This is a genomic window from Flavobacterium branchiarum, from assembly GCF_030409845.1.
GTDB classification, from domain to species: Bacteria; Bacteroidota; Bacteroidia; order Flavobacteriales; family Flavobacteriaceae; genus Flavobacterium; species Flavobacterium branchiarum.
In genome coordinates this window covers 807398-922740 of the sequence record NZ_JAUFQQ010000005.1, presented here as the reverse complement: position 1 = coordinate 922740, position 115343 = coordinate 807398, and the positions used below count along the sequence as shown (strand labels likewise).

Here is a 115343-nt window from a genome sequence, read left to right as displayed (position 1 = left end):
GTTCGCACCTTTTCCAATTTTTGCTATCATTTTTCTTCGCTTTTGTATAGGTATTTTGTTTCAAACTCCTGCGTTAATTGGATAACTTGTTGACATAATGTCGCCATTTCTGCGGTTTGCTTTTCCAATTTAAAGAGATAAGCAGCGGCTTTCTTCTCTGAAAAATTGCGATAAAGTATCTTCACTATCTGGTTATAATTTATACCAACTGCTCTAAACTGGCTGTATAATTTGGTCAGTTGTGCATGGTAATCCATAGCAGCTACATCAATTTTAACCGTCTTAATCTCCCGTTGTAGTAAAAGAGAAATAATAAATTTTGCTTTGTTGCTTATACCTGACGCTTCAAAAAGCGACAGGAGTTTCGCATTCTCTTCGTCATTCAGACGAAAAACATGGCGGTGCGTGCTTGGGTTTAGCTTTGGCTTACGTCCGCCTTTGTTCTGTTTGTTGTTACTGTTCTCATTCATCACAAATCCATTTTAAAATTTTATAAAACCCCGACTTTGGAGGGTGTTTTTCGGCTCCCGGCAGGGCAAGTTGTTTTGGGGCACGAAATACGTTTCGAGTGCCTCAAAACATAACTTGCTCTATTCTGGTGAATAGAAAATCCGCCCTGCGGGACGGATTCTATTTAGTGGAAAAAGCAGCTTCATGCTGCTTCTTATTTTACCTTTCTTGATGGAATAGCATTCTATCAAACCGTCAGAAAAACCCCCTTTGCAAAGTAAAGGTTGATTTTATAAACTATTGATATATAGAATACTGCCAAAGTATTCCGTTAAAAGCCAAAGTGTACAACGCTTTAAAAACCACCTCTATTAATCGCTTTCTTTGTTTCAAGGTTCTACAGAAAGCTTTGAAAAAAACAGTAAAGAAAAAAGTAAAAAAAGAGATATGTATCTGTGCAAATCCTGTAAAAAATAAAAGCATAAAGTTTTAAAAATATAAAAACGCTAAAACGTAAAAGCGGTAAATAAGAAAAGCAGAAAAGAAAGTTTAACTGAAGTAAAGCATATTTCTACCTGCAAAACTTCACGGATTGAAATTTTACAATCAGGTTTCATGTGAATGAAAAAGGGAAAAACGACAAGCAATTACGCAAAAGGTAAAAAAGAAATATTAGAACAAAGAAAGGTACAAATGAAGGTTTTTGTTTGCCTGTACCGATTTAAAGAAAAGCATCAATAAATTTTTAAATAATGGAAACGACAAAGAAAACTTTAAAAATCAGCTTCTACACACAAAAGGGAGGTGTAGGCAAATCAACGATCACTACGCTGTTGGCTAGTGTGCTGCACTACCGTTTAGGTTACAACGTACTAGTAATGGATTGCGACTTTCCGCAACACAGTTTAACCAATATGCGTGCGAGGGATTTAAAAACGGTCATGGAAAATGACTATCACAAGAAAGCTGCTATGAAGCAGTTTCAGACTATCAATAAGAAGGCCTACACCATCGTCAAGAGCAAAGCGGAAAACGCATTGGAAAACGCATTTGAGCAGACAGAAAAATCGAAGGTAGAGCCGGATATTATCTTTTTCGACCTTCCTGGAACTGCAAATACAAAGGGAGTATTATCGACTTTAAAAACGATGGATTTTGTGTTTTCACCGATTACGGCAGATCGACTGGTGGTAGAAAGTACATTGGGCTTTACCAAGGCCTTTCTTCACTTACCAGAAACAGAAACCGGAAACAAAGATCTGGCAATATGGTTGTTTTGGAATCAAGTAGATGGTAGGGAAAAAACAGGTTTGTACGACGCATATCAAAATGTCATAGAGGAGTTGGGATTGCCAATTATGGAAACTCGCATTATGGACAGCAAGCGTTTCCGAAAAGAAACAGACGATACAGGAAATTATGTATTCCGTTCCAGTCTGCTCCCTGCCGAACCGCAATTGCTGAAAACCACCCGCATGGATGCTTTTGTGCAGGAATTTTTAAAAATTATTCACCTGTAAAACCGATGATGTATGGCAACAGATAACAAACGAAAAGACTTTGAGAAACCGGATGTTGATGAGGAATACCTGATGAACATCATGAGCGGTGACCAGCCTGTCCCTGACAAACCAATTCCCAAATCACAAGAGGAAATAAAAGAAAGCAAACCACGTGAGCGATCTCGTTCGACTTCTACCAAAAAAGTAGATTATGAAGAAACCTTTTTAGTCAATCGCTTTCCGTCAGGGCGTAACGGTAAAGTAGTCTATATCCGTCCTGAATATCATGAAAGATTAATCCGCATTGTTCAACTCACACGGGAAGATAAAACTACTCTTTATTCATATATAGATAGTATTCTTGAACATCATTTCAAGGAATTTGGTGATGATATTACCGACTATTTCAATGAAAGATATAAACCTATTATATAATAGTTTCATTATGAAAAATACAAAACAAAAAAAGAAAGCAACATTAAGAATAGATCAGTACAAAACTGAATTTCTTCAGTCGAAAGGCGTTAAGGCAAGAGATAGCAAAACAGCCTATATCAGTACAGAGTTTCACGAAAAGTTATCGCTTATCGTCTTTATGATGGGTGGAGGTAAACTGACTATTACTGATTACCTACACAATGTGCTGAAATACCATTTTGAGGATTTCGGAGAGGAACTCACAGCCATTTATAACGCAATCGACAAACCTAAATTATAGCTATGGAAACAGCAATTCTTATATCCCTATTAATTGTCATTGTCCTGCTGTTGCAGGACAAGGTGGTTATCAAAAGAAATCCAAAACAGGAGAAGCAAATTCCTAGTCAAAAGCGAGAATTTTTAGATATTATGGGAAAACCCAAGCCGATTGAACGCCTTTCTCCGCCAAAGAATACCACTAAAGGACAACTTGAAGATAAAGAGGAAAAACCTGATAATTTTGAAGAAGAAAGATCCCTAAAAGGGTTTGCTAAAGAAATTCCGCAGGAAGAGCTAGATGAAGTTTTTAATACCGAACCTGATTTGGAGGAAGAGGAAGAAGAATGGAACGGGTATGGAACTTATGAGGAAGAAAACGGTTTTGCCACAGGGGTTACCTTTGAAGAACTAAGTACCGTGGGGATGTTGCTCCAAAAAGAGAAATTGGAAACAGCTCAGAAGGAAACAGCGGTGGGAATAGTTCAGAAAATACAGGGAACCGATCTTTTTAGTCTACTGGAAAACTCAATGGAGGGTGCTGCACAGAAAATTGCAGCGTTGTTGGACAGTGGTGTTCCCGGTAAAGAAATGGACTCTGGTTCTTCCAATTTGCGGAAAAATAATATTAATGATTTTGACATTGGGGAGTTTGTATAGACTCTCCTTTGTGTTTTAAAACGTTAAGGTATGGAAAAAGAACTGAAAGAATTTGATATCCACGGAACAGTGTTTCTTGTGGATGTGAATAAATTAGAACTGAGAGAAAAAGAAGATGAAACGAATATTATTCGGTTTGATGAAATGGAATATTTAGGAAATGGATATCGTTTTGATTACGACGTTGAAAAGAATAGACTTTCATCGGGATGGGGAAATCACGAAGTAACCGTCACTATTCCCGAATTCTCCGTATTAGATCCTATTGGGATGGGGAATAAATATAAGCTATCATTAGATGTCATAAAGAAAAGGAACGACTATGATATCATGGTTGACCCCGTTGCTTATGACCTGCGTGTGAACAAAGGAATGCTGCCCACCATTGATATTGAAGGACACACTTTCTATGTAGATATAAGAATGGATAAACTTAGACCAAAAGATGACTTCCTCTCTAATGGAATTGCTTTTTCACACATAGAAGACTATTTTAATGATAGCTCTGGAACATATCTTATTCCCTACAATCCTAAGACAAGAGAAATGGGCGAAATTGACTATGAAAATATTACAGAAATTCCAAAAAATCTTGTTGTAATAGAATTTCCAAACGAGTTAAAACTGGATCCTATCGGATGGAATAGGCAACACGGATTTGATCTGAAAGATGGGTTAATGGAAGTAGGATTGCAAATGAGTTTTACAGCAAAAAAAGGAAAATGGGAAGACATTTATGTGCCTCAAAAAATCAAAGAGAATTTAGATAAAATTAAAAAAGAAAATAAGAACTCGAATACTCCTTATAATTCAGAAAGGAAAAAGGGTAGAAAAATGTGAGAATATTGTAAAAAGAACGAAACGTCAGCCATCAAAAGGCTGGCGTTTTTTTATACTCAATTTTCATACGAAAAGCCTTTGAAAGCCAAGTTATTCCACTGAACGACACTTTTTAAGAGTGCTTTGTTTTACGTCGCACATTTGTTCCGAAAGCCTGCAAGGTGCAGGAAATCGTAACAAATTAATTCGTTTTAAAGATGAAAAAACAAAGAAAAAAAGTGCTGCTGACAGGTGCGGCTTTGCTGTCAGCATTTGGGGTATTTGCACAGGGAAACGGTTCTGCGGGAATCAACGAAGCCACGCAAATGGTAACCTCTTATTTCGATCCCGCCACACAACTTATTTACGCCATTGGTGCCGTGGTCGGGTTAATCGGAGGTGTTAAAGTGTACAATAAATTCAGTAGTGGTGATCCTGATACAAGCAAGACTGCGGCATCATGGTTTGGAGCTTGTATCTTTTTGATCGTTGCTGCAACTATTCTTCGTTCATTCTTCCTTTAATCCTTTGCCTTATGAGTAAATACAATATTAATAAAGGCATTGGACGTACAGTCGAGTTCAAAGGATTGAAAGCACAGTATCTGTTCATTTTTGCAGGTGGCTTACTGGGTATGCTTGTTCTGGTGATGATACTGTATATGGCAGGCGTAAGTTCTTATGTGTGTCTATTTATTGGAGTTGGAGGAGGCTCTCTTATTGTCTGGCAGACATTCTCTCTGAACCAGAAGTATGGTGAATACGGATTAATGAAAGTGGGTGCCAATAAGAGGCATCCACGTTATATCATCTGCCGGAAACCCGTACATCGCTATTTAAAATTCACCTCTAAATCTGTCGGCTTATGAGAAATGTAGCAAAAGCCACTACGTTGGAAAGCAAGTTCCCATTATTGGCTGTGGAAAACAACTGCATCATCTCTAAAGATGCAGACATTACGGCTTGCTTTCGGGTACATTTGCCCGAACTGTTTACGGTTGCTTCCGTAGAATACGAAGCTATACATTCCGCATGGCACAAGGCGATCAAAACTTTACCGGATTTTACAGTCGTTCACAAACAAGATTGGTATATCAAAGAAAATTACGCTCCTGATATTGCAAAAGAAGATCAAAGCTTTTTAGCAAAATCGTATCAACAGCATTTTAACGAGCGTCCTTTTCTGAATCATTATTGTTACTTGTTTCTTACCAAGACCACTAAAGAACGTATGCGTATGCAAAGCAACTTTAGTTCACTTTGCAAGGGTGTGCTTATCCCTAAAGAAATAAGGGATAAGGAAATCATTCATCGCTTTATGGAAGCTGTGGCACAGTTTGAAAGGATAGTGAATGATAGCGATTTTGTAAAACTGGAACGTCTGAGCGAAGAGGATATCGTCGGAACGAGTGGCAAGCAAGGATTGCTGGAACAGTACCTCACCTTGTCAAGAGATGAGGGAAGGCCTTTACAGGACATTGCTTTGGGGTCTGAAGAAGTTCGTATAGGGAACAAAAGATTATGTTTACATACCTTATCTGATACGGATGATCTACCGGGAACAGTATCTGCTGATACGCGTTACGAAAAATTATCTACAGACCGAAGTGACTGTTTGTTGTCGTTCGCTTCTCCCGTTGGACTACTGTTAAGTTGTAATCACATCTATAATCAATACCTTTTCTTAGATAACAGCGAAGCAAACCTCCAAAAGTTCGAAAAGTCTGCAAGGAATATGCATTCACTGGCAAGGTATAGCCGTGCCAACCAGATTAACAAAGAATGGATAGAACGCTATCTCAATGAGGCTCATTCACATGGTCTGTCTTCCATTCGTGCACATTTCAATGTACTGGCATGGTCTGAGGATCCGATCGAACTAAAACAGATTAAGAATGATACCGGTAGTGCTCTGGCTTTGATGGAATGCAAACCAAGACACAATACTACTGATGTAGCAACTTTGTACTGGGCAGGAATGCCGGGCAATGCCGGGGATTTTCCTTCTGAAGAAAGTTTCTACACCTTCATAGAACCCGCGTTGTGTTTCTTCACAGAAGAAACAAATTACCAAAGTTCACCATCACCGTTCGGTATCAAGATGGCAGACAGGTTAACGGGAAAGCCAATCCATTTGGATATATCGGACTTGCCTATGAAAAAAGGTATCGTCACGAACAGAAACAAATTCATTTTGGGACCTTCAGGTTCGGGAAAATCTTTTTTTACAAACCACATGGTTCGTCAATACTATGAACAGGGGGCACATGTGCTGTTGGTTGACACAGGTAATTCCTATCAGGGATTATGTGAGCTGATCTATGGAAAAACCAAAGGTGAAGACGGTGTTTATTTCACTTATACCGAAGATAATCCTATTTCATTCAATCCATTCTTTACAGACGATGGCATATTCGATATTGAGAAGAGAGAAAGTATCAAAACCCTGATACTAACCTTATGGAAACGAGATGATGAGCCACCGACAAGAGCAGAAGAAGTAGCCTTGTCTAATGCGGTAAGCGGTTATATAGAGCGTATTAAGATCAATGATGAATATCCATCCTTTAATGGTTTTTACGAATATGTACAGAGAGACTACCGCAAAGTATTAGAAGAAAAGCAGGTTCGGGAAAAAGACTTTGACATAGCCAATTTCCTAAATGTTCTGGAACCTTACTACAAGGGAGGTGAATATGATTATCTGCTTAACTCAGACAAACAACTTGACTTGCTGACTAAACGCTTTATCGTATTTGAGATTGATGCTATAAAGGATCACAAAATTCTCTTTCCTATTGTCACGATTATCATCATGGAGGTTTTCATCAATAAGATGAGAAGGTTGAAAGGTATCCGTAAGCTCATCTTAATTGAAGAAGCTTGGAAGGCAATTGCAAAGGAAGGTATGGCTGAGTACATAAAGTATTTGTTTAAAACAGTCAGAAAGTTCTTTGGAGAGGCAATTGTAGTAACGCAGGAAGTGGACGACATCATCCAATCACCTATTGTGAAAGAATCCATTATCAATAATAGTGATTGTAAAATACTGCTCGATCAGCGAAAGTATATGAATAAATTTCATGACATCCAGGCGATGCTCGGGCTCACTGAAAAAGAAAAATCTCAGATCCTTTCTATCAATATGAACAACGACCCCAAACGCTTGTACAAAGAAGTCTGGATTGGATTGGGCGGAACGCACTCCGCCGTTTATGCTACAGAAGTAAGCATGCAGGAATATCTCGCATACACTACGGAAGAAACCGAAAAAATGGAGGTTATGCAGCTTGCTAAGGAACTCGACGGTAATGTAGAACTCGCTATAAAACGAATTGCTGAAGAGCGAAAATAGAAATCAGGTAATTATTAATCAATTAAAAATCAATAAAATGAAAAAAATCATGTTAATGGTGTTCACGGTAATTATACTGGCTGTTACACCTTCTGCCAAGGCACAATTTGTTGTCACTGACCCAGCTAACCTGGCTTCCGGCATTCTTAACAGTGCTAATGAAATCATACAAACATCTTCCACAGTTTCCAATGTGGTCAAAAATTTTAAGGAAGTAGAAAAGGTGTATAAACAAGGTAAGGAATATTACGACAAGTTGAAAGCGGTCAGTAATCTGGTAAAAGATGCGAGAAAGGTACAGCAAACTGTCTTACTTGTTGGAGACGTATCTGAAATGTATGTACAGAATTTCGGCAAGATGATGAACGATCCGAATTTCTCACAACAAGAATTGGCTGCTATCGCCAATGGTTATTCTGCACTATTGAATGAAAGCACGGAGCTACTGAAAGAATTGAAGCAGATTGTTTCCTCATCCAGTCTTTCATTAAACGATAAAGAACGTATGGATATCATCGACCGTGTTTATAAAGAAGTTAAAGAGTACCACAGCCTTGTACGGTACTATACCAGTAAAAATATTTCGGTCAGTTTTCTAAGAGCTAAAAAGAAAAATAATAGCAAAAGAGTACTTGAACTTTACGGAAATCCTGAACAAAAATACTGGTAAACTATGGAATTTAATAATCTTCATGAAGTTCTACGCTCATTGTATGATGAGATGGTACCTCTGTCCGCCGATATGGCGGCTGTAGCAAAAGGACTCGCCGGATTGGGGGCTCTGTTTTATGTAGCTCTCAAAGTATGGCAGGCACTCAGCCGTGCAGAGCCTATAGATGTATTCCCCTTACTACGTCCGTTTGCTTTGGGATTGTGCATTATGTTTTTTCCAACTATGGTTTTGGGAACTATCAATGCGGTACTCAGTCCCATAGTAAAGGGCACTCATGCTATACTGGAAAACCAGGTGCTTGACCTTAATGAGTTGCAAGCTCAGAAAGACCAATTGGAATACGAAGCTATGGTACGAAATCCCGAAACCGCCTATTTAGTTTCCAATGAGGAATTTGACAGGAAGCTTGAAGAATTGGGATGGTCACCCTCTGACATTGCTACGATGTCGGGAATGTATATGGAACGTGGTATGTATCAAATGAAAAAATGGATAAGGGATGCTTTTCGGGAATTTCTGGAAGTACTCTTTCAGGCAGCCGCTCTGGTCATAGATACCATACGGACGTTCTTTCTGATTGTCTTGTCCATTCTGGGACCAATAGCCTTTGCTATTTCTGTGTGGGATGGGTTTCAGAGTACGCTCACACAATGGCTCACACGGTATATCAGTGTGTATTTATGGTTACCTGTGGCTGATTTGTTCAGTTCTATGCTTGCCAAAATACAATCATTGATTCTTGAAAGAGATATAGAGATGCTTGCCGACCCAACCTATATCCCTGACACTTCAAATACGGTTTATATCATTTTTATGATTATCGGTATCGTAGGATACTTTACCGTTCCTACAGCCGCAGGCTGGATCATTCAGGCAGGAGGTGCCGGAAACTTTATGCGTAACGTGAACCAGACTGCTATGAAAACTGGAAATATTGCCGGTGCCGGTGCTGGTTCTACCGCAGGTAATATCGGAGGAAAATTAATGGGTAAATAATAAAATTTAAATCATTTGAAATGGAATTTAAAACATTAAGAAATATCGAAAACAGCTTTAAGCAGATAAGGCTGTATGCTATTGTCTTTGCGGTACTCTGCATTGGAGTTGTAGGATATGCCGTTTGGCAGTCCTACCGCTTTGCGGAGGAGCAACGACAAAAAGTCTATGTGTTGGATAACGGCAAATCACTCATGTTGGCACTCTCTCAGGACGCTTCTATAAACCGTCCGGTTGAAGCTCGTGAGCATATCCGTCGTTTTCACGAATTGTTCTTCACGCTCGCACCTGAAAAGAATGCTATTGAAAGCAATATGAAAAGAGCATTTAATCTTGCCGACAAATCGGCATTTGATTATTACAAGGATTTGTCCGAAAAAGGATATTACAACCGTATCATATCCGGTAACGTACAACAACGTACTGAAGTGGACAGCGTAATCTGCAACTTTGATACCTATCCGTATGCTGTTAAAACTTATGCAAAACAGTTCATTATCAGGTCAAGCAATGTGACAAGGCGTAACCTGGTTACATCCTGCTACTTGGTTAACTCCGTTCGCTCTGACAATAACCCACAAGGCTTTACAATAGAAAAATTTGCGGTGTTAGAAAACAAGGATATTGAAGTTATAGAACGCTGAAGATTAAGCACATGAAACACTTACTTGATTTAGACACGTTCGTGAAAACCCTTATTGATAAAGGATACTCTGGTTTTTTTCATACTGAAAGTTCTTATGCAGGCAAATTAAAGGATAGCATCAGTGAATTTTTGGAGGCTTGGGGCAAAGGCAAAGAAGCACCATTAGTAGCAAGCCATTTGCATCTATCTACATATCTCGAATGGAATGGTGAAAACAAGCCAAAGATTGAATGTGATATGTGGGTAAAATACGAGAATGGGAAATTTGATTTACAGGAAACGGAAATGTATGTAAGAAGAATAGATCCTTATGGACAACTATTGAAGCAATCTAAGCTAACCAACTTTACAACAAGCTCGTTTCCCATGATAAAAGAAGCCATTTCCCAGGTGACTGAAAAACCTAAAGAACATATCTCTTCCTGCAAAAGAGGGTTCAGAATGTAATAACCTCAAATAATTAAAGTATGAAAAAACTAAGGGAAAGATTGGATAATTGGTTTAACAAACTTGATGAACGTTGGCGGTCGTTGCCTGTAAAGAGACAACATAAATATACGCTGCTTTTTTTTATGGGCTATCTGCTTTTAACGGTTATCGTCATCGCAAAAGTTTGGTTCGACACCTCTAAGCCTAATCCCACTATAGAGATCAGACATATCGAAAATCCAGTTATACAGAAAAAGAAATCCGAGACGGGAGGATTGGATTCATTGTCAAACATTTTAAAAGAAAAGTTTTATGAAAGAAAATGGAAATAAAAAATTGGGAGTTCGGGTTACGGAAGGTACCCCGAATGAAAACCCTGATGTATTGCAGGACAATGCACAGAATAAGACTGAAAAGTTGAAGAAACCAATCATATTTGGTTTGATGGGAATCGTGTTTGTTGGCTGTATGTGGCTCATATTTAAACCATCAGAAGATAAAAACAAGATAGAGGATATTGGTTTAAACGATGCTGTACCACAGGCTACGGATGCAGGTTTACAGTCGGACAAACAGAAAGCTTATGAGCTGGAAATGTTGGAGCAGAAAAATCAGGAAAAGCGTAATGGGTTGACCACATTAGCTGATTATTGGAATACAGATTCAGCAAACTCCATGGAACCAGATCTTTCTGAAGAGGCACAGGGAAATACGGGTTTATTCAGTGGTAATCAACGTAGAGGAAGTAATCCTGCACTAAATAGTTATCAAAATGCTCAAAGCGTTCTCGGTTCGTTCTATAATGAACCCAACTATGAAACACAGGAACTTCGCAAACAATTAGACGAACTGAAACAGCAATTAGCAGAAAAAGACGTGGTGGCACCCGATCCGGTCGAAACCCAATTGGCACTTATGGAAAAGTCCTACCAGATGGCTGCGAAGTATCTACCGACCAATACTCCCTCTCAGCCTACAACTGTCGTTCCCGGTTCTGAACTTCCGACAACAATACCTGCATCATCATCTACTACTCAAAAAGAACATTTTGTAGCATTTACACCTGTCAAAAAAAGTGCTGTGTCAGCATTGTACAGAGAGCCAACAGATAGTGCATTTCTGGCAAATTGGAGTGAAACCCGAAATCGAGGATTTTACACCGCAGGTGTTTCAGAGCAGGTAATACAGCCAAAAAACAGTATTCGTGCTGTAGTACAGGAAACACAGGTAGTAACCGGAGAAACTGGTGTTCGTGTTCGCATATTAGAAGATGCGAAAACTCCGAACCGTACCATTCCAAAAGGAACGGTGTTAACGGCTACTGCAAAATTCCTAAATGGAAGATTGCAATTAAAGGTGACTTCAGTAGAACTGGAAGGAAACATTATCCCTGTAGATATCACCATATACGATATTGATGGTCAACAGGGACTATATGTACCTTATTCTCCTGAAATGAATGCCCTGACGGAAATAGCAGCTAACATGAGCCAGACTTCAGGTACGAGTATTATGATGACACGTTCGGCAGGTCAGCAGGTAGCAGGCGATTTGAGTCGTGGTGTGGTACAAGGAGTTTCCGGTTATTTCTCTAAGAAAGTCAGGACGCCTAAAGTAACGTTGAAGGCTGGACATCAGGTGTTTCTTGTGTCTAAAAGCTAATAAATCAAAAAATATAAAGATTAAAATATGAAAACGATAATTAAAAGTATGCTGATGTTAACCTGTTTGGTTGGACTGATCGGCAAAAGCCAGGCACAAAATGCCAATAACACATCCAAATTAGCAATGGGTAAAGTAGAACCTTATCAAATGGAAGTAACCTATACTAAAACCTCGCATTTGATATTTCCAGCGGCTATTCGTTACGTGGATTTGGGAAGCGAGTATCTGATAGCGGGTAAAGCAGAAGATGCCGAAAATGTATTGCGTATAAAGGCTACCGTACGTGATTTTGAAGAAGAAACGAATTTTTCGGTGATTACCGAAGACGGCCGTTTCTACAACTTCAATGTCTTTTATAGTTCATACCCATCGTCATTAAATTATGACTTGTTGACCATGCAGAAACAACTTAGCCGGGAAAATGAAAATGATGTATTATTTGAAGAGTTGGGTAAGAACTCTCCATCATTGGCGGGGTTGCTGTTGGAAACTATTTACAATAAGGACAAGAGGATCATCAAACATATCGGGTCAAAAAGCTACGGCATACAGTTTTTGTTGAAAGGGGTTTATATCCATAATGGTAAGTTTTATTTCCATACTGAACTACGAAATAAGAGTAATGTTCCGTTTCAGATTGATTTTGTGAATTTCAAAATTGTGGATAAGAAGATTGCAAAACGTACCGTAATACAAGAAAAACCAATGAAGCCACTACGCATATACAAGCCTCTTGACGAAATTATTGGTAATACTACGGAGCAAAACGTATTCCTATTGGATCAGTTTACAATTACGGATGATAAAGTGCTATTGATTGAGATTTTCGAGAAAAACGGAGGCAGACATCAGGTTTTGCAAATAGAAAATTCCGATCTGGTAAATGCAAGACTTATCAATACGATGCATCTCAAAATTAACTAATCAAAAAAATAAGGCAATGAAATATTATATATATACAGTGATATTGATACTTATCGGTATCACATCGGCAAACGCACAGCGGATGGTACCCAAACAAAAAGCACTTGAAGTAAGTGCTGGAATATTATCAGATGATAAAATTGGAAATGACTACTATATAAATCTGGCAATGACAGTAAACGGTAAAAACGGAAATTACTGGCTATGGGCACTGGAATATAACCATGAATATTCTAATTACAAAGAGCTTGAAATACCTGTTGAGACCTATATGGCCGAAGGAGGATACAGTCTTCGGCTGTTGGGAAACTTCCGAAAAAGTATCAACCTAAACGCAACACTCAACGGAGTTATTGGCTACGAAACATTTAACCGTGGAAAGGAAATGCTTTTTGATGGAGCCGAAATACTGAACGAAGAAAGTTTTGTCTATGGAGCCGGAGGACGTTTGTCTTTGGAAACCTATTTGTCCGATCGCTTTGTATTACTGATACAAGGTCGTACTAAAGTGCTTTGGAATACATCAAGGGACCAGTTCCGACCATCAGCGGGAATTGGATTAAGGTTTAACTTTTAAAACATAAAACTATGATAGTAATTTTCAATAAATTCAGAATAGGATTGTTTCCACTTCATATTTTGCTGGCAATCCTGATAGGATCAATAACTTTGAGCTCCTGCGATAAAGAAGAGCTGGAAATACAACAAGATTATCCATTTGACGTAAATGTAATGCCAGTTCCTTCTGAAGTAGCGAATGGTCAAACTGTGGAAATCCGTGTTACAATACAGCGTACAGGAAATTACAGAAATAACGCTTACTACATTCGGTATTTTCAGTTTGACGGACAGGGGGCACTTCGTTACTACAATGAACCGCCTTATATGCCTAATGATTTGTACCAATTACCACAAACGCAGTTTCGGTTGTATTATACTTCAGCCTCGACGGTATCCCAATCTTTCGATATATGGATATCTGACAGCTTTGGAAACGAAAAACAGATAAGTTTTCAGTTTAATAGTAGTGATTAAAGGGTTTGTTAACTATTCAATTTACAACGACTTACCTTTCGGTAGGTCGTTTTTTATTTACTGTTAATTTGTATATGGTTTCATCAATATTTGCTAAATTTATCTTCATGATATTGAAATAGATTGATTATGGAAACATTGGTTTTAGGTATAATAGCATTGGTCTTTGGGCTTGGTCTTCGTTACTGGATCAATCGTCGCAAATTTTATAGAAGAAGCTCTACAGGAGCAGAGGGATTCTCAAGTTATGAAAAGTCTGTTGTAATTTCTTTTATTGAACGTATAGGAAAACTAGCAAGCATCGTACTTATCATATTCGGCATTTTATTTCTGTTTACATACTACGGGTCAAAAAAAGATAAAGATAAATCTGAAAGATTAAAATCTAATACTTCTATACAACAGCGATAAGCCAAAATCTACCTCTCATAGCCAAACAAACCTTCCAAAAGTATAAGAGTAATTATCCTTATTAAATTCACTGTTCACAGCAAAATGAAGAACAGTTATGGAAGTAATCGCGATACAAAAATCGGCTTTTAAAAGTCTAACTCAAGAGTTAGATGATATGCTTGAACTTACTCAGACGGTAAGTCAGGCATATGCATCCATTTTCAAAGAAGAAAAGTGGCTGGATAATCAGGAAGTATGTTTGATGCTAAATATCACTAAAAGGTCATTGCAAACTTATAAGGATAAAGGTTTATTACCTTATTCCAAACTCAACAGAAAGAACTATTTCAAGCTGTCAGATGTAAAGGCTTTGCTGGAATTTAATAAAAGCATTAAAGAGGAAAGACATGGAACTACTGACTGATGATGCTATGGAACTGGCATCCCACAGAAAAAAACTGGAAGAGCTTAGGGAAAATATAGAGTTGATACTGCAAAATTTCCGGCCAGTAATGAACGGTGAAATATACCTGTCAGGACAGGACGTGTGTAAGTTACTGCATATAAGTAAACGCACTTTACAACAGTACCGGGACGATAAAATTTTGCCCTTCGTTCAGATTGGGGGCAAAATCATTTTTAAGCAATCGGATATTGCGAACGTATTGGAACAAAACTATGTGATGAATAAATAATAATCTGTAAGCTGAATAAGCATTTTGATAGTTGTATAACATTGTGAACATTATTATCTTTGCTTAGTAAAATATAAAAATCTTAAAGTGTTTTTGCTTTAAGTCTTGGTACTGAAAACTGGTAATTTTTAAGACGACAAGACAATAAGTAGGAACGCTCACGCTATAGGTGTGGGCGCTCGCTTATTCGTTGTCGGGTATACCAGTGCCTCAGTATCGATAAGTTGTAGTGGCCTGCACTTTCTTTTTTTTGCAGTACTCTACTTAATCGAATAAATAATTTGATATGGATACTGACACAAAACAAGACAAAGTTTCGATTGCATTTATCAATGACAAAAGTCCGATAATAGATAAAATATGTACTGATTTATTAAGTGCAAAATTTGAAATTTTATTCCAAACTGAAAACATTGAAAACGCAATATCTGAATTAGAAGTGATCAAAAAATTACCAGAGATCTGTATTATTGATCTTGATTTTTATGATAAGAGTATATTAAAGCAACTTCAAAAATTAAGAAACCTTTATCCAACTATTCAACTGATCGCACATAGTGATATTGATGATGAAAAAATCGCAAAAGATATAATTGATATTGGTTTTTTAAGCTATTTCTTACTTGGTACTGATATAGATGATTTAAAAAAGGCTCTTATTGATTCTGTGTAGACGGTAAAAATGTTTTCAATTCCTTTAAATTAATCGAAAATCTTGGGAACTATCATAATAAAACATCTCAATTTCAGTAGGTTGCACATTAATAGATTGGTAACCGTCCTGATCTAATCTACATGCTTTTGGATTACATAGTGCATGGAATGTAGATACAGCTATTTTGCCCCATGGATATTCATAGAATGTATTTATCTTATTTGGGTTTAGTGTGCATTTAAGAATCATGGGAATTCCTAAATTATTTATTTTAGCAGAAATAGAATCCATCTCGAAAATTGGCATATAAATTTGTTCTCCTCCAAAATTCACCAGCAATGGTTCTGCACCGCCATTGTAAAGAGCAGAAGTTGTGAAATTAAAGAATAAATAATTATCTCTTGACTCTTTTTGTCTATAATCAAAGTGCTTGTTCCAAGCTTGTAGTACAGTTTCCAGTTCATTACTTGAAAGTAAGTTGCCGTGATTATTGATAAAGCATTGTCTTATCTCCTCGCCGGTTCTACACCTAAGCCCCTGTTCAATAATATGCTCTGGAATTGCTCTCGTGTAATGAAAACCATAAATACTCGCTTTAAGGCAAACTTCATTGATTTCCTTTACCAGCTGATTGATCTCTTTACCTTCTAAGATATGCTCCAAGAACTCGTTGTCTAAAAAGGTTTTTTTATGTTTTTCAAGCTTATCTATATAAATCTTAGGAATGCCTATTAGATTATTGAGATTTATATTTTTTTTCATAAACGGAACTTATTATTAAAACGTCAACCAGTTCAATTTCCATAAAAAAGAAAATAATTCTACCTGCAAATAGTCTTTAGTTTCTCGATAGTTTTCAACATCATATTGGTAGATGAAATCATCAAGTAATTCATTTTCATATGCAAATTGTGTTGCGAGAAAACTACCAGATTGAATTTCGGCCACATTCCTAACAGCACGTGACAATTTACTCAGATTAGACAAAGCTCCTTCAGAAACAAATTGTCCCTTCTGTATTCTCATATCTTCAATTTGTGATAAAAGATCCTCCTGATCAAAGCTTTCATACTCAGGATTTGCTACACCTTTTATACCACCTCTGTCAAAGTACCATTTTTTATGACCTCTAAGTAAGGATACTTTTGGAAATGTAGAATTTGCTACAATAGTCTGCCCAGAAGTATGATTGTAAAGATCTTGCTGTTTGTGGAATACTGGAGCTGCATATATAACTAAGGCATCCGTACCAAGTTCCTTCTCTAACAATTCTAGAGCAGTCTGTTGGTGAGGTGTAATTTCAAAATACCAGTGTGCTCCTTTAATGTGCGGTTTAAGACCTTTTTTTGATCTCGATGAATAATCGGAACGCTTTGCTTGTATGAAGAGATTTAGATTGAAATCAGGTAATATTTTTTTAGGTTTTGATGTATTCCAAATATATCTAAACTTTCTTCTGTGAAGTGATAAACCACCTAGGGGAGAGCTAAATCCATGTAAGTTCCATAAATAATCGTTAATACATAGCGAGGCTCTATCAATGCCTACTATTTTTTCAAAGACCTGTCCTGGTTCCCATAATAGATTACTACCTTTTTCAAGCTGGTTGAATAATGGGCCTCTAAATTCGCCCTCTTCAAATTCTGTCATATATTGTATGTAGATTATAACTGATTTAACTCTTCTTCTTTTATTATCCTGATTTCGTTGCCGAACTTCTGTTTGAGTTCATTATCTGTTACTGAATGTGGGAAAGCCATTGCTAATAGATGTCTTGGTCGAGATAATGCCACATATATTAATCTTTTGGTTTCATCAGGAAAGCCATTGTCAATATTTGATATGTTATCAAATGTGATATTATCTTTATGTTTCCTTTCGTTGAAAAAAACAAGAATAGAATCCAAAGTTTGTCCCTTTACTTGGTGTATCGTAGTGATGGGGATATTGAACGTAGAAAAAGATTTTTTAAAATGTTGGCTTACAGTTTCAGCAAGCGTAGATTTTTCTAAATATTTCGATTTTCGACTCCGTAGATTAAAATCTACTTCATGGCTAAGGCCTAATTTACTTTTTAAAAACTGCTGAGTAGCAGCTGTCCAATCTTGAATTGTTTTACTAAAAGCTGGTAATTCATCTAAAATAGTAATCATCAATGAATTAAAGTAAGGATCTATACTTTTTTCTTTCTCAATCTCTTTCAATAAATGATAATCAGCCTCATCAGAATGCATTAGGGGTATACAAATGGTTCTGATTTCTTTTATTGCATTTTTAATATCACCACTTGTGTAAAGATTTTTAGCATATATAATTTGTTTTGGCAAGTCTATACCCCAAGGTCTCTGTTCTGTTTTTGCTCCTAACAATGCGTCTTTCAACGAATTTCCTCGAACAACAATACAGCTACTGATGTATTTTTTCATTGAACAAGAGTCATCATAATGTTTAATAATTAATTGATGATTCACGTTTGAATATTTATAAATTACAATCGAATCCGTTATATTTTCACAATCTACGCTATTGATTTTTAAATCATCTGATCGACGAACTTTTGAAAATATATCAATTATACTTTGAGGTGATCGTCGGTTATCAGTTAAGTCGTAAGAGTTCCATGTTGCGTCATTTTCGTACTTTCTTAAAAATTCAGAAGGCTTTGCATCTCGCCACTCATATAAGCTTTGGTAAGGATCTCCTATCAGTTCAATATTGTTAAGGCCTTGCTTCACTAATTCTTCAAATATGGCATGCTGCATTAGTGAATTGTCCTGAGCCTCGTCTATAATAATAAAAGGAAATCTTAAACTAAGCCATCTGCAAATTTTAGGATTATTTTTCAGTAGGTGAAGGGCTATAAATGCTGAATCTCCAGTTGAAATTAATCCTTTTCGAAATTGAGCATTCTTGATGAGTTTACAGTAGTTGTCAAAATTAACTTTTTCAACTTTATCAGATGATGGTTGATTTCCATTAATAGAAAAAGATCCATTTGGCTCAATTCTAATTTCACTGGGAGGATATAGATGATAAATACTTCGATTATTCTTTGCCTTGTATTCTGGATTATTAAGTGGTCTTAGTAAGCCTTCAAGTGTTTTGCCATTTTTAACATAAGTGGTCTTCCACATATCATCTAAGATCGTTGTGTGGTCGAGTATTTTTGGTCTATTAAAGTCTCGATTAAGTAGGTTATAAAATGGAAGAGTAATATACTTATTTATAAAACTATCAATAGTTGATACATGATTAGGGAATTGAAGTGATTTACCCGCCAGTTTCCTATAGGCTTCATTGATTTCATCTTTAGCAGAGTTAGTAAATGATAAACAAGCTACTCCCGAATGCCCTCCAACTTCTTTTAAATTCTCTAAATTTAATATCTTCTTTGCGATAGTAGTTGTTTTTCCGCTTCCAGGACAGGCATTTAAAATAACTTTTCCTCTAGCTTGTAAGTAAGCCAGTCTTTCTTCATTTTCATAATACATTACAATCCATTTTTTAAATGAGTTAACGCGTTCAATATATATACCGGAACTATAAATGAGGCTTTTGCCTCTTCCAAATTATCAATTAAATGAATTGAGAAATCCTGTGCAAATTCAGCTTTGTCAGGGAACGTTTTCCATAAGAGAATCGCAACTTTTCTTTTTTCCTGTTCAGACATCAAATCTGCTGGAAACGTTGACATGTATGTGACTATATTGCTGATTTTATCACTTACTATCATGTCAAGATACTTCACTAAAAAGTTGTCCTTAAAAGCACTTCTGTCATTGTTTACGTTATGCGATGCTATTTCATATTCCAAAGTTTTAAATGACTCAAAAATCTTTATATTTTCAGCCTTGTTTTTAACAGAGTTTAAATTCCTAATTCTTGATACAGCGTTACCTTTTTGGATACAATCATCTAAAAGATCTAGCACGGTGGTATCATTTATCAAATTCTTAAAGCTATAATCAGATTTTTTTGAGTCAGTAAACCTGTCATCGTCTGTAATGATGGAAATAGGCTTGTTTATTCGTTTCAGTACATCTGAGTGATTAAAAAGGTAAAGGAAGGGATAAAATGAAGTTCCTTTTACGTTTACAATTTCCGTCCGGTAATCTTCAAGTTTATAGTCCTCTAAAAGAGTAAATGCTGATATCAAAAGTTCCTCTGATATTCCCTCAATGAATAAAATGGATTTTGCGAATAGAAGCTGAGATTTGGTTACGTCAATGTACCTCTGAAGTTTCTTCATTCTATTCTCAAAATCTGTATCCAACAATTCTTTGCTTTTAGTAGTATCTTCAATTATTTTTTCAGATTCTCTATTTTGAAATTGTTTATCCAGTTTTGTTGCTTTACCACAATCTAATAAAATAAGATTTTTAAGGGGTACTTTTGAAGTCAACGTTGGTGAATGGGTAGTTATAAATAGCTGGCTGTTTTCAGTCGCATTTGCATTATTTAAAAAGTTATAAAGGCTTAGCTGTAATTGTGGGTGAAGGTGAGATTCGGGTTCTTCGATTAGAAGTGCAAAATGAGGTAGGCCATTATCCTTAATCTGTTCTTTTATATCACCTAGAACAACTGCTATATAGATTAGATTGTTCAATCCTAAACTATTTTGCCATAAATGAAACCCCTCATCCATCAAAGTAGCTCTATTATGTGGAAGATAAGGTTTGATTGCATTAACTATATATTCTGTTTTTGCTTCCTCAATTCTGACGCCGATTTTATTGTCAATAACTCTCTTAAAAATACTTTCGAGATTCGTGTTAACACCATCTCGCGTATTTTTAACTTCATCACGTTCTAACAGCTGAGAATTTGCATCTTTTATTATCTGTTCTATTTGCAATTCCGACTTTTCTCTCTTTACAAATCGTCTTATAACTTTGCCCAAAATATTATTTCTAGTACTCAACAGATCCTTGGTACTATCCCTTAAAGCTCCTAAATAATAATGCTGAAAAAGTTCGAAGGTTTTATAGTCTGCTTTTTGACCATCAATATTTCCGGTATTATAAGTGAAATATGGATATTTTCCGTCTTTTTCTTCATAAGAGATGGATATTTTAGCATAATCTTCCTCAATATTATTGGGATCAATTACCATATATTCATAAAACCCTCCTTTTTGAGCGGTAGATAATCCTTTAAAAATATAAGTAATGGTTATTAGGGTAGATTTATTAAGTGTTTTATGACCATCATTGTCGATTGCTTTTTGATGGAAATCATCGGATGAAACTGATAACTCCCTTATAGGTTCTCCAATATTGTATAGTAAACGTATGGCATCAATAACAGCTGATTTACCGCATCCATTTTCACCAATAATAATATTTAGTTTTGGATCAAATTCGGTTTCAATTACCTCAATTCCTTTGTAGTTTTCAATCTTTATATAAGCTAAATGCATTTTTTACGTTAATTTGGTTTAATCTAATAAAAGATCGACAAGCTATTAACGCATCAATTTAACTGAAACATAGATAGCATTTTAATGCCTTAGGCTAATTTAAAAAAAAACAATAAGGAATAATGCATTAAGTAGAAAAATTGAACAAGATTTTAAATTCCCACAGTAGATTACTGAATTTACTTCTTTCCACATCTGGACTAGCACCGATGTATTCTTGGGATATGCTCTTATTATCTCTGTAATATATTCTTAATAATTAGTTGGATGAGAAAAATGTTGAAGTGTTAATGTTTCTGTACTATTACATATCTCACAATTATTTTTAATGAATTCAATTCTTCTTTCTCTCCAATCTTTAGAATGCCACAATCGCTGTCCACCTTTGAAATCAATCCAGTATTGTGATTTTGCAATTTCTAATGTGATTTCATTATTTTCCAACTTGTCTTTTAATTGGATAATTTCGTTATATGTCAGCATGATATTTTGGATTTATTACTCGACGAATATAACTAATACTAAAGCCCGTACTGTGAGAATTGGTGGTTAAAAAAGCACTGTTATCTGTATTACTTACGCAAAATTAAATAACACTAACTCAACCAATATTTTCTTATTTGGATCATCCGGATTTTTAAACGAGAAAGTGAAATTTGTTTGTGCTCTTTGATTAACCAAACCTTCACACAGTTCATGTGCTAATATTGCGTTTCTCGATTTTTCTATTACATCGGTAAAATTCTTAGTATCACGATTGAAAATTACCAAAGCAACTTTTTCATCTCTCCAATTCACATAATTTGATAGTAACTGATTTAACCCATCAATTAGGTACTTTTCACCTTTCCATAATTTACACTCTGCAATAAAAAGATTATTCCCATTATTGTCGAACATTAAAATATCTGTTTTTCCGTTTCTATTAAAAACTTCACCTTTAGCAGAATGATTCTTTGAAATAGAGTTTAAGAAAGGAATAAAGTAATCTCTGTATCTTTCTTCATCAAAACGAACATTAAGAGATTTGAAACCTTCTAAATTTTTACCGAGAATATTCATATAATCAATAACTTGGTAAAATGCTTTTTCACTGACGCCAGTAACGGTTTGGTCAACGAATTGCGGATCAACAGGAGAACCATTAAAATAGTTTTCAAGTGTTAGAGCGACTTCATCTTGTGTTTCTTCTATTTCGTATAATTTTGATGGATATATTGTTAAGTCAATATTACCACTTTTTTGCTTCGTAACATTTGACTTATGTACTGAGGCTAATTGTTGTAAATGATTAGCAATATTTTCAGGATCAATTCCATCTTTTAGAAATACTTTTAAATATTTCTTTCCAAAAGTTTCTCTAATTTCAAATGTATAATTTTTGGGCATATCGTTAAAAATAGTATTGAAGGGAACTAGCCATAGCCTTGCAAAAGAGTGAACTTTATAAGATCGAACGTTCAATTTTGCACTTGCGTTAGCAGAACCATTTTTCGTTTTTGCTAAAATACAAAAAAGAGGAACCGAAAATGGTTTTTACGGATAAAAATCATGAATCATGATTCATGAATCTTGAATTAAAAAAAGAAAAACAAAAAGCAAGTGGTTTTTTCGAAATAGGGAGCCGAATCGTTTAAATTGCTCTTAACTTTGCTCTTTTGCCAAATTGCATGTTAGTAGCTGGAATGCTTATAATCTTCGTCTACGCTTTCTATATCCAATAATTGGAATTCCTCTCCATGAATATATTCCTCTATTTGATGAGTACAATGTTTGTCGATTTTCTCTTTCTTTTATTTGGTCTTGCTTTCTAAATTCATTTATGAATTCCTGAACTCTCAAAGTCCATTCACCATTTGTGGTTGTATTCAAAAAAGCTTTACGTGAGATTTCTGCAACTTTTGCATGTCTACCAACCTGTGGAAATAAACAGTAAAGATTATTTCGTAAATCTTCTGTATCATCTATTGAACTGTTTCCTCGAAAATCAAAGATTACAGGTACAGAACTTTTAAGCCAAGCTTCTGGAAAACAAAACTCTGGAAAACAAACCTCAAAAATCCCCGACTTTTCAGTTTGATGCACTTCACTAATTCCGTCTCTTTTCCATTCCTTTAAAAAACGAGGATAATCTCTTTTTAGTCGCGTGCCATCCACTATCCAAACCATGTTTTTATAAAACTGTTCTCGTGCAGTTCGCTCTTGAGGATTAATGTTCGAATGTTGAAACTCTATTACGAGGCTATGAGCGGTACGAACATCAGCAATATGTTTTTCTTTTGTTCCATTATCAAACAAAGATATTTCTTGCCAATCGGATGGATAATTGTTTTTCCAAGTTCGGTGCCACTCTGTTTCTGGTTCCCACCAATTGTCACAATCCGTTTTGCTTTTATGTGCCCAATGCCATATTTTTCGTGTACCACATTTTGCAATAACTGGCTTCGAACAACAACAACACAATCCGTTAAGTTTCGGTTGAGCTTCTGTCCGATTATTATCTATTAAAGCAAAGCGCATTTTTTATAGTCAGCTATCAATACATTGTTTTCACTTGCAAATTTACTCAAATAAAAATATCCTTAGGAATCGTTAAGGTAAAAACCAATAATAGCCAAGCGACTTTCTTTTGCTTCTTTTCTTTGGTCGCAGATGTGGAAAGAAAAAAAGTATTTACAAGGCAAAAGAAAATTTGATTTGCATCTTTATCAAACAAAATATAGTAATTATAATTTATTTAATACTTGCAGTCGGTGTATTAAATGCTCAAATAATTCTTTTGTAATGTCAAACTTTGACACATGTGGCAAATATTTATTTCTTATTAAGACTTCTGTAAATCCATCATTATTAGATTTAGTATCATCATTAATATTTCTAATACAGGCGTCTAAACAGTCAACAGCTTTAGCAAATTCAGCTTCTCGTGTGGCTCTTTTTTCATATTCACTGACAATTTTTTCAAATCTTAATTTATTAGGAATAAGTGTTTTGATTTTTTCTAATGCTTGTTCTTCTTTTTGATGTTTGAGTTTCATTTCCTCTGGATTATTGAATTTGGCATCTCCTGCATAAACTTCAACAATATCATGGTAAATTAAATACTCAATAACTTTTAATCTGTTTAATGGTTCTTCAACATAATCGATTAGAATATCCGCAATCAGCAAACAACTCCAAGAGTGTTCTGCTGTACTTTCTTTTCTTCCCTTTACATTGGTACCACGTTCAACATATTTTAACTTTTCTAATTCGGTTAATGCTATAATCAATTTTTCCATTCAATGTAAATTATCTATTAAATATCCTTTTATTACAAAAATATAAATTAAAGTTGCCTAACAGACACTGCTTAAACTAAACTGTAAAAATAACAAAAGGGATATTGTCGTCCATTTTTCTAACGGTTCAGATTGGTACGGTCACTGTTAAGATTATGCTTAACTCTAAAGCGAACGCAATGAGCATTCTTTATAGCCAGTTATTCATACATTGTATTTACTAGCAAATTTACTCAAATAAAAATATCACTAGGAATCGTTAAGGTAAAAACCAATAATAACCAAGCGGCGTTCTTTTGCTTCTTTTCTTTGGTCGCAGATGTGGAAAGAAAAGAAGTTCGCTAAAACAACGAAAGGGATACTGGAATATCCCTTCAAAAACAGATCGCAACCTGTTTGATAAAATGTGAAGTGAGGACGGTGCGTAGCCTTACATTTTGGCAAAGGGGTTGTACCGCTTAAATGCAAAAAGACTGCCCCGACCATCGGAGGGAGTGTCTTTTTGCGGCCCGATTTTGGCTATCGGGCGACTGGAATAGGCTGTGACCTAAAATCTTTCAGATTGAGAAAAAAACCTCTGTATTCGGTCAATCCATTACGAAATAAACCCCATAACAAAGAACTACCCATTTGAGCCAATGACGAATTGATATATAAATCCTGTTTTTCCAATGCTTCAGCTAAACTGCAACTTGGTGTATCGTCTTGCTGTTCGGACTGCTTTAACAAAGCACCAAATTCATCTGTAACCATTGGCAGATTAGCTACCGTTTCATATATATCGGAATTGGGTTGTTTTATATCTCCAATAGTTGATAACAATACTTGTCCTGTATATTGGCTGTTACCATAATCCAACCAGTATTTTGGTTTATGATGATAATATTTTCCGTTATCCAGTGCTTTTAATATTTCAGCAATACCAAATCTTGCCTTTACACTATCTACACAGGTAATAAAGATAGTAGCCTGTGCGTTTTCGGGAAGTTTGCCCAAACTGTCCTTTTCAAACTTCTGCGTTTCGGCTTTCCAATTTGTACCTGAAAAGCGGTTGGCTCGGTTGATTAGAGCAGCAGATTTATACAATCCTACTTCGCATTCTGCAAAACGCTGTCTGCCCAAATTAGCTTCCGTAATAACATCATCATCCCAAAGGCGAACGGACAATCCTGCGTGACCTAACGCAATCAAACTATGGTTCATTTCCATTAAGGCGGTCAAAACCTTTGAGCCTGTACCACCTGCACCGATAAGGTTTACCGATATAGGATTGGTTGCATTTATTAAACTATTGTCCGTAAAATGGACTTTTATTTTTTCGGTATTCATCGCAATATGTCTTTTAAGGTTAGATTACTTTTTGTCAATACTTCCATTGGAAAAGCTTCGCCTGTGGCAATTAAATTTTCCCAAAGGCTTACGCAATTTCCTTTTATCGGGTTATGACCGTGCATTAAATGACTGAAATAACTGTTAAAGAAAAAGCCTTCCCATTTGTTTGTAAATTCTTCCAATGAAGCGGTTTTCTTTATGCGTACATCTACTGTACCCATACATACATTGCCGTCCTCGTACACATTAAAAAAAGGAGCGTTGTAAAGCTTTGTTTTTATCGTAGGTCTTCTGCCATTTATTAAAGCGAAAACGGCTAAACCGCTTCGGTTCGCTACCCACAGCATAGGCGGTACATTGGCTTTGCCTTTGGGTATTCCCAGACTTTCAATAAAATACATTTCCCTTTGTGTGGCTTTGGTAAACCAAACCACTTTGTTTCCTGTCGGCTCAAAGTATAAAACCTGATTGCTCAATACTCCCTGCGGTTTCAATAGCGGTTCTTTTTCCTCTTTGGCGGTCTTCAAAGCCTTTGCCAATTGGTTCGCTTCTTTTACGGTCAAAGGGTGTGCATTAATGGGCATACCGTTTTTATCCATATCAAAATGCTCTACATAAGTATCGTTACCCTTTCCAGTAGTCTGATAAAATACCAATGCTGATTTTGGATAGTACAGCATTCCGAAATCCTGTGTTATATCGTTCATAGTTTTGTTTTTAAAAATTATTTAAAATGTAGGTCAGTTCGTTTATCATCGGTAACAAACGGTTTTCAAACTCCAATGTATTGGCGGTTATATCGCTTCCGTCAAACCGTTTGATAATAATCGGTTCTTCCATCTGTCCGTATTCCTGTAATTCGTTATTTACAGATTCTACTACATTATCCATTAGCCACCCTGTACCATCTGCACAGAAGGAAACATATTTCTCCATAGATATAATGTTTTCCATATCTTCTTCGTTGGCTTCGCCATTTGGTCGGGCATTGCGGAAGACGGTTGCATTGGGGTACTGCTCATAAATTGCATAGGCTTCCTGTGCTACTTTATAGCAATCAGCATCAATCTTATCTTTTGGTTTAAAGCGGTTTAAACGGTCTTTAAAGAGCCTTAAATTGGCTTCGTTATATATCTTCTGTTCCATACGGTCGCCAATCCATTCCGCTTGTGCAAATTCACTAAGATAGGTTTCTGTGTCTTCTCCATAATCGTCCTCTGTTACCCAATCTTTATGCATCTCATACATCCAGTACAGATAACTGCTTTCCTGTCTGTAATAGGGAATGTCGGCAATGTGGTACAGATAACTACAAACCGATATAAGCAGTTGAGCGGTATGTTTTCGCTTTGGGTCTTTCAACCAACGAAATAAGGGTACTACAGGAATATAATACAGCGTTGCACCTGTATTATATCTTTCCTCACTTGTAAAAAACACTTTCTTACTATCCTGTATCAGTTTGATTTCTTCCCAATCGCTTACTTTAAGTTTTAACTGTTCTTCTATATCTTTTAAAGCCAATGCGATATTGTACGGATATCCTAAAGCCTGCGTTGGTTTCGGAATGATACCGTAATGCTCTGCTAATTGAGAAAGGGAACGATAAAAATCCCTTTCCATTTTGATATTATCCCTGCAAGCCTGTACAGTTTCCGTTTCTTCCAGTCTTGGGAGAAACGAAGTTCTTAGAAAACCATTGGCAACATAGTTACTGGTACAGACTTTTGTTTGTCCTTTTGGATTTCGTTTGCGTCTTTCGGTCGTTGCATCCAGTTTGCGAACTCGCTCAACTGACGATGTAATTGCTTTTGCTTGGGTTCTTGGGGCATTTGGAATGTTCCCGATACGGTATGTCGTTGCATAAGTCATTGTTTTACTGTTTTGGTTTAACCTTTTGTTCCCATAGCACTTTCAAAGCGGTACTGTACGGTATCGTCTTTGATTTGTGGTGCTGATACTTTTGCGGTGGTCAGAATGGGGTATGTATTGGAATAAAAATTCATTACTGCCTGTACACTCCATTGCGGTTCGGGGTCGTTCAGTTTAATTTCCTGCCCCTTGTTATTTAATATGAAAACTCGTTGTAATTGCGTTGCTAATAACATAACATTTAATTTTTTGGTTAACACTTTTATTCTTCTTCACCTGCTTCATCAATGGGGTAATCCTCTGTAACTACAGTCGATTGTATCGGTTCGGGTGTTGTTTCTTCTGTTGCACCGAAAAGGCTCGGTGTGGCAAATTTGTCCGATAGTGAAGTTTTGCGTTTGCGTATGGCATCGGCATAGTCGGGAAAATCGGCAGGGTTCGGCACTTTCATCCACGCTTCACGGAATTTGCCCTCTTTTTCCAATTCGTCAGCCTTTGCCATAGCTTCTTTATACTTCTTGTCCCTGGCTTCTTTTTCTTTCTTCTCCTTATCGGCTTTTTCCTTTTCCATTGCCGATTGCTTTTTGACTTCCTCCATTTGTTTTAGAAACTTTTCCATATCTACCATCATGCCCGAAACGGTTTGTACTGGTGCGGTTATCTGCTCAAAAAATCCCTCGTCAAACTCCTGTGCGGTAGCATTGAATGTAAGGGGTGGAATAAGGTTTTTGGCGTTATCTCCGCACTCATCATTGTTAAGCATAACCGATACTATTAGCTTGGTTTCTGTTCCCTTTGAAATGTTCAGTTGCAATACTCCTGTAAAGTCCAACTGCTGTATCTGATTGAAAAAATTTGTATTCATCGTTCTAATTTTTTTGTTTGTCCTCTAATCGTTTTTTCTTTGCTGTCAGTTTATTGTACATATCTGTCCAATAAGCGTTCTGTCTTTTGTCGAACTCGGAGAAACTTTCGTCCTCGTGTCTGTAACCAGTGTACCGTTTGCTAATCTTTATGGCTTCATCAAGGTCAGTGACTTCGATAGAGCATCCGTTCAAATCCGTTACTTTCATGTTTAATAATATAAGGCTACCACCGTTTGCAAGGCGGTAGCCTGTGGTGTAATTAATTAAGTTGAAAAACCTCTTCACCGACTTTCTGAAAAGAGGTACACAGTTCAAATGCTTTCTGTGATTTGAGTTGAGCAGTACCGCCCATTACAATACTCTGTAACTTGGCTTCGTTGTCTTTGTAGCTTCTTACGTTCTGATAGTAGCCTGTTACTGCATTATATGCCCCGAACAATGTGCCTTTGGTGGTGTCCATTTGTTGGGTATCGCTTACCATTGCATAAGCAAAAGCATCTTCAACCACGTTTTTGAATACGGTGGAAACTTCATCTTCCGCACCTTTTTTCAGTAATTCCAATGTTTCCTTATTCGGACAAAGTGCCAGTTGGATTAGCTTTTTAACCTCTTGGTCTGATACTTTGACTTTCGTCCACTCATTGAAAATACCCTCTAACTGGTCGCTAAACTGGTTAGCCAATCCCATAACTTTATGAGCATTGTCCAAACGTTGTTTTGCTCCTGCGGTGTGCTTGATGCGTACCACATTGCTCATATTACGCAAAGAAGCGTTTAAGGTATTTTGGCAAACGATACGGATAGGTGTAAAAGCGGCTGTAATACTTCCGCTACCGTCGTGCGAAGTTGTTAGGAAGATGTATTTTTCTGTCACATCATCGCCATTGCCCACACGGATATAACTCGGCAATTTGGCTGTAATAAAAATGCGTTCCCCATTACCTAAAGCTCCTGCGGTTTCGTATAAAATACCGTCTGTACCGCCTACAATACTGTCAAAGAATGAAAAAGCATCCCTGTTTTGTACGATATGGTAGTCTTTACCCACCACACCCAATACGGCATTGTTATCGGTGCGTATGTTGGCGAAATAGTTATGTACTTCCAGTTCGCTACTGCCTATCTCTATGCCGTTAGTGGTTTCGATAATACCCGAACCTTTGGTAAAGAGTGGAGATTTTACCACTTCATAATCTAACCCTGCGTGTCTGATAGCCTGCTCGCTTGTCGGATAATCCTGTACGATTTGCCCCAAACCGTGCCACGCTTTTTCCTTTACACTAAAGAATGAGTAACGTCCTGTCTTGCTGTTGAAATTGATATTATGTGCCATGATATTGAAATTTTAAAAGTTTGAAAAATGAATATTTGATTGTTGTTAAAATGGTAGGTCGTCTTTGGTCTGCTCCGCTGTAACCTTACCTTTGTTATTATTAGTAGCCTGTACGGTTTCTGTTTTCCTGCTACCTCCGTGCAGTTTGATTTGTGAGGTATGAAAATTCAGTCCTGCTTTTGGCTCTCCGTCATTTCCTGTCCACGCTCTTGTACTTACTCTGCCTGTTAGTTCTACCAGTGTGCCTTTTGTGAGTAGTCTGGCTACGTTGGGAGTTATCCAGTACGAGCAGTCGAAATAGGTGGTTTGCTCTATGCGTTCGCCCTGCTTGTTTTTGTAGCTGTCGTTTGTTGCTACTGAAAAGTTTACTACTTGTTTGTCCTGTGACGTTGTGCGTACTTCCGCATCCCTTGTCAATCTTCCTGTGATGTTCATGATTTTCGATTTTTACGTTGTTAAATTCCTGTTTGATTTTTTTTGATTTGATTTATTCGGCAATGAGAGGAGGTGCTTGTTTTCGTTTCACTTTTTCCATTTCCAATGCTGATATTTTTCATTTCTGACATTTTTTTTATTCGTGTAAAGAGCCGGAGTATGCTTTGTTTCGTTTCACGAGCATAAAAGGTTAGTGTTTAGCAGCAGCAAGGTTTTGTCAAAAAAATACGACCCGTATGGGTGGAGATTATTTTGCAAACCCGGAGGGCATGATCTTGCTGTTGCGTTAAGAACACTGAAATACCTTTGCTCTTGAAATGGGACAAAAACAGCATACCGGTTCTTGGATAAAAAATAATGTGGAAGCCATTGGAAAAGGCATTGAGCAAATGGCTGATTAGATTAGAATACAGGCATCACCTGCACGAATTTTAAACTGTTTTCTTAAAACTCGTGGCTCCTAAGAGTCACTTAAAAGAGAGATGGAAAAACAATGTTTTGGAAGTAGACAGGCATTTTGGAATTTGTCTTTTTCAAGAATATCCAGTGAAGCTCTTTTATGGTAGGATATGGGGAGGGTAAATGTGCTTTACGGATTTGTAGAGGAAAAAAAACCGAGGTTTATCGACCTCGGCTCAGTTATAATAGGTAATGTTTACACAAACTTGAAAATGTGTTCATGAATAAGATTTGTTTGCCCTACACTATGTAAATTTTGGTACGCATAAATAATAGCAGCAAGATGGTCTTTATTACAGCAGACGACATACTTTTTTGCCTGATGAAACATTGCTAAATCTTTATTTACATAAAAAGCTATACTGTTGACCTTCTTGTTACCCGAGTCACTGCAAATGAAAGTTTCTTTATTACCTAGAGGTAAAATGAAGTTCCCAAAATCTTCTATATCGGAACGTTTGCTTTCAATAATTGGTGAATCTCCTAGGATAGATGTAATTATCTCATTTGAATCAATATAGCTGTTCTGATGTAATTTTGATAATTTATCTTCTGCTATTTCATAATTATTATAGAATGGTAAGAACGGAAAGATTAGTCGTTTTGTACGGTTGAAAATTTCAGAATTGAGTAGATGCTCGATAGCCTCCGTATTTTGAGAGCCATCATCATTTATGGCCTTTATCGAGATCGGTAATTTATCGTATGTATACTGTCTATCTTTATCATAGAACAGTTCATCATTAACGGGTAATCGCCATTTTAATGAAGAAACCATTACAAGTAAAGAAGTAAGCCCTTCTTCAGTGATATTTTTAGTCGCAATTATTTCTGTCAGATCACGGGAAAATTTTTCGTCAAGTTCAGCATACAACTTTTCAAGATTATCGTTTGCTGTTCCGCCAAAATCAAGGATATTCCTATTCATCTCAAAGAATATAGATTTGGGGCTTCTCTTTTCCTTTGCAAAGGTTTTTTTTTCTTTATCATACAGATAAAGCATATTGTCCGAATCAGCAAATTTCTTGATAAGGAACTGCGGAATATAATGATGACGTCTTGAAATACCCATATCTAACTATTCTTTTGTTTAAGGTCATCCAACTCTTTAAGATATGGGCCATATAGGTTCAATTCGTTAAGAGCAAGCCTGAATACTATACCGTTAATAGGGGGTGGAGTAAATTTTTCAAGATTGTCGCACTCAGGATCGCCGTCAGGGAAGCTATATTTTGCTTTCTGGTGTGCAGGTCTTGATGCGATTCGGTTTGTCCTTATACTTTCAAAAATTTCATAGGTAGCCAATATCAATACGGTAGCTTCACCGAAAGTGGTCAATTTATCAATATAAAAAAACTGCTTGTCTTTTAGTATAACAGGAGGTGTAAAAAGGTTTATTATTCTTGAAAGTTCAAGAAGAAACTTTTGTTTGTAACTAATAGTATCCTTACCGTTGGCAAAGAAGGGTCTAACAAAATAAAAGAAGTCATTTTCTTTTAGTTTTTGTGCCATATAAAATTTATCGTAATAATATTTCAATGCCTGTGAGATATGTATACGTCCTTGTTCGTATGTTAGATCGGCAAAGTCCTTAATGTTTTTAAGAACATCATTGTACTGAGGTACTTCTAAAAAATTAGTAAGCAAATATATTTCGGGATTCTCCTGAAATTGTTCATAGCCACCATCTTTTAATTTTTCAAGTATATCAATTAAAATCACTGGCGGGTTTGATGAGTTCAAGGCAAAGTATGCAATAAGAATTTTCTCAAATGCCGGGGCCCTTTTAATCCCGTAAAACGAAAGCAATTCATCAAAGAAACCATAAGGATAAAAGGGTCTTCGACTAAGCATACTTGGGTTAATATCCGATAAATTGTTCTCATACATATACTCGTCAATTGTAGAACTCAGAAACTCATCAATAGCACCAAATGTTAAGTAAAAGCTATTAATATTAATAAGTTCTGTTGTATATATCTTAATCAGAATCCTCGCTCCACTATACTTAACACCATTTACAACGACTTCCATTGGTTTTTCGGTTCGTTCTATCGATGCTATACCAAATTTTTTACTAGGCGTTTTATCAGTTTCTTCGACCACATTATAGTCAATATCATCCTCATTCAATATGGCTGTTATCTCGTTCCAATAATCTACCATATTCTTACAGCTTTCAAAGGTGTTACTGTTTATTGGATAAGCGTTAAGCCCTTCTTTTGACGTCAAGATGGTTGATGCTCGGAACCTATCACAAAAATTAAGGTTAAATTGACGTATTCCAGAGAATGTAGCAATGTTGGTAAGGTAGTGGTAGTATTCATGAATGAATATAGATTGCTCTTGACCGATTTGTAGGTCAGTTATAAAAGTGGTTAAGTTATCAATATCAAATCCATCTAGGCAGATATAAAATCTGTCAGGGTAGTATTTTATTTTAGTCAAGTCAATTTCTGCCATTTTATAAGGATTTTTTAACGACACTATAGGTCAAGTTTGTTTTGTAAATATAAAAAATAACAGGTGGCTTTAATTTGCATAAAGAGGTAAATAAAAAAGCAGAATTATAAAATCCTGCTTTTCAATAAATATTACACCATTAAGTGACCAGTTCTAATTCATCTTCAACTATTATGAAATCGGGCTGTGAAGGCGTATCTGGTTCCATTGAAATGAATGCTGTTTCCAGAGAAGCAAATTTCGGAGAAACCAAATCCATATCCTTGCTGATCTTCTGACTTGTAATCTTAGCATAAATCTGAGTGGTAGAAATATTCTTATGTCCCATCATCTTACTAAGGCTTTCAAGAGGTACTCCCTCTGTTAAAAACATTGTTGCAAAAGTATGTCGTGCCGTATGGAACGTCACTTTTTGTTCAGTGACAATTTCAGCTTCTTCAATCAGTTTAGCTACATGATTATTACATGTTGCATTGGATGGAACTGGAAATATGAAATCATTTCTTGTAATACCTCTGTATTTTTCAATGATCCGTTTGGGAATTTCCATCAAACGAACATTTGATGCAACATCCGATTTCTTTCTTCGGCTGATAATCCATTGATGACCGTCAAAGAAGGATTGAATGTTGCTCCACTTTAGCTTTTTAACGTCAATGTAAGACAACCCTGTAAAGCAACTAAAAATGAAAATGTCTTTAACCAGTTCATATTTCGGCTTAGAGGGTTTTAAGAATAACAATTTTTCCACAGCCTCCTTCAAAAGATAGCTACGATCAGTTTCCTGCATGCTTATTTCGTAATCCTCAAATGGATTTTGACGTATCAATCCTTTTTTAATAGCTAGGTCAGCTAAAGCTATAACAGGCATTGTATAAACCCATACCGTATTGTGTGTACATTCTTTATCAATGCGAAGGAAAAAATCGAACTCCCTGATAAAATCAGATGTAAGCTCACGAAAAGCCATATCATCCCGATGATACCTAGCTTTTATAAATTCCGTCAGATGATTGAAAACAACTTTGTACTTATAATAAGTGTTTGACGAGCGCTTACCTTTTGCCACCATTTTTTCAAAATCCTCATTTTGTTCTTTGAAAACTTTGAGTACTGCATCATCCATCACACCGACACCTAAAAAAGAGAGCTTAACTTTCTGTGAAGTAGCAAAACCTTCATCTTTAAGCATATCATCATAAATCTTATTGATACGTACACGAATTTTATCCAATTTTTGATTGGTAGTTAGTGCTGTTGTGCTTTTTCCCTGTACGCGTCCGTGTTTTAAATCCCAAGTATTGGGATCAATTTCCAGTTTGGTTCCAAAAGTTTTTGGTGTACCATCAATAGTAATACGTCCCATTACAGGTACATTACCATTTTTTTTGGGTTCATTTTTCTTCAAGTAAAACAATAGCTTGAAAGTGGATCTTTTAACTGTCTCCATAACTCAAAATTTTAATGTTTAAAATTAAATTTTAGCGAGTTACAAGGAAAGATAAAAAAGAGTGCAAAATGCTGAAATATAGCTAATTATACTATCTTGTACAATCCAAAACAGGTAATGATTTAGTAACCTATCTCTGTCTTTTTAAGCCCAAAACCTGATGTACACTACCTTCCAAATTCAGACCGTCAATTTATAAACTACTGCATAGTAACGGTTTTAACCGTTTTTCTTAATTTTACTTTTGTTCAATCTTTTTTAAAAAAAAAAAACATAAAATGAAATTAGGCTTGTTAACAAATTTCAATGTACCAATTATTAAAGTTGGTATTACTAGAGTTGTTAGTAATCTTTAAGTTTGGTTCATGTATTTATTATGTCTCTCGCAAAGACGCAAAGACGCAAAGTTGTTTTAAGCTTTGTTGTTTTGTGTTTTTGCGAGATTTTTTGTTTAACAAATTTTAATGTACCAATTATTAAAGTTGTTAGTAATCTTTGAGTCTGGTCCTTTAGATATATTTAAGAAGCTTTGCATATACAACTTTGCGACTTAGCGCCTTTGCGAGATTATTTATTTAATGCAATTTAACGTATGTTTTTTTTGTAAAAAAAAAACATAAAATGAAATTAGGCTTGTTAATAAATTTCAATGTACCAATTATTAAAGTTGGTATTACTAGAGTTGTTAGTAATCTTTAAGTTTGGTTCATGTATTTATTATGTCTCTCGCAAAGACGCAAAGTCGCAAAGTTGTTTTAAGCTTTGTTGTTTTTGGTGCTTTTTTGAGATTTATTTGTTTAACAAATTTTAATGTACCAATTATTAAAGTTGTTAGTAATCTTTGAGTCTGGTCCTTTAGATATATTTAAGAAGCTTTGCATATACAACTTTGCGACTTAGCGCCTTTGCGAGATTATTTATTTAATGCAATTTAACGTATGTTTTTTTTTATTAAAAAAAACATAAAATGAAATTAGGCTTGTTAATAAATTTCAATGTACCAATTATTAAAGTTGGTATTACTAGAGTTGTTAGTAATCTTTAAGTTTGGTTCATGTATTTATTATGTCTCTCGCAAAGACGCAAAGTTGTTTTAAGCTTTGTTGTTTTTTCGAGATTTTTTTGTTTAATAAATTTTAATATACCAATTATTAAAGTTGTTAGTAATCCTTTAGATATATTTATTATGCTTAGTATATATAAATTGTGACTTAGCGTCTTTGCGAGATTATTTGTTAGAGTTACTTTGCTAAATAGTTTATTTAGAACATATTTAAAAACCCCTTTCATTTTAGTGAAAGGGGTTTCTGTTTAAGAATAGAAAAGTTAGCAACTTAGTACTTAGCAACTCATAGAAAACTATTTTCGTTCTCCAATTTGTTGGCGCCACATGGCATAATACAAGCCTTTTTCGAGTACTAAATCGTCGTGTTTGCCTTGCTCAATAATTTTACCTTGTTCTAATACAAATATTTTATCAGCATGCATTACAGTTGATAATCGGTGAGCAATTAAAACAGTGATTCTATTTTTATCAGATATATTTCGGATTGTAGTATTGATTTCTTCTTCGGTGATAGAATCTAATGCAGAAGTTGCTTCGTCAAAAATTAATAAATTTGGGTTTCTCAATATGGCACGAGCAATAGATAAACGTTGTTTTTCTCCACCCGAAACTTTAATACCACCTTCACCAATTGTGGTGTTTAAACCATCTTCGGCACGTTGTAAAAGTTTCTCACAGCTGGCTCTTTTTAAGGCATCATACAAATCTTCATCTGTTGCTGATGGTCTTACGAATAATAAATTCTCTCTAATTGTTCCAGAGAATAATTGGGCATCCTGAGTTACAAATCCAAGTTGTTTTCTTAGATCTAATAAATCAATTTCGGTAGAATCAATATCATTGTATAGAATTTTACCTTGGGCAGGAGTGTATAATCCGACTAGTAATTTTACTAAAGTTGTTTTTCCAGAACCCGATGGTCCTACAAAAGCAACAGTTTGGCCTTGTTTAATATCAAAATTAATATCTTCTACTGCTTTGAATTTAGCCGTTTTATGTTGGAAACTCACATTCGAAAAAAGCAATGAGCGAATAGGGCCAACATGTTTTGGGTTTTTTGGACGAAATTCTTTTGGAGCACTCAATAAGGTTTTGAAATTCTCCATAGAAACTTTGGTTTCATTAAGAGCGATAATAAAGTTTCCTAATTCTTGCAATGGGCCAAAAATGAAAAAGGTAAAGAATACCATCGTTAGCAAATCACCCACAATTATTTTTTGTCCAAACAAGAAATAATAGAGAGTAAAAACTACACAGGTTCTTAAAAAGTGAACTGTAGTACCCTGTATAAAACTTAAACTTCTGATAAAACGTATTTTTTCTAGTTCAAGTTGCAGAATTTTAAATGTATTTAAATTCAAACGTTTTTCTTCTTGATAGGTTAATCCGAGGCTTTTTACAAGTTCAATATTTCTTAAACTCTCGGTTGTAGAGCCTGCCAATGCATTGGTTTGATTCACAATTTTTCGAGATACAATTTTTATTTTCTTCCCTAAATACGAACTTACTAAAGCAATGATTGGAGCAGTAATTAGGAATATTATTGAAATACGATAATCAATTCGAGCAACATAAATGATAACAAATATGAATCCGATAACAGTTTGGAAAATCAGAGAAATAGAAAGAGTAATTAATTTTTCAGAGTCAGAGCGCACTTTGGTAAGTTTGCTTAATGTTTCGCCACTACGTTGGTCCTCAAATTCAGCAAAAGGCAAATCAAGTGATTTTTTAATTCCATCAGTATACATTTGGGCACCAGTTCGCTGGATCACAACATTGGTAAAATAATCTTGGAAGTTTTTGGTAATTCTAGAAATCATGGCTGCACCAAGTGATAGACCTAACCAGAATGCTACAGATTTAATGAAACCAATTTCATTTCCTTTGTATTTAGCTAATCCAACACCACAGTCCTGCATTAATTTACCAGTAATAATAGAGTCGGATAAACTGAAACAAATGTTTATTGACGCCATAATTAAGGCTAAGAACAAAAGCATTTTATGTTTGATTATATAAGAATATAGTAATTTCATGTGTGAATTTTAATTTTAGAAGATGCAAAAGTAGTGAATTGATTGATTTAGTAATCTTGATTACTGTTATTAAAAATCTATTTTAAAAATTATTATAAAACCAAATACTTCTGTATTTGTTTTTTTGTTTTCAGTAAATGATTTAAAATTTGTTTAAAATTTTAAATCATGCAATTCAGAACCCCTGTAGCTATTTTGCAAAATTTGAGTCTTTATTATTGAAAAGGATTCTGCTTTATTAGGCAATTAATTTCGATTTCGTTTAATTTGCGAAAAAAGCTATTCATGAAAAAATTACTCTATTTATTTACTGCCTCATTATTTGTTTTAAGTTCATGTTCATCTGATATTGATGATTCTTTACCAGAACTTCCTTCAGAAGATATTTCAATTTTGCCTAAAACAATTTCATATGAATATCCATCAGATTTTCTAGGTACTAATTCCAAAAGTGTTATTACTTATGATGGAAACAAAATTCGTAGTATTGTTGATGAGAGTTCAAAAGCTACCTATACTTATGAAGGTAATATAATAACAAAATATGAACAATTTGGTTTTGAAGCACTAGGTAAAGAAGTAAAAAGAATAGAGGTTTTATATGAATACGAAGCAGGAAAGCTAAAAACTAGAATTTTTAAAGATGGTATTTCTGAGGATCGACCTAATGGATATGTTACTAAGACTATTTATACGCACAATCTAGACGGAACTATTTCTTATATAGTGTATGATATAAATTCAATTACACAAGTAGAAAAAAAAGAAGGTATAGGTAAATTGACTTACAAGGATGGAAATCTTATTAAGAGTGAGCACAATAATATTACTAATAGTCTTTTTGACGGAGTGAGCGTTTACGAATATGATACTAAAATGAATCCCCTTAAAAATGTTTTAGGTTACGGTTTATTATTAGATGAAGTCGAAGGTTTTGGAAAAAACAATATTATTAAGACAACAAGAATAACTAAAGGGGACACAAAGCCTTCTGTTTTTATAACTAGTTATATTTACAATGATAATGGATATCCAAAAAGACACACGTCATTAGATGGTGGTGGTGAGTCAATCGAATATGAAATTGAATACACCTATTAATTAGATTATTTTTTAAATTATTATAAAGCCAAATACTTCTGTATTTGGTTTTTTTGTTTGTAGAAAATGGTTGAAATTTGTTTAAAACTTCAAATTATGCAATTCAGAACTCCAGTCCCTATTTCGCAAAGTAATAATCCGATCGATTATAGTTCTAAAGTAGTGTCTTTAGGTTCTTGTTTTGCTGTAAATATGGCAGAGAAATTAGATTATTTTAAGTTCTATAATAATTGTAATCCATTAGGGATTTTATTTCATCCTTTGGCAATTGAAAAATTGATAGATTTTGCAGTTTCACAAAAGACATTTACAGAAAAGGATGTGTTTTTTCATAATGAACGTTGGCATTCGTTTGATGCGCATTCAGATTTAAGTAATGGAAACAAAGAAGATTTGATTTATAATCTCAATCAGATTACTAAAAAGGCACATCAAGAGTTAGCTGAAGCGACGCACATTATTATAACCTATGGAACTTCGTGGGTCTATCGTGCAAAAGAGAGTGATGCAGTAGTTGCTAATTGTCATAAAGTACCACAAAAACAATTTTCAAAAGAACTTTTGTCAGTTGAGATAATCGAAGAAAGCATAAAAAAAACAATAGATTTAATTGCTTCAATTAACTCAGAAGCAAAAATCATTTTTACCATATCTCCCGTTCGTCATATAAAAGATGGTTTTGTCGAAAATCAATGGAGTAAATCAAATTTGATATCTTCACTGCATTCTACTTTAAATAGAGAAGAATATAAGATGAAAACAGGATACTTTGCTTCTTATGAAATCATGATGGATGAACTTCGCGATTATCGATTTTACGCAGAAGATATGTTGCATCCCAATCAAATTGCTATCGATTATATCTGGGAACGTTTTAGTGAAAACTATATTTCTAAGGAAGGAATTGCTATAAAGCAAGAGATTTATGAAATACAAAAAGGATTATCGCATAGAAGTTTTAATCCTGATTCAGAACAACACCGTGCTTTTTTATCAAAGTTGAATAAGAGAATAAAAACTATAGAAGAAAAGTGGCCATATATAAAATTTTAAACAAGTACTTTGGTTTAATCTAAATAAGAATATACTTGCAATAAAGGTTAATTCTAGAATAAGTTTAAATAATTATGTAAAGTATTGGAGTATATTTTTTACAATTTTGTAAATTGTATATAGTTCGTTAAATTAGTGACTGCATAGCAATAATCTAAACCAGTTTTATTAGCCTTATTTCCTTTATATGAGTAAAAAACGAATTCATCTCCTAAAAAAAATACTTCGTGTGCTCCTTTGGTGTGTCATAACATTAGTGACGCTGTTGTTATTGATTATAATCTTAATTCAGGTTCCTGCTGTACAGAATTTTGCTAAAGATAAAGCGATCACCTTTTTGCAAAAAAAGATAAAAACCAAAGTCTCTTTAGATAGAATATCTATTGATTTCCCTAAAGATATTGTGTTAGAAGGCTTTTATTTTGAAGATCAAAAGAAAGACACGCTACTTAGTGGAAAACGATTAGAAGTTGACATCGATTTGTTTAAGTTAATAGACAGTGAGGTCGAAATAAACTCAATTTCTCTTGAAAATACAACTGCCAATATTTCAAGAAACAAAGAAGGAGTTTTTAATTTTGATTACATAATTGCAGCATTTGCTTCCAAAGAACCAGAGCCAGTAGACCTTAATAGTAAGCCATTTAAAATATCGGTTGTTAAAATTAATTTGAATAAAATCAATTTTAATTTTAAAGATGATTTCTCTAAAAATGATGTTCGTGTCAAACTGACTGATTTTCAAACAGAATTTAAAAAATTCGATTTGGATAAAATGGATTTTGATATTCCGAATATCGATTTAAATGGGCTGAGATTAGTTTTAAACCAGGATTTAGTAGAGCAAATAGCCGAAGCTTCAGTCAAGACAGTAGATACAATTTCTAAAAGACCAGATTTTAATTTGAAATTAAATAAAATCAATCTGTCAAAAATAGATATTGCATATGATAATACAGGTTCAAAGCTTGCTTCTGGAGTAACTTTGGGCAAATTACAGCTGTTGGTTAATAAATTAGATTTAAACAATCAAATGCTCGATTTTGATACTTTCGAGTTGAAAAATCTAAAAGGGAATTTACAATTAGGAGTAAAGGAAAAACAAATTAAAACGCCAGATTTAGATTCTACCGCAATTCCTCAAGCAGGATGGAAATTAAAACTTAAAACTGCCGATATACAAAATGTTGCATTTAAGTATGATGATATGCAATCGAAACCGAATAAAAAAGGAATTGATTATGGACATATCGATTTACAAGATTTTAATCTTAAAGCCGAAAAGCTGTATTATGCCAATGATACTATTTCGGGAAGTCTGCAATCATTGACCGTAAATGAAAAAAGTGGGCTTAAAATTCAGGCATTTAAAACAGATTTCTTTTATGGACCTAAAAATGCATATTTAAAGAATCTGTATTTAAAAACGCCACAGACTTTATTGCAAAAAGAGATAAAAGTAGGTTATCCATCAATCGTAGCGGTTACTAAGAATATAGATAATCTTAGCTTGGATGCTAATTTTAATCAGACAAAAGTAGGTTTTAAAGACATATTGCTTTTTGTTCCAGATTTGCAAAATACCAATCCGTTTAAGAGTAATTCTAATGCAGTTTTGTCTATAAATGCACGATTGAATGGGAAAGTAAAAGATTTGGCAATTCCGATGTTTGAAATGAGCGGAATCGGAACTACTAAAGTTTCAGTGTCTGGAAAGATTACAGGATTGCCAGATGCACAAAAAGCATATTATGATTTAGATATAAAAAACTTTGTGAGTTCATCAAAAGATGTGATGTCGTTTGTGCCAGCAGGAACAATCCCAAAGAATATTCAATTGCCTTCACAATTTAATTTAAAAGGAAACTTTAAAGGGGCGGTCAATAACTTCAAAACTAATTTGGCTTTGAATAGTAGTTTCGGAAATGCCAAAGTCGACGCTTTGTTTGATCAACGTATTAAAAAATCGGAGAAATATGATGCTACAATTTCATTTACAGAATTTGACTTAGGTAAATTAATAAAAAATGATTCAATAGGAAAGATCACGCTTAAAGCGAAAGTAAAAGGGAAGGGACTAGATCCTCAAACTGCTCAGGCACACTTAGACGGAATTGTGCAAAAAGCAGTATTCAATAAATATACCTATAGAAATTTAACCTTAAACGGAGACATTGCTAAAGGAGCATTTGCGGTTAAGTCAGGAATAAAAGATCCGAATTTGAACTTTGGCTTAGTTGCCAACGGAAGATTTGATGACAAATTTCCAGCGGTTAAATTAAAATTAAACTTAGATATTGCAGATCTTGAAAAACTGAATCTTCATGCGGGGCCAATGAAACTTCGCGGAAATATCGATGCAGATATAACCAATAGTAATCCTGATTTTTTAAACGGAAAAGTTTTCTTGTCAAATATTCAAGTTTTAAAAGAGGCACAACCAATTGTATTGGATTCTATTAAAATTTTGGCTTATGCCGATAATGAAAAAAATAATATCAAAATACAGTCGCAGTTCCTAAAAGCCGAAATGGACGGAAAATATAAGTTGACAACATTAACGGTTGCACTAAAGAAATCGCTATCTAAATATATGGATCTGCAAGTTCCTAAAACAAAAGGGGATTCAGATGAACAACGTCTAACATTTAATTTATCTGTAAATAGTGATCCATTGTTGTTTCAGCTTGTTCCAAAATTGAAAAGCTTAGAGCCTATTCAGATTACTGGAAAATATAATAATGTGGTAGATTCTTTGGAGATAAAAGGAACTATCCCGAAAATTGTATATGATGGAAACACACTTTCAGATGGTAAAATAAATATAGAAGCAAAGGATAAAGGGCTAGAATATCAAGTTTCTGTTGCTCCTGTAGAGAGCGGAGATTTTAAAATTCCTTTTGTTGGTTTGGCAGGAAAAATTGAGGATAATATTCTCTCGTATGCTTTACAGGTAAAAGACAAGGAACAAAAAGAGCAGTATTTTATTAAAGGAGAATTACTTCACGAAAATGGTAAGAATACGGTAAAATTCGATTCAGATAGCTTTGTGCTTAATTATGATAAATGGAATATGAATTCTGAAAATTCTATTGAGTTTGGAGGGCAAAGGCTTTATATTGATAAGTTCTATTTGGAAAATTCGGGTAATGAGTTAAAAGTTCAATCTCAGAACGATGGGAAAAATGCACCATTGCAAATAGATTTTGTCAATTTTAAAATTGAGACCATTTTAAATATGGTTACAAAAGATAAATTGTTAGCGGAAGGGTTGATTAATGGATCGGCTTTGGTTGATAACGTTATGACAAAACCAACTTTTACATCCGATTTAAAGATCGATGACTTCAGTTTTAAAGGAGAATCAGTAGGAGATATTGATATAAAAGTAAATAATAAAACAGATAATTTGCTAGCTGCTAATGTTACGCTAAGTGATCAAGGAAATGATGTAAACCTTACGGGGAATTACAAAATTGATGATAGTAGTTTTGATCTAGATTTAGATATCAACCATTTAAATATAAAAAGTATTCAAGGCTTTAGTATGGGGAATGTTACAGATGGTGCAGGTTATTTATCTGGGAGTTTTAAAGTTACGGGTAATACAGATGCGCCGAAAGTAACAGGTGAATTAGACTTTAACGACGCTGTTTTTAAAGTAACGAAGTTTAATTCTATTTATCAAATACCTAAAGAGAAAATTAGAATTGAAAACGAAGCGATTGTATTTGATAATTTCTCTGTTTATGATGAAAATAAGAATGAGCTATTTGTAAATGGAAAAATAAATTCCAAAGATTTTAGAAATTATGACTTTGGTTTAACAATAAAAGCGGATCAGTTTAGAGCGATTCATTCAACCGAAGCAGACAATGATTTGTTTTATGGAGATTTATCATTAGATGCAAATCTAAGTATAAAAGGAACATTGGATAATCCTGTAGTAGGAGGAAATATAAAAATTAATGAGGATACAAAATTTACAATTGTTATGCCTCAATCAGATCCATCCATTGCCGATAGAGAAGGAATTGTAGAGTTTGTAAATGAAGATAATTTATTACTGAAACAAACTGTTGCAATGGAAAGTAAATTGAATCAATCTCAATTAATTGGTATGGATGTAAGTGTTGCAATCTCTATTGATAAAAAGGCAGAACTTACTTTGGTTATAGATAAAGGAAATGGAGATTACCTGAGGTTGTTGGGTGAAGCAGATCTTATTGGAGGCATTGATCCTTCGGGGAAAACTACGCTTACAGGTAAATATGAGTTTAGTGAAGGAGCGTATGAGATGAGTTTTAATATGATAAGACGAAAATTTGATATTCAAAAAGGAAGTTATATTATATGGAATGGAGAGCCTACAATGGCAAACTTAAATTTAACGGCTATTTATAAAGTAAATGCTGCTCCGATAGATTTATTAGGAAATCAGTTAGGAGCTGAGTCACAAACAGTCAAAAACACGTACAAACAAAAAATTCCGTTTCAAGCTTTATTAAAAATGAATGGAGAGCTTATGAAACCAGAAATCTCATTTGATATTGTTCTTCCAGATGGTAATTACGATGTTTCATCGAATATTATAACAACTTCACAAACAAAATTGCAACAATTGAGACAAGATCCGTCTGAATTAAATAAACAGGTTTTTGCGCTTTTACTTTTAAACCGATTTGTTGGAGAAAACCCTTTTGCAAGCGAAAGTGGTGGTACAAGTGCCGAATCTATGGCGAGACAAAGTGTGAGTAAAATACTTTCGGATCAATTAAATAATCTTGCAGGTGAATTGATAAGTGGAGTCGAACTGGAATTTGATTTAGAGTCTACAGATGATTATACTTCGGGAACGAAACAAAACAGAACGGATTTAAATGTTGGTGTTTCAAAAAAATTGTTAGACGACAGATTAAAAGTAACTATAGGAAGTAGTTTTGCTTTAGAAGGACAAGAAAGAGAGAATGAGCAAGATGCAAATATTGCAGGTGATGTTTCTATAGATTACCAGCTTACAAAAGACGGACGATATATGGTTAGAGCATATCGAAAAAATCAGTATCAAGTTGCAGTAGAAGGTCAGGTTGTAGAAACTGGAATTGCATTCATTATTACAATGAATTATAATAAGTTTAGAGAATTGTTTCATCGTAGTAAAGAAGAAAAGGAAATAATTAGAAAAGAAAAATTACGTAAAGAGAAAGAGAGTCAAAAAGAGAAGGAAGAGAAAAAGAAAAAAGAATTAGATAATGAACAAGAGCAAAAAACGTAGTAATATGAAAACTAAATATCTAAAATATTTTATAATACTCTCTTTGTTTTTTGCTTTTGGATGTAGCAATACCAAGTATTTACCCAAAGGAGATTTGTTGTACACAGGAGCTTCGGTAAAAGTAGAAGATACGATTCTTAAAAAGAAAGAAAAAACAGCACTTAAAAATGAACTGCAAGGTTTGTTGCGTCCTTTGCCTAATAAACAATTTTTAGGATTACGTATTAAATTATGGATATATAATATAGCTGGAGAACCTAAGAAGAAGAAAGGAACCAGGTATTGGTTGAGAAATAAAGTTGGAGAAGCTCCAGTACTTTTCAGTAAAGTCGATTTAGATTATAACTCGTCGGTGCTAAGAAATTATGCTGAAAATAAAGGTTTTTTTAAAGTAAACGTTACTGCAGATTCAACTTCTAAAGATAAAAGAGCAACGGTAGAATACACTGTTAAACCAAATAAACAGTATAAAATAAAGAGTGTTAGCTTTCCTGATGATTCTTCGGCTGTAGCTAAAACAATTGCCAAAACAACTCGTAGATCATTGCTAAAAGTAGGCAATCCTTATGATCTTGATGTAATAAAATCAGAAAGAGAACGTATCGATTCTCGATTAAAAGAAAAGGGATTTTATTATTTTAACTCCGATTATATCTTGGCGCAAGTTGATAGTACCAAAGGAGACCACGAGGTAGTTATAAAATTAAAAATAAAAGACGAAACGCCAGCCAAAGCCAAAGTGCCTTATACTATAAATGATATCGTTGTGTATCCTAATTTTTCGATTTTAAAGGATAGTACAGCTGTAGCATATAAAAAAGAAGATATCGTAAAATATAAAGATTTTACGATTATAGATTCTACAAATACGTTTAGACCAAGGGTATTTGATAGAGCTTTGTATTTTAAGAAAGGAGATTTTTACAATCGATCAGATCACAATCTTTCTCTAAACCGTTTTGTGAATCTCGGAACATTCAATTTTGTTAAAAATGAGTTTAAAGAATCGGATAGCATAAAAAATGCTCTGGACGCTTATTATTATCTAACCTTATTGCCAAAGAAATTCATTAGAGTTGAGGTATTAGGAAAAACCAATTCGGCTAGTTATTCAGGTTCAGAGATCAACGCAAACTGGAACAACAGAAACTTGCTTAGAGGAGCTGAATTATTCACATTGTCAGTATTTGGAGGAGCCGATTTTCAGATTTCGGGACAAAATAAAGGGAATAACATATTTAGAATAGGAGGAGAAGCAAGTTTAACTTGGCCAAGATTAATTACTCCTTTTAATTTTCAAGGCTCTAGTGAGTTTGTTCCAAAAACGAAAGCAAGTTTGAGTTATGAATATCAAAACCGAATTAATCTGTATGCTTTAAATTCTTTTAGAGGATCCTTTGGGTATTCATGGAAAGAAAATATCAGAAAAGAACATCAATTGGATATCATAGAAGTTAATTATGTGAGCCCAAATCGGGTAACGCCTTATTATCAAGAGCAAGTTTCAAAAGATGAATCATTAGCTAAAGTACTTGATAAACAATTAATTTTTGGTCCAACGTATTCGTATACCTATACCAATACAATGCAAAAGCGAAAAAAGAATACATTTTATTTTAATGGAGAACTTGATTTAGCTGGTAATATAACAGGCTTGGCAACAAAAGCCAATATCAAGAAAAATGATGTCGTAAAAATATTTGATGTTCCTTTTAGTCAATATGTGAAATTTAAAACTGATTTCAGACACTATCTTAAGCTAGGGAAAGAAAGCCAATTAGCAAGCCGACTTATTCTAGGAGTAGGCTTGCCTTATGGTAATTCTTCTTCATTGCCTACAAGTAAGCAATTTGTTGTTGGTGGAACCAATAGTATTCGCGCTTTTAGAGCCCGATCAATTGGCCCTGGTAGTTATGTAAGTCAAGATACAGTTAATTCATTAATTCCAGATCAATCAGGAGATTTAAAACTTGAATTTAATACAGAGTACCGAGCTAAACTTTTTAGTATCGTACGAGGAGCACTATTTCTAGATGCTGGAAATGTTTGGCTGCTCAATAATGATCCAAATAAAGCTGGAGCAAAAATCAGTAAAAATTTCATGAAAGAAATTGCTGTTGGTGCTGGAGCAGGATTACGTTTTGACTTATCGTTTTTAATTTTAAGAACCGACATTGCATTTCCGTTAAGAATACCATATTTACCTGAAGGAAAACGATGGGTAATAGATGATATTAATTTTGGAAGTGGTTCTTGGAGAAAAGATAATTTAATACTTAATATCGCAATTGGATATCCTTTTTAGGATAATTCAATACAAATTAACGTATAGAGAGATGTGCTTTTGCCATACTTGGGCTAAAACAACATCGTGCTATTAACGTCTATACCTTTTAGCAATTGGATATTAGTTTTTAATAAATTAGATAAAAGCAATTGTTTAGACTTATCCTTATTGCCGCTTATATCTCTGATGATTCTGTAAATATATCGCTTAGCGATATATTTAATTTTTCTATGAGTTTTCATAAACAAGGGATTTATAATTTGTTATTTTAAAGTTACAAAAAATAACCTAAGGATTCATCAAGTTGTTCTAATAAATTGTATGTTTTCAAAATGTGCTGCGATCTTTTTAAATAAAGAGAATTATTTATCGATGTTAAATTTATTTAACGCTGTTAAAAAATTATAATTCAATTAACAATTGAGAATCAACTAACTTAATATTAATGGTTAATTTTGCAAAAAGATTAATCACTATGAACAATAATATACCCATTTCTTTATTAGAATTAGCATTAATTACAGAAGGTAGTGATGCAAAAGAAACATTTCAGAAAACAAAAGAGCTTGCTCAACTGGCTGATAATTTAGGTTATAACCGATTTTGGTTGGCCGAACATCATAATATGGAGCATGTTGCTAGTACAGCGACAGTAGTTTTAATAGGTTACATAGCAAGTCAAACACAAAATATTCGTGTTGGTTCTGGAGGAATAATGCTTCCCAATCATGCACCGCTTGTTGTTGCAGAACAATTTGGAACATTAGAGACACTTTATCCTAATCGAATAGATTTAGGTTTAGGTAGAGCACCTGGAACAGATTCATTAACGGCTCAGGCTATTCGGGAAGATTTTTATGCACAGTCGCAACAATTTCCAAGAAATGTACAAGCGATTCATAATTACTTTTCTCCTGATAATGCTTCCGCAAAAGTACGTGCTTTCCCTGCCGAAGGAACTAATGTGCCCGTTTGGATATTAGGTTCTAGTATGGATAGTGCTTCATTAGCAGCAGCAAAAGGATTACCGTATGCGTTTGCTGGACATTTTGCACCAAGAATGATGTTACAGGCATTTGAGTTTTATCGAGAAAACTTTATTCCATCAAAATATTTGAGTAGTCCTAAAACAATGGCGTGTGTAAATGCCATTGGAGCAGATACAAATGAAGAAGCCGAAATTTTATCTACTACATTATATCAAATGTTTTTAGGATTAATACGCAATAACAGAAAACCAGTTCAGCCACCACTTGAATCATTGGATGGATTAATGAGTGAAGAAGAAAAATTTCATGTTGATCAGATGGTAGCTTGCACTTTTGCAGGAAGTAAAGAAAAGTTAGAAAAAGACTTAAAACAATTTATAGACCGTTCAGGTATAGACGAATTGATGATTACGAGTCCAATATTTGACCATCAGAAAAAACTGAAAAGCTTAAAAATTCTAAAAGAAGTTATCGATAACATAAATAAAGCGTAGTGGTGTTTTCTAAAAAAATCACTAAATTGGCTACATAAAAGTCATTGCTAAAACATAATTATGTCGAGAAGAATTATAGCCGGAATTGTAATTATAGTTGGAATTATCCTTGCATTTAAGTATTGTGAATTCAAGAAAGATGATTCAACGAGTTTGGATTATAATACCAATTTAATACAGCAACAAATTGTAAACGTTGGAAAACTTATAGTTACCGAAGGGCATTTCTCTGAAGTAGTAACTTATAAAAACTCAAACAAGTATTTACTAGATATGCTTTCTTTTGAAAAGAAAGCCTTGATTGTAGTAAATGCAAATGTTACAGTTGCCTACGATTTGCATAAAATGAAGTATGAAATTGACGAGAAAAATAAGGTTATAAAGATTGTGTCAATTCCAAAAGAAGAAATTACAATCAATCCAGATATTCAATATTATAATGTTGAACAAAGTCAGTTAAATGCATTTACAGGAGATGATTATAATAAAATAAACAAATCAGTAAAAGAGAATTTGGCTAAGAAAATTGAAAAATCTTCGCTTAAAACAAATGCACAAAATCGATTGATTAGCGAATTATCTAAGATTTTAATCCTGACAAATTCAATGGGTTGGAAACTGCAATACGATGGAAAAGAAATTCAAAGTGAAGCAGATTTAAGTACCGATCTGAAGTTGTAGTACTAAATAATCATTTAAAAATCCACTCCGTTAAACAAATATAGTTTTAACTGAGTGGATTTTTTTTAGCTCAAAAGCCGCATTAGATATCATCACGAAGTCTAATGCGGATTTTAGGTTTAACATTTTTCTTTATCAAAAATTAAATCTAGTCCACCTGAAATTAAGTGGGCTACTTCTGGTCTTCTAGTTTTTAAATTTTCAAGATGCGCTAGAACTTCCTGTAACAATTGAGGTTGATTGCTGTTCTTTAAAAGTTCTGTGATTTCAACAGAAAGCAACCAATCATTAGGATGATTTGTTTTTATTTTTTCAAAGATAGAAGTCAATAATGTTTCATGAGAATTAGTTTCTCTTATCGATCTAACTTGTTTGTATAATTCTTCTAGCTCATCACGTTCCTTAGAATGTTTGGCTTTGATCGTTTTTGTTTTTGGAACCGAATTGATGAGGTCAAAACTATTAGCATCTGCTGGTCCAGAAAAAGCAGAAACTACCTTCTTGCCAATTGCCATATCATAATTACCCCATTCAGGTTTAAATAAGATAGTATCACCATAAGTAACAGTACAATTTTTAAAACTGATTAAAATAATCTCACCATGTAAATTTCTAGAACCAGTAATGATTTCTCCTTTTACAATAATTCCGCCTTCAAATTCTAGTTTTATAGTTTCGTTTTCAACTATTTTGTAGGCATTTAAATCCATCGGGCTCATGTCTTCAATAGCCAGATTAAAGCCTTTTAGTTTTCCAATAGGGCTACCAAAACCTTCAGGATGCGTTAATGTTCCGTGTCCAACTAATTCTTTTTCACGGTAAGATAAAGCTGTTTTTCCGGTTGTTTGTATGTAAACCGGTTTTCCTTCTGCTTCAATAACATTTGTAAATACACCCGAAACTTGTAAGCCAGTACTTAGCTCGATAGTTCCTAAAGCATTCGAATTAATTAATTTTTGAATACCAGAAATCCCACCTGTACGTAATGCCATTTTATTAGCAAATTCTTCAAGAATAAGACTTAAATAGGCAAAGTTTGGAGTGACGTATAGTTGAGGTTGTAATTTAGTAATATCAAAACTCTGATTAGCTGCTGAGATATCGTATGGGATTTTCACAACATTATCAGTCATGCACCAAGCACTTTCGCCGATTGATGATAATAAACCAGCGCCATAAATCTTAGGATCCTCGATAGTTCCAATTAAGCCATATTCAACAGTCCACCAATGTAAGTTTCTAATTTGTGCCATTTCAGACAACTCTCCCATATTATTCTGCAAATCTTCAACCGCTTTTTCGGCTTGATCGATATCTGCTTGTGGAGTTCCTTCGGCTTCTTTTAAAATAGAAAGTAGTCGAATCGCTTCATACATTTGGTAGTCTTTGTGTGAAGAGATGGCTTTACAACCAATTTCACCAAAACGTCTTAAATATTCGGCATATTCAGGATTTGCAATAATTGGGGCATGACCAGCACCTTCATGAATAATATCTGGGGCAGGTGTGTATTCAATATGTTCCAGCTGGCGTATATCAGAAGCAATTACCAAAACATTATAAGCTTGAAATTCCATAAAAGCATTTGGAGGAATAAAACCATCAACTGCTACAGCAGCCCAACCAATTTCGGTTAAAATTCTATTCATCCCATACATGCTTGGGATGTTATTGATTTCGATTCCAGTTTTTTTCAATCCGTCTAGATACGAATGGTGCGCTACTTTAGATAAATAGTCTACATTTTTGCGCATCACATACCTCCAAACTGCTTGATTAATTGGAGTATAATCACTGTAGTCTTGGGGTTTTATAAATTGCTTTAAATGATTAGGCAATCTATCTAATAATGGATTTGTTTCAATAGTTGGGTTCATTTCGAAATCGTTGTAGTTCTTCTGCGAAATTACAAATTTATAGAACTAATTTTAGTTTTTTATTTAGTTGTTTTGTTCAAATCTCTAAAATATTCAATTTTATATAAGAACATAGATGCCCTATTTACACCACGCATCTTAGCCTCTTCGGCAAGATTACCTATAAAAAGGCTATCTACTGTTTTTGTGAAAATTTGAATCTCTATTAAATTTTAAGCAAATTACTTTTTTTTCCATTATGCTCCTAAAGTAATTTTAAAAAGAGAAGAATTAAATTCATACTTCCTATTTTGAATCCCTGTAAACATCTAAGATAATACATTTCCGACAAAATAATTGATTAGTAATTTGTTTGTTAAAAAAAACTTTTTGATATTTGTTTGTAAGTAAGTAGCTACTCATTAATCGCTTAAACATATAAATAGCATGGAAGAAGGAGGAAATATAATACGAAATATATTTGGAGCATAAATTAAGGAGGCCGAGTCGATTACTATAAATGCCTCCAAAGGAGACTTGAACTTTTTACTATTCATGGAATTGATTTTAGCAGCCGGTAGCAAGAAGAAAAATAATTATTGGGTTTGATCTGTTTATTCTAAATCAATTCGACCATTCAAATAATATAAGTTCATCAGATGAAATCTTCTATAGAGTTGGGAAAATGTGAACAGAACAAAGACCAAATTTAGCAACAGGTCATTTTTATATTGAAAAATTGCAAGATGAGCGTGTTAAAGAAGATTTAAATGACGATAAAATAAATAATTTATTACGCTTGGTAAAAAAGCAATTAAAGAAGGAACAAAATGAATTTAATTATGAAAAAAGAAACCTTACATTATTTATTGCAAGGTTTCTTTTTCCTGTAAAGCTCAAGAAAATCCAGAATAATAGTACCGAAAAATCTAAATCTAATTAAATTATGAGCAGAATAAGAATTGTTGGCGGCACAATAACAAAAACCACAGGAGGAGACCATAATATTTACACTGAGGGTACTATTACATATACTTCAGGTAAGACAATTACAGAAACTAGTGATGTAGGTATTACTTATGGAGATTATGTTGCTCCACCAGAAATAAAACATCCTAAAATTGTTGAACTACAATTTATAGATGACAAAGACACAGTTTTAAAACAATCATCTATAAAGGATTTTGGAGGAATAAGAGCTACTGATTTTTTCTACGGAAAAAAGATGAAAATAAAAATCACAACAAGAGACATTAAAGACGGAACAAAAACAAACTTCAAGTTAAAAGCAGAGTCAAAAAGTTTAAATCAAGAGTTTATTGGACTTGAAAAACTTAATTGGAATTTAGAAATAAAAGACAATAGATGTGAAACCGATTTTTTTGAATTAAACCCGTTATGGTATAGCGAAGATTTAGAAAATTACAATTATGACACACATAAAACAGAAATAAAACAAGAGGATTTAAATTCTTTTCATATAAGTGGATTCTTAAGCATTGCCTTTTTTAATCTTCCTCAAAAAGAAGAAAGGATAACACCTGTTGCTTCTTATTTGCGGAATTATGAAGAGTTGGTAGGTGTGTTTCATACTGATAATTCAGGTAAAAAAGATTTAATTGAGAATTATGAAAATAAGTTCATAGCACTCAATGAAGAGATAGCAGCTATAGTAGCCAATTTTTCTGCTTTTTTGCACACACCTGAAAATCGGACCATAGACCAAATAAAAGCCAGAGTAGAACAAGATGCAAAATCCCTTTGGGATGCAGCTACAAAACAAGTTCAGGCAGGCCACTTAGACGACCGACCATTATACTGGGCACGCAACAAAATGCAAGTTCGATTAAAACGTCATTTCCTTTTTGAAAAAGACATCGATTTTGAAAAAAGCATTGTCAAAAAAGGTACAGAACTTGACAAAATCATTCAGCTTTTTGAAGAGAAAAGTAGAAATTATACAGGAATTGATTTTAGCAAAGCCGGTAGCAAGAAAAAAGTTTTGATTACTGGTTTTGATCCGTTTTTGTTTAATCAATTTAATCATCCTAATAAAGAAGATTATAATATTTTACAATCAAATCCATCAGGAGTTGTCGCATTAGCACTTGCGAATGATGATAGATTGGGAGTTTTTATTCAAACTATGATTGTCCCTGTTAGATATACTGATTTTGATGGGAGTCAAGATAATGCTAAAGGACAAGGAGAAGGAATTATTGAAAAATATATAAAACCTTTCATTAGTCAAGTTGATATGATTATAACTGTTAGCCAATATCTTGCTGATGAAAATGTCATAGATATGTTTGGAACCTCACGAAGAAGAGGAATTAATGATAATATGGACTTTATAAGAGAAAATGGCTTACAAGCCCTTTCTACTAAAGAGGAATGGGTACAAACAACTTTGCCAAAAACGTTTGCTAATGCTAGTGGAGTAAAAATTAACTGGAAATTCGATGATGTTTTACATCCAGAAAATACAATTCCCGAAAAAGAACAAGTATTAAAGGAGGGGTCGGGTGGAAATTATCTTTCTAATGAAATTTTTTATAGAGTTGGAAAAATGCGAAGTGAAATAAAACCTACTTTGGCAACCGGTCATTTTCATATTGAAAAACTGCAAAATGAGAGAGTTAAAGAAGATTTAAATGACGATAAAATAAATAATTTATTAAGCTTGGTAAAAGAGGCAATTAAAGAAGGAACAAAATGAATATAACTATGAGAAAGATTGCCCTTGCATTATTTATTGCCTTTTTTTTTTCCTGCAAAGCTCAAAAAAGAATAATTGAAACAAAAAGCAAAGATGTTATATTATTTAATATAGAAAAATCTTTTTTTTCAATATTAAATAATAAATATAATCAGAAAGTTTATGGTGGAAATGATTTTTTGATTTTTACCCAAAATTGGTCTGCTCTTGGTTATAATTATTTTAATAAAGAATATTCTTTTACTCAAGCGCAAGACACTATGAACATAAAATGTAATTGTGGACAAGAAAGAAATTATTTTTTTAAGAATTTAGAATTCAAAAAAGGAAATTATGAGTTAAGAATTGATTTTCCCCAACGATACAATGATTCTGAAAAAAAATATGAACCTCAAATAAAATATATTTTAGGGAAACAAATACGAGTTCCAAAGGAAGTTCAACAAATTTTATTTCAAAATTTTTATATTAGGTGGAACGATGTTGATAATCCTATAAAATCTAAAGATTTATATTTTAAAGATTTATATTTTATAGAAATCGACTTAAAAGATTCGACAAGCGTAAAATTAAAAAAGATAGAATAAGAAAAACTTAAAATCTGTTGAGGGTTTTTGCGGTGATTATCTTTCTAACGAAATCTTTTATAGAGTGGGAAAAATGCGAAGTGAAATAAAACCTACTTTGGCAACAGGTCATTTTCATATTGAAAAATTGCAAGATGAGAGTGTTAAAGAAGATTTAAATGACGATAAAATAAATAATTTATTAAGCTTGGTAAAAAAGGCAATTAAAGAAGGAACAAAATGAATTTAACTATGAAAAAAATTACCCTTACATTATTTATTACATTGATTCTTTTTTCCTGTAAAGCTCAGAAAAGAATAATTGAAACAAAAAGCAAAGATGTTATATTATTTAATATTGAAAATTCTTTTTTTTCAATATTAAATAATAAATATAATCAGAATGTTTATAGCGGAAATGATTTTTTGATTTTTACCCAAAATTGGACTGCGCTTGGTTATAATTATTTTAATAAAGAATATTTACTTATTCGAGCGGAAGACACTATGAATATAAAATGTAATTGTGGACAAGAAAGAAATTTTTTTTTTAAGAATTTAGAATTCCAAAAAGGAAATTTTGAATTAATAATAGATTATTCAGACAGATATAATAATTCTACAAAAAAATACGAAAATCGAGAAAAATACATTTTAGGGAAACAAATAAGAGTTCTAAAGGAAGTTCAACAAATTTTATTTCAAAATACTTATTCTAGATGGTACGATATTGATAATCCTATAAAATCTAAAGATTTATATTTTAAAGATTTAAAATTTGTTGAAATAGACTTAAAAGATTCGACAAGCGTAAAACTAAAAAAGATAGAATAAGAAAAACTTAAAATCGGTAGAGGGCTTTGGAGGAGATTATTTATCAAATGAAATCTTCTATAGAGTTGGAAAAATGCGTAGTGAAATAAAACCTACTTTGGCAACTGGTCATTTTCATATTGAAAAATTGCAAGATGAGAGAGTTAAAGAAGATTTAAATGACGATAAAATAAATAATTTATTAATCTTAGTGAAAAAGGCAATTAAAGAAGGAACAAAATGAATATAACTATGAAAAAAATGACACTTACATTATTTATTGCATTGATTCTTTTTTCCTGTAAAGCTCAAGAAAATCCAGAATAATAGTACCGAAAAATCTAAATCTAATTAAATTATGAGCAAAATAACAATTGTTGGCGGTAAAATAATCGAGACCACTGGTGGAGATTATAACATTTATGCTAAAGAAAACATTGTATTTACTTCAGCTAAAACAATTACAGAAACTAGCGAGGTAGGTATTATTTATGGAGATTATGTTGCTCCACCAGAAAAAAAACATCCTGAAATTGTTGAACTACAATTTATAGATGACAAAGACACCGTTTTAAAGCAATCATCTATAAAGGATTTTGGAGAAATAAGAGCTACTGATTTTTTCTACGGAAAAAAGATGAAAATAAAAATCACAACAAGAGACGTTAAAGACGGAACAAAAATAAACCTCAAGTTAAAAGCAGAGTCAAAAAGTTTAAATCAAGAGTTTATTGGACTTGAAAAACTTAATTGGAATTTAGAAATAAAAGACAATAGTTGTGAAACCGATTTTTTTGAATTAAACCCGTTATGGTATAGCGAAGATTTAGAAAATTACAATTATGACACACATAAAACAGAAATAAAACAAGAGAATTTAAATTCTTTTTACATAAGGGGATTCTTAGGCGCTGCCTTTTTTAATCTTCCTCAAGAAGAAGAAAGACTAAGGCCTGTTGCTTCTTATTTACGGAATTATGAAGAGTTGGTAGGAATGTTTCATACTGATAATTCGGGTAAAAAAGATTTAATTGAGAATTATGAAAATAAATTCATAGCACTCAATGAAGAGATAGCGGCTATTGCAGCCAATTTTTCTGCTTTTTTGCACATACCTGAAAATCGGACGATAGCCCAAATAAAAGCCAGAGTAGAACAAGATGCAAAATCCCTTTGGGATGCTGCTACAAAACAAGTTCAGGCAGGCCACCTAGACGACCGACCATTATACTGGGCACGGAACAAAATGCAAGTTCGATTAAAACGTTATTTCCTTTTTGAAAAAGACATCGATTTTGAAAAAAGCATTGTCAAAAAAGGTACAGAACTTGACAAAATCATTCAGCTTTTTGAAGAGAAAAGTAGAAATTATACAGGAATTGATTTTAGCAAAGCTGGTGGCAAGAAAAAAGTTTTGATTACTGGTTTTGATCCGTTTGTTCTAAATGAATTTGATCATCCTAATACACCTGGTAAAAGTAACAGACAAAATCCCTCTGGAATTTCAGTTTTAAATTTTCATGGTAAAAGTATAGGAAATGCCTATATTCAGAGTGTTGTAATTCCTGTTCGTTATGAAGATTTTGACAATGAAATAATTGAGAAAATAGTTGAAAAACACATAACTATTTTTGATTTTATGTTGACTACTAGTAAAAATGATAAGAATTTTGATTTGGAAAGATTTGCAAGTAAATTCCGTGGAGGTTTTCTAGATAATATGAATATAGGTTATGGAGATAGTTCATACAATTCAAAAAGATTTAAACAAATACAAAACGGCAATGATTTTTACGAAACTACTTTACCTATTGCAAAAATTTTAACTGGAGATATAGCTCCTGCTAATTTACCAACTAAAGTGTATTTTGACCAATCTTATAAAGATGATTTAGGAAATACAGTTCAGCATCCTTCAGATAATAATAATACTCCAATCAAAAGCAAAATTAAGATAATTGGAAAATCTACAGAAGATTCAGGTTCTGGGGGTGATTATCTTTCTAATGAAGTTATGTACAGAAGTACAAAAAAAAGAGATGAGCTCGGATTTAATAAAATTAAAGCAGTTGGGCATATTCATATTTCAAGTAAATTATCTTCGGATGAATTCATTAGTATTTTAACCAAAATAATTGAGAATGCAACTAAATAAATTATATTTTATTTTAATATTTTTTATTTTATCAATAAATAAAATTTATTCGCAACCGACACCCAAGAGATTCTATTTTTATGGTAATATTAATATATCGGATAACAATGTTATTCTTTCATTTGACACTAGAGATTCTGTTAATTTTATTTCTAATAATCCTAAAATTATAGTTAATATTTATGAAGTAATTAAAATAGTGAATATTCATCCCAGTGTAAATATAAGACCATCAGTAAATACTCTATTGAAATTAGAAAATAATTATAATAAAAATTTCTATATATTAAAAATAATTAATAACTGTTTTAAAATAAAAAATAAAAAATATGAATTTTACGATGGAAAAAGAACAAATAGATCTTCAAAAATTTTATTCAAAATTGAGAAAGAAAAAAAAATAATGTTAGTTTATTTTGATTTTACTAGAAGTTTAAATAATCCTCAAAGTGATACTAAAATCGAAAACTTCATCATAGATTTTAAAGAAGGAACTTACGAAATAATAGACTCGGAAAACCACAAACTAATTCCAATACAAATAGATAAATTGTAAGCCAATCCTGAAAATACAATTCCTAAAAAAGAACAAGTATTAAAGGAAGGATCTGGTGGAAATTATCTTTCCAACGAAATCTTCTATAGAGTTAAAAAAATGCGAAGTGAAATAAAACCTAAGCCAAATTAACGATATAAATAGTATTGAATAATTTGGCTTTAATCTGTTTTTTTATCGATTAGTAGCATCTCTAAAATATTCAATTTTATATAAGAACATAGATGCCATATTTACACCACGCATCTTAGCCTCTTCGGCAAGATTACCTATAAAAAGGCTGTCTACTGTTTTTGTGAAAATTTCAATCCATCGGTTAAAATGAGCTTGTTCTACAGGTAAATGTTTGTGTGGTGGAAATGGACTTCCAGAATAGGTATGTTGTTCTAACAAGATAGTTTGCCAAAATTTATACATTGTTTCTAAATGCTCTGGCCATCTTCCTTGGATTTTTTCATTGAATATTGGTCCAATAAGATCGTCCTTTTGAACTTTGGCATAAAAAGTATTGACTAATAATTTTATGTCTTCGATTGTTGTTATATCTAAAATTACCATGTTTTTATGTGAAAAGATTATATGTAAAAATACAACTTAATGCAGGGTTTTTCTCTTTAGCTTAGTTAAAAGAATCTAAAAACATGTATGAATAAAGTTATATTTTTCATTTTGAATATGTTGATTAGTTGATGGGGGCTAAATCATGTGATTTTTTTGTATCAACTTATTTCAGTACAAGACAAGAGGTGTTTTATCCAATAAGTTGCGTGTATAAATCCAAATTTTCATTGAGGTATTGAAACTCAAATCCCTTGTTTGTCATATTGTTTTTTATATTCTTTATATCCTTTTTGTTTTTTAGTTCTAATCCAACTACTACAGAGCCAAATTCTCTGCTATTTTTCTTTGCAAATTGAAAATAAGTAATGTCGTCATTTGGACCTAAGATATCATTTACGAATTCTTTAAGTGCTCCTGGACGTTGCGGAAACTGAATCATAAAATAATGCATCAATCCTTCATAAAGAAGGGAGCGTTCTTTTATTTCGGCAGTTCGTTCAATATCGTTATTGCTTCCGCTTACTACACAAACAACTGTTTTACCTTTTATTTTTTCTTTACAAAAGTCTAATGCAGCTATAGTTAGTGCTCCTGCAGGTTCTACAACCATAGCCTCTTCATTGTACAGTCTTAAAATAGTTGTGCAAACTTTACCTTCGGGAACAAGAATTATGTCGTCTAAATTCTTGCGACATATATCAAAGGTCATATTGCCGACTTGTTTTACTGCAGCACCATCTACAAATTTATCAATCGTTTTTAAAGCAGTATTTTTTCCATCGATGATAGATGTCTTCATTGAGGGAGCTCCTTTTGGTTCTACACCAATAATTTTGGTATCTGGGCTCAGATGTTTAAATACTTCTGAAAGTCCCGATGCCAATCCGCCACCACCTATAGGGACAAATACATAATCTATTGGTTCTTTATAAGATTCCAGAATTTCAAGTCCTACGGTGCCTTGTCCCGCAATGACTTTTAAATCATCAAAAGGATGAATGAATATTTTGTTACTCATTGTTGCATCTTCTGTAGCAGAAGCATAGGCATCATCAAAAGTGTCTCCAGTAAGAACAATTTCTACAAATGATTTTCCGAACAATTGTACTTGTTTTACTTTTTGTTTAGGAGTCGTTTTTGGCATGTAAATTTTGCCTTTTATTTGTAGTAAATGACAAGAATAAGCGACACCTTGGGCGTGATTACCGGCGCTTGCGCATACAATACCTTTTGCTTTCTCTGCATCATTAAGAGACGAAATTTTATTATAAGCACCTCTAATTTTATAAGAACGTACAATTTGTAGGTCTTCTCTTTTTAATAAAATAGTAGCCTTAAACTCGTCTGAAAGATTAAGGTTTTGTGTGAGTGGAGTAGCGGCAACTACTTTGCTAAGTTGTTCTTTGGCTGTAATTACTTCGTTAAATAGCATCATATGTTTTGGTTGTTTTTTGAAATAAAAAAACCTCCCGATTTGGGAGGTTCTAATAAATTGTATTTTGTTTACTTATCTATATAACACCTCGCCACTATTGTAGAATTACAATAATGTTAATAGCGATGCTACTGTTATTTAAGTTTGTCATTGTTTATTATTTGAAAAAACAAATGTATTAATTATTTAATAAGAACAACAAAAAAGATTATTTTTTTGCAAGATTTGGAGGATACTGTGCTAGTATTTTGCTCACAAATTCAGCAACAACTTTGTCTTTTTTGTCAGGTCCTTGGTTAGTTAAATAACCAACTCCTTCACCTTGCCAAATCATTTCTTTTTTCTTAGCATCAATAAAATCGATGTATAAAGTTCCTTGTGTAGATGTTGATACAGAAGTTTGGTTTCCCATCATCAAGTATGGATTCCATCCATAACCCCAACCGTAACCCCATCCAGCGTTAAATTGGTTTACATTTACTTCTTCTCTTGCTTTAGTGAAAATGTTTATTAATAAATCTGGATTATCACTTTTTGTAAAACCTTTTGCAGTCATTTGTTCGTCGATAGCACGTAAAATTCTTCTTTTATCTAAATCTGAAATTTCTACTTTATCGATACCAGGTTTAAAATAAGCATATGTTTTATATTGTGTAAAATCAACAGATTTATCATAATCTGAGTATACACTAACACTACTACAAGAAGTTAGAACTAGAAGTAATAGAATTGGTAAAATTAATAATTTTTTCATGTTTAGATAGTTTTAAGTTATACCGACTTTGTTTTACAATAATGTTTCGTCAACTATATTAGGGATGGTTACTTTCAATAAAGGTTGCGTGCTCATGGCTCTTTTTATTGCAAAAATTGCTTCATCATTACGCGCCCAACTTCTTCTTGATATTCCATTGTTAACATCCCAAAAAAGCATTGACGCTAAGCGTCTTGATGCCTCTTTAGTTCCATCAAGAATCATACCAAAACCACCGTTTATAACCTCTCCCCAGCCTACGCCACCGCCATTATGGATAGAGACCCATGTTGCACCTCTAAAGCTGTCACCAATGACATTTTGTATTGCCATATCTGCGGTATATCTAGAGCCATCGTAGATATTAGATGTTTCTCTGTATGGAGAATCTGTTCCTGAAACATCATGGTGATCACGACCTAAAACCACAGCTCCAATTTCGCCTTTTGCAATTGCTTGGTTAAAAGCTTCAGCAATTTTAATACGACCTTCGGCATCGGCATATAAAATACGTGCTTGCGATCCTACCACTAATTTGTTTTCTTGAGCTCCTTTTATCCATTTGATGTTATCTTGCATTTGTTGCTGAATTTCATCAGGTGCTGTTTTTGCCATTTCTTCTAAAACCTGTGAAGCAATAGTATCTGTTTTTTGTAAATCTTCTGGTTTTCCAGAGGTACAAACCCATCTAAAAGGACCAAATCCATAATCAAAACACATTGGGCCCATAATGTCCTGAACATAACTTGGGTATTTAAAATCGATATTGTTTTCAGCCATTACTTCCGCACCAGCACGTGAAGCTTCTAATAAAAAAGCATTTCCATAATCAAAGAAATAAGTTCCTTTGGCAGTGTGTTTATTTATTGCATCAGCATGGCGACGTAATGTTTCTTGTACTTTTTCTTTGAATAAATCAGGATTATTTGCCATCATTTCATTAGCAGCTTCAAAGGTGATGCCTACAGGATAATACCCACCAGCCCAAGGATTATGTAATGAAGTTTGGTCAGAACCTAAATCAATTTTGATGTTCTCTTGGTCAAATTTTTCCCAAACATCAACTACGTTTCCTAAGTATGCAATAGAAACGACTTCTTTATTGGCTTTTGCCAAAGTAACTCTTTTTACCAATTCGTCAAGATCTTCTACAATCTCATTGATCCAACCTTGTTCGTGACGAATTTTAGTGATTTTTGGATTCACTTCAGCGCAAACAGTAATACAGCCTGCAATATTTCCTGCTTTAGGTTGTGCACCACTCATTCCGCCCAATCCTGAAGTTACAAATAAGTTTCCTTCTGGATTTAATTTTATTTTTCTGAAACCATTCAGAACTGTAATTGTTGTTCCGTGTACGATTCCTTGTGGCCCAATATACATATAACTACCAGCAGTCATTTGGCCGTATTGAGAAACTCCAAGTGCATTCATTTTTTCCCAATCATCCGGTTTAGAATAATTCGGGATTACCATTCCGTTAGTCACAACTACACGAGGTGCTTCGGTATGTGAAGGGAAAAGTCCCATCGGATGGCCTGAATACATGGTAAGAGTTTGCTCATTTGTCATTTCCGACAAATACTGCATCGTAAGTAAATACTGTGCCCAGTTTTGAAAAACGGCACCATTACCACCATAAGTAATTAATTCATGTGGATGTTGTGCAACAGCGTAATCCAGATTGTTCTGAATCATTAGCATAATTGCTTTTGCTTGCTCTGATTTTCCAGGATATTCGCTAACTGGTCTAGCGTACATTCTGTAATCTGGGCGAAAACGGTACATGTAGATACGACCGTATTGTTCTAGTTCTTCTGAAAATTCAGTAATTAATTCCGCATGATGTTGTGGTTCAAAATAGCGCAATGCATTTTTTAATGCTAATTTTTTTTCTTCTGCAGAAAGTATTGCTTTTCGCTTTGGAGCGTGATTTATAGCTAAATCATATATTTTTTTTGGAGGTAATATTGATGGGATTCCTTGTTGAATTTGTTCTTGAAAAGTCATTGTTTTTTAATTTTTAAGATTGTTGAACTTTTGGATTATTGCGTTTCTTGATTTTTCGAATATTCGAATCATCTAGAAAAGGAATAATCATTTCAATTGACACATTTTCTAATTAACAGCTAGGGATACCGAATATCCGACCTGTGATAGGATTTGTGGATGGTAATCCTAAATCTCCGCAAGAGAATATCCATACTATATTATTTAAAGATTAGAAGGTTTTTTTGTGTGTAGTATTATTATTTTAAAATAATTCCTACATTTTGCAATTTAGAGATTTAAAAACTAGTTTCAAAGAAATTTTCAAATTCAATTTTTTTTAAACGAGTTAAAAATGGAACAATCATTTTTTAATTTGTCCTGTTTTTTTGTCATATCCATAGGGGCAATGGCGACAGCCACTTTTACAACAATAACCTCTTTTTAAATGGTGTTTTTCGGTAAAACATTTATATCCTTCGGGAGTATAATAAAAATCTTCGCCCTCAATTAATTTATTTTCCTTATTTTGTTCATTCATAATCCTGAATTTGGCAAAAAGCTATTTTTATCTTTAATTTTAAGTAAATTCGATTGATTATGTTTTTCTTTGTGTAGAAGTAATTTACTAGTACAAATTTATAAATTTTACAGCGAATGTTTTTAATTCTTGCTAAATATTTAATTCCGAAAGGATATCGAGGCATGGCTGTTTTTCCGTTTGTATTGGTGAAATATGTTTCGGATAAAAAAAATGAGGTTTTTATAAATCATGAAAAAATACATTTGCGACAACAATTAGAATTATTGATTTTGCCTTTTTTTCTTTGGTATTTAATCGAATACGTAGTACGGTTGGTTCAATATAAAAACACCAATTTAGCGTATCATAATATTAGTTTCGAAAGAGAAGCATATCAAAATGAAGCTAATAAGAATTATTTGCGAAATAGGCCCTTTTTTCGGTTTGTAAACTATTTGAATTATAAATAAAACCCGTTGGGAGTAATTACGTAGTCAATTCGCTTCACTCGGGTCGTAAAATGATATTTAACACATAGAGACATAGATTTAGAATTCATAATCAAAGGAAATTCAAGAAAAATATTTTTTTTCGCATAGGCTTATGTGATTTATTTTAAGTGAAATGCCTTTTTTAGACTTTGTTAAACTATGTCTCTATGTGTTGAAATAATTACTCTCAACAGATTAAATAAAATAAAATTTTGAATCAAAACATACACACACTATTTCCTAATAATATCTCCCTTACCATTAAAAGAGAAGATTTGATTCATCCTTTTATTTCAGGGAATAAGTATCGGAAATTAAAATACAATTTACTTCAGGCGAAAGCTGAAAATCAAGAAACACTACTGACATTTGGAGGAGCTTTCTCTAATCATATTGCTGCAGTGGCTTATGCAGGAAAAGAAAGTGGATTTAAAACCATTGGAATTATTCGCGGTGAGGAACTTATTGATAAGATAGAGGGGAATCCTACTTTGAAATTTGCTCAGGAAAACGGAATGGAATTTGAATTTGTGAGCAGAGAAGAATATCGACTTAAAAGCGAAATAGACTTTCAGGATAATCTTAGAAAGAAATTTGGAGCGTTTTATTTAGTACCCGAAGGAGGAACAAATGAGCTAGCAGTTCGAGGTTGTGAAGAGATTCTAACAGCTGAAGATGCTGCGTTTAATTATGTATGTTGTGCAGTAGGAACGGGAGGTACTATCTCAGGAATTAGCAATAGTGCGTTGCCAAATCAAAAAGTTTTAGGGTTTCCAGCGTTAAAAGGGGATTTTTTACAAGATGAAATTCGTATTTTTGCAAAGAAACATAATTGGGAACTGATTGCGGACTACCATTTTGGTGGTTATGGTAAAGTCGATTCTGAGCTAATTGCCTTTATTAATCAGTTTTTTGATGAAAATCAGATACCATTGGATCCAATTTATACAGGAAAGATGTTTTTTGGCGTTATAGATTTAATTAAGAAAAACTATTTTCCTGCAAATTCTAAAATTTTATTGATTCATACAGGAGGATTACAAGGAATAAAAGGAATGAATATGAAGCTGATGAATAAAAACTTACCAATAATTAAAAGCAATGTTTAAAAAAACACTCTTAGTCTTACTAACGATAACTTTAATTGGTTGTAACGCAAGCAAACCTGCAATTGTAACGACCCAAAAGAAAGCTACTAATCACAAACAAAAAGTAGCTATCCATACTAAGAAAAGCCCCACTTATACTAAGCCATCATCAAATAGTAAAACGGAGGTTATTGAGTCAACTTCAAGAACGGTTGTTACTAATAATCTAATTGGAGATTATATTTCTCAGTATAAAGATATTGCAATGGGCAATATGAAAAATTACGGAATTCCTGCAAGTATTATTCTGGCACAAGGAATTTTAGAATCAGGTGCAGGAAAAGGAAATTTAGCTGTTTCATCAAATAATCATTTCGGAATAAAATGCCATAAGGACTGGACTGGCGAAAGTGTTCGTCACGATGATGATTCGTTACAGGAGTGTTTTAGAAAATACAAAGATCCATCAGAATCATTTCGTGATCATGCTTTATTTTTAACTGGAAAGAAACGTTATGCAACATTGTTTACTTACGAAAAAGGAGATTATAAAGCTTGGGCAAAAGGATTAAGAGCTGCAGGATATGCTACTGATCCTAAATATCCAGAGAAATTAATTAGTTATATTGAACGTTATGAATTGCATCAATATGACAATCAGGCTATGGGCAAAGACTTCATTATAGTCGAAAAAACAACCACAGTTGTTGTTCCAAGGACTCCTGATCCAGCAAATAGTACAAATAGCCTTGCTTCGTACGAAGTTCAGAAAGGAGATACATTGTATTCGATTTCAAGAAAATTCAACCTACTTGTTGATGATTTAAAGCAAAAAAATAATCTTAGCGATAACACGCTTTCTATCGGACAGCGGTTAATTGTAAAGTAAAATCCAATAAAGATAAAAGTCAAAAGATAAAATTAAAATGATATATCAAAGAAGCAGTCAGCTTTTTGCTGAAGCAGAAAAAGTAATTCCGGGTGGAGTAAATTCGCCAGTAAGAGCATTTAAAGCAGTAGGAGGAACTCCAATTTTTGTAAAAAGCGCACAAGGAGCTTATTTATTTGACGAAGATGGAAACAAATTGATAGATTATATCAATTCATGGGGACCAATGGTTTTAGGTCATGCTTACGCTCCGGTTGTTGAAGCTGTAATTGAAAAAGCCAAATTAGGAACCTCTTTTGGAATGCCAACAGAACTGGAAACACAAATTGCTGCATTAGCAGTTTCGATGGTTCCAAATATTGATAAAATTCGTTTTGTAAATTCGGGAACAGAGGCTTGTATGAGCGCAATACGTTTGGCAAGAGGATTTACTAAGAGAGATAAAATTATAAAATTTGCTGGTTGTTACCACGGACATTCTGATTCATTCTTGATTCAGGCTGGTAGTGGTGCTGTAACTTTCGGTAGTCCAAATAGTCCAGGAGTAACAGAGGGAACTGCAAAAGATACTTTGCTAGCAAAATATAATGATTTAGAAAATGTAGCTACATTAATTGCTGCAAATAAAGAAGAAATTGCTGCAATTATCATTGAGCCTGTTGCAGGAAACATGGGTTGTATTCCGCCAAACAAAGGATTCTTAGAAGGCTTACGCCAATTGTGTACAGAAAACGGAATCTTATTAATTTTTGATGAGGTTATGACTGGTTTTAGACTAGCGCGTGGGGGAGTTCAAGAATTATTTAATATTAAAGCAGATATTGTAACTTTTGGAAAAGTAATAGGTGGTGGTTTGCCAGTAGGAGCATTTGCTGCTCGTGCAGAAATTATGAATTACCTAGCTCCAATAGGACCAGTTTATCAAGCCGGAACGTTATCGGGTAATCCGTTGGCAATGGCAGCAGGATTAGCAATGTTACAAGCTTTGGATAATGACCGTGCTATCTTTACTCGTTTAGAAGAGAAAACGGCTTACCTAGAAGCTGGAATTGATAGAGTACTTAAAGCGAATAATGTAGTTTTTACGATTAATAGAGTGGGGTCTATGATTTCGGTACATTTTGATGCTGCTCCAGTTACTGATTTTAAAAGTGCTGCTAATGGAGATAACGAAACGTTCAAGAAATTCTTCCACGGATTATTGAATGAAGGTGTTTATATTGCTCCTTCGGCATACGAAACATGGTTTATTACTGATGCATTAACATATGAAGATTTAGATTTTACAATTCAAGCAATTGATAAAGTTTCTAAAGCTTTCTAGTTTTATAATCTTAGCATAAATAAATATTTAAGGTTTGACTTTTTAATTAAAGTCGAACCTTTTTTTTATTTCTGATTTTTTGGTTTGTTGGTTGTTAATGAAAAGTTAAAAAAAGAAACGTAAGTTATAAAATTCGAGTCAAAAGTTATTTTTGTTTGCTAAATAACCATTAAACCAATAATTACGTGAAGAAAATTCTAATTCTTGCTGTACTAGCAAATTTGATGCTGGTACCAGCAAATCTATTTGCCCAATCTAAGAATAAAAAATCAAAAAAAGAGGAAGCAGTTGCTGTGGTTCCTGAGAAGAAATCAGAATCATCAATTAAAGAATACAGTAAAGTAATTACAAAGGATGCCATTTCTGATGAAGGACTCTTTACTGTACATAAAGTAGATAAAAAGTATTATTTTGAGATTCCGAATAAGTATTTAAAAAAAGACATGCTTTTGGTAAGTAGATTGTCAAAATTGCCTTCTAATTTAGGAGGAGGATACGTAAATGCAGGTTCTGAAACGAATGAGCAATTAATAACTTGGGAGCGTTTTCAGGATAAGATTCTTGTTAAATCAAAATCATATAATGCTGTTGCAAATGATACGTTGCCAATAAGTATTTCTGTCAAATCAAATAATTACGAGCCTACATTATTTGCTTTTGATATTGTTGCTTTTAGTAAAGATTCTGCGAATACTGTTATCGATGTGACAAAATTTTATAGTACTGATGTAAAAGCAATCACTGGAATATCTGCAGAAATGCGCGAGATGTATAAAGTAAAAGGACTTGACGAATCTAGAAGTTTTATTAACGGAATGAAAAGTTTTCCGATGAATATTGAGGTTATTCAGGATATGACTTATAATGCATCTAAGCCAACAATGTTGCAGGAAAGCGAAACTATAAGTGTACAAATGAATCAATCGATGATTTTATTGCCAGAAGTGCCAATGAAACCAAGATTAGCAGACCCAAGGGTAGGATGGTTTACTGTGAGTCAATATGATTACGGAAGTAATGAATTAAAATCAGATCTTAAAACATATATTCAGCGTTGGAGGTTAGAGCCTAAAGATCCTGAGGCATATGCAAAAGGAGAATTGGTAGAACCAATAAAGCCCATAGTATATTATCTAGATCCTGCTACTCCAGTAAAATTGAGAAAATATATTAAGTTAGGAATCGAAGAATGGCAGAAAGTTTTTGAAACAGCTGGATTTAAAAATGCAATCATTGCAAAAGATGCTCCAACTAAGGAAGAAGATCCTGATTTTAGCCCAGAAGATATCCGATATTCAGTGATCCGTTATGTTGCTAGTACAACAAGAAATGCTATGGGACCAAGTGTTTCTGACCCTAGAACTGGAGAAATCATCGAAAGTGATGTTATCTGGTATCACAATCATTTGCGTTCGTATAGAAACAGATATTTGTTAGAAACAGGCGCAGCTAATCCATCGGCAAGAACTTTAAAGACAAGTGACGAAGAAATGGGTGAGATGATGCGTATGGTTATTGCGCATGAAGTAGGACATGCATTAGGTTTTCCTCATAACATGGGAGCAAGTTGTGCTTTTGATACAGAGAGTTATAGAAATGGAGATTTTACACAGCAAAACGGAATTGCAGCTAGTATAATGGATTATGCACGTTTCAATTATATTGCACAACCTGGAGATAAAAACATTCGTTTTATTCGTAAAATGGGAGCGTATGATCATTATGCTTTAAACTGGGGATATAGAGTTATTCCTAACGCAAAATCTGTTGAGGATGAATTACCAACGTTAGATAAATGGATTTTGGAGAAAGCTGGAAATCCAATTTATAAATTTGGAAAACAGAGTAGTAGTTTTGATCCATCATCACAAACAGAAGATATTGGAAATAATTCGATGAAAGCAAGTACATACGGGCTTAAAAATCTTGAATATGTAGCAAGTCACTTAAGCGAATGGACAAGTAGCGTTTCTAATAATTATAATGATTTGGATGAATTATATAAAGAATTATTAGATGTATGGAGTAGGTATGTTGGTCATGTGGTAACCAATGTTGGAGGTGTTTATGAGAACCTTAAAAACCCAAATCAAGCAGGTAATGTTTATGAAGTGGTTCCAAAAGCCAAACAAATTGAGGCAATGAACTGGCTTCAGGCAAATGCTTTTGCTTCTCCTACATGGATTGTAAATTTGAATACTTTAAAGAATATTAATTACTCAGGTTATACAGAGCGATTTAGAAGTTTGCAAGTTAGGCATTTAAATAATTTGCTAAGTTTTGGACGTATTGGTAGATTAATGGATGCTGAGATCATTGGTACAGATACTTATAAAGCATTGGATTTTTTAAAAGATGTCAGAAAAGGAATTTGGAAAGAAGCCAATACACCTACTAATGTAACCATATATAGAAGAAATTTACAGCGTGGTTATATTGATAGAATGGCTTACTTAATGACTGAAGAGATCAAACCATCAGATAGAGCAACGGAGTATTATAATGTTGCTCAGTCAGACATTAGAGCTTTAGTTAGAGGGGAATTAAATACATTGAAAAAAACACTTTCAACAGCAAAAGCGATGGGAGTAAATACGGAAACAAAATATCATTATGAAGATTGTATTAAAAGAATAGATTTAGTACTTAATCCAAAATAATTAGATGTTTTATAACAATTAAAAAGAGGCCTTTTGGGCCTCTTTTTTGGTTATTGTTTATTTTTTCTTTCCTTCATTTTTCCTTTCATCTTCTCTTTGTTGTCTTCTCTCATTGCAGTCCATTTTTTATATTGGTCAGCGTTTAAGATTGATTTCATCTGTGCTTCAGTTGCTGCTTTTTCATCCATCATTTCTTTTTTATGAGCAACTTTTTCCTCGGCAGTTGGCTTAACGTTACTATCTTTTCTAGCTTTGCGCATTTCCATTTGTTTTTGCGCTTTGGCACTTCTGTCGGCTAATAATTTTCCAACTTGAGCTTGTTGGTTGGCATCTAGATTTAATTCGGCTGTTAGTTTTTTTAAATGTTTTTCATTTCGTTGTTCAGGAGTCAGCCTTTCTTTTTGTTGTTTAACAGGTTGAGTAGCGTCTTGAGCAAAGCTTACCATTCCAACGAACAATAAAGCAGCGATAAATAATTTTTTCATGATTTGTTTGTTTTAAAAGGTTATTGGTATTAGACATTTGTAAAATAAATAGGTTTAATGCACTTTTTTAAATTATAATTTATTTAACAGGTCATAAAATAGTTTAAGCGAATTTCATGCTATTATGATGTTTTGTGAGAACGAGTTTTTAAATTTGTGTGGCGATTAAACAAATTATAATAGATAGAAGTAAGTAGAAAATGGAGTTTAATAAGAAAAGTAAAAACAGGGTTCTTAAAGCTGTAAACGGCGAAATGACTTATAAGAAATTAACTGCTCCTGAGTTACATCAGTTTGTTCAACACTGGAATTATGATGATGGTATTGAACCTTTTGATTGGATTATTAAGCAAAAAAACTGTGATAAAGGAACTGTTTTGTGTTTGTACTGGTCTCTCCAGCCCGATTATTTTTGTAAGTTTAAAAATGAAGATGAAATAAAAGCAGGTATTAATTATGAGACCTATCTGCTGATAAAAGAAATAGAAGAGAGGTATTGCGCTGGTTTTTATGTGGATGAAATTTTTTCTTTTAATCCTAAAGATGAATTTCTTGATGAACATTCTAATACAATGTGTATTCCTAAGGAAATGCTTGAGCAATCGACAGGAAATGTTTTTGAGCGTCAGGATATTGAATTCGCATTTTTGAGAAATCCGAATGAGAAGGAATTGAAAGCTATAGATGCCAAGATACAAACGGCAATAAAGATTATTCAGGTTTCAAATCCAGATTTTATTTATAGTGAAACGGGTGCTGCAATAAATGCTATAATGCAAAGTGTTGAATATTGGAAAGGAAAAGAATTAGGTAAGATTAAGATCAATAATCTATCTTATTTGTGGATGGACTGTGTTCAGAAACAACACCATTGGAATTGGATTATTTGGGATTGGGAAACTGGGAATAATATTGGGGTAACAAACGCTACAAAAGAGCTAACTTGTCTTGCAGATACAATTATAAATCATACGATAGATGGGTTTATGCCAAGTTCGATAATTGATGATTTGTACAAAGACTTGGCAGGAGTGAGTAATTTTTATGATTTAAAAAGGGATCCATATAGTGGCATCGGATTGTTGTTTAGTTCAGATCATTTAAAATTTAGAGAATGATGTTTTAAGATTGCTATTAAGCGATAAAATGAGTTAAATGAATTATTGTTGAGGTTTATAGTAATTTCATTTTTTAATAACGTTATACATAATCGGAATTGCTTAATTTTGCAGTCCAATTTTAATAAATTTAATATGTTTCAGAGTAAAAATTTGTGGTTTGTAGTTTTGGTTTCGTTCATTTTTAACTTTGGCTTTGCCCAAGAAAATGAATATTTATTGAAGTTTAAAACCGCTAAAGAACTACAAAAGTTTTTAAACTATTCTAAAAAGACAATTCCATTGGTAAGTGCACATAGAGGAGGGCCAACGGTTGGATTTCCTGAAAATTGTACACAAACATTTGCTAATGCGATAAAATACAATCCTGTAATCGTAGAAACAGACATTGCTTTTAGTAAGGATTCAGTTCTAGTAATGATGCATGACAATACATTAGACAGAACAACAACTGGAACTGGTGTAATCGAAGGATATACTTATAAAGAATTGCAACAGCTTTTCTTGAAGGATACAGAAGGAAAAGTGACGCCATATAAAATTGAAACTTTAGATGAAATCCTGAAATGGGGTAAAGACAAAGTAATCTATAATTTGGACATTAAAAAAGGAGTTCCGATGCAATTGATTATAGATGCAGTAAGAAGAAATAAAGCAGAGGCTTATTCTGTAATTATTACTTATAATGCAACTCAAGCTGCAGAAGCGGCTAAACTAGCTCCAGATTTAATGATTTCGGTTTCAGCAAGAGGAAAGGAAGATATAGAACGTATGGAGGCATTAGGTGTTAAAGCCAGTAAAATGATTGCATTTGTAGGTACTAAAGAGCCAAAACCAGAAGTATATGAGTATATGCACAGTCGTAAAATTTCTTGTATTCTAGGAACAATGGGGAATCTTGATAAAAGTGCCGCTGCAAAAGGAGATGAATTGTATTATAATTTAGTTGCTAATGGAGCCGATGTACTTTCGTCAGATCGTAATGTAGAAGCGGGTAAGCAACTAATGAAATATGCGACAGATAAAAAATTAAAGTCAAAACATATTGTAATTAAGAAAATATAATAAACGAAGAGCTTCAATTGAAGCTCTTTTTTTTTGTTTGCTAGAAAACTACTTTACGATTAATTGCTTAATTTTAAGGAACAAAAAAATCTAACTTTAAAGACAGTAGCATATGGACTTAGATAGAGTAGCAGGCATGAATAAAATAACATTTTTCTCGGCTCAGCCATATGATAAAACGTTCTTCAGTAAGCATAATTGTGAGTTTGGATTTGACTTAGAGTTTTTTGAAACACAGCTCAATAAACACACCGTAAATTTAATTCAGAGTTCAAATATTATCTGTGTTTTTGTAAATGATATTGTCGATGAAGCAGTAATCAAACAATTGGCAGAAAAAGGAGTGAAGATAATTGCTTTACGCTGTGCTGGTTTTAATAATGTAAACCTTGAAGTTGCAAAGAAATATGAAATTCAGGTATGTCGCGTTCCGGCATATTCTCCCGAAGCAGTCGCAGAGCATGCAATGGCTATGATTCTTACGCTTAACCGAAAAACACATAAAGCCTATAACAGAGTTCGTGAACAGAATTTTGCTCTGAACGGATTATTAGGATTTGATTTGAATGGTAAGACAATAGGTATAATAGGAACAGGAAATATTGGGAAAGCTTTTTCTAAAATAGTAAAAGGTTTTGGTTGTAAAATTCTAGCCTATGATATTGCGACAAATCCTGAAATGGAAAAGGAAGGCGTTGTATTTACAGATTTGGAAACTGTTTTTAAGGAAAGTGATATTATCTCATTACATTGTCCGTTAAACGAAAAAACAAAACATATCATAAACAAAGATTCATTGACGCATATGAAAAGTAGTGTCATGATTGTTAATACAAGCCGTGGCGCATTGATAGAAACGACTAGTGTTATCGAAGCGCTTAAAGAAGGTAAAGTGGGGTATTTAGGTATTGATGTGTACGAACAAGAAGAGAAGTTGTTTTTTAGAGATCTTTCTGAGGATATTATAAAAGATGATGTGATTCAGCGGTTAATGAGTTTTCCTAATGTGTTAGTAACAGCACATCAAGCTTTCTTTACAAGCGAAGCATTAACAGAGATTGTTCTTGTGACATATAATAATATCAAAGAATTATTGATAAGAAAAAATATTGAAAATAAATTGGCTTTGTTAGTATAAAGTAGCTTTGCTCGTTTGGAGTAATAATTTATTTTTGTAGTTATAATGATTATAAAAAAACATGAAATCATGAGAAAGACAATTCTTCTAGGCTTAATATTAATTAGTTTATATTCTTGTCGGAAAAAAGAAGCTTCAATCGATGAAGTAAAAGATATTGATTCGACTACTATGGAGACTATGGAGGTAAAAACTCAAAGCGACTCAATAATAGGAAATGATAATCCAGGGGTAGATGATAAAATAGTTGATTTGATTCGTAAACAATTAACTACGGTATTATTAAAAAACGATTTGGCAGCGATGGCAAAAGAAGATCGATTTTTTTACTACGATGCTTTCGATTTAAATAATGATGGAAAAGACGAATACATTGTTGGTTTCTCTAGTCCATATTTTTGTGGTACAGGAGGTTGTTCAGGTTTTATTTTAAAAAATGACGGAAGTTTGTTGAATAATTTTACTGTAACTGATTTTCCAATTTTTGTGGGCCCAGGTACTTCAGAGAAATTTCAGAATCTTATAGTGAGTAGCAACGGGATTTTGTATAATGTAAAAATGAAAAACGGAAAATATCCTTCTAACCCTACGGTTCAGGAAAAATGGAAAGATGCTGTTCCAGAAGAATCTCCGTCAATTTTAGATATAGATAATAAAAAATACCAGAGGATTTCCTTTTAAGGATTTAGATTTAAAGAAGTAACCCCGACAGATTTTAAAATCTGTCGGGGTTGTTTTTATATTAAATCGAAAACCATTATTACTCGATTTATTTAATTATTTCGATAGCCATTCTAGATCTTCTTTGTCTAATTCTTCTTGAGATTTAACTCTACCATATTTTAAATCTTCTTCGCTTTTGTATAGAATGTCTTGCTCTTTTTCTGTTAATTTGTAGATATTCATATTGCTATAGTTTTGATTAGTAAGAGTATGCAGAAAATTAATAAAAAACCCGACAGATTTTAAAATCTGTCGGGTTTGTATTTTATGATAAATAGAGAATTATTGCTCGATCAATTCTACAAATTTAAATTCACCATCCACAGCAACTTTCGTTAATCCGTTTTTAGATAAATTTTTCATAGAAACATCCCATTTTTTACCGCTTAAATTAGCATTTACCTTTAGTTGTGCTAATTCTAGTTTGTTTTCGTTTGCTTTTAATAAAGTGATGATTAATTTCTCTTCATCAGTTAATTCAATAGCAATTAGTTTTTTCTCAGGACGCATTTGTGGAAACAATAATACTTCTTGAATAGAGGCATTATTAGTAAGGTACATAATCAAACGATCCATTCCAATTCCCATTCCAGATGTTGGAGGCATTCCGTATTCTAAAGCTCTTAAGAAATCTTCATCGATAATTCCGTTAGCTTCGTCATCTCCTTTTTCAGACAAACGCATTTGATCTTCAAAACGCTCACGTTGGTCAATTGGATCATTTAATTCTGAATATGCATTTGCAATTTCTTTACCACAAACCATTAATTCAAAACGCTCTGTTAATTCAGGATTATCGCGGTGTTCTTTACATAATGGAGACATCTCTTTTGGATAATCGGTAATGAAAGTTGGCTGAATATAGTTTCCTTCGCATTTAGCTCCAAAAATCTCATCAATTAATTTTCCTTTCCCCATTGTTTTATCAACGTCAATTCCCATTCCTCTAGCAGCTTCGAAAAGCTCCTCTTCGGTTTTACCAGAAATATCAAAACCAGTAAAGTGCTTGATAGAATCTGTCATTGTAACACGTGCATAAGGCGCTTTGAAGTTTATTTGGTGTTCTCCAAAAGTAACTTCACTAGTTCCATTAACTGCTATTGCACAATGCTCAAGTAAGCCTTCAGCAAATTCCATCATCCAGTTGTAGTCTTTGTAGGCTACATATATTTCCATAGCGGTAAATTCAGGATTATGCGTTCTGTCCATTCCTTCATTTCTGAAGTTTTTAGAGAACTCATAAACACCTTCAAAACCACCAACAATTAATCTTTTTAAATATAATTCATTTGCAATACGCATGTAAAGCGGAATGTCAAGTGAATTATGATGCGTAATAAATGGTCTTGCCGAAGCACCACCAGGAATTGATTGCAAAACTGGAGTTTCTACTTCAAGATACCCCGCGTCATTAAAATAACCACGCATTGCAGTATATAACTTCGTACGTTTGATGAAAGTCTCTTTTACATGTTGATTTACTGTTAAATCTACATAACGCATTCTGTAACGCAATTCAGCATCATTAAAAGCATCGTGTACATTTCCGTCTTCATCTACTTTTGGTAAAGGAAGCGGACGTAATGTTTTACTCAAAAAAGTAAATCCATCAACACGAATACATTGTGCACCAACTTTGGTAGTAAACAATTCACCTTCAATACCGATGAAATCACCTAAGTCAGTTAGTTTTTTGAATACTTGGTTGTATAATGTTTTGTCATCACCTTCACACAAAACATCACGATTAACGTATAATTGAATACGTCCTTCGCTATCTTGCAATTCGGCAAAACAAGCTTTACCTTGATCTCTTACACTCATCAAACGTCCAGCAACAATAACCTTCTTACCCTCTTCAAAAGACTCCTTTATTTGCTTTGAAGTATGATTTACAGGAAAAAGATTAGCAGGGTAAGGATTGATTCCTAAGTCGCGTAAGTTTTGAAGTTTTTCTCTTCGGATGATTTCTTGTTCAGATAAGGCCATTATATACTGTTTTTTAAGTGTGCAAAGATAGTTTTTAAGTCGCAAAGTTGCAAAGTCATCAAGTCTAAAGTTTTAGAATAGAAGAATGTTTTTTTTTAGGAGCAGAAAAATCTTGGTTTTTGGGTGCAATTTTTAGTCTCAGTCACAGTATTCAGTCACAGTATTCAGTCACAGTATTCAGTCACAGTATTCAGTCTCAGTTTTCAGTCGCAGTGTCATCCTGAGCGGAGTCGAAGGACAGTCACAGTTTTTAGTTGCAGTAATCAGTTTTAAAAACTTAGCGTCTTCTCTTTGTGAGGCTTTGCGAAACAGCCAGAATCTTTGTCGAGTTACTTTATGAGACCCTTCCTCTGTCAGGGTGATGACAAGATTGGGGTAAAAAATAGTCGCATTTTTTAACAAAAAAACCGAAGCTTAATTTTTTAAACTTCGGTTTCTTTATAAATATATCGTTATAAAATTTTATTTCTCACTTAAGAACTTCTCCAAAAAAGCAACTTTTTCTTTTTCAGCCAAAACTAGGCGTTCGTATAGTTCGACTACTTTATCTAATGGATTAAAAGTACAATTTTGATTTATAGACGAAGAGCAATTATCATATGTATTCCCAATAATATTAAAAACAGCTTCTTCCGAAAAGTTTTTTATTACATCGGCAGGAACGCCTAAAGCTTCAGAAATTGCTTTCAGTTTTTCATCATCAACGCTTTCGCTTCCTTCAATAATAGAGATAGATTGTTGGGTTGTGCCAATTGCAATAGCAAGCGCTTCCTGTTTCATATCTCTAAGTTCTCTGATTCGGCTAATATTTCTACCGATATGTCTTGGGTTTGTTAATGTGCTCATAATTCAAAGGTATTTAAAATTCTTTTTACATTTCTATTTTTGGTAGAAAACAAGCTTGTGATTGTGAAATACATCTTGAGATTTATTTCTACGGCTTAAAAATACAATTTTTCTTATAATTCATGCTTTTAAATTTTAAATCTTTCAGTACATTAGCGCCTGAACACCTAAGCTTCTAAATAAAAACATGAAAAAATATCTTATCGTCTTTTTGCTCACAACTCTTTTTGTAAGTTGTCAGATTACCGAAACTATTCACTTAAACGCTGATGGAAGTGGAAGTGTTGAAATAAAAAAACTTCGGGACGAACATAGCTATATGCTTTTGATGGGAGATAAATATTCAAAAGAAGAGAAATTTCGAGATACAACTTATGTTTTTCAAGGATATATTGCAAAATACAATGAGACATTTCTTAAATACACAAAAGCGGAACAGCAACTTTTTCAGAAATATGCCAATGTAAAAGTGCAGATTAAAGAGAGTTCATTTGATAAGGAGTTTATAACAACGATTGTGTTTCCGTTTACTAAAGTTGAGGAAGTTCCTAATTTGTACAATACAGAAGCTTATGCGTCTGATCTTAAAAATAATTATGCGCTCACAGCCGAAAAACATTTTTTTGATGTACATTATAGTTTCGATGGAACGGTTTTTAAACGAACTTTAAATGTTGTAGATGTGGCAGAAATTCAAAAGAATAAAGATCAGATTAATATGTTTAAATCTAAAACCAACTCCTTAGTTTTAACTCAAGACTACACGCTTAAATATAATTTCCCTCGTAAGATTAAATCGGTTTCAAATAGTAATGCAATATTGAGTTCAGATAAAAAATCGCTCACACTTACTTTTCAATTATCAGAATGCATACAAGACCCCGTGAGTACAAATCTTGAAGTGATTTTAGAATAAATAAATTTAAATATATAAAAAGAGAATGAAGAAAGTTTTAGTTTGTCTGATGGTTGTTTTGGCTTTTTCGAGCTGTACAATGAAAGAAAAAATGGTTATAAATGAAGATGGTTCAGGGAGTTTTTCATATGGATTTGATTTATCTGGAATATATAAATTAGGTTTTAAGAGTACAGATTCTACAAAAAATAAAAGAGTAATTGATAGTGTTTTTACTTTTAAAGAAGTTTTTGCTAAAGTAAAAGATAGCGTTGCCAAATTACCAGAGTCAGAAAGAAAAAAGATAAAAATGCTCGAAAATTTTAAAGTAATTGCAAAAGCAAATGAAGCTGAAAAAGAATTGAGGTTTGATATGGAATATAATTTTCATTCAATAGACAGTCTTAAAAATATGCTTTCGCCTTTTGAAGTTCTTGAAGCAATGCCAAAAATAGGACCGGGTAAACAGTTAGGTAATTTAAGTATTCCTGAAAAAGAGAATAAAAAAACAATGTTTTCATATAATTATGATGGAAAGATTTTTGAGAAAGTGATTTTACTTCCCGAGAGTACAAAAGAAACCAAAGTAAAGAAGAAAAAAGAGAAAAACGCGGATAATGATTTTACAAAAAAAATGGATGAAATTTTAAAAGAATGTAAATATTCAATAGAATATCATTTTCCCAAAAAAATAAAAACGATGTCATTAAAAAACGCAATAATCTCAAAAGATAGAAAAAGTTTTATTCTTGTAATTCCGATGAGAGATTTTCCTGATGATGAAAAAAAACTTGGTTTTAAAGTAACATTCGAAAATTAACAGGAACTCATAAAGACAACAATTCTTCAAAATAGACTTCGTATCTTTGATGAAAAATATAATCTATACATGAAACTCATAAAATTTCTTAGTTTTTCGTTTTTATTGACAACATTAGCGAGTTGTACTTTTACAGAAAACATCAATATTACAGACAACGGAACGGGTAAATTCTCGCTAGATATGGATGGATCGGCACTTATGGCGATGGCAGGTCAGCAATTAGGGAATGAAATGAATGATTCAAAGCAGACAATTGATACCACTTTCTCATTCAAAGAAATGTTTAAAAACAAGAAAGATAGTATTGCTAAACTTTCTCCAGAAGATCAAAAAGAACTAAAAAAGCTAGAAAACTTTTTGGTTGATATGAAGTTCAATACAGAAAAAAGCCAGTTTTTATTAAATTTAAATACTGATTTTAAAAATGTTAACGAACTACAGGATATGGTGAAAAGCTTTGCTGCGATTCAGAATTTTGAGAAAAATAATTCACCCGAAAACAAACTACCTATAGATGGGAATTTCGATAATAACAGCACAGTAAGTTTTAATTACGATGGTAAAAAGTTTAATCGAAAAGTTATTTTAAACCCTAAAGGAGCAAATAAGCCCGTAGAAGATTCATTAGGAATGAATAAAATGATTTTCGCTTCTTCGACTTATGTTTTAAAATACAATTTTCCTAAAAAGGTAAAAAAAGTATCTAATCCAAATGCTTCGGTTAGTGAAGATCGCAAGACGGTAACTATTGAATACCCATTTACGGAGTACATGGAAAATCCAACCAAAATGGGACTAGAGGTAGAGTTTGAAAAATAATACAATGAACAAAAAAATTCAACTACAAGATTTAGGTCAAAAAGATTATAAATCGACTTGGGAATATCAAGAAGAACTATTCAAAGATGTTGTAGACTTAAAAATAAGAAATAGGAGAGAGGAACTTGATTTGCCGACTCCTAATTATTTTCTTTTTGTCGAGCATCCGCATGTATATACATTAGGAAAAAGTGGTGATTTGAGTAATTTACTACTGTCCGAAAAACAATTGGAAGCCAAAGGAGCAACTTTTTACAAAATAAATCGTGGAGGAGATATAACCTATCATGGGCCAGGGCAAATTGTAGGTTATCCTATTTTAGACCTAGAAAATTTCTTTACAGATATTCATAAATATTTGAGATTACTTGAGGAATCTATTATTCTAACTCTTCAAGAATACGGATTAGAATGTGGTCGAAGCGATGGTGAAACAGGAGTTTGGCTAGGAGTGGGAACGCCGTTTGCTCGTAAGATTTGTGCACTAGGAGTTCGCGCTTCTCGTTGGGTAACGATGCATGGTTTTGCTTTAAATGTCAATGCCGATTTAGGGTATTTCGATAATATTATTCCGTGTGGAATTCGTGGTAAAGCTGTTACTTCACTTCAGGTAGAACTTGGTGTAGAAAGGGTAGATGAGGCCGAAGTAAAAGCAAAAATCTTAAAGCACTTCACAGCTTTGTTTGAGTCAGAATTTGTTTAAAAAAGTATATTTTTCTCAGAGTCACAAAGAAGTAAGATTTAACTTTAATCACGTTGTGACTCTGAGAAGGTTATTCATGTAAACTAAAACTTTAGCTTACAATATCATCTAATGCTTGAAATAGATTCAAAGGATATTCGGCTATTCTGTTGCATAAATACAAGTACCATTCTTTACCATATACAAAATATAGTTTAGTAGAATAACCTTGCTCTTTTAAGTTTCTTAATTGCTCTGTTTGTATTCCGTACAAGCTTTCAAATTCATAAATGTCAGTACTCGTTTTGTACTTATTAATTAACGAAACTACTTCTTGCTGAATAAAATCATGATGCGTTGCAATTGCGCAGCGATGATTTTTTGATAATAGTTGGTCGATATAATATAAATAGCGTTCGTCTAGTTCAGCACCTCTTGGAATAGAAACATTAGCAGGCGTATCAAAAGCTCCCTTTACAATACGTATTCTTCCGCTTTCTTGAATTAATTCTTTAAAATCATCTTGAGATCTATGCAAGTAAGCTTGAAGAGTAATCGATGTGTTTTTATAAGTTTGAGCAGCAGTTTTGTAAATAGAAATGATAGCATCAGTTATTTCTACATTTTCGGCACTTATAGTTACTTCTATATTTTCTTTTTCAGCTTCTTTACATATAGAGGTTAAATTATTCAAGCATAAGTCATGAGATATTGATAATCCGATATGAGACAGATCTAAAGAAACAGTTGAATTAAGTTTTTGGGACTTAATCTCTTGAGCTATTCTGATAAATTCAGCGGTAGCTTCATTAGCTTCCTTCTCTGTTAGGGTGTTTTCACCCATAAACTCCATGGAGCATTTAAAACCGTCTTTATTTTGTGTTTTAACTTTAAGAATTGTTTCTTCTAATGTTTCTCCACCGATATATCTATCAGCGGCTTTTTTCATAGTTCTGAACAATATTTCGTTAGAGAGTATATGCTCTTTCGCTTTGTTATTCATAGCAGCTCTCCTTAAAGCGTTAGCTCCAAGTAGTATTAAATCTTTTTCCATTATTATGAGTTGTTTAGAGCTTGTAATATAGAAAAACTTAATTAAAAATGAAGCTTTTTAACATGTAGATTGTTATGTTTTTTAAACTTACACCGCAACTGAATACTGGGACTGAAAATTGAATACTGGGACTGTTTTTCACATTGAAGCTGTTTCGCAAAGATACGCAAAGAGAATACGCTAAGTTTTTTAAACTGATTACTGCAACTGTCCTTCGACTCCGCTCAGGATGACACTGCGACTGAGAACCGAAAACTGCGACTGCACTTCGTCTACGCTAAGGATGACACTGAGACTGAGAACTGCGACTGTTTTTTACGCAAAACACTTCTTATTGGCTTTTTAGTTTTTTCATGAATTCTCCAAATGCTGGAAAGAATTCTTCAAAAAGAGGATGTTTTCTGTTCTTGAGCATTACTTCGCTGAATAGTTTTAATCCTATTGCAAATTCTGTAGATTGGTTCTCTTCTTCAAAAAGGTTTTTCTCTTTGATTATATCAATAATTTTAAAAATTTCATCGTGATTTTCAAATTCTAAAGATACAGGTTCAGATAAAATTGTTTCCGCATTCATTAAAGAGACCTGCTCTAGGGTAAGTTTGTATTTATTTGCTCGCTTTGCCATAATTATTATTTTGTTCTATCAGAAGATTGATATCTGAAAGTATGAGCACTCGAAAGTACAAAATATAGTTGAAATTCTTAATAGTAAACTATTTTTAAAGAAGGACAAATTAAGAGCAATATGTATTTTGATATAAAAAACAGCAGTTACAAATCTCTAGTTGATTAGTAAAGATTTCTAAAACAACTCCAATTGAATAGGTAGTAATCTAAAAGACATTCGGTGGTATTTGGTAGGACCATATTTTTTAATTGCTTCGCGATGCTCTTTGGTGGGATAACCTTTGTTTTTTTTCCAATTGTACATTGGGAATTCTTCATGGATTCTATTCATGTATTCGTCACGATACGTTTTAGCAAGAACAGAAGCAGCAGCAATACTCAAAAATTTAGCATCGCCTTTTATAATACTTTGATTAGGAATAGATTTTAATAATTCGATTTCTTCGTGAGTAAATTGTTTTCCTGTGGTATTTTTTAAACCCAGTTTAGCATTTAGCATTCTATTACCATCAACAATAATAAATTCAGGAGTTTTATCTAATTTAAGAATACATTCCTGCATTCCTTTCATAGATGCATTTAGAATGTTTATTTCATCAATTTCATTGGGATACAAATGAGTAATAGCAAAAGAAACGGCTTGTTCCTCAATTATAGGTTTAAGGATTTCTCGTGCTTTTTCGGATAATTGCTTGCTATCGTTTAGTGTTTTATTCTCAAAATCAGGAGGTAAAATTACAGCAGCAGCAGTTACTGGTCCAGCCAGACAGCCACGACCCGCTTCGTCGGTTCCCGATTCTAAACTATATCCTGAGTAATTGAGTTGAAGCATGTTTTATTTTTGAATGGCAAATATTGCAAATTTTATGAAAGAAACAAAAAAATTAGTTAAGCTATGTTTTACTACTGTCTTAATGCGGTTTTTTAAAATCGTCAATTAAAAGTTGAAATTTTGAGACTGACGTTCTGGATCTTTTTTTTAAGTAATAAATGGGTTATTTTTTATGTTAAAATTAGGAGTGATAAAATGCTATCTTTTTAGGTGTTTTTTTATAAACTACATTGGTTTTATGCTTATTTGTTACGTTTGTAATCTTAAATGTTAATAGAATATTAAAAAAAAATATTTTAAATTCGAAAATTGCTTGTTATTTTAAGAAATAATTAAGATGTTTGCGGCTTACTAATTCAAAAATAAACCAAAATGAAATTAAAATTACAATGGGTTTTAACGCTACTTTTAGCGTTATCTATGCAGTTTTCTTTTGCACAAGAGCGAACTGTTACTGGAAAGGTATCTGATAAAACAGGTGTTGTACCAGGAGTAAATGTCCTTGTGAAAGGGAGTAAGGTTAGCACTTATACCGATTTTGATGGGAGTTATTCAATAAAAGCGAAAACAGGAGATGTTTTAGTTTTTTCATACGTAGGTATGGCTAACAAACAAGTGACTGTTGGGGCTTCGAATACTTTAAATGTTGTAGTCGAGTCAGAAACTCTTTTGATGGATGAAGTTGTAGTTGTTGCTTATGGAAAAGTAAAAAGAAGTAGCTACACAGGATCAGTTGGAGCGGTAAAAGCAGAGCAAATTGCAGAAAGAGCTTTGACTAACGTTTTATCTGGTTTAGATGGAGCAACTCCAGGACTTCAGATTCAAAGTTCAGCTGGTCAACCAGGTTCGGCTCCGGCAATTAGAATTCGTGGTTTTAGTTCTATTAATGGGTCAAATACACCTTTGTATATTGTAGATGGTATTCCTTTTGCAGGAGATATCAGTACGATTAATAGTGCGGATGTTGAAAGTATGAGTATTTTGAAAGATGCTGCTTCAACATCATTATATGGTTCGAAAGCTGCGAATGGAGTAGTTATTATTACTACTAAAACAGGAAAGCCAGGTAAAGATAAATTTACATTAAACCTTAGTCAAGGTATATCTTCTAGATCAATTCCTGAGTACAGTAGAGTTAATGCTTATCAGTATTACCCATTAGAGTGGGAAGCTGTTAGAAATAGTAGATCTATGAAGACTCCAGCAGAAATTACTGCTGCTAATCTTTATGCAAGTAATAATATTAATACTTTATTAGTTGTAAACCCATTCAATGTTCCTAATAATCAAATTGTAGGAGTAGATGGTAAATTAAATCCTAATGCTAGTTTGTTGTATCCAGAAGATTTGGATTGGGAAAGACAACTTTCAAGAGCTGGTGTGCGAAGAAATGTAGATTTTTCTTACCAAGGGAGTAGTGAAAGATCTAATTATTTTGTTTCGTTAAGTAATTTAAATGAGCAAGGTATTATTAAAAAATCTGATTTTGAAAGAACTACAGCTCGTCTTAATGTTAATACAAAATTTAATGATTGGCTTAAAACAGGGGTGAATTTAACAGGAGCTCTTACAGATTCTAATCAAGCTGTTGACGGAGTTGATAATACTTCTTCATTCAATAACCCTTTTAGAACGATCAGATATATGGGGCCTATTTATCCTGTATTTGATCATAATCCAGATGGTAGTTATGTTGTTGATGGTGCTGGAGATAGAGTTTACTCAACAGTAAGAGGAGCTCAGGCTTCTACAGGACGTAACGTTGTTTATGAAACACTAAACAATAAAGACCGTGATGAATCAGTGTCTATATCTGCAAGGACTTTTGCTGAGTTTAAATTTTTAAAAGATTTTAAATTTACTACAAATTATGGTATTGATAAAAGAATGTTAAATACATCAGATTATACAAATAAAGTAATTGGTGATGCTGCAGGATCTGGAGGAGCATCTAAAACCGATAATATTTATACTGGTATTACTTTCAATCAACTTTTGGAGTATTCTAATTCTTTTGGCAATCATAATATTACTGCTTTGGTGGGTCATGAAAGTTTTGATTATGAAACTTCTTATTTTTCAGGTACTAAAAGAGGACAGGTTGTTAATGATAATTCAGAATTAATCAATTTTGTAACAGTTACAAACTTAGATTCTTTTAAGAGAAATTATAGTACGGAATCTTATCTTTCTAGATTAGGATATGATTATGATGGAAAATATTTGTTATCTGCATCATTCCGTAGAGATGGATCTTCTAAATTTACTACTAAATGGGGAAATTTTTGGTCATTTGGAGCAGCTTGGAATATTTCAAAAGAAAAGTTCTTAGCTAATAGTTCTTGGATTGACGATTTAAGAATTAGAGGTTCATATGGTGAGGTTGGTAATGATTCTCATACTAGTAATTCAGGATTGAATTTTTATGTAAATCAACCTACGTATGCATTAGGTTATGATAATGAGTCAGCAGGAGGTATTGTTTCTAATGGAATTGGAGCACCAAATTTGATATGGGAACAGAACGCGCAAGCTGATATAGCTCTTGAATTCTCAACTTTTAAGAGCAGGTTTAGTGGTTCGGTTGAATATTATCATCGTAAAACGGATGGTCTTATTTTCGAAGTTCCTAATCCGTTGTCACTTGGTTTAGATACAAGAACAGAAAATATAGGTTCTATGTATAATAGCGGTATTGAATTAGCATTAAACGCAGTGATTGTTAAAACACCAAGTTTTTCATGGGACTTTAATGTGAATGCTTCAACCATCAAAAATAAAATTACTGAACTGCCTCAGAAGGAGATTATTAATGGGTCAAAAAAATTAGAAGTTGGTAGTTCAATGTTTGATTATTGGTTGAGAGAATGGTACGGAGTAGATGCTGCTGATGGATATGCATTATATGTTTCTGATCCTAATTTAATTGTTGCTGGAGATGTAGAACAACGTGTTGTTAATGGTGTTAATGTAACTACAAATCATACAAAAGCCAACTATCATTATGCAGGTTCAGCTTTACCTGATTTGTTTGGAAGTTTTACTAATACTTTTAAATATAAAGGTTTAGAGTTGAGTGTTATGTTTACTTATCAGATAGGTGGTCAAACTTATGATTCTAACTACGCTAGTTTAATGCATACTGGTAATCAATATGGTTCAGCATTAAGTACGGATATTTTAGACAGATGGCAAAATCCTGGTGATATTACTAATGTTCCAAGATTGGATGTTAATAGAAATACACAATCTTCTGCTGCTTCTGATAGATGGTTGATTGATTCAGATTATTTATCATTCAGACAAGCTAATTTATCTTATAATTTGCCTAGAAATTTAGTAGATAAGTTAGGTGTAGATAATATGAAGTTTTTTGTAAATGGTGAAAACTTGTTACTTTTTACTAAGAAAAAAGGAATGGATCCAACTCAAAACTATAACGGTACGACTCAAAACAGATTTTCTCCTGCTAGAATTATCTCATTAGGTCTTAGCTTAAACTTTTAATATTAAAAAATATGAAAATTAATTTATCAAAATATATAATAGCAGCTTCTTCAATGCTGTTATTAGGATCATGTTCTGAGGATTTCTTAGAAAAAAAACCAACCGAATTTATAAGTGAAGAGGCAGCTACTGCTGATACAGAAGCATTGTATTTAGCTATAAATGGAATACATCGTTCGATGTACATTAGATATGAAGATCAAGGACAAACAGGTGTAGGGGGAATAATGCAACAAATGGACATTATCGGAGACGATTTAGTCTTCCCAGCTACAAATGGATTTTTCTTAGGTGTTTATAACTGGACAGCACCTTCAAATGATAATTCATCAGAAGTGAGGTTTCCTTACAGAACTTTTTATCAAATTATTAGAAATGCTAATGCAATTATAAACAATGCTGATGCTGCTAAAGGGGAACAGATAGATAAGGATATTACTAAAGGGCAAGCCCTTTTATATAGAGCTTTTTCTCATTTTCAATTAGTTCAAATTTTTGGAAAAAGATATGTACCTGGAACTGCTAATAGTCAAGACGGAGTACCTTTAGCTTTAGATACTAAAACTATGGTAGGAAGATCTAGTGTTGAGGATGTTTATAAACAAATCAATGCTGATATCGATAATGCTATAGTTCTGTTAGATGGATATAAAAAGCCTAATAATTCTAATTTAGATTTACCAGTAGCTTATGGATTAAAAGCTCGTGTAAATTTAACTCAAGGAAATTGGTCTGTTGCTGCAGATAATGCTGTTAAAGCAAGAACTGGTAAACAATTAATGTCGATTGCTGATTACACTAAAGGATTTAATGATTATAATAATGTAGAATGGATGTGGGGTAGCCATATTATAGAGTTACAAACAGCTTATTTTGCTAATTTTGGAGCTTATATGTCACGTAACTTTAATTCAACAGTTATTAGAACATGTCCTAGAGCTATTAATAGTAAATTGTACGATCAAATTCCTACAACAGACGTACGTGCTGCAGTATTTAGCAAAACAGGTGCGCATCCTGGAATAGCTTTGGTTTCTACAGCTCAGAAATTCCCATATACAAGTCAAAAGTTCTTATCAGTAAGTACTGCAGATAGTCGTTGTGATGTTCCTTATATGAGAGTTGCAGAGATGTATTTGATTGAGGCAGAAGCAAAAGCTAAATTGGGTGCTGCAGATGCGGCTCAAGTTTTATTTTCTTTCGTTAGCAAAAGAAATCCTTCATATGTGTTGTCAACAAAAACTGGACAAGCTTTAGTTGATGAAGTTATTTTTCAAAGAAGAATAGAACTTTGGGGAGAAGGATTCAGATTTTTTGATTTAAAAAGAACAAACTCTGATTTAGATAGAACTGGAGCAAACCATAATTCTACTTATGTAGGAGGAGTTTTCTCTGTTCCTGCATCAGATAAAAGATGGCAATGGTTAATTCCTAGAGCGGAAATTAATGCCAATCCATTGATTAAACAAAATGAACTTTAAATAAATAAAGAGCTACAATAGTGATATTGTAGCTTTTTTTTTAGTTACAATTTGTGCTAGATGAATTTGTGTAATACACAATTTGTAGTATGTACATTATTTATGTAGTTTTACAAATAATAGTTGAATTGTTGAACCAGAATCATTCCTAATAAAATAGAATTATGATGTTTAAAATGTATGTATTTGTTTCTTTATTTTTTGTAGCGTCTGTATCATTTGCACAAAAAAAATCACTCACTGTAGATGATTACGATAATTGGAAGCAAATAGAAAAGCCACAGTTGTCTGGAAATGGAGCGTATTTAGTATATGAATATAATCCAGGAAATGGTGATGGTAAGCTTGTTATAGTTAATGTTAAAACAAAAGCGTCAGATACAATTTCTAGAGGATACGATGCTCAAATCAATGGAAAAAGCACGTTTGTATCATTTAAGATAAAACCTGAGATAGCCGTTAGACGAAAAGCTGAAACAAAGAAATTAAAAAAAGAAAAACTACCTATTGATTCTTTGGGAATTTATGTGTTTAAAACAAAAGTGGTAAAAAAATATCCAAGTCTTAAAAATTTCAGTCAGCCAGCTGAAGGAGGAGAGTGGCTTGCTTATAAAACAATTTTGAAAACTGTAAAAGCAAAAGATTCAGCAGGAGTTGATAAAAAAATAAAGGCAAAACCAAAGAGCGATACTATTGTCGTGGTTTATAATCCGATACTGAAAGATAGTATCGCGTTTTTGAATATTAAAAATTTTACTTGGTCAAAGAAAGCTGATAAATTATTGCTTCATTCAGAGAAAAAGAAAGATTCTTTAACTACATCAGCATTATTATATTTTGATGCAGGGAGTAAAAAAACAGATACTATTTTTAAATCAAAAGGGACAATATCAAAGATTGCTATAGAAGATAGAGGTGATAAATTAGGATTTCTATTTTCATCAGATACAGCAAAAATTAAAAAATACCAGTTATATAAAGGAACAAAATCATTAGTAGCAGAATTAAAAGCAAACAGAATAAAGAATCTTCCTGAGAACTGGAATTATTCTGATAAAGGGAATTTGTTTTTTTCAGAAAATGGAAAAAGATTGTTCTTTGGGAATGCCCTATTTGAAGCAGAAAAGCCTAAAGATACTTTACTAAATAAAGAGCGTGCAACCCTTGATATATGGGCATGGACAGATAAAGAGTTGCAACCGCAACAGATTGTAAATAATAAAAAAGAGCAGAATAGAACCTATCAGGCAGTATATGATTTTAGTTCAGATAAAGCCGTTCAGCTTGGTAATACATTAGTCCCTGATATCACAGTGTTTAATAACGGTGATGGAGATTATGCTTTAGGAACTAATGGAGATTCTTATAAAAGAGCTTCTTCATGGACCGCTTTATTTGTAAAAGATTTTTATAAAATAGACCTTAATACAGGTGAGCAAAAGTTATTGATTAAAGAACAAGACCAAGTGTGGTTTGGAGGTTCGCAAAAATATGCAGTTTACTACAACCGTAAGGATAGTGTTTATTATTCAATTAATTTAAAAACAAATCAGCACAAATCATTAACCAAAGGAGTGAAAGTTGCTTGGTATGATGAGCGAAATGATCAACCTAATGAACCTTCACCATATGGTATCGCAGGTTGGGACGAAGGGGATAAATTCGTCTATATCTATGATCGTTATGATATTTGGAAGTTTGATCCAGATTCAAAAATACAACCAAAAAGAATCACAAAAAACGGAAGAGAAACTAAAAAGGTATATCGTTATCTTCAGATAGATAGCGAAGAGAAGTTTATAGACACTAAAAAACAAGTGTTACTATCCGTTTTTGAGGATGATACTAAAAAATCAGGATATGTTTATTCTGATTTTAATAAAGAGAATACACCAACAGTTATAATGGAAGGGGATTATTTCTTTACAACTCCAAAGAAAGCAAAGAACAGTAAGACTATTTTTTATACTAGACAAAATTATCAACAGTATCCTGATATTTGGGTTACTACAACTGACTTTGATTCTCCTGAACAAGTAACAAAAGCTAATCCCCAACAGAAAAATTTTAAATGGGGATCCGTAAGTTTAGTAGAATGGAAGAATAATGATGCCGTTACTTTACAAGGATTGTTATACAAACCAGAGAACTATGATCCAAACAAAAAATACCCAATGGTAGTGTATTTTTATGAGTTAAATTCAGATACATATCATCGTCATTATGCTCCTCAGCCAAGTAGATCTACTATTAATAGAACATTGTATACAAGTAATGACTATTTTGTTTTTGTTCCAGATATAATTTACAAAGAAGGACTTCCTGGACAAAGTGCATATAACTGTATTGTGAGTGGTGTAGAAAGTATGATAAAACAATTTCCAGCAATCGATGAAAAGCATATTGCTCTTCAAGGACAAAGTTGGGGAGGTTACCAAACGGCATATCTTATAACACAAACCAATATGTTTGCTGCTGCTATGGCAGGAGCTCCAGTTAGTAACATGACAAGTGCTTATGGTGGTATTAGATGGGAAACAGGAATGAGTAGAATGTTTCAGTACGAACATACTCAGAGTAGAATCGGTAAAACTCTTTGGGAGGATTTAAATGGATATATTAAAAATTCACCTTTATTTTATGCAGATAAAGTTCAAACACCTTTATTAATGATGCATAATGATAATGATGGAGCTGTGCCATGGTATCAAGGAATTGAATATTTTACTGCATTACGTCGTTTAGATAAACCCGTTTGGATGTTAAACTACAATGGCGAACCACATAATCTTAAAGCTGAGAGTTGGGGAAATAGAAAAGACTTGTCAACTCGAATGAAACAATTTTTTGATCATTATTTAAAAGGAGAAAAAGCTCCAGAATGGATGACTAAAGGAAGATCAAATCTTGAAAAAGAAAGCAACAAAGCATATTAAACTAAAAAGGTTACTCATTTGTATATGATTAAATTGAGTTAACTTTTATAAAGATAAGGGCAACTAAATAGCCCTTAATTTTAATAATTTTCAAAACTGCCCAAAATATTTTGGGCAGTTTTTTTTTGGTGAAATAAATTGTGCAATCTTCTTTATATAGTTTGTATGTAATATTTTTTAAGAATTATGCAGTACTATTAATTTTATTTAGTTATGGTTTCTTGTTAAAATACAGTATAGGTTTGTTAGCCGTTTTTTATTCTAATTCGCTTTTAATCTATTGTTTATAGTTTATTTCTTATTCTTTAATTTAAACAAAGTAAGAAAAATTTTTATATTTTTAATATTATGTTGTTATTGTAAGAAATATTTGTTTGTTTTGCCGCATACTAATTATAAAACATTTAACATGAAATTAAAATTTACGTGGATTTTAACAATGCTAACGTTTTTGACCATGCAGTTTTCTTTCGCACAAGAGAAAACTATTTCTGGAATTGTTTCAGATGATGTAGCAGGACCAATTCCGGGAGTAAACGTTACTATTAAAGGCACTACTATTGGTGTTCAAACAGATTTTGACGGTAAATATTCTGTTAAAGCAAAACCAGGAGATGTACTTATATTTTCTTATATGGGAATGCTAGACAAAACAATTACAGTTGGCACATCTTCAGTAGTGAATATTGAGATGAAGGAAGATGGTAAAGCACTGGAAGAAGTAGTCGTAATGGGATATGTTACTAAATCAAAAAGTAATATGACAGGTAGTTCAAAGCAACTTTCAGGCACTGTTTTAAGTGGTGTTCCAACAGTTTCGGTTGATCAGGCATTACAAGGAAAGGTAGTTGGTTTACAAGTGTCAAGTTCTTCTGGAACACCAGGTTCTGTTCAGGACATTCGTATTAGAGGAGCAGGATCAATTTCGGCAAATAATCAGCCTCTTTACGTTATTGATGGTGTACCCGTTATAAGTGGTGACCTTTCTGGGGGTAATGATAATAAAACGATTCAAGCAACAAAAAGTACCGGTTCATCAATGTCAGTTTTAGCTAGTTTAAATAGTCATGATATAGAAAGTATGACAATTTTGAAAGATGCATCTGCAACCGCAGCTTATGGAGCAAGAGGATCTAATGGAGTGATTGTTATTACGACAAAAAGAGGAAAAATTGGGAAACCATCTTATAATTTTAGTAATTCTATTGGTTTCCAGAATAATGCTGTTACAGGAAGAAATGTGCTTACTGGTGATCAAAGAAAAGAATTGTATTTAGATGCTGTTTATAATACTTATGGTGCTTCAGATGGATTTGATAGAGCTGGCGCTGAAAATTGGATATTAAAAACTCCAGAAGGACAAAAAGTTGATGCAAGTAAAGCAAATTTGAAAGATTGGGATGGTGTAAGCCATAATTGGGGTGAATTGTTAAAAAATAAAAATGCTCTAGTTCAGAATACAGATTTCTCTGTGTCAGCTGGGGATGAAAAAACAACTTTTAATGCTTCGCTTGGATATAATAAGACTGAGTCCACTATTAGAGGTGCAGAATTTAGACGTTTTACAGCGGCATTAGGCTTTACAAGAAAATTAAGTGAAACGCTTAAGTTCAGTACAGCTAACTTTTTTTCTGAAGCAAAGCAAAATGGTATTTTGGAAGGAACGGGAACTTTTAGTAACCCAAATTTAACAAAATACTTTATGAATCCATGGGTGAATCCTTATAACAGTGATGGAACATATAATATTGGTAAAGGAGCAAATGTTTCGGATATTGGATATTGGACTACTTTACATAATGTTCTCTATACTTTAGCAAATAATGTTAAGACTAATAATTTATTAGGGCTTAGATCTAATAATACATTAGATTGGAAAATCTCAAATAATTTCAAGTATAAATCTGTGTTTGCTGTAGATTATAATATGAATACGTATCATAGATATAATAATAGAATGCATGGCGACGGTAGGGATTACAAAGGTACTGTAGAGCAAAGTATAAGAAGAAATACAAATCTAGTTTCGCAAAACTCTATTAATTATACTTTGAGATTAGACAAGCATAACTTTGATGCAACGGCCTTATTTGAACACCAAAAGAATAAAAATGATTTTATCGGAGGATATGGAGAGAATATTGGTTCAGATGACTTAATCTATTTAGATGTTGTTTCAAAAAATAAAAAAACAATAGGGAATTTTTCTGATTGGCTCAATGTTTCTTATTTAGGTTTGTTCAATTATAGCTATGAAAATAAATATGTATTTGATGCTACATATAGAAGAGAAGGCTCGTCTAAATTTGCACCCAAACATCGTTTTGGTAATTTCTGGTCAGTAGGAGCAGCATGGAATATTAGTAATGAGGAATTCATGGAAGGGTCTATTTTTAATAATTTGAAACTTAGAAGTTCTTATGGTACTTCTGGGAATAGTGGTATAAACGAGAATTCTTACCAAAGATTAATAGCATTTGATGTTAGTTATGATTCAGAGCCAGTAGCTTACCCATCAACTATAGGTAACGAGTTGTTGACTTGGGAAAAAAATAAAACAGCCGATGTTGGTTTAGAATTTGGATTGATTAAAAACAGATTTTCAGGAAGTGTCTCGTACTATAATAGAGAGACCTATGATTTGCTACAGGAAGTACCATATTCATTAACTCAAGGAGTTCCTACAGGAACTAGTGTGATACAATTAATGAATGCAGGTGCAGTATTGAATCAAGGAATAGAAATTGAATTAAATGTAGATGTTTTTAGAGGAAAAGATTTTAATTGGTCTATTTCAGGAAACTATTCACACAATACCAATGAGGTTAAAAAATTAGCAAAAGATCCAACAGGAAAAGATATAGAGATTACTACATCAACTAAAATTACAAAAGTTGGAGAATCAATAGGGACTTGGAATATGCGTAAATGGGCTGGAGTAGATCCTACAAATGGATTGCCTTTGTGGTATGTTAATGGTATAGCTGGAGAAACAACATCTGTTTATAATAAAGCGAAAGTAGCGATGCAAGGTAAATCTGCACCGGTTTATTCTGGTGGATTTGGGACCCATATAGACTATAAAGGCGTTTATCTTGATGTTTCGTTTTATTTAGCAGGAGGTCATAAAGTTTATGAAGATTGGGCGGGCTATACTCAAAGTACTGGAGATTTTACTTTTGTTCGTTTTAACGGTACAGAAAATTTAATGGATAGATGGCAAAATCCTGGCGATGTAACTTCAACTCCTAAGATGGAGCTTGGCGAAGGACGTAATGCTGCAAGTACATCAACAAGATTTTTGTATGATGGAGATTATATAAGAATGAAAGATATGGTTTTAGGGTATAGATTCAGTCCAGAAACTGTAAAATTCATGAACCTTGCTGGATTAGATATGTCAGTGAGAGGAACAAATTTATTGACTTTTGTGAAAGATGGTAAGATGAAATATGATCCAGAGGTGAGAGCAGATGGCTTTACTAGTCTGGTTAGTCCTCCAGTAAAATCGGTAGTATTTGCAATTAACCTAAAATTATAAGAAAATGAGAAAAATAATATATAGCTCTTTAGTTCTTTTGGGGCTCATTTTGAGTTCATGTACTGATGGAGATTTAGAACCTAAACTTAGTATAAATAAACCTAGCACAGAAATAAAAACTGTAGGAGATTTAAAAATAATGCTTGGTGGAGCTTATGACATAATGACCACATTTGGTTATTATGGTCGAAATGTAATGGTTTTTGGCGATGTTCGTTCGGATAATGCTTATGCAAATGGAAACTCGGGTCGCTTTAGAACTTCAGCAGCGATGAATATGACAAATGCAGATAGTGATGCGAATGATGCTTTTTTAAGAATGTATGCAGTAATAGCTAATTGTAATATTATTCTAGATGCTACTATTGTAGTCGATCCTAATATCGTTGGGAATGAGGCAGAAATTAATTACGTAAAAGGGCAAGCTTTGGCTTTACGTGCTTTAGTACATTATGATCTAGTGCGTATTTATGGGCAACAACACGTTGCAGGTGGAGATTTAAGTTCTTTAGGGGTGTCTTATGTTAAACATTTTTTAGATTCAAATGCAATGAAGCCTAAAAGAAGCACTGTTGAAGAAGTAAAATCTTTTGTTTATGCAGATTTGGACAAAGCCTTGTCAATGATGGATAAAGCTTATGATAAAGGAAATAAGAAGGCGATCAGAACAATAACAATTCATGCTATTAAAGCACGGGTTGCATTATATTTTGGAGATTGGGATATTGCTAAAACAGCATCTCAAGAGGTTATTGATAATAGTGGAGCTAGGCTACTAACTGCTACAGAATATGCAGATTCTTTTAAAGCAAATCTTCAGCCAAATTCTATTTTTGAATTGGTATTTACTTCTGATGACAATCTAACTAATAATAGTTTATTCAACATATATAATAATACAGGCTATGGAGACATCGTCGTTTTAGAAGATCTAAAAGACCAATTTTCTTCTTCAGATGTTAGAGGGAATATGATTTCTGTTCAAGAAAAATTTCGTTTGAGAAATACAGGTAAGTTTATAAAAGCAGATGTAAATGTTGTTTTGTTTAGATTTGAGGAAATGTTACTAATAAATGCAGAATCTACTTTTAGACTTAATGAAGCAGATCCCCTTGCTTTGGCAAGTTTAAATTTGTTAGCAATAAATCGTGGTGCAACTCCATATGAATCTATATCAGTAGAGAATATTCTTTTAGAACGTAGAAAAGAATTATGTTTTGAAGGATTTAGATTTGATGATATTGCAAGAACAAAGATGAATATGCCAGTTGTAGACGCCGTTAAACAAACGTATGATGATTTAGGTTTAGAAGGGATTACTTATGGTAGTTCTAGATATGCGTTTCCTATTCCTCTAAAGGAAATGAATGCAAATCCGAATATAGTTCAGAATATGGGTTATTGATTCTAGTAACACTAGTAAAGTAAAACTAGAAAAATGAATTTTAATTAAAAAAAACAGTAGAACTGTCCAAAATATTTTGGGCAGTTTTTTTTTGAATAAGAGTTTGCTAAACTTTAAAGCGAGGATTTCTTGTGGGATTTATGCTGTGCCGTTATTTCAGAGCTAGTCACTGTTATTTCCTATGGCATTTAGGAGAGAATAGTAATTGGAAAGGGAAGTTTTTACGGTATAATTATCCAAAGGGATTTTTTAACGGGAATATTGACTTGTAAGACACTTAAGCAATATTTGCCAATATCTTATTTCTTTAGTTCTAGTCAATTTTTTTTCATTTACCTTTGCCACATTCAAATAGTTGATAATAATATCTAAATATATATAACCCTTTCAAATGAGAATTCCTTTTTTAATTTATATTCTAGTACTACCCACACTATTGTTTTCTCAGGCAAAAGTAAATAATAAAAGTAATCTAGACATGAATGGTGTTCATCGTGGGCTTAATGATACCATAAAAGCGAAAAAGAAAGTTGCTAGGATAGATCAATATAGATATATAACACTTGAGCGTGATACTACTTATGTAGATACATCGCTTACAATCCAAAAAGAATACAGCCATAATTATTTACGAAAGGATAATTTTGGACTATTGCCTTTTTCTAATATCGGACAAACATACAATACACTTCAATATAGCTTAACCGATTTTACTCCATATCCAGAAATGGGGTTTAAAGCAAAGCATTTTAACTTTCTTGAAGCCAATCAAGTTCAATATTATTCTGTAGCAACTCCATTGACAGAATTGTTTTTTAAATCGACAATCAATAAGGGACAATTGCTAAATTCATTTATCACCTTAAATTTAACAGAGCGATTTAATATTTCGGCAGAATACAAAGGCTTACGATCTGAAGGAAAATATATAAATCAATTGTCGAGTACAGGGAATTTTAAATTAACAGCAAGTTATAGTACTAAAAAAGGACAATATTATATTAACGGACATTATACATATCAAGATATCTTGAATGAAGAAAATGGAGGGATAACTACTCCCGAAGATTTTGAAAGTGGAAATCCGGATTTTAAAAACCGACAAAGACTTGAAGTATATCTGACTGATGCAAAATCATTCCTAAAAGGGAAAAGATTATTTTTTGATCATGCTTATAGGATAAATGAAACCAAAGGGAGTAATAATCTATATGTAACACATCAATTTAATTATGAAAATAAATTTTTTGAATACAACCAGCCAACAGTATTGTCAGCGGTTCTTGGTTCAAGAAATGTGCTACGATTTGGAGATTCGTACGTAACAAGTAATATTAATGACCAGTCGCATTATAACAAAATGTATAATAAGGTAGGCGTAGTATATGAGAACATATTGTTAGGTAAATTTCAATTTTTTGTAGATGATTTTAGGAGTAATTCATACTATGGGAGAGTTATAATTTTGGATAAAGGAGGGATTATCCCAAGTTCATTAAATCAAAAAATTAATAGTTTTGGAGGTCAATATGAATATCAAAAAAATAAGTGGAACGGAAGATTTTTATATTCAAGATCATTAACTAATCAGTCGCTATCAAATTTAGACGCAAAGCTTAAACATGATTTTAATGATAAAATTAAATTTTCGTTTGAGTATCAAAACATAAATAAACTACCTAATAATAATTATTCCTTGTACCAAAGCAGTTTTGTAGAGTACAATTGGTCTAAAAGTTTTAAAAATGAAAAGATTAACTCTTTAAGTGCAAGTGCAACTACACCATGGGTTAACATGTCATTTCAATATTCGGTATTGAAAGATCATTTATATTTTGAAGATAAAGCGACAGCTATACAAGCTAAACAAGGTACTCAAATTATAAAACCGGTTCAATATGATGGTACAATTAATTACTTAGAAGTAAAGGCTAGTAAAGAATTCAAATTTGGACGTTTTGCCTTAGATAATACTATTTTATATCAAAAAGTAGATCAGGCAGATGCAATCTTAAATGTACCAGAAATTGTAACAAGAAATACATTGTATTACACTGATCATTTGTTCAAAAAAGCGCTTTTTTTTCAAACAGGAATTGTATTTAATTATTTTACTAGTTATTATGGAAATGATTATAACCCTGTAATTGGTGAATTTTTTGTTCAGAATAAGAAAGAAATAGGAAATTATCCGAACCTTGACTTTTTTATAAATGCAAAAATCAGACAAACGAGAATCTTCTTAAAAGTAGAGCATTTCAATTCATCGTTTTCAGGTAATAATTTCTATTCAGCACCTAATACTCCATATCGTGATTTTGCTATCCGTTTTGGTTTAACTTGGAATTTCTTCCAATAAAATTAATTAATAATAATGGGAATCAAATTGTATATTTTCCAAACTTAATAAAATGAATTACTCAAAAAATATTTTAGAAACAATCGGTAATACGCCTTTAGTTAAACTTAACAAAATCGTTACCGGAATAGATGCTTTGGTTTTAGCTAAAGTTGAAACTTTTAATCCAGGAAATTCTGTTAAGGATAGAATGGCTGTAAAAATGGTCGAAGATGCAGAAGCAGATGGACGCTTAAAGCCAGGAGGAACTATAATTGAAGGAACCTCAGGGAATACTGGAATGGGATTAGCACTAGTTGCGATCATAAAAGGATACAAGCTAATTTGTGTAATTTCGGATAAGCAATCAAAAGAAAAAATGGACATCTTGCGTGCAGTAGGAGCAAAAGTAGTGGTTTGTCCAACCGATGTAGAACCAACAGATCCTCGTTCGTACTATTCAGTATCAAAACGATTGGCAGAAGAAACTCAAAACTCATGGTATGTAAATCAATACGATAATCCATCAAATGCTTTAGCACATTATGAGCAGACTGGCCCGGAAATCTGGGAACAAACTGAAGGTAAAATAACACATTTTGTTGTAGGAGTAGGTACAGGAGGAACAATATCTGGAGTTGCAAAATACTTAAAAGAGAAAAATCCTAATATTAAAATCTGGGGAATAGATACCTATGGTTCTGTTTTTAAGAAATACCACGAAACAGGCATTTTTGATGAGAACGAAATTTATTCCTATATAACGGAAGGAATTGGAGAAGATATTTTACCTAAAAATGTTGATTTTTCATTGATAGACGGATTCACAAAAGTAACAGATAAAGATGCAGCTGTTTATACTAGAAAAATTGCACTTGAAGAAGGAATCTTTGTAGGTAATTCAGCTGGAGCTTGTATAAAAGGATTGTTGCAACTAAAAGAGCATTTTACAAAAGATGATGTAGTAGTTGTTCTTTTTCATGATTCAGGAAGTCGTTATGTTGGTAAAATGTTTAATGACGATTGGATGCGTGAAAGAGGTTTTCTTGAAGAGAGTGTTACCAAAGCAGAAGATGTTATAAAAGACCATATCGATAAGCCTTTAATCGTTGTACGTACTGAAGAATTGGTTTCACATGCTATTGAGAGAATGCGTAAATATAAAATATCTCAAATTCCAGTAGTTGATATTACCGGGTTTGTTGGTTCAGTTGATGAAACTGATTTGTTTAGAAGTTATGTAGCTGATAAAAATGTAGCCGAAAAACCAATTAAAGAAGTAATGGGAAAACCTTTTCCTATTGTGAAATTAGGAACTCCAATAGAAGAAGTCTCGAAACTTTTTACAAAAGAAAATGATGCTGTCCTTGTAGAACTTGGAAACGGAAGTCATCATATTATAACCAAATACGACATAATTGGTTCGATAAAATAAAAGAATAGTTCACAACAAATTAAATAGCCACAAATTTAGCGAGAAAGTTTGCTGAATTTGTGGCATTTTTAGCTTATAAAAATAGTAAAAATGACTTTCACAGCTATAGATTTTGAAACAGCTACAGGTTTTCATCCTTGCTCAGTGGGTATTGTAACTGTAGAAAATGGAGTTATAATTGATGAGTTTGTTACATTGATCAAACCACCTAATAATGAATACTCTCCGTTTACAATTAGAGTGCATGGTATTTATCCTCGAGATACAATAAATGCTAAGACATTTGCTCAAGTATTTCCAGAAATAAAAAAGCGTCTAGAGAATAGAATTGTTGTTGCTCATAATGAGAGTTTTGATCGTAATGTCTTAGTGAAGTCAATGGCATTATATGGCTTAAATTATGAAGACTTAAATATAGCATCGCGATGGGAGTGTACGGTCAAAATATATAAAGCAAAAGGATTAAAACCTACTAAGTTGAGTGATTGCTGTAAGGAAATGAATATTCAACTTAACCATCACGAAGCCTTATCTGATGCAAGAGCTTGTGCTAAATTGTATTTATTGAAGTAATTTTCTTATTTATTTAATTTTTTTGCATTACTTTAGTCGATCTTTAAAAGACTAAATAATGAAAGAAGATTTTCTACATTACCTATGGAAATATAAAAAATTTGATACTTTAAATCTCAGAACGTTCAATAATGAGGAGATAGTAATCATTAGTGTTGGTCAATATCTAGAATTGGCCGGGCCCGATTTTTTTAATGCTCAAATAATAATTGGGAACCAAAAATGGGCTGGAAATATTGAAATTCACTTAAAATCATCTGATTGGTACTTACATAATCATGAAAAAGATATCGCTTATGAAAGTGTTATTCTGCACGTGGTCTGGGAGCATGATAGTGAAATATTCAACCAAAATAATTCAGAGATACCTGTTTTAATTTTGAAAAATTATGTTTCTGAAGAAATTATTGAAAACTATAAAACGTTATTAACTCCTAAATCTTGGATTTTTTGTGAAAAAGAAATTAAAGACATTGATAAATTTTCATTTCTAAATTGGCAAGAACGCTTGTTTGTTGAGCGCTTAGAGCGTAAATCTATGTCTATTTATGATTTATTAGAAAAAACAAATAATGATTGGGAGTCTGTTTTATTTAGTTTCCTAGCTAAGAACTTTGGTTTAAATACTAATGGGGATTCTTTTTTACAATTAGCACAATCAATACCATTTACGGTAATTAGAAAAGAAAGCTTTGAAGTTGAGAATTTAGAAGCTTTACTTTTTGGTAATGCTGGTTTATTGAATACAGACAAAGAAGATAATTACTTTAAAGATTTAAAAATTAGATATTTTTATCTTCTGCATAAATATCAATTGGAGAGAAATCATATTGAGCCATTGCAGTTTTTTAAGCACCGTCCAGATAATTTTCCAACAGTTCGCCTTTCCCAATTGGCTAATTTGTATCATAAATACCAAAATCTGTTTTCAAAACTTATAAATTTAAATACAGTTCAGGAAATCTATGATTTGTTATTGGTGTCTGTGACTCCATATTGGCAAAATCACTATCAGTTTGATAAAGAAAGTCCTTTTAAATCGAAGCAGACTGTTCGCTCTTTTGTCGATTTGCTTATTATTAATACAATTATCCCAATAAAATTCGCATACGCTAAAAAGCAAGGAATGTTTGCGCTAGAAGACTTAATGGTAATTTTAAATGAAATTAAACCTGAAAAGAACGCTATTATTGACAAGTTTAAAACATTCGAAATTGTTGCCCATAATGCTTTAGAAACGCAGTCTTTATTACAATTAAAAAATGATTATTGTAATAAAAACAGATGCCTTGATTGTGTAGTCGGAATGGAATTGCTAAAGGGGAATTAGAGAAATTTAAGATTAAGGAATTAGAAGAGGACTAAATTTTGTATTTTTGCTCATTATCTAAAGTATATGTCAGCAATTATTAAACTTAAATTTTTTTTTGAAAAATACGGTTTTCACGTTTCTTCTAGGTTAGCAGATAGGTTGGGAATGCGAGTAACAAGTGTTCGTTTGTTCTTTATCTATATATCTTTTGTTACGGCAGGACTTTGGTTCGGAGTGTATTTAACATTAGCATTTTGGATTAGATTAAAGGATTTAGTACGAGCAAAAAGGACTTCTGTTTTTGATTTATAAAACATAAAAAAACCTCCAAAATTTAAAAATTTGGAGGTTTTTTTTATGAAATTATCATGATACTTATTCCGTATCAGTTTTGTTAAGTTTTGATCTTTTCTTACTGTATCCAAAGTATACAATAATACCGATAAGCAACCATCCAAATGATAATAATTGAGCTTCTTTACTCAAATTAATGATTAAATATGTGTTGATTGAAATTCCGCAAACAGCAATTATTGGAAGAGCAGGAACCTTAAAAGTTCTAGTCAAATTGGGTTGTTTTACTCTTAAAATCCAAACGGCTATACAAACCATAGTAAAGGCGAATAAAGTACCGAAACTTGTCATTTCTGCTAATTTATTGATTGGTGTAAATGCAGCAACAATTGCGATAATACCTCCTAAAATCATTAAATTGTTTTTTGGTGTTCCTGAAAGTGGGTTTACTTTTGAGAATACAGAAGGAATTAATCCATCTTTAGACATACCTAAGAAAATTCTAGATTGTCCCATAATCATAACCATTAATACAGAAACTAATCCCACAGTAGCAGCGATTGTGATTATGAAACCAGCCCAAGCTTGTCCAGCAATATCAAAAGCATAGGCAACTGGAGCTTTGATTGCTTCAGGATATTTTCCTAGCGGATTAAAATCTTTATAATTTATCATTCCTGTTAATACTAAAGAAACAAGGATGTATAACGTAGTACAAATTAATAAAGACGTGATGATAGCAAATGGAACGTCTTTTTTAGGATTAATAGCTTCTCCAGCTTGTGTAGAAACAGCATCAAAACCTACGTATGCAAAGAAAATAGCAGCTGCTCCAGATATAACTCCATTAATTCCGTAAGCATTATGTGTTGTTCCTTTTTCTATAATTTGTGTAGCCTCTGGGATAAATGGATGCCAGTTGTCTGTATTGATAAAGAACAAACCTGCAATAATCACAAATATTACAGCCGAAACTTTAAGTATAACAATCATATTGTTAGCTTTTGCAGCTCCTTTTGTTCCTTTAATAAGTATAGAAATAACTAATATTACAATTAGAAATGCTGGTAAGTTCATAGAAAAGCCTTCTCCTGTGTAACTTGCTGGGTCAGTTGTAAGCCAGTCTGGGAGTTCTATATGGAACATTTTAAGTAATTTATTAAAATACCCAGACCAAGAGACTGCTACTGTCATTGATCCCATTGCGTATTCTAGAATAAGACCCCAGCCTATAATCCATGCAAAAATTTCTCCAATCGTACCATAAGCATAAGCGTAGGCAGAACCTTCAACGGGTAGAATAGAAGCAAATTCAGAATAACAAAGAGCTGCAAAAACACAGGCAATACCTGCTATAATAAAAGAAAGAGCTAATGCTGGTCCTGCATGATAGTATGCGCCTGTACCTGTAAGAACAAAAATTCCTCCTCCGATAATGGCACCAACTCCAATGGCTGTTAGGCTCCATTTTCCTAAAACTCTTTTTAAATCACTTTTTTTCATATCGGCTTCAAAAGCAGATATTGGTTTAACTCGCATTATTGACATACTCTAATTGTAGATTATTGTTATTAAGTCCCAAATGTATTCTTTTTTATAAAAGAATAAAAACATTTCATGCGTTTTATGTTGTAAAATAATAGATTTCTTAAAGAATTATTGTTTTGTCTTACTTTCTTTATTAACTGTATTGTTTCTTTTAGTTTTTTATTATAGAATAAATCTTGTTAAATCATTGTTTTTTTTGATTAATTTGCAGCTTCAAATAAATTGTAATTTTAGTCAAAGATGAATTTTAGAAAAATACAAGCCTATTTTAAATTTAGTCGAGATCAAAGAATTGGTATCTATTTACTGTTTGCGATAATTATCATCTTGCAGTTGGTTTATTTTTTTGCAGATTTTAATTCATCACCTTTTTTTCCTGAAAAAGAAAAATGGATGTCTTTACAAAGAGAAATTGACTCAATTAAAAATCACGATGGAAATAAAGAAGAAAAAAAATATCTATTCAATCCAAATTTTATTACCGATTACAAAGGGTACAAATTGGGTATGACCATTGATCAAATTGATCGATTGCTGGCTTTTAGAAGGGAAAATAAATATGTGGGTTCTGCAAAAGAATTTCAAGACATAACTAAGGTTTCTGATTCTTTACTAGTTACGATGGTTCCTTATTTCAAATTTCCTGATTGGATACAAGGAAAGAAGGAGGTTAAAAGGACGAGGAATTATTCTAGCGAAAAGGAGGTTGTGAAAAAAAAGAAAATAATAGTAATAGATATTAATCAGGCAACTCAAGAGGATTTGGTTAAAGTTTCTGGAATTGGAGATGTTCTTTCATTACGAATTTTAAAGCAAAAAGAAAGATTAGGACATTTTGTTTCTATGGAGCAACTTAAAGAAGTGTGGGGGCTTTCGCCAGAAGTTCTATCGAATTTAAATAGTCATTTTGATATTTTAGAACTTGATTCTTTTAAGAAAATAGCAATAAATGATGCTTCTTTGAAAGAGCTTTCAAGCTTTCCGTATTTCCGGTATGTGTTGGCGAAACAAATCCTAATTCATCGAAGTATGAATGGAAATATAAATAATATTGAGGATTTGATAAAAATTAAGGGCTTTCCTGTTGAAAAAGCAAAAATAATTGGTTTATATTTGGAGTTCTAAAAATATACTAATGAATTTTGATTATAACGAAACGCAATCTATGATTGCTCAGTCCATAAAAGAATTTGCTGAAAAAAATATCCGCCCATATATAATGGAGTGGGATGAAGCGCAAACATTTCCAATTCCACTCTTCAAAGAATTAGGTGCAATGGGTTTTATGGGAGTGTTAGTTCCCGAAGAATATGGAGGATCAGGACTGGGATATCATGAATATATAACCATTATTGAGGAAATTTCAAAAGTAGATCCTTCAATTGGATTGTCGGTTGCGGCTCATAATTCATTATGTACAAATCATATTTTAACTTTTGGTAACGAAGAGCAAAAGAAAAAGTGGATTCCTAAATTAGCAACAGCAGAACATATTGGGGCATGGGGATTAACTGAGCATAATACAGGTTCAGATGCAGGAGGTATGAATACAACGGCTGTTAAAGATGGCGATTTCTGGGTTGTAAATGGTGCTAAAAATTTTATTACACATGCTATCTCTGGAGATATTGCAGTTGTGATAGTTCGTACTGGTGAAAAGGGAGATTCTAAGGGTATGACTGCTTTTGTTTTTGAAAAAGGAATGCCAGGCTTTTCGTCAGGGAAGAAAGAAAATAAATTAGGGATGCGTGCAAGTGAAACAGCAGAGTTAGTTTTTGATAATTGCCGTGTGCCAGATGCAAATAGATTAGGAGAGGTTGGACAGGGTTTTGTACAAGCAATGAAAATCTTAGATGGTGGACGAATTTCTATTGGGGCATTGTCTCTAGGAATTGCTAAAGGAGCATATGAAGCAGCGTTGAAATACTCAAAAGAAAGATATCAATTCGGGCAACCAATCAGTAGCTTTCAGGGAATTTCATTTAAATTAGCGGATATGGCAACCGAAATCGAGGCTTCTGAACTGTTATTGCATAAAGCTGCATTTTTAAAACAACAGCATAAACCTGTGACTACGTTAGGTGCGATGGCTAAAATGTATTCATCTGAGGTGTGTGTAAAAGTAGCTAATGAGGCAGTTCAAATTCATGGTGGATATGGGTATACAAAAGATTTTCCTGTAGAAAAATTCTATAGAGACTCTAAGTTATGTACTATTGGTGAGGGAACTACAGAAATTCAAAAATTAGTTATTTCAAGAAATATCTTAAAAGACTAACTGTATATTACAGGGGTGTATGATGTCTTGTAATATTTTAAAAAAAAATAAACTGTAGTTTATGGTGTGTAATTAGAATAAATGTTTAATTTTGCGCTCTTAACGAGAGGGGGTGTCAAAATTATGTTAATTATACCAATTAAAGACGGAGAAAATATCGATAGAGCATTAAAGCGCTATAAGAGAAAATTTGATAAAACAGGAACTGTTCGTCAGTTAAGAGCACGTACTGCTTTTATTAAGCCATCTGTCAAAAATAGAATCAAAATTCAAAAAGCTGCTTACATTCAAAACATGAAAGACAACTTAGAAAGTTAGATAAAAATCTATATTGAAATAAATACCGTTAGTCATCAAAATTTTATAACTTTGATGCTAACGGTTTTTTTTTTTTTTTGTTTTATAGAATTAATGTAATTGTGAGTTATGGGATTGTTGATGTAGGTTGTGATATGTTCTTTATGTAATAAAATAGAGGGTAAGTATGAAAACGAATAAGCAAGCATTTCAGGAACATCTCCAGTTAGAGAAAAAGTATTCTTTACATACGCTGGGTGCTTATATGAATGACATTGTTTCTTTTGAGTCATTTAATAAACTTCATTTTGATCAAGAAAATATTGATCAGGTGAATTATAGTCAAATTAGGTCTTGGGTGGTTTTGCTTGTTGATTCAGGGGTGTCAAATGTTTCTGTAAACCGTAAGATGGCATCTTTGAAGGCTTTTTATAAATTTTTATTGAAGACGAAGCAGCTTGAGGTTAGTCCGATGCAGAAACATAAGGCTTTGAAAACTCCGAAAACAATACAGGTTCCGTTTTCAGAAAAGGAGTTGGTGGATTTGATGAGTCAATTAGACGGGAATGGCGGGTTTGAAGAAGTTAGGAATAAGTTGATAGTTGATTTGTTTTATGCGACGGGTATTCGGAGGGCGGAGTTGATTGGATTGTTGATGGTTAATGTAGATTTGTCTGCGAATACAATTAAGGTTTTGGGTAAGCGTAATAAGGAGCGTGTGATTCCGGTTTTGCCCGTTGTTGTGGAGCAGTTTTTGTTGTATGTAAAAGAACGTGAAAATGTTGAGGATATAGTTGATAAGGATTATTTTTTTATTACTAAAAAAGGGTTAAAATTGAATGAAACCTTTGTTTATCGATTAATAAATTCATACTTTAGTAAAGTCTCTGAAAAGGTAAAGAAAAGTCCGCATGTTCTCCGACATACATTTGCGACTCATTTATTGAATAACGGAGCTGATTTGAATTCAGTAAAGGAATTGTTGGGGCATTCAAGTTTGGCATCTACACAAGTATATACGCATAGTAGTTTAGCGGCTCTTAAAAAAGTGTATGCAGATGCGCATCCAAGAAATAAGCAATAGTTCTAAAATGTTTAATTCTAAAATAACTATTATGAAGGTAAGTATTAATGCGGTTAACTTCGCTATTGACAGAAAATTGGTAGATTTCGTTCAAGACAGAATGGATAAGTTGGAAAAGTATTATGATAGAGTTGTGTCAGTGGATGTTTTTTTAAAAGTTGAAAAAACTAGCGATAAAGAGAATAAGATTGCTGAGATAAAAATTAATGTTCCGGGTGATGATTTTTTGGTAAAAAAGCAGTGTAAAACCTTTGAGGAGGCGGTTGAGCTTTCTGCTGAATCTCTAGAGAGATTGTTGATTAAGAGGAAAGAAAAAATAAGAACGCATATTTAATGTAATTTTTTTTAAAAAATGTTTTGATTCAAAGATAAAATAGCTACATTTGCAGTCCGTTAGAAATAGCGGACTTTTTTTATCAAAAATGCCAGCGTAGCTCAGTTGGCTAGAGCAGCTGATTTGTAATCAGCAGGTCGTGGGTTCGAGTCCCTCCGCCGGCTCAAAATAGTTCAAATGCGATTTGAAATAGTTCATGTGATTATTGATAAAAAAGGGGAGATACTCAAGCGGCCAACGAGGGCAGACTGTAAATCTGCTGTGAGAACTTCGCAGGTTCGAATCCTGCTCTCCCCACAAAAAAAAAATGATTTTAGACTTTAGGTTTAGAATTGATGTTTAAAATGCTCTGCCGGTGTAGCTCAGGGGTAGAGTGCTTCCTTGGTAAGGAAGAGGTCTCGGGTTCAATTCCCGACATTGGCTCAAGTAAGTAGGAAATTGAAAATTAATATATAACTAAGATTAAAAATTAAGTAAAATGGCAAAGGAGAATTTTAATCGTTCCAAACCGCACTTAAACATAGGTACAATTGGACACGTAGATCACGGAAAAACTACATTAACTGCAGCAATTACTAAAGTATTGTCTGATGCAGGTTACTGTCAAGCTAAATCGTTTGATCAAATCGATAACGCTCCAGAGGAGAAAGAAAGAGGTATTACAATTAATACTTCACATGTTGAGTACGAAACAGCTAACCGTCACTACGCTCACGTTGACTGTCCAGGTCACGCGGATTACGTAAAGAACATGGTTACTGGTGCTGCTCAAATGGATGGTGCTATCTTAGTAGTTGCTGCTACAGATGGTCCAATGCCACAAACACGTGAGCACATCCTTTTAGGACGTCAGGTTGGTATTCCAAGAATGGTTGTATTCATGAATAAAGTGGATATGGTTGATGATGCTGAGTTGTTAGAGCTTGTTGAGATGGAAATCAGAGACTTGTTATCTTTCTACGAGTATGATGGAGATAATGGTCCTGTTGTTCAAGGTTCTGCTTTAGGTGGATTGAACAATGATCCTGCTTGGGTTCCTAAAATTTTAGAATTGATGGATGCTGTTGATAGCTGGATTGAAGAGCCAATTCGTGATACTGCTAAGCCTTTCTTAATGCCAGTTGAAGATGTATTTACAATTACAGGACGTGGAACTGTTGCTACAGGTCGTATCGAAACTGGAATTGCTAATACTGGTGATGCTGTTGAAATCATTGGTATGGGAGCTGATAAATTAACTTCTACTATTACAGGAGTTGAGATGTTCCGTAAAATCCTTGATAGAGGTGAAGCTGGAGATAACGTAGGTTTATTGTTAAGAGGTGTTGATAAAGAATCTATCAAAAGAGGAATGGTTATCATTAAGCCAGGATCAGTAAAACCACACGCTACTTTCAAAGCAGAGGTTTATATCTTGAAAAAAGAAGAAGGTGGACGTCATACTCCATTCCATAATAACTACCGTCCACAGTTCTACGTACGTACAACTGACGTAACAGGAGTTATTACTTTACCAGAAGGTGTAGAGATGGTAATGCCAGGAGACAACTTGACTATCAATGTTACTTTATTAAGCCCAATCGCAATGAGCGTAGGTTTACGTTTTGCTATCCGTGAAGGTGGTAGAACTGTAGGTGCAGGTCAGGTAACTGAAATCGTAGGATAATCCTATAAAATAAAATTATAAAAGCCAGCTGATTTTCTTAATTGAAATCACTGGCTTTAATTACGGGCGTAGTTCAAGGGTAGAATAGCGGTCTCCAAAACCGTTGATGGGGGTTCGAATCCCTCCGCCCGTGCAATAATAAATATATCTCATGACAAAAGTTGTTAATTACATATCAGAAGCATTCGAGGAATTGAAGTCAAATGTAACTTGGCCAGCTTGGGCAGAAGTACAACGATTGACAATTGTAGTAGCTGTATTTTCAGTATTATTCGCTTTGGCAACTTGGGGAGTAGATGAATTTTTCGCAAAAGCATTGGCTGGATTTTTTAACTGGATAAAAGCGTAATTTTTTTGTAATGGCAGATAATAATGTGAAAAAGTGGTATGTAGTTCGAGCAGTAAGTGGACAAGAGAATAAAGTCAAAGCTTACATCGAAACTGAAATTGCCAGATTAGGTATGGGTGATTATGTTTCCCAAGTTTTAGTTCCTACTGAAAAAGTGGTAACTGTGAAAGAGGGTAAAAAAATAGCTAAGGATAAAGTGTATTTTCCTGGATATGTTATGATCGAAGCCAATTTAGTTGGTGAAATACCTCATATTATTAAATCGATAACGAGTGTTATTGGTTTTTTAGGTGAAACAAAAGGTGGTGAGCCTGTTCCGCTTAGATTATCAGAGGTAAATAGAATGCTAGGTAAGGTTGATGAGCTGGCTGTTAACACAGATACACGTTCAATTCCTTTTAACTTAGGAGAAACAATTAAGGTAATTGATGGTCCTTTCAACGGTTTCAATGGAACAGTTGAGAAAATCAATGAAGAAAAGCGTAAACTAGAAGTAATGGTTAAGATTTTCGGAAGAAAAACACCATTAGAGCTAAGTTTTATGCAAGTAGAAAAAGTATAATTTTCGTTACATCTATAATAATCACTACAATCGCTTCCAATGATTGCAGTGTTAAATTTTTTAAAAAATGGCTAAAGAAATTAGTAAGGTAGTTAAACTACAAGTTAAGGGAGGTGCTGCGAATCCGTCGCCACCGGTTGGACCTGCTTTAGGAGCTGCTGGGGTTAATATCATGGAGTTCTGTAAGCAATTTAATGCTAGAACACAAGATAAACCTGGCAAAATATGCCCAGTACAAATTACTGTGTATAAAGACAAATCATTTGATTTTGTTGTAAAAACTCCTCCAGCAGCAGTTCAGTTAATGGAAGCTGCAAAGCTAAAATCTGGTTCAGGTGAGCCTAATCGTAAAAAAGTAGCTAGTGTTACTTGGGAACAAATTAGAGCTATTGCTGAAGACAAGATGCCAGACTTAAATGCTTTCACTATGGAAGCTGCAATGAGTATGGTTGCTGGAACAGCTAGATCTATGGGTATAACTGTATCAGGAGATTCTCCTTTTTAATTAAGAGAAAGACATGGCAAAATTGACAAAAAAGCAAAAAGAGGCTGCTTCAAAAATTGAAAAGAACAAACTATATTCTTTAAAAGATGCAGCTGCATTAATTAAAGTTATAGCTTCTGCAAAATTTGATGAGTCTGTTGATATCGCAGTTCGTTTGGGTGTAGATCCAAGAAAAGCGAATCAAATGGTAAGAGGTGTGGTAACGTTACCTCACGGAACAGGTAAAGATGTAAAAGTATTAGCATTGGTTACTCCAGATAAAGAAGCGGAAGCTAAAGAGGCTGGAGCAGACTATGTAGGTCTTGATGATTATTTACAAAAAATTAAAGATGGTTGGACAGATGTTGATGTTATCATCACTATGCCAGCTGTAATGGGTAAATTAGGTCCATTAGGTCGTATTTTAGGACCTAGAGGTTTAATGCCAAACCCTAAAACAGGTACTGTAACTATGGATGTTGCAAAAGCTGTTCAAGAGGTTAAAGCTGGTAAAATTGACTTTAAAGTTGATAAAACTGGTATCGTACATGCAGGAATTGGTAAAGTTTCTTTTGGAGCTGAGCAAATTTATGACAATGCACACGAAATTATTCAAACATTAATCAAACTTAAACCAACTGCTGCTAAAGGTACCTATATTAAAGGAATTCACCTTACTAGCACTATGAGTCCAGCAATTGCTTTGGACCCTAAAGCAGTATAATTGGTAGTTAAAAATTTTTAGTATGACTAGAGAAGAAAAATCAATCGCGATTGAAGATTTAACTGCACAGTTAGCTGGTACAAATATTGTTTATGTAGCAGATATTTCTGGACTTAATGCAGAAACAACTTCAAATTTAAGAAGAGCTTGTTTTAAAGCAGGTATAAAATTAGAGGTTGTAAAAAATACATTGCTTGCAAAAGCTATGGAAGCTTCTGAAAATAATTATGGTGAGTTACCTTCTACATTAAAAGGAAACACTTCAATCTTTATTTCAGATGTTGCAAATGCACCTGGTAAAATTATCAAAGATTTCCGTAAGAAATCTGATAAACCAATTTTAAAAGGAGCTTACATTAATTCAGAAGTTTACATTGGAGATGATCAATTAGATGCATTAGCAACTATCAAATCTAAAGAAGAACTTCTTGGAGAACTTATTGGATTACTTCAATCTCCTGCTCAAAGAGTTATCTCTGCTTTACAAAACCAATTCGCAAACAGCGAAGAGGCAGAAGCATAATAGCCCAAACGCGAGGGAATTGTTTTTCCTTGCTGCTTAAATAGCGCACAATAAATAATTATATTTTACAAATCATTTTAAACGATAGAAAAAATGGCAGATTTGAAACAATTCGCAGAACAATTAGTTAACCTAACAGTTAAAGAAGTTAACGAATTAGCAACAATATTAAAAGACGAGTATGGTATTGAGCCTGCTGCTGCAGCTGTTGTAGTTGCTGCTGGTGGTGATGTAGCTGCTGAAGAAGCACAAACTGAATTTACAGTTGTATTAAAAGAAGCTGGTGCTTCTAAATTAGCTGTAGTTAAATTGGTAAAAGAACTTACAGGTTTAGGTCTTAAAGAAGCTAAAGATGTAGTTGATAGTGCTCCAAGTAACGTAAAAGAAGGTGTTTCTAAAGAAGAGGCTGAAGGTCTTAAAAAATCTTTAGAAGAAGCTGGAGCTGTAGTTGAACTTAAATAAGTTCACTCGGTTTTAAGAACTAGGTTTAGGTCTTGAGTCAAACTCAAAGGCCTAAACCATTTTTCGTATAATAAAATATAGCATGTTTTATTATCAAATAGTTTAAAATACGAAAAAGTTTTTGATCAATACGAAGAAAAAAAATTAGACTAAATTAAACGGTTTATTTTTAAAGATGTATTGATTACAATAAGAAAGTATAAATTAAACAGTGTGTGTTTTTACACAAAAAACTACTTTTTTTTAATCAAAATTTTGTCCATTGATGATAACAAATCAGACTGAAAGATTGAATTTTGCCTCTACAAAAAATATTCCTGTATATCCAGATTTTCTAGATGTTCAGGTTAAGTCGTTTAAAGATTTTTTTCAATTAGAAACTAAATCTGACGAAAGAGGCAACGAAGGGTTGTACAACACCTTCATGGAAAATTTCCCAATTACAGATACAAGAAATAACTTTGTATTGGAGTTCCTAGATTATTTTGTTGATCCACCACGTTATACAATTCAAGAATGTATAGAGAGAGGTCTTACTTATAGTGTGCCTTTAAAAGCTAGGTTAAAACTATATTGTACTGATCCAGAACACGAAGATTTTGAAACTATTGTACAAGATGTTTATCTTGGAACAATACCTTATATGACTCCAAGCGGTACTTTTGTTATCAATGGTGCTGAGCGTGTTGTAGTATCACAACTACACCGTTCTCCTGGGGTTTTCTTTGGACAATCATTCCATGCAAATGGTACAAAACTTTATTCTGCCAGAGTAATTCCTTTTAAAGGTTCTTGGATAGAATTCTCTACAGATATCAATAGCGTAATGTACGCATATATCGATAGAAAGAAAAAATTACCTGTTACAACTTTATTCCGTGCTATTGGATTCGAAAGAGATAAGGATATCCTTGAAATTTTCGACCTTGCTGAAGAAATTAAAGTTTCTAAAACTGGTATTAAAAAATATATTGGAAGAAGACTTGCTGCACGTGTATTAAACACTTGGCATGAGGATTTCGTAGATGAAGATACTGGTGAAGTAGTTTCTATCGAACGTAACGAAATCATCCTTGATAGAGATACAATTATCGACAAAGATAATGTTGAAGAAATCATTGATTCTAACGTTAAATCTATTTTGTTACATAAAGAGGATAATAATCAAGCAGATTATGCTATTATTCACAATACATTACAAAAAGATCCAACAAACTCTGAAAAAGAAGCTGTTGAGCACATTTACCGTCAGTTGCGTAACGCTGAACCGCCTGATGAGGAAACTGCTCGTGGTATTATCGATAAATTGTTCTTCTCTGATCAACGTTATAACTTAGGTGAAGTTGGTCGTTATAGAATGAACAAAAAACTTGGTTTAGATATCCCAATGGAAAAGCAAGTGCTTACTAAAGAAGATATCATTACCATTGTAAAATATTTGATCGAATTAATCAACTCTAAAGCTGAGATTGATGATATTGATCACTTATCTAACCGTCGTGTTAGAACAGTTGGAGAGCAATTGTCACAACAATTCGGTGTAGGTTTAGCACGTATGGCTAGAACTATTAGAGAGCGTATGAACGTTAGAGATAACGAGGTGTTTACACCAATTGATTTGATTAATGCTAAAACATTATCATCAGTTATCAACTCATTCTTTGGTACTAACCAGTTGTCTCAATTTATGGATCAAACGAATCCACTAGCTGAGATTACACACAAGAGAAGATTATCTGCACTTGGACCTGGTGGACTTTCTAGAGAAAGAGCTGGTTTCGAGGTACGTGACGTTCACTATACGCATTACGGACGTTTATGTCCAATTGAAACTCCAGAGGGACCAAACATTGGTTTGATTTCATCTCTTGGTGTTTATGCTAAAGTTAACGGAATGGGTTTCATCGAAACTCCTTACCGTAAAGTAACTAACGGTGTTGTAGATCTTGATACTACTCCAGTATATTTAAGTGCTGAAGAAGAAGAAGGAATGTTGATTGCGCAAGCAAACATCGAAATGGATGGAACTGGAAAAATTATCGCTGAAAACGTAATCGCGCGTCAAGAAGGTGATTTCCCAGTTATTGAACCAACACAAGTAGATTATACTGACGTTGCTCCAAATCAAATTGCTTCTATTTCTGCATCTTTGATTCCTTTCTTGGAGCATGATGATGCGAATAGAGCCCTGATGGGATCTAACATGATGCGTCAGGCAGTACCTTTAATTCGCCCTGAAGCTCCTATTGTAGGAACAGGTTTAGAGCGTCAAGTTGCGTCTGATTCTAGAGTATTGATCAATGCTGAAGGAAATGGAACAGTAGAATATGTTGATGCAAACATCATTACTATAAAATATGACCGTTCTGAAGAAGAAAGAATGGTTAGTTTTGAGTCTGATGAGAAAACATATAATCTAATTAAATTTAGAAAAACCAATCAAGGAACAAGTATCAACTTGAAACCAATCGTTAAGAAAGGTGATAGAGTTGCACTTGGACAAGTATTGTCAGAAGGATATGCTACTCAAAATGGAGAATTAGCTTTAGGTCGTAACCTAAAAGTTGCGTTCATGCCATGGAAAGGATATAACTTTGAGGATGCGATTGTAATTTCTGAGAAAGTAGTTCGTGATGATATCTTTACGTCTATTCACGTAGATGATTATTCATTAGAAGTTAGAGATACTAAATTAGGTAACGAAGAGTTAACTAATGATATTCCTAACGTTTCTGAAGAAGCTACTAAAGATTTAGATGAAAACGGTATGATTAGAATTGGAGCAGAGGTTAAACCTGGCGACATTCTTATCGGAAAAATTACTCCAAAAGGAGAATCAGATCCTACTCCAGAAGAGAAATTGCTTCGTGCAATCTTCGGGGATAAAGCAGGTGATGTAAAAGATGCTTCATTAAAAGCTTCTCCTTCTTTACATGGTGTAGTTCTTGACAAAAAATTATTTGCAAGAGCCGTAAAAGATAAACGTAAACGTACTCAAGATAAAGATGCTTTAGGCGCTTTGGAAATGGAATTTGAAACTAAATTTGTTGAATTAAAAGACAGATTAGTTGAAAAATTATTCTTGATCGTTAACGGAAAAACATCTCAAGGTGTAATGAATGATTTGGGTGAAGAAGTTTTACCAAAAGGTAAAAAATATACTCAAAAAATGCTTTATGCAGTGGAAGATTTTGCTCACTTAAGCAAAGGTCAATGGGTTGCTGATGACGCTACTAATAAAATGGTTA

At 33.3% G+C, this 115343-nt stretch carries 107 protein-coding genes and 4 tRNA genes (2 of these 111 running past the window's edge); 75 read left to right on the top strand and 36 right to left on the bottom strand.

What is annotated here, in order from left to right:
- Together mobB and mobA are read right to left on the bottom strand one after the other, a co-directional pair.
- Window positions 1–30: the start of a conjugal transfer protein MobB gene (gene mobB / locus QWY99_RS15980; protein ID WP_058699765.1), read on the bottom strand. It extends 1272 nt beyond the left edge of the window; 30 of the gene's 1302 nt are visible here — the first part of the coding sequence; its start codon is at window positions 28–30; its stop codon lies off the left edge, out of view.
- The gene (gene mobA / locus QWY99_RS15975; RefSeq protein ID WP_058699764.1) at window positions 27–470 is read right to left on the bottom strand and encodes a conjugal transfer protein MobA; all 444 of its coding nucleotides are present in this window, start codon (window positions 468–470) and stop codon (window positions 27–29) included. The genes mobB and mobA overlap by 4 nt, the downstream gene beginning before the upstream one ends.
- Before the next feature lie 732 nt (window positions 471–1202).
- Here mobA and QWY99_RS15970 point away from each other — a divergent pair.
- From QWY99_RS15970 to QWY99_RS15870, 21 genes are all read left to right on the top strand, one after another.
- The gene (locus tag QWY99_RS15970) at window positions 1203–1970 is read left to right on the top strand and encodes a ParA family protein (protein ID WP_058699763.1); all 768 of its coding nucleotides are present in this window, start codon (window positions 1203–1205) and stop codon (window positions 1968–1970) included.
- A 12-nt stretch (window positions 1971–1982) separates the two neighbouring features.
- Complete coding sequence (locus QWY99_RS15965) at window positions 1983–2387, top strand: DUF3408 domain-containing protein (protein WP_058699762.1); 405 nt, start codon at window positions 1983–1985, stop codon at window positions 2385–2387.
- Window positions 2388–2397: 10 nt separating this feature from the next.
- Window positions 2398–2670 (top strand): DUF3408 domain-containing protein, encoded by a 273-nt coding sequence (locus tag QWY99_RS15960; RefSeq protein WP_176221477.1) that lies wholly within the window; start codon window positions 2398–2400, stop codon window positions 2668–2670.
- Between the two features lie 2 nt (window positions 2671–2672).
- Window positions 2673–3308, top strand: a complete 636-nt coding sequence (locus QWY99_RS15955) for a hypothetical protein (protein ID WP_058699761.1) — start codon at window positions 2673–2675, stop codon at window positions 3306–3308.
- A gap of 30 nt (window positions 3309–3338) precedes the next feature.
- Complete coding sequence (locus tag QWY99_RS15950) at window positions 3339–4148, top strand: hypothetical protein (protein WP_058699760.1); 810 nt, start codon at window positions 3339–3341, stop codon at window positions 4146–4148.
- A gap of 197 nt (window positions 4149–4345) precedes the next feature.
- Window positions 4346–4651 (top strand): DUF4134 domain-containing protein, encoded by a 306-nt coding sequence (locus tag QWY99_RS15945; RefSeq protein WP_058699759.1) that lies wholly within the window; start codon window positions 4346–4348, stop codon window positions 4649–4651.
- Window positions 4652–4662: 11 nt separating this feature from the next.
- Window positions 4663–4995 (top strand): DUF4133 domain-containing protein, encoded by a 333-nt coding sequence (locus QWY99_RS15940; RefSeq protein WP_058699758.1) that lies wholly within the window; start codon window positions 4663–4665, stop codon window positions 4993–4995.
- Window positions 4992–7481: a TraG family conjugative transposon ATPase gene (locus QWY99_RS15935; protein WP_058699757.1), complete on the top strand. Its 2490-nt coding sequence runs from the start codon at window positions 4992–4994 to the stop codon at window positions 7479–7481. Before QWY99_RS15940 ends, QWY99_RS15935 begins: the two co-directional genes overlap by 4 nt.
- A 37-nt stretch (window positions 7482–7518) precedes the next feature.
- Window positions 7519–8151 carry a DUF4141 domain-containing protein gene (locus QWY99_RS15930; RefSeq protein WP_058699756.1) on the top strand — a complete coding sequence of 211 codons (633 nt, stop codon included), beginning with the start codon at window positions 7519–7521 and terminating at the stop codon, window positions 8149–8151.
- Between the two features lie 3 nt (window positions 8152–8154).
- On the top strand, window positions 8155–9150 hold the full coding sequence (gene traJ / locus QWY99_RS15925) for a conjugative transposon protein TraJ (RefSeq protein WP_058699755.1): 996 nt from the start codon (window positions 8155–8157) through the stop codon (window positions 9148–9150).
- Between the two features lie 20 nt (window positions 9151–9170).
- Window positions 9171–9794 (top strand): conjugative transposon protein TraK, encoded by a 624-nt coding sequence (gene traK / locus QWY99_RS15920; protein WP_058699754.1) that lies wholly within the window; start codon window positions 9171–9173, stop codon window positions 9792–9794.
- 11 nt (window positions 9795–9805) lie between these two features.
- Window positions 9806–10243, top strand: a complete 438-nt coding sequence (locus QWY99_RS15915; protein WP_058699753.1) for a hypothetical protein — start codon at window positions 9806–9808, stop codon at window positions 10241–10243.
- Between the two features lie 20 nt (window positions 10244–10263).
- A complete protein-coding gene (locus tag QWY99_RS15910) occupies window positions 10264–10557 on the top strand; it encodes a hypothetical protein (RefSeq protein ID WP_058699752.1) in 294 nt (97 codons plus the stop codon).
- A complete protein-coding gene (traM, locus tag QWY99_RS15905; protein WP_058699751.1) occupies window positions 10538–11887 on the top strand; it encodes a conjugative transposon protein TraM in 1350 nt (449 codons plus the stop codon). The genes QWY99_RS15910 and traM overlap by 20 nt, the downstream gene beginning before the upstream one ends.
- A 27-nt stretch (window positions 11888–11914) precedes the next feature.
- Window positions 11915–12814: a conjugative transposon protein TraN gene (gene traN / locus QWY99_RS15900; RefSeq protein ID WP_058699750.1), complete on the top strand. Its 900-nt coding sequence runs from the start codon at window positions 11915–11917 to the stop codon at window positions 12812–12814.
- A 16-nt stretch (window positions 12815–12830) separates the two neighbouring features.
- Window positions 12831–13391, top strand: a complete 561-nt coding sequence (locus QWY99_RS15895) for a conjugal transfer protein TraO (RefSeq protein ID WP_058700047.1) — start codon at window positions 12831–12833, stop codon at window positions 13389–13391.
- An 11-nt stretch (window positions 13392–13402) separates the two neighbouring features.
- Window positions 13403–13849, top strand: coding sequence for a DUF3872 domain-containing protein (locus QWY99_RS15890; RefSeq protein ID WP_058699749.1), 447 nt, complete (start codon window positions 13403–13405; stop codon window positions 13847–13849).
- Between the two features lie 129 nt (window positions 13850–13978).
- Window positions 13979–14260, top strand: coding sequence for a molybdenum ABC transporter permease (locus QWY99_RS15885; protein ID WP_221630283.1), 282 nt, complete (start codon window positions 13979–13981; stop codon window positions 14258–14260).
- Between the two features lie 97 nt (window positions 14261–14357).
- Window positions 14358–14666, top strand: coding sequence for a helix-turn-helix domain-containing protein (locus QWY99_RS15880; RefSeq protein WP_058699748.1), 309 nt, complete (start codon window positions 14358–14360; stop codon window positions 14664–14666).
- Entirely contained in the window at window positions 14650–14937 is a 288-nt protein-coding gene (locus tag QWY99_RS15875) for a helix-turn-helix domain-containing protein (RefSeq protein ID WP_058699747.1), read from the top strand. Before QWY99_RS15880 ends, QWY99_RS15875 begins: the two co-directional genes overlap by 17 nt.
- A 286-nt stretch (window positions 14938–15223) precedes the next feature.
- On the top strand, window positions 15224–15610 hold the full coding sequence (locus QWY99_RS15870; protein WP_058699746.1) for a response regulator transcription factor: 387 nt from the start codon (window positions 15224–15226) through the stop codon (window positions 15608–15610).
- 24 nt (window positions 15611–15634) lie between these two features.
- On the opposite strand, the gene QWY99_RS15865 is transcribed toward QWY99_RS15870, so the two are convergent.
- From QWY99_RS15865 to QWY99_RS15770, 20 genes are all read right to left on the bottom strand, one after another.
- The gene (locus QWY99_RS15865; RefSeq protein ID WP_058699745.1) at window positions 15635–16354 is read right to left on the bottom strand and encodes a hypothetical protein; all 720 of its coding nucleotides are present in this window, start codon (window positions 16352–16354) and stop codon (window positions 15635–15637) included.
- Between the two features lie 15 nt (window positions 16355–16369).
- Window positions 16370–17242 carry a hypothetical protein gene (locus QWY99_RS15860; RefSeq protein WP_058699744.1) on the bottom strand — a complete coding sequence of 291 codons (873 nt, stop codon included), beginning with the start codon at window positions 17240–17242 and terminating at the stop codon, window positions 16370–16372.
- A gap of 14 nt (window positions 17243–17256) precedes the next feature.
- A complete protein-coding gene (locus QWY99_RS15855) occupies window positions 17257–19083 on the bottom strand; it encodes an ATP-dependent helicase (RefSeq protein ID WP_068791507.1) in 1827 nt (608 codons plus the stop codon).
- Window positions 19083–21011, bottom strand: a complete 1929-nt coding sequence (locus QWY99_RS15850) for an AAA family ATPase (RefSeq protein ID WP_058699743.1) — start codon at window positions 21009–21011, stop codon at window positions 19083–19085. The genes QWY99_RS15855 and QWY99_RS15850 overlap by 1 nt, the downstream gene beginning before the upstream one ends.
- A gap of 252 nt (window positions 21012–21263) precedes the next feature.
- Window positions 21264–21494 (bottom strand): hypothetical protein, encoded by a 231-nt coding sequence (locus QWY99_RS15845; protein ID WP_058699742.1) that lies wholly within the window; start codon window positions 21492–21494, stop codon window positions 21264–21266.
- A 93-nt stretch (window positions 21495–21587) separates the two neighbouring features.
- Window positions 21588–22400: a hypothetical protein gene (locus QWY99_RS15840; RefSeq protein ID WP_058699741.1), complete on the bottom strand. Its 813-nt coding sequence runs from the start codon at window positions 22398–22400 to the stop codon at window positions 21588–21590.
- Between the two features lie 300 nt (window positions 22401–22700).
- Window positions 22701–23531, bottom strand: a complete 831-nt coding sequence (locus tag QWY99_RS15835) for a competence protein CoiA (RefSeq protein ID WP_058699740.1) — start codon at window positions 23529–23531, stop codon at window positions 22701–22703.
- Window positions 23532–23737: 206 nt separating this feature from the next.
- The gene (locus QWY99_RS15830; protein WP_058699739.1) at window positions 23738–24292 is read right to left on the bottom strand and encodes an HD domain-containing protein; all 555 of its coding nucleotides are present in this window, start codon (window positions 24290–24292) and stop codon (window positions 23738–23740) included.
- A gap of 519 nt (window positions 24293–24811) precedes the next feature.
- Entirely contained in the window at window positions 24812–25621 is an 810-nt protein-coding gene (locus QWY99_RS15825) for a PRTRC system ThiF family protein (protein WP_058699738.1), read from the bottom strand.
- A complete protein-coding gene (locus tag QWY99_RS15820; RefSeq protein ID WP_058699737.1) occupies window positions 25618–26331 on the bottom strand; it encodes a PRTRC system protein B in 714 nt (237 codons plus the stop codon). The genes QWY99_RS15825 and QWY99_RS15820 overlap by 4 nt, the downstream gene beginning before the upstream one ends.
- A gap of 10 nt (window positions 26332–26341) precedes the next feature.
- A complete protein-coding gene (locus tag QWY99_RS15815) occupies window positions 26342–27496 on the bottom strand; it encodes a hypothetical protein (protein WP_058699736.1) in 1155 nt (384 codons plus the stop codon).
- A gap of 17 nt (window positions 27497–27513) precedes the next feature.
- On the bottom strand, window positions 27514–27732 hold the full coding sequence (locus QWY99_RS15810) for a PRTRC system protein C (protein ID WP_058700045.1): 219 nt from the start codon (window positions 27730–27732) through the stop codon (window positions 27514–27516).
- Window positions 27733–27758: 26 nt separating this feature from the next.
- Window positions 27759–28361, bottom strand: a complete 603-nt coding sequence (locus QWY99_RS15805; RefSeq protein ID WP_058699735.1) for a PRTRC system protein E — start codon at window positions 28359–28361, stop codon at window positions 27759–27761.
- Window positions 28362–28365: 4 nt separating this feature from the next.
- Window positions 28366–28569, bottom strand: coding sequence for a hypothetical protein (locus tag QWY99_RS15800; RefSeq protein WP_058699734.1), 204 nt, complete (start codon window positions 28567–28569; stop codon window positions 28366–28368).
- Window positions 28570–28621: 52 nt separating this feature from the next.
- Window positions 28622–29695: a DUF932 domain-containing protein gene (locus QWY99_RS15795; RefSeq protein ID WP_058699733.1), complete on the bottom strand. Its 1074-nt coding sequence runs from the start codon at window positions 29693–29695 to the stop codon at window positions 28622–28624.
- Window positions 29696–29740: 45 nt separating this feature from the next.
- On the bottom strand, window positions 29741–30130 hold the full coding sequence (locus tag QWY99_RS15790; protein ID WP_058699732.1) for a single-stranded DNA-binding protein: 390 nt from the start codon (window positions 30128–30130) through the stop codon (window positions 29741–29743).
- Between the two features lie 655 nt (window positions 30131–30785).
- Window positions 30786–31661 (bottom strand): DUF4238 domain-containing protein, encoded by an 876-nt coding sequence (locus QWY99_RS15785; RefSeq protein WP_058699731.1) that lies wholly within the window; start codon window positions 31659–31661, stop codon window positions 30786–30788.
- A 2-nt stretch (window positions 31662–31663) separates the two neighbouring features.
- The gene (locus tag QWY99_RS15780; protein ID WP_058699730.1) at window positions 31664–33052 is read right to left on the bottom strand and encodes a hypothetical protein; all 1389 of its coding nucleotides are present in this window, start codon (window positions 33050–33052) and stop codon (window positions 31664–31666) included.
- 139 nt (window positions 33053–33191) lie between these two features.
- Window positions 33192–34502: a site-specific integrase gene (locus QWY99_RS15775; protein WP_058699729.1), complete on the bottom strand. Its 1311-nt coding sequence runs from the start codon at window positions 34500–34502 to the stop codon at window positions 33192–33194.
- A gap of 1359 nt (window positions 34503–35861) precedes the next feature.
- Window positions 35862–37607, bottom strand: coding sequence for an ABC transporter ATP-binding protein (locus tag QWY99_RS15770; protein ID WP_290266583.1), 1746 nt, complete (start codon window positions 37605–37607; stop codon window positions 35862–35864).
- 285 nt (window positions 37608–37892) lie between these two features.
- On the opposite strand from QWY99_RS15770, the gene QWY99_RS15765 reads away from it, so the two are divergent.
- The 6 genes from QWY99_RS15765 to QWY99_RS15740 all read left to right on the top strand — a co-directional run bounded on the left by QWY99_RS15765 (window position 37893) and on the right by QWY99_RS15740 (window position 49487).
- The gene (locus QWY99_RS15765; protein ID WP_290266580.1) at window positions 37893–38708 is read left to right on the top strand and encodes a hypothetical protein; all 816 of its coding nucleotides are present in this window, start codon (window positions 37893–37895) and stop codon (window positions 38706–38708) included.
- A 96-nt stretch (window positions 38709–38804) separates the two neighbouring features.
- On the top strand, window positions 38805–39761 hold the full coding sequence (locus QWY99_RS15760) for a GSCFA domain-containing protein (RefSeq protein ID WP_290266578.1): 957 nt from the start codon (window positions 38805–38807) through the stop codon (window positions 39759–39761).
- Window positions 39762–39948: 187 nt separating this feature from the next.
- The gene (locus tag QWY99_RS15755; RefSeq protein ID WP_290266577.1) at window positions 39949–45036 is read left to right on the top strand and encodes a translocation/assembly module TamB domain-containing protein; all 5088 of its coding nucleotides are present in this window, start codon (window positions 39949–39951) and stop codon (window positions 45034–45036) included.
- A 4-nt stretch (window positions 45037–45040) separates the two neighbouring features.
- A complete protein-coding gene (gene tamL, locus QWY99_RS15750) occupies window positions 45041–47341 on the top strand; it encodes a translocation and assembly module lipoprotein TamL (protein ID WP_290266576.1) in 2301 nt (766 codons plus the stop codon).
- A gap of 457 nt (window positions 47342–47798) precedes the next feature.
- Window positions 47799–48806 (top strand): LLM class flavin-dependent oxidoreductase, encoded by a 1008-nt coding sequence (locus QWY99_RS15745; protein ID WP_290266575.1) that lies wholly within the window; start codon window positions 47799–47801, stop codon window positions 48804–48806.
- A 60-nt stretch (window positions 48807–48866) separates the two neighbouring features.
- Complete coding sequence (locus QWY99_RS15740; RefSeq protein WP_290266574.1) at window positions 48867–49487, top strand: DUF4230 domain-containing protein; 621 nt, start codon at window positions 48867–48869, stop codon at window positions 49485–49487.
- Window positions 49488–49606: 119 nt separating this feature from the next.
- Here the strand turns inward: QWY99_RS15740 and QWY99_RS15735 are convergent, their stop codons facing one another.
- Window positions 49607–51364 carry an aromatic amino acid hydroxylase gene (locus QWY99_RS15735; RefSeq protein WP_290266573.1) on the bottom strand — a complete coding sequence of 586 codons (1758 nt, stop codon included), beginning with the start codon at window positions 51362–51364 and terminating at the stop codon, window positions 49607–49609.
- A 718-nt stretch (window positions 51365–52082) separates the two neighbouring features.
- Between QWY99_RS15735 and QWY99_RS15730 the strand changes: the two genes are divergently transcribed.
- The 8 genes from QWY99_RS15730 to QWY99_RS15695 all read left to right on the top strand — a co-directional run bounded on the left by QWY99_RS15730 (window position 52083) and on the right by QWY99_RS15695 (window position 58152).
- A complete protein-coding gene (locus QWY99_RS15730) occupies window positions 52083–52286 on the top strand; it encodes a hypothetical protein (protein WP_290266572.1) in 204 nt (67 codons plus the stop codon).
- A 3-nt stretch (window positions 52287–52289) separates the two neighbouring features.
- Window positions 52290–54062 carry a PA0049 C-terminal domain-containing protein gene (locus QWY99_RS15725; RefSeq protein WP_290266571.1) on the top strand — a complete coding sequence of 591 codons (1773 nt, stop codon included), beginning with the start codon at window positions 52290–52292 and terminating at the stop codon, window positions 54060–54062.
- Window positions 54063–54070: 8 nt separating this feature from the next.
- On the top strand, window positions 54071–54649 hold the full coding sequence (locus tag QWY99_RS15720) for a hypothetical protein (protein ID WP_290266569.1): 579 nt from the start codon (window positions 54071–54073) through the stop codon (window positions 54647–54649).
- Window positions 54650–54722: 73 nt separating this feature from the next.
- Window positions 54723–54872 carry a hypothetical protein gene (locus tag QWY99_RS15715; RefSeq protein ID WP_290266567.1) on the top strand — a complete coding sequence of 50 codons (150 nt, stop codon included), beginning with the start codon at window positions 54723–54725 and terminating at the stop codon, window positions 54870–54872.
- A gap of 8 nt (window positions 54873–54880) precedes the next feature.
- Window positions 54881–55462 carry a hypothetical protein gene (locus tag QWY99_RS15710; RefSeq protein ID WP_290266566.1) on the top strand — a complete coding sequence of 194 codons (582 nt, stop codon included), beginning with the start codon at window positions 54881–54883 and terminating at the stop codon, window positions 55460–55462.
- A gap of 73 nt (window positions 55463–55535) precedes the next feature.
- The gene (locus QWY99_RS15705; RefSeq protein ID WP_290266565.1) at window positions 55536–55685 is read left to right on the top strand and encodes a hypothetical protein; all 150 of its coding nucleotides are present in this window, start codon (window positions 55536–55538) and stop codon (window positions 55683–55685) included.
- 114 nt (window positions 55686–55799) lie between these two features.
- Window positions 55800–57596 carry a PA0049 C-terminal domain-containing protein gene (locus tag QWY99_RS15700; protein ID WP_290266564.1) on the top strand — a complete coding sequence of 599 codons (1797 nt, stop codon included), beginning with the start codon at window positions 55800–55802 and terminating at the stop codon, window positions 57594–57596.
- Window positions 57583–58152 (top strand): hypothetical protein, encoded by a 570-nt coding sequence (locus tag QWY99_RS15695; protein WP_290266562.1) that lies wholly within the window; start codon window positions 57583–57585, stop codon window positions 58150–58152. Before QWY99_RS15700 ends, QWY99_RS15695 begins: the two co-directional genes overlap by 14 nt.
- A 174-nt stretch (window positions 58153–58326) precedes the next feature.
- Here QWY99_RS15695 and QWY99_RS15690 read toward each other — a convergent pair whose 3' ends face one another.
- The 5 genes from QWY99_RS15690 to QWY99_RS15670 form a co-directional block, all read right to left on the bottom strand.
- Window positions 58327–58710, bottom strand: a complete 384-nt coding sequence (locus QWY99_RS15690; protein ID WP_290266561.1) for a group III truncated hemoglobin — start codon at window positions 58708–58710, stop codon at window positions 58327–58329.
- A 193-nt stretch (window positions 58711–58903) separates the two neighbouring features.
- On the bottom strand, window positions 58904–60148 hold the full coding sequence (gene ilvA / locus QWY99_RS15685; protein ID WP_290266559.1) for a threonine ammonia-lyase IlvA: 1245 nt from the start codon (window positions 60146–60148) through the stop codon (window positions 58904–58906).
- A gap of 208 nt (window positions 60149–60356) precedes the next feature.
- Window positions 60357–60902, bottom strand: coding sequence for a DUF4136 domain-containing protein (locus tag QWY99_RS15680; protein ID WP_290266557.1), 546 nt, complete (start codon window positions 60900–60902; stop codon window positions 60357–60359).
- Window positions 60903–60935: 33 nt separating this feature from the next.
- The gene (gene hutU / locus QWY99_RS15675) at window positions 60936–62912 is read right to left on the bottom strand and encodes a urocanate hydratase (protein WP_290266555.1); all 1977 of its coding nucleotides are present in this window, start codon (window positions 62910–62912) and stop codon (window positions 60936–60938) included.
- 343 nt (window positions 62913–63255) lie between these two features.
- Window positions 63256–63432 carry a C1orf53 family protein gene (locus QWY99_RS15670; protein ID WP_290266554.1) on the bottom strand — a complete coding sequence of 59 codons (177 nt, stop codon included), beginning with the start codon at window positions 63430–63432 and terminating at the stop codon, window positions 63256–63258.
- A gap of 116 nt (window positions 63433–63548) precedes the next feature.
- On the opposite strand from QWY99_RS15670, the gene QWY99_RS15665 reads away from it, so the two are divergent.
- The 5 genes from QWY99_RS15665 (at window position 63549) to QWY99_RS15645 (ending at window position 69866) form a co-directional block, all read left to right on the top strand.
- Window positions 63549–63884 carry a hypothetical protein gene (locus QWY99_RS15665; protein WP_290266553.1) on the top strand — a complete coding sequence of 112 codons (336 nt, stop codon included), beginning with the start codon at window positions 63549–63551 and terminating at the stop codon, window positions 63882–63884.
- A 233-nt stretch (window positions 63885–64117) separates the two neighbouring features.
- Window positions 64118–65014, top strand: a complete 897-nt coding sequence (locus tag QWY99_RS15660) for a 1-aminocyclopropane-1-carboxylate deaminase/D-cysteine desulfhydrase (RefSeq protein ID WP_290266552.1) — start codon at window positions 64118–64120, stop codon at window positions 65012–65014.
- Complete coding sequence (locus QWY99_RS15655) at window positions 65007–65882, top strand: glucosaminidase domain-containing protein (protein WP_290266551.1); 876 nt, start codon at window positions 65007–65009, stop codon at window positions 65880–65882. Before QWY99_RS15660 ends, QWY99_RS15655 begins: the two co-directional genes overlap by 8 nt.
- 37 nt (window positions 65883–65919) lie before the next feature.
- Window positions 65920–67206 carry a glutamate-1-semialdehyde 2,1-aminomutase gene (gene hemL, locus QWY99_RS15650; RefSeq protein WP_290266550.1) on the top strand — a complete coding sequence of 429 codons (1287 nt, stop codon included), beginning with the start codon at window positions 65920–65922 and terminating at the stop codon, window positions 67204–67206.
- A gap of 185 nt (window positions 67207–67391) precedes the next feature.
- A complete protein-coding gene (locus tag QWY99_RS15645) occupies window positions 67392–69866 on the top strand; it encodes a zinc-dependent metalloprotease (RefSeq protein WP_290266549.1) in 2475 nt (824 codons plus the stop codon).
- Between the two features lie 50 nt (window positions 69867–69916).
- On the opposite strand, the gene QWY99_RS15640 is transcribed toward QWY99_RS15645, so the two are convergent.
- A complete protein-coding gene (locus tag QWY99_RS15640; RefSeq protein ID WP_290266547.1) occupies window positions 69917–70351 on the bottom strand; it encodes a DUF4890 domain-containing protein in 435 nt (144 codons plus the stop codon).
- Between the two features lie 200 nt (window positions 70352–70551).
- Between QWY99_RS15640 and QWY99_RS15635 the strand changes: the two genes are divergently transcribed.
- The 4 genes from QWY99_RS15635 to QWY99_RS15620 all read left to right on the top strand — a co-directional run bounded on the left by QWY99_RS15635 (window position 70552) and on the right by QWY99_RS15620 (window position 74353).
- Window positions 70552–71469, top strand: coding sequence for a DUF4274 domain-containing protein (locus tag QWY99_RS15635; RefSeq protein ID WP_290266546.1), 918 nt, complete (start codon window positions 70552–70554; stop codon window positions 71467–71469).
- 135 nt (window positions 71470–71604) lie between these two features.
- A complete protein-coding gene (locus tag QWY99_RS15630) occupies window positions 71605–72534 on the top strand; it encodes a glycerophosphodiester phosphodiesterase family protein (RefSeq protein ID WP_290266544.1) in 930 nt (309 codons plus the stop codon).
- 112 nt (window positions 72535–72646) lie between these two features.
- Window positions 72647–73672, top strand: coding sequence for a 2-hydroxyacid dehydrogenase (locus QWY99_RS15625; protein ID WP_290266543.1), 1026 nt, complete (start codon window positions 72647–72649; stop codon window positions 73670–73672).
- A 69-nt stretch (window positions 73673–73741) separates the two neighbouring features.
- Window positions 73742–74353 (top strand): hypothetical protein, encoded by a 612-nt coding sequence (locus tag QWY99_RS15620; protein ID WP_290266541.1) that lies wholly within the window; start codon window positions 73742–73744, stop codon window positions 74351–74353.
- A gap of 96 nt (window positions 74354–74449) precedes the next feature.
- Here the strand turns inward: QWY99_RS15620 and QWY99_RS15615 are convergent, their stop codons facing one another.
- The 3 genes from QWY99_RS15615 to QWY99_RS15605 all read right to left on the bottom strand — a co-directional run bounded on the left by QWY99_RS15615 (window position 74450) and on the right by QWY99_RS15605 (window position 77230).
- A complete protein-coding gene (locus QWY99_RS15615) occupies window positions 74450–74578 on the bottom strand; it encodes a hypothetical protein (RefSeq protein WP_290266539.1) in 129 nt (42 codons plus the stop codon).
- Between the two features lie 99 nt (window positions 74579–74677).
- Window positions 74678–76384: a lysine--tRNA ligase gene (lysS, locus tag QWY99_RS15610; RefSeq protein ID WP_290266538.1), complete on the bottom strand. Its 1707-nt coding sequence runs from the start codon at window positions 76382–76384 to the stop codon at window positions 74678–74680.
- A gap of 462 nt (window positions 76385–76846) precedes the next feature.
- Entirely contained in the window at window positions 76847–77230 is a 384-nt protein-coding gene (locus tag QWY99_RS15605; protein ID WP_290266536.1) for a helix-turn-helix domain-containing protein, read from the bottom strand.
- A 187-nt stretch (window positions 77231–77417) separates the two neighbouring features.
- Here QWY99_RS15605 and QWY99_RS15600 point away from each other — a divergent pair, with 187 nt between their 5' ends.
- The 4 genes from QWY99_RS15600 (at window position 77418) to lipB (ending at window position 80470) form a co-directional block, all read left to right on the top strand.
- The gene (locus tag QWY99_RS15600) at window positions 77418–78146 is read left to right on the top strand and encodes a hypothetical protein (protein ID WP_290266535.1); all 729 of its coding nucleotides are present in this window, start codon (window positions 77418–77420) and stop codon (window positions 78144–78146) included.
- A gap of 25 nt (window positions 78147–78171) precedes the next feature.
- Window positions 78172–78945 carry a hypothetical protein gene (locus QWY99_RS15595; protein WP_290266534.1) on the top strand — a complete coding sequence of 258 codons (774 nt, stop codon included), beginning with the start codon at window positions 78172–78174 and terminating at the stop codon, window positions 78943–78945.
- Window positions 78946–79014: 69 nt separating this feature from the next.
- Window positions 79015–79767, top strand: coding sequence for a hypothetical protein (locus tag QWY99_RS15590; RefSeq protein WP_290266532.1), 753 nt, complete (start codon window positions 79015–79017; stop codon window positions 79765–79767).
- 4 nt (window positions 79768–79771) lie between these two features.
- Complete coding sequence (gene lipB / locus QWY99_RS15585; protein WP_290266531.1) at window positions 79772–80470, top strand: lipoyl(octanoyl) transferase LipB; 699 nt, start codon at window positions 79772–79774, stop codon at window positions 80468–80470.
- A 91-nt stretch (window positions 80471–80561) separates the two neighbouring features.
- Here the strand turns inward: lipB and QWY99_RS15580 are convergent, their stop codons facing one another.
- From QWY99_RS15580 to rnhB, 3 genes are all read right to left on the bottom strand, one after another.
- On the bottom strand, window positions 80562–81503 hold the full coding sequence (locus QWY99_RS15580) for a proline dehydrogenase family protein (RefSeq protein WP_290266529.1): 942 nt from the start codon (window positions 81501–81503) through the stop codon (window positions 80562–80564).
- Window positions 81504–81834: 331 nt separating this feature from the next.
- Window positions 81835–82128 (bottom strand): DUF3861 domain-containing protein, encoded by a 294-nt coding sequence (locus tag QWY99_RS15575; protein ID WP_290266527.1) that lies wholly within the window; start codon window positions 82126–82128, stop codon window positions 81835–81837.
- Between the two features lie 177 nt (window positions 82129–82305).
- Complete coding sequence (rnhB, locus tag QWY99_RS15570) at window positions 82306–82962, bottom strand: ribonuclease HII (RefSeq protein ID WP_290266525.1); 657 nt, start codon at window positions 82960–82962, stop codon at window positions 82306–82308.
- A gap of 372 nt (window positions 82963–83334) precedes the next feature.
- Here rnhB and QWY99_RS15565 point away from each other — a divergent pair, with 372 nt between their 5' ends.
- The 10 genes from QWY99_RS15565 (at window position 83335) to QWY99_RS15520 (ending at window position 101802) form a co-directional block, all read left to right on the top strand.
- Window positions 83335–86469 (top strand): SusC/RagA family TonB-linked outer membrane protein, encoded by a 3135-nt coding sequence (locus QWY99_RS15565; protein WP_290266524.1) that lies wholly within the window; start codon window positions 83335–83337, stop codon window positions 86467–86469.
- 11 nt (window positions 86470–86480) lie between these two features.
- The gene (locus tag QWY99_RS15560) at window positions 86481–87950 is read left to right on the top strand and encodes a RagB/SusD family nutrient uptake outer membrane protein (protein WP_290266521.1); all 1470 of its coding nucleotides are present in this window, start codon (window positions 86481–86483) and stop codon (window positions 87948–87950) included.
- Between the two features lie 164 nt (window positions 87951–88114).
- Entirely contained in the window at window positions 88115–90886 is a 2772-nt protein-coding gene (locus QWY99_RS15555; RefSeq protein ID WP_290266519.1) for an alpha/beta hydrolase family protein, read from the top strand.
- Window positions 90887–91295: 409 nt separating this feature from the next.
- Complete coding sequence (locus QWY99_RS15550; protein ID WP_290266517.1) at window positions 91296–94427, top strand: SusC/RagA family TonB-linked outer membrane protein; 3132 nt, start codon at window positions 91296–91298, stop codon at window positions 94425–94427.
- A gap of 4 nt (window positions 94428–94431) precedes the next feature.
- A complete protein-coding gene (locus tag QWY99_RS15545; protein ID WP_290266516.1) occupies window positions 94432–95832 on the top strand; it encodes a RagB/SusD family nutrient uptake outer membrane protein in 1401 nt (466 codons plus the stop codon).
- A gap of 391 nt (window positions 95833–96223) precedes the next feature.
- Window positions 96224–98191, top strand: a complete 1968-nt coding sequence (locus QWY99_RS15540) for a putative porin (RefSeq protein WP_290266514.1) — start codon at window positions 96224–96226, stop codon at window positions 98189–98191.
- Window positions 98192–98243: 52 nt separating this feature from the next.
- Window positions 98244–99605: a pyridoxal-phosphate dependent enzyme gene (locus QWY99_RS15535; RefSeq protein WP_290266513.1), complete on the top strand. Its 1362-nt coding sequence runs from the start codon at window positions 98244–98246 to the stop codon at window positions 99603–99605.
- A 90-nt stretch (window positions 99606–99695) separates the two neighbouring features.
- Window positions 99696–100178, top strand: coding sequence for a 3'-5' exonuclease (locus QWY99_RS15530; protein ID WP_290266512.1), 483 nt, complete (start codon window positions 99696–99698; stop codon window positions 100176–100178).
- A gap of 58 nt (window positions 100179–100236) precedes the next feature.
- Complete coding sequence (locus QWY99_RS15525; RefSeq protein ID WP_290266511.1) at window positions 100237–101508, top strand: DUF2851 family protein; 1272 nt, start codon at window positions 100237–100239, stop codon at window positions 101506–101508.
- 66 nt (window positions 101509–101574) lie between these two features.
- On the top strand, window positions 101575–101802 hold the full coding sequence (locus tag QWY99_RS15520; RefSeq protein ID WP_129537458.1) for a PspC domain-containing protein: 228 nt from the start codon (window positions 101575–101577) through the stop codon (window positions 101800–101802).
- Window positions 101803–101865: 63 nt separating this feature from the next.
- Here the strand turns inward: QWY99_RS15520 and QWY99_RS15515 are convergent, their stop codons facing one another.
- Window positions 101866–103332 (bottom strand): APC family permease, encoded by a 1467-nt coding sequence (locus QWY99_RS15515; RefSeq protein WP_290266509.1) that lies wholly within the window; start codon window positions 103330–103332, stop codon window positions 101866–101868.
- Between the two features lie 240 nt (window positions 103333–103572).
- Between QWY99_RS15515 and QWY99_RS15510 the strand changes: the two genes are divergently transcribed.
- From QWY99_RS15510 to rpoB, 17 genes are all read left to right on the top strand, one after another.
- Complete coding sequence (locus tag QWY99_RS15510; protein ID WP_290266508.1) at window positions 103573–104457, top strand: ComEA family DNA-binding protein; 885 nt, start codon at window positions 103573–103575, stop codon at window positions 104455–104457.
- A 10-nt stretch (window positions 104458–104467) separates the two neighbouring features.
- Entirely contained in the window at window positions 104468–105610 is a 1143-nt protein-coding gene (locus tag QWY99_RS15505; RefSeq protein ID WP_290266506.1) for an acyl-CoA dehydrogenase family protein, read from the top strand.
- 123 nt (window positions 105611–105733) lie between these two features.
- Window positions 105734–105928: a 30S ribosomal protein S21 gene (gene rpsU, locus QWY99_RS15500; RefSeq protein WP_039111382.1), complete on the top strand. Its 195-nt coding sequence runs from the start codon at window positions 105734–105736 to the stop codon at window positions 105926–105928.
- Window positions 105929–106094: 166 nt separating this feature from the next.
- The gene (locus QWY99_RS15495) at window positions 106095–106991 is read left to right on the top strand and encodes a tyrosine-type recombinase/integrase (RefSeq protein ID WP_290266505.1); all 897 of its coding nucleotides are present in this window, start codon (window positions 106095–106097) and stop codon (window positions 106989–106991) included.
- 31 nt (window positions 106992–107022) lie between these two features.
- A complete protein-coding gene (hpf, locus tag QWY99_RS15490; protein WP_290266504.1) occupies window positions 107023–107325 on the top strand; it encodes a ribosome hibernation-promoting factor, HPF/YfiA family in 303 nt (100 codons plus the stop codon).
- Window positions 107326–107415: 90 nt separating this feature from the next.
- A tRNA-Thr gene (locus QWY99_RS15485) sits at window positions 107416–107489 on the top strand.
- Between the two features lie 52 nt (window positions 107490–107541).
- Window positions 107542–107622, top strand: a tRNA-Tyr gene (locus QWY99_RS15480).
- 54 nt (window positions 107623–107676) lie between these two features.
- Window positions 107677–107748: transfer RNA gene (locus tag QWY99_RS15475), tRNA-Thr, on the top strand.
- A 55-nt stretch (window positions 107749–107803) separates the two neighbouring features.
- Entirely contained in the window at window positions 107804–108991 is a 1188-nt protein-coding gene (tuf, locus tag QWY99_RS15470; RefSeq protein WP_290266503.1) for an elongation factor Tu, read from the top strand.
- A 62-nt stretch (window positions 108992–109053) separates the two neighbouring features.
- Window positions 109054–109124 (top strand) — tRNA-Trp (locus QWY99_RS15465).
- A gap of 18 nt (window positions 109125–109142) precedes the next feature.
- Window positions 109143–109340, top strand: a complete 198-nt coding sequence (gene secE, locus QWY99_RS15460) for a preprotein translocase subunit SecE (protein ID WP_035619188.1) — start codon at window positions 109143–109145, stop codon at window positions 109338–109340.
- A gap of 10 nt (window positions 109341–109350) precedes the next feature.
- Window positions 109351–109902 carry a transcription termination/antitermination protein NusG gene (nusG, locus tag QWY99_RS15455; protein ID WP_229990299.1) on the top strand — a complete coding sequence of 184 codons (552 nt, stop codon included), beginning with the start codon at window positions 109351–109353 and terminating at the stop codon, window positions 109900–109902.
- 67 nt (window positions 109903–109969) lie between these two features.
- Window positions 109970–110407, top strand: coding sequence for a 50S ribosomal protein L11 (rplK, locus tag QWY99_RS15450; protein ID WP_290266500.1), 438 nt, complete (start codon window positions 109970–109972; stop codon window positions 110405–110407).
- 13 nt (window positions 110408–110420) lie between these two features.
- A complete protein-coding gene (gene rplA / locus QWY99_RS15445; protein WP_055094620.1) occupies window positions 110421–111110 on the top strand; it encodes a 50S ribosomal protein L1 in 690 nt (229 codons plus the stop codon).
- A 22-nt stretch (window positions 111111–111132) separates the two neighbouring features.
- A complete protein-coding gene (gene rplJ / locus QWY99_RS15440) occupies window positions 111133–111633 on the top strand; it encodes a 50S ribosomal protein L10 (RefSeq protein ID WP_290266494.1) in 501 nt (166 codons plus the stop codon).
- Window positions 111634–111726: 93 nt separating this feature from the next.
- Entirely contained in the window at window positions 111727–112095 is a 369-nt protein-coding gene (gene rplL / locus QWY99_RS15435; RefSeq protein WP_039111372.1) for a 50S ribosomal protein L7/L12, read from the top strand.
- A gap of 265 nt (window positions 112096–112360) precedes the next feature.
- On the top strand, window positions 112361–115343 hold the 5' portion of the coding sequence (rpoB, locus tag QWY99_RS15430) for a DNA-directed RNA polymerase subunit beta (RefSeq protein ID WP_290266492.1). Its footprint extends 830 nt past the window's final position; only the first 2983 of its 3813 coding nucleotides appear in the window; it begins with the start codon at window positions 112361–112363; the stop codon falls past the right edge of the window.

Bases quoted from the DNA above. Each gene is read 5' to 3' on its own strand.
- mobA (WP_058699764.1), bottom strand. From the start codon at position 470: ATGAATGAGAACAGTAACAACAAACAGAACAAAGGCGGACGTAAGCCA.
- QWY99_RS15970 (WP_058699763.1), top strand. From the start codon at position 1,203: ATGGAAACGACAAAGAAAACTTTAAAAATCAGCTTCTACACACAAAAG.
- QWY99_RS15965 (WP_058699762.1), top strand. From the start codon at position 1,983: ATGGCAACAGATAACAAACGAAAAGACTTTGAGAAACCGGATGTTGAT.
- QWY99_RS15960 (WP_176221477.1), top strand. From the start codon at position 2,398: ATGAAAAATACAAAACAAAAAAAGAAAGCAACATTAAGAATAGATCAG.
- QWY99_RS15955 (WP_058699761.1), top strand. From the start codon at position 2,673: ATGGAAACAGCAATTCTTATATCCCTATTAATTGTCATTGTCCTGCTG.
- QWY99_RS15950 (WP_058699760.1), top strand. From the start codon at position 3,339: ATGGAAAAAGAACTGAAAGAATTTGATATCCACGGAACAGTGTTTCTT.
- QWY99_RS15945 (WP_058699759.1), top strand. From the start codon at position 4,346: ATGAAAAAACAAAGAAAAAAAGTGCTGCTGACAGGTGCGGCTTTGCTG.
- QWY99_RS15940 (WP_058699758.1), top strand. From the start codon at position 4,663: ATGAGTAAATACAATATTAATAAAGGCATTGGACGTACAGTCGAGTTC.
- QWY99_RS15935 (WP_058699757.1), top strand. From the start codon at position 4,992: ATGAGAAATGTAGCAAAAGCCACTACGTTGGAAAGCAAGTTCCCATTA.
- QWY99_RS15930 (WP_058699756.1), top strand. From the start codon at position 7,519: ATGAAAAAAATCATGTTAATGGTGTTCACGGTAATTATACTGGCTGTT.
- traJ (WP_058699755.1), top strand. From the start codon at position 8,155: ATGGAATTTAATAATCTTCATGAAGTTCTACGCTCATTGTATGATGAG.
- traK (WP_058699754.1), top strand. From the start codon at position 9,171: ATGGAATTTAAAACATTAAGAAATATCGAAAACAGCTTTAAGCAGATA.
- QWY99_RS15915 (WP_058699753.1), top strand. From the start codon at position 9,806: ATGAAACACTTACTTGATTTAGACACGTTCGTGAAAACCCTTATTGAT.
- QWY99_RS15910 (WP_058699752.1), top strand. From the start codon at position 10,264: ATGAAAAAACTAAGGGAAAGATTGGATAATTGGTTTAACAAACTTGAT.
- traM (WP_058699751.1), top strand. From the start codon at position 10,538: ATGAAAGAAAATGGAAATAAAAAATTGGGAGTTCGGGTTACGGAAGGT.
- traN (WP_058699750.1), top strand. From the start codon at position 11,915: ATGAAAACGATAATTAAAAGTATGCTGATGTTAACCTGTTTGGTTGGA.
- QWY99_RS15895 (WP_058700047.1), top strand. From the start codon at position 12,831: ATGAAATATTATATATATACAGTGATATTGATACTTATCGGTATCACA.
- QWY99_RS15890 (WP_058699749.1), top strand. From the start codon at position 13,403: ATGATAGTAATTTTCAATAAATTCAGAATAGGATTGTTTCCACTTCAT.
- QWY99_RS15885 (WP_221630283.1), top strand. From the start codon at position 13,979: ATGGAAACATTGGTTTTAGGTATAATAGCATTGGTCTTTGGGCTTGGT.
- QWY99_RS15880 (WP_058699748.1), top strand. From the start codon at position 14,358: ATGGAAGTAATCGCGATACAAAAATCGGCTTTTAAAAGTCTAACTCAA.
- QWY99_RS15875 (WP_058699747.1), top strand. From the start codon at position 14,650: ATGGAACTACTGACTGATGATGCTATGGAACTGGCATCCCACAGAAAA.
- QWY99_RS15870 (WP_058699746.1), top strand. From the start codon at position 15,224: ATGGATACTGACACAAAACAAGACAAAGTTTCGATTGCATTTATCAAT.
- QWY99_RS15865 (WP_058699745.1), bottom strand. From the start codon at position 16,354: ATGAAAAAAAATATAAATCTCAATAATCTAATAGGCATTCCTAAGATT.
- QWY99_RS15860 (WP_058699744.1), bottom strand. From the start codon at position 17,242: ATGACAGAATTTGAAGAGGGCGAATTTAGAGGCCCATTATTCAACCAG.
- QWY99_RS15855 (WP_068791507.1), bottom strand. From the start codon at position 19,083: ATGTATTATGAAAATGAAGAAAGACTGGCTTACTTACAAGCTAGAGGA.
- QWY99_RS15850 (WP_058699743.1), bottom strand. From the start codon at position 21,011: ATGCATTTAGCTTATATAAAGATTGAAAACTACAAAGGAATTGAGGTA.
- QWY99_RS15845 (WP_058699742.1), bottom strand. From the start codon at position 21,494: ATGCTGACATATAACGAAATTATCCAATTAAAAGACAAGTTGGAAAAT.
- QWY99_RS15840 (WP_058699741.1), bottom strand. From the start codon at position 22,400: ATGCCCAAAAATTATACATTTGAAATTAGAGAAACTTTTGGAAAGAAA.
- QWY99_RS15835 (WP_058699740.1), bottom strand. From the start codon at position 23,531: ATGCGCTTTGCTTTAATAGATAATAATCGGACAGAAGCTCAACCGAAA.
- QWY99_RS15830 (WP_058699739.1), bottom strand. From the start codon at position 24,292: ATGGAAAAATTGATTATAGCATTAACCGAATTAGAAAAGTTAAAATAT.
- QWY99_RS15825 (WP_058699738.1), bottom strand. From the start codon at position 25,621: ATGAATACCGAAAAAATAAAAGTCCATTTTACGGACAATAGTTTAATA.
- QWY99_RS15820 (WP_058699737.1), bottom strand. From the start codon at position 26,331: ATGAACGATATAACACAGGATTTCGGAATGCTGTACTATCCAAAATCA.
- QWY99_RS15815 (WP_058699736.1), bottom strand. From the start codon at position 27,496: ATGACTTATGCAACGACATACCGTATCGGGAACATTCCAAATGCCCCA.
- QWY99_RS15810 (WP_058700045.1), bottom strand. From the start codon at position 27,732: ATGTTATTAGCAACGCAATTACAACGAGTTTTCATATTAAATAACAAG.
- QWY99_RS15805 (WP_058699735.1), bottom strand. From the start codon at position 28,361: ATGAATACAAATTTTTTCAATCAGATACAGCAGTTGGACTTTACAGGA.
- QWY99_RS15800 (WP_058699734.1), bottom strand. From the start codon at position 28,569: ATGAAAGTAACGGATTTGAACGGATGCTCTATCGAAGTCACTGACCTT.
- QWY99_RS15795 (WP_058699733.1), bottom strand. From the start codon at position 29,695: ATGGCACATAATATCAATTTCAACAGCAAGACAGGACGTTACTCATTC.
- QWY99_RS15790 (WP_058699732.1), bottom strand. From the start codon at position 30,130: ATGAACATCACAGGAAGATTGACAAGGGATGCGGAAGTACGCACAACG.
- QWY99_RS15785 (WP_058699731.1), bottom strand. From the start codon at position 31,661: ATGGGTATTTCAAGACGTCATCATTATATTCCGCAGTTCCTTATCAAG.
- QWY99_RS15780 (WP_058699730.1), bottom strand. From the start codon at position 33,052: ATGGCAGAAATTGACTTGACTAAAATAAAATACTACCCTGACAGATTT.
- QWY99_RS15775 (WP_058699729.1), bottom strand. From the start codon at position 34,502: ATGGAGACAGTTAAAAGATCCACTTTCAAGCTATTGTTTTACTTGAAG.
- QWY99_RS15770 (WP_290266583.1), bottom strand. From the start codon at position 37,607: ATGAAATTACTATATTCTTATATAATCAAACATAAAATGCTTTTGTTC.
- QWY99_RS15765 (WP_290266580.1), top strand. From the start codon at position 37,893: ATGAAAAAATTACTCTATTTATTTACTGCCTCATTATTTGTTTTAAGT.
- QWY99_RS15760 (WP_290266578.1), top strand. From the start codon at position 38,805: ATGCAATTCAGAACTCCAGTCCCTATTTCGCAAAGTAATAATCCGATC.
- QWY99_RS15755 (WP_290266577.1), top strand. From the start codon at position 39,949: ATGAGTAAAAAACGAATTCATCTCCTAAAAAAAATACTTCGTGTGCTC.
- tamL (WP_290266576.1), top strand. From the start codon at position 45,041: ATGAAAACTAAATATCTAAAATATTTTATAATACTCTCTTTGTTTTTT.
- QWY99_RS15745 (WP_290266575.1), top strand. From the start codon at position 47,799: ATGAACAATAATATACCCATTTCTTTATTAGAATTAGCATTAATTACA.
- QWY99_RS15740 (WP_290266574.1), top strand. From the start codon at position 48,867: ATGTCGAGAAGAATTATAGCCGGAATTGTAATTATAGTTGGAATTATC.
- QWY99_RS15735 (WP_290266573.1), bottom strand. From the start codon at position 51,364: ATGAACCCAACTATTGAAACAAATCCATTATTAGATAGATTGCCTAAT.
- QWY99_RS15725 (WP_290266571.1), top strand. From the start codon at position 52,290: ATGAGCAGAATAAGAATTGTTGGCGGCACAATAACAAAAACCACAGGA.
- QWY99_RS15720 (WP_290266569.1), top strand. From the start codon at position 54,071: ATGAGAAAGATTGCCCTTGCATTATTTATTGCCTTTTTTTTTTCCTGC.
- QWY99_RS15715 (WP_290266567.1), top strand. From the start codon at position 54,723: ATGCGAAGTGAAATAAAACCTACTTTGGCAACAGGTCATTTTCATATT.
- QWY99_RS15710 (WP_290266566.1), top strand. From the start codon at position 54,881: ATGAAAAAAATTACCCTTACATTATTTATTACATTGATTCTTTTTTCC.
- QWY99_RS15705 (WP_290266565.1), top strand. From the start codon at position 55,536: ATGCGTAGTGAAATAAAACCTACTTTGGCAACTGGTCATTTTCATATT.
- QWY99_RS15700 (WP_290266564.1), top strand. From the start codon at position 55,800: ATGAGCAAAATAACAATTGTTGGCGGTAAAATAATCGAGACCACTGGT.
- QWY99_RS15695 (WP_290266562.1), top strand. From the start codon at position 57,583: ATGCAACTAAATAAATTATATTTTATTTTAATATTTTTTATTTTATCA.
- QWY99_RS15690 (WP_290266561.1), bottom strand. From the start codon at position 58,710: ATGGTAATTTTAGATATAACAACAATCGAAGACATAAAATTATTAGTC.
- ilvA (WP_290266559.1), bottom strand. From the start codon at position 60,148: ATGATGCTATTTAACGAAGTAATTACAGCCAAAGAACAACTTAGCAAA.
- QWY99_RS15680 (WP_290266557.1), bottom strand. From the start codon at position 60,902: ATGAAAAAATTATTAATTTTACCAATTCTATTACTTCTAGTTCTAACT.
- hutU (WP_290266555.1), bottom strand. From the start codon at position 62,912: ATGACTTTTCAAGAACAAATTCAACAAGGAATCCCATCAATATTACCT.
- QWY99_RS15670 (WP_290266554.1), bottom strand. From the start codon at position 63,432: ATGAATGAACAAAATAAGGAAAATAAATTAATTGAGGGCGAAGATTTT.
- QWY99_RS15665 (WP_290266553.1), top strand. From the start codon at position 63,549: ATGTTTTTAATTCTTGCTAAATATTTAATTCCGAAAGGATATCGAGGC.
- QWY99_RS15655 (WP_290266551.1), top strand. From the start codon at position 65,007: ATGTTTAAAAAAACACTCTTAGTCTTACTAACGATAACTTTAATTGGT.
- hemL (WP_290266550.1), top strand. From the start codon at position 65,920: ATGATATATCAAAGAAGCAGTCAGCTTTTTGCTGAAGCAGAAAAAGTA.
- QWY99_RS15640 (WP_290266547.1), bottom strand. From the start codon at position 70,351: ATGAAAAAATTATTTATCGCTGCTTTATTGTTCGTTGGAATGGTAAGC.
- QWY99_RS15635 (WP_290266546.1), top strand. From the start codon at position 70,552: ATGGAGTTTAATAAGAAAAGTAAAAACAGGGTTCTTAAAGCTGTAAAC.
- QWY99_RS15630 (WP_290266544.1), top strand. From the start codon at position 71,605: ATGTTTCAGAGTAAAAATTTGTGGTTTGTAGTTTTGGTTTCGTTCATT.
- QWY99_RS15625 (WP_290266543.1), top strand. From the start codon at position 72,647: ATGGACTTAGATAGAGTAGCAGGCATGAATAAAATAACATTTTTCTCG.
- QWY99_RS15620 (WP_290266541.1), top strand. From the start codon at position 73,742: ATGAGAAAGACAATTCTTCTAGGCTTAATATTAATTAGTTTATATTCT.
- QWY99_RS15615 (WP_290266539.1), bottom strand. From the start codon at position 74,578: ATGAATATCTACAAATTAACAGAAAAAGAGCAAGACATTCTATACAAA.
- lysS (WP_290266538.1), bottom strand. From the start codon at position 76,384: ATGGCCTTATCTGAACAAGAAATCATCCGAAGAGAAAAACTTCAAAAC.
- QWY99_RS15605 (WP_290266536.1), bottom strand. From the start codon at position 77,230: ATGAGCACATTAACAAACCCAAGACATATCGGTAGAAATATTAGCCGA.
- QWY99_RS15600 (WP_290266535.1), top strand. From the start codon at position 77,418: ATGAAAAAATATCTTATCGTCTTTTTGCTCACAACTCTTTTTGTAAGT.
- QWY99_RS15595 (WP_290266534.1), top strand. From the start codon at position 78,172: ATGAAGAAAGTTTTAGTTTGTCTGATGGTTGTTTTGGCTTTTTCGAGC.
- QWY99_RS15590 (WP_290266532.1), top strand. From the start codon at position 79,015: ATGAAACTCATAAAATTTCTTAGTTTTTCGTTTTTATTGACAACATTA.
- lipB (WP_290266531.1), top strand. From the start codon at position 79,772: ATGAACAAAAAAATTCAACTACAAGATTTAGGTCAAAAAGATTATAAA.
- QWY99_RS15580 (WP_290266529.1), bottom strand. From the start codon at position 81,503: ATGGAAAAAGATTTAATACTACTTGGAGCTAACGCTTTAAGGAGAGCT.
- QWY99_RS15575 (WP_290266527.1), bottom strand. From the start codon at position 82,128: ATGGCAAAGCGAGCAAATAAATACAAACTTACCCTAGAGCAGGTCTCT.
- rnhB (WP_290266525.1), bottom strand. From the start codon at position 82,962: ATGCTTCAACTCAATTACTCAGGATATAGTTTAGAATCGGGAACCGAC.
- QWY99_RS15565 (WP_290266524.1), top strand. From the start codon at position 83,335: ATGAAATTAAAATTACAATGGGTTTTAACGCTACTTTTAGCGTTATCT.
- QWY99_RS15560 (WP_290266521.1), top strand. From the start codon at position 86,481: ATGAAAATTAATTTATCAAAATATATAATAGCAGCTTCTTCAATGCTG.
- QWY99_RS15555 (WP_290266519.1), top strand. From the start codon at position 88,115: ATGATGTTTAAAATGTATGTATTTGTTTCTTTATTTTTTGTAGCGTCT.
- QWY99_RS15550 (WP_290266517.1), top strand. From the start codon at position 91,296: ATGAAATTAAAATTTACGTGGATTTTAACAATGCTAACGTTTTTGACC.
- QWY99_RS15545 (WP_290266516.1), top strand. From the start codon at position 94,432: ATGAGAAAAATAATATATAGCTCTTTAGTTCTTTTGGGGCTCATTTTG.
- QWY99_RS15540 (WP_290266514.1), top strand. From the start codon at position 96,224: ATGAGAATTCCTTTTTTAATTTATATTCTAGTACTACCCACACTATTG.
- QWY99_RS15535 (WP_290266513.1), top strand. From the start codon at position 98,244: ATGAATTACTCAAAAAATATTTTAGAAACAATCGGTAATACGCCTTTA.
- QWY99_RS15530 (WP_290266512.1), top strand. From the start codon at position 99,696: ATGACTTTCACAGCTATAGATTTTGAAACAGCTACAGGTTTTCATCCT.
- QWY99_RS15525 (WP_290266511.1), top strand. From the start codon at position 100,237: ATGAAAGAAGATTTTCTACATTACCTATGGAAATATAAAAAATTTGAT.
- QWY99_RS15520 (WP_129537458.1), top strand. From the start codon at position 101,575: ATGTCAGCAATTATTAAACTTAAATTTTTTTTTGAAAAATACGGTTTT.
- QWY99_RS15515 (WP_290266509.1), bottom strand. From the start codon at position 103,332: ATGTCAATAATGCGAGTTAAACCAATATCTGCTTTTGAAGCCGATATG.
- QWY99_RS15510 (WP_290266508.1), top strand. From the start codon at position 103,573: ATGAATTTTAGAAAAATACAAGCCTATTTTAAATTTAGTCGAGATCAA.
- QWY99_RS15505 (WP_290266506.1), top strand. From the start codon at position 104,468: ATGAATTTTGATTATAACGAAACGCAATCTATGATTGCTCAGTCCATA.
- rpsU (WP_039111382.1), top strand. From the start codon at position 105,734: ATGTTAATTATACCAATTAAAGACGGAGAAAATATCGATAGAGCATTA.
- QWY99_RS15495 (WP_290266505.1), top strand. From the start codon at position 106,095: ATGAAAACGAATAAGCAAGCATTTCAGGAACATCTCCAGTTAGAGAAA.
- hpf (WP_290266504.1), top strand. From the start codon at position 107,023: ATGAAGGTAAGTATTAATGCGGTTAACTTCGCTATTGACAGAAAATTG.
- tuf (WP_290266503.1), top strand. From the start codon at position 107,804: ATGGCAAAGGAGAATTTTAATCGTTCCAAACCGCACTTAAACATAGGT.
- secE (WP_035619188.1), top strand. From the start codon at position 109,143: ATGACAAAAGTTGTTAATTACATATCAGAAGCATTCGAGGAATTGAAG.
- nusG (WP_229990299.1), top strand. From the start codon at position 109,351: ATGGCAGATAATAATGTGAAAAAGTGGTATGTAGTTCGAGCAGTAAGT.
- rplK (WP_290266500.1), top strand. From the start codon at position 109,970: ATGGCTAAAGAAATTAGTAAGGTAGTTAAACTACAAGTTAAGGGAGGT.
- rplA (WP_055094620.1), top strand. From the start codon at position 110,421: ATGGCAAAATTGACAAAAAAGCAAAAAGAGGCTGCTTCAAAAATTGAA.
- rplJ (WP_290266494.1), top strand. From the start codon at position 111,133: ATGACTAGAGAAGAAAAATCAATCGCGATTGAAGATTTAACTGCACAG.
- rplL (WP_039111372.1), top strand. From the start codon at position 111,727: ATGGCAGATTTGAAACAATTCGCAGAACAATTAGTTAACCTAACAGTT.